This is a genomic window from Eubacterium sp. Marseille-QA0814, from assembly GCF_965119675.1.
GTDB lineage: Bacteria > Bacillota > Clostridia > Lachnospirales > Lachnospiraceae > Eubacterium_G.
In genome coordinates this window covers 1758187-1873529 of the sequence record NZ_CBCPMG010000001.1, presented here as the reverse complement: position 1 = coordinate 1873529, position 115343 = coordinate 1758187, and the positions used below count along the sequence as shown (strand labels likewise).

The 115343-nt window shown below is 34.0% G+C and carries 100 protein-coding genes, 2 tRNA genes and 1 other annotated feature (2 of these 103 only partly in view); of the genes, 86 read left to right on the top strand and 16 right to left on the bottom strand.

Going from position 1 to position 115343, the window contains the following annotated elements; all coding sequences use genetic code 11:
- The 6 genes from ACQY63_RS08650 to pfkB all read left to right on the top strand — a co-directional run.
- On the top strand, positions 1–302 hold the 3' end of the coding sequence (locus tag ACQY63_RS08650) for an ECF transporter S component (protein WP_302689733.1). 319 nt of this gene lie to the left of the window's left edge; only the last 302 of its 621 coding nucleotides appear in the window; its start codon lies off the left edge, out of view; it ends in the stop codon at positions 300–302.
- Between the two features lie 112 nt (positions 303–414).
- Positions 415–1149 (top strand): ABC transporter ATP-binding protein, encoded by a 735-nt coding sequence (locus ACQY63_RS08645; protein ID WP_428245060.1) that lies wholly within the window; start codon positions 415–417, stop codon positions 1147–1149.
- Positions 1119–2075, top strand: coding sequence for a SufB/SufD family protein (locus ACQY63_RS08640; protein ID WP_412623115.1), 957 nt, complete (start codon positions 1119–1121; stop codon positions 2073–2075). The genes ACQY63_RS08645 and ACQY63_RS08640 overlap by 31 nt, the downstream gene beginning before the upstream one ends.
- Before the next feature lie 234 nt (positions 2076–2309).
- Entirely contained in the window at positions 2310–3644 is a 1335-nt protein-coding gene (locus ACQY63_RS08635; protein ID WP_022165988.1) for a cation:proton antiporter, read from the top strand.
- A 118-nt stretch (positions 3645–3762) separates the two neighbouring features.
- Complete coding sequence (locus ACQY63_RS08630) at positions 3763–4287, top strand: spore maturation protein (protein WP_022165987.1); 525 nt, start codon at positions 3763–3765, stop codon at positions 4285–4287.
- A 57-nt stretch (positions 4288–4344) separates the two neighbouring features.
- A complete protein-coding gene (pfkB, locus tag ACQY63_RS08625) occupies positions 4345–5256 on the top strand; it encodes a 1-phosphofructokinase (RefSeq protein ID WP_022165986.1) in 912 nt (303 codons plus the stop codon).
- 217 nt (positions 5257–5473) lie between these two features.
- Here the strand turns inward: pfkB and ACQY63_RS08620 are convergent, their stop codons facing one another.
- The gene (locus ACQY63_RS08620) at positions 5474–7294 is read right to left on the bottom strand and encodes a DUF885 domain-containing protein (RefSeq protein ID WP_428245059.1); all 1821 of its coding nucleotides are present in this window, start codon (positions 7292–7294) and stop codon (positions 5474–5476) included.
- A 114-nt stretch (positions 7295–7408) separates the two neighbouring features.
- Between ACQY63_RS08620 and manA the strand changes: the two genes are divergently transcribed.
- From manA to ACQY63_RS08560, 12 genes are all read left to right on the top strand, one after another.
- Positions 7409–8335 carry a mannose-6-phosphate isomerase, class I gene (gene manA, locus ACQY63_RS08615; RefSeq protein ID WP_022165984.1) on the top strand — a complete coding sequence of 309 codons (927 nt, stop codon included), beginning with the start codon at positions 7409–7411 and terminating at the stop codon, positions 8333–8335.
- 24 nt (positions 8336–8359) lie between these two features.
- Positions 8360–10321 (top strand): BglG family transcription antiterminator, encoded by a 1962-nt coding sequence (locus ACQY63_RS08610; protein WP_428245058.1) that lies wholly within the window; start codon positions 8360–8362, stop codon positions 10319–10321.
- A 170-nt stretch (positions 10322–10491) separates the two neighbouring features.
- Positions 10492–10935: a PTS sugar transporter subunit IIA gene (locus ACQY63_RS08605; protein ID WP_022165982.1), complete on the top strand. Its 444-nt coding sequence runs from the start codon at positions 10492–10494 to the stop codon at positions 10933–10935.
- Positions 10936–10975: 40 nt separating this feature from the next.
- Positions 10976–12112, top strand: a complete 1137-nt coding sequence (locus ACQY63_RS08600; RefSeq protein WP_022165981.1) for a PTS fructose transporter subunit IIC — start codon at positions 10976–10978, stop codon at positions 12110–12112.
- A gap of 104 nt (positions 12113–12216) precedes the next feature.
- A complete protein-coding gene (locus ACQY63_RS08595) occupies positions 12217–12528 on the top strand; it encodes a PTS fructose-like transporter subunit IIB (RefSeq protein WP_022165980.1) in 312 nt (103 codons plus the stop codon).
- A gap of 259 nt (positions 12529–12787) precedes the next feature.
- Entirely contained in the window at positions 12788–13051 is a 264-nt protein-coding gene (locus ACQY63_RS08590) for an HPr family phosphocarrier protein (protein ID WP_022165979.1), read from the top strand.
- A gap of 11 nt (positions 13052–13062) precedes the next feature.
- On the top strand, positions 13063–14757 hold the full coding sequence (ptsP, locus tag ACQY63_RS08585) for a phosphoenolpyruvate--protein phosphotransferase (RefSeq protein ID WP_022165978.1): 1695 nt from the start codon (positions 13063–13065) through the stop codon (positions 14755–14757).
- A 270-nt stretch (positions 14758–15027) separates the two neighbouring features.
- A complete protein-coding gene (locus ACQY63_RS08580; RefSeq protein WP_022165977.1) occupies positions 15028–15861 on the top strand; it encodes a Cof-type HAD-IIB family hydrolase in 834 nt (277 codons plus the stop codon).
- A gap of 35 nt (positions 15862–15896) precedes the next feature.
- Positions 15897–16661, top strand: coding sequence for a DeoR/GlpR family DNA-binding transcription regulator (locus ACQY63_RS08575; RefSeq protein ID WP_022165976.1), 765 nt, complete (start codon positions 15897–15899; stop codon positions 16659–16661).
- Between the two features lie 337 nt (positions 16662–16998).
- Positions 16999–19353, top strand: coding sequence for a glycyl radical protein (locus ACQY63_RS08570; protein WP_022165975.1), 2355 nt, complete (start codon positions 16999–17001; stop codon positions 19351–19353).
- Positions 19354–19413: 60 nt separating this feature from the next.
- Complete coding sequence (locus ACQY63_RS08565; RefSeq protein WP_022165974.1) at positions 19414–20325, top strand: glycyl-radical enzyme activating protein; 912 nt, start codon at positions 19414–19416, stop codon at positions 20323–20325.
- Positions 20326–20464: 139 nt separating this feature from the next.
- On the top strand, positions 20465–21142 hold the full coding sequence (locus tag ACQY63_RS08560) for a transaldolase family protein (protein ID WP_022165973.1): 678 nt from the start codon (positions 20465–20467) through the stop codon (positions 21140–21142).
- 151 nt (positions 21143–21293) lie between these two features.
- Here the strand turns inward: ACQY63_RS08560 and ACQY63_RS08555 are convergent, their stop codons facing one another.
- Complete coding sequence (locus tag ACQY63_RS08555; RefSeq protein ID WP_022165972.1) at positions 21294–22268, bottom strand: Yip1 family protein; 975 nt, start codon at positions 22266–22268, stop codon at positions 21294–21296.
- 310 nt (positions 22269–22578) lie between these two features.
- On the opposite strand from ACQY63_RS08555, the gene ACQY63_RS08550 reads away from it, so the two are divergent.
- The 15 genes from ACQY63_RS08550 to ACQY63_RS08480 all read left to right on the top strand — a co-directional run bounded on the left by ACQY63_RS08550 (position 22579) and on the right by ACQY63_RS08480 (position 35770).
- Complete coding sequence (locus tag ACQY63_RS08550) at positions 22579–23301, top strand: LytR/AlgR family response regulator transcription factor (RefSeq protein ID WP_022165971.1); 723 nt, start codon at positions 22579–22581, stop codon at positions 23299–23301.
- Positions 23301–24557 carry a sensor histidine kinase gene (locus ACQY63_RS08545; protein WP_022165970.1) on the top strand — a complete coding sequence of 419 codons (1257 nt, stop codon included), beginning with the start codon at positions 23301–23303 and terminating at the stop codon, positions 24555–24557. Before ACQY63_RS08550 ends, ACQY63_RS08545 begins: the two co-directional genes overlap by 1 nt.
- 265 nt (positions 24558–24822) lie before the next feature.
- Positions 24823–24975, top strand: a complete 153-nt coding sequence (locus ACQY63_RS08540) for a cyclic lactone autoinducer peptide (RefSeq protein WP_022165969.1) — start codon at positions 24823–24825, stop codon at positions 24973–24975.
- Positions 24976–25020: 45 nt separating this feature from the next.
- Entirely contained in the window at positions 25021–25611 is a 591-nt protein-coding gene (locus tag ACQY63_RS08535; RefSeq protein WP_022165968.1) for an accessory gene regulator ArgB-like protein, read from the top strand.
- 363 nt (positions 25612–25974) lie between these two features.
- Entirely contained in the window at positions 25975–26427 is a 453-nt protein-coding gene (locus ACQY63_RS08530; RefSeq protein ID WP_022165967.1) for a hypothetical protein, read from the top strand.
- Positions 26428–26488: 61 nt separating this feature from the next.
- Positions 26489–26944: a hypothetical protein gene (locus tag ACQY63_RS08525; RefSeq protein WP_412623109.1), complete on the top strand. Its 456-nt coding sequence runs from the start codon at positions 26489–26491 to the stop codon at positions 26942–26944.
- A gap of 88 nt (positions 26945–27032) precedes the next feature.
- Positions 27033–27307: a binding site (T-box leader), on the top strand.
- Positions 27308–27428: 121 nt separating this feature from the next.
- The gene (gene metG, locus ACQY63_RS08520) at positions 27429–29375 is read left to right on the top strand and encodes a methionine--tRNA ligase (RefSeq protein ID WP_412623108.1); all 1947 of its coding nucleotides are present in this window, start codon (positions 27429–27431) and stop codon (positions 29373–29375) included.
- A gap of 74 nt (positions 29376–29449) precedes the next feature.
- A complete protein-coding gene (locus tag ACQY63_RS08515) occupies positions 29450–30226 on the top strand; it encodes a TatD family hydrolase (protein WP_022165963.1) in 777 nt (258 codons plus the stop codon).
- Between the two features lie 79 nt (positions 30227–30305).
- Entirely contained in the window at positions 30306–31175 is an 870-nt protein-coding gene (gene rsmA, locus ACQY63_RS08510; protein WP_022165962.1) for a 16S rRNA (adenine(1518)-N(6)/adenine(1519)-N(6))-dimethyltransferase RsmA, read from the top strand.
- Positions 31176–31647: 472 nt separating this feature from the next.
- Positions 31648–32346 carry an N-acetylmuramoyl-L-alanine amidase gene (locus tag ACQY63_RS08505; RefSeq protein ID WP_022165961.1) on the top strand — a complete coding sequence of 233 codons (699 nt, stop codon included), beginning with the start codon at positions 31648–31650 and terminating at the stop codon, positions 32344–32346.
- Between the two features lie 96 nt (positions 32347–32442).
- A complete protein-coding gene (locus tag ACQY63_RS08500) occupies positions 32443–33510 on the top strand; it encodes an L-threonylcarbamoyladenylate synthase (RefSeq protein WP_022165960.1) in 1068 nt (355 codons plus the stop codon).
- Between the two features lie 15 nt (positions 33511–33525).
- Entirely contained in the window at positions 33526–33978 is a 453-nt protein-coding gene (locus ACQY63_RS08495) for a low molecular weight phosphotyrosine protein phosphatase (RefSeq protein WP_022165959.1), read from the top strand.
- 19 nt (positions 33979–33997) lie between these two features.
- On the top strand, positions 33998–34627 hold the full coding sequence (upp, locus tag ACQY63_RS08490) for a uracil phosphoribosyltransferase (protein WP_022165958.1): 630 nt from the start codon (positions 33998–34000) through the stop codon (positions 34625–34627).
- Positions 34628–34732: 105 nt separating this feature from the next.
- Positions 34733–35221, top strand: a complete 489-nt coding sequence (locus tag ACQY63_RS08485; RefSeq protein WP_022165957.1) for a deoxycytidylate deaminase — start codon at positions 34733–34735, stop codon at positions 35219–35221.
- Positions 35222–35380: 159 nt separating this feature from the next.
- Positions 35381–35770, top strand: a complete 390-nt coding sequence (locus tag ACQY63_RS08480) for a hypothetical protein (protein ID WP_022165956.1) — start codon at positions 35381–35383, stop codon at positions 35768–35770.
- Between the two features lie 239 nt (positions 35771–36009).
- Here the strand turns inward: ACQY63_RS08480 and trhA are convergent, their stop codons facing one another.
- Entirely contained in the window at positions 36010–36684 is a 675-nt protein-coding gene (trhA, locus tag ACQY63_RS08475) for a PAQR family membrane homeostasis protein TrhA (RefSeq protein WP_022165955.1), read from the bottom strand.
- A gap of 341 nt (positions 36685–37025) precedes the next feature.
- Between trhA and ACQY63_RS08470 the strand changes: the two genes are divergently transcribed.
- The gene (locus ACQY63_RS08470; RefSeq protein ID WP_412623107.1) at positions 37026–38033 is read left to right on the top strand and encodes a hypothetical protein; all 1008 of its coding nucleotides are present in this window, start codon (positions 37026–37028) and stop codon (positions 38031–38033) included.
- Complete coding sequence (locus ACQY63_RS08465) at positions 38017–38904, top strand: CpaF family protein (RefSeq protein ID WP_302689719.1); 888 nt, start codon at positions 38017–38019, stop codon at positions 38902–38904. Before ACQY63_RS08470 ends, ACQY63_RS08465 begins: the two co-directional genes overlap by 17 nt.
- Positions 38905–39364: 460 nt before the next feature.
- On the opposite strand, the gene ACQY63_RS08460 is transcribed toward ACQY63_RS08465, so the two are convergent.
- From ACQY63_RS08460 to ACQY63_RS08435, 6 genes are all read right to left on the bottom strand, one after another.
- Positions 39365–40279 carry a DUF6551 family protein gene (locus ACQY63_RS08460; RefSeq protein ID WP_055155695.1) on the bottom strand — a complete coding sequence of 305 codons (915 nt, stop codon included), beginning with the start codon at positions 40277–40279 and terminating at the stop codon, positions 39365–39367.
- A 2-nt stretch (positions 40280–40281) separates the two neighbouring features.
- Positions 40282–41202 (bottom strand): hypothetical protein, encoded by a 921-nt coding sequence (locus ACQY63_RS08455; protein WP_055196442.1) that lies wholly within the window; start codon positions 41200–41202, stop codon positions 40282–40284.
- Entirely contained in the window at positions 41189–41605 is a 417-nt protein-coding gene (locus tag ACQY63_RS08450; protein WP_044999283.1) for a hypothetical protein, read from the bottom strand. Before ACQY63_RS08450 ends, ACQY63_RS08455 begins: the two co-directional genes overlap by 14 nt.
- Positions 41565–42353 carry a hypothetical protein gene (locus tag ACQY63_RS08445; protein ID WP_055177523.1) on the bottom strand — a complete coding sequence of 263 codons (789 nt, stop codon included), beginning with the start codon at positions 42351–42353 and terminating at the stop codon, positions 41565–41567. The genes ACQY63_RS08450 and ACQY63_RS08445 overlap by 41 nt, the downstream gene beginning before the upstream one ends.
- Complete coding sequence (locus tag ACQY63_RS08440; RefSeq protein ID WP_428245056.1) at positions 42350–44203, bottom strand: recombinase family protein; 1854 nt, start codon at positions 44201–44203, stop codon at positions 42350–42352. Before ACQY63_RS08440 ends, ACQY63_RS08445 begins: the two co-directional genes overlap by 4 nt.
- Positions 44204–44332: 129 nt before the next feature.
- A complete protein-coding gene (locus ACQY63_RS08435; RefSeq protein ID WP_117649583.1) occupies positions 44333–44722 on the bottom strand; it encodes a helix-turn-helix domain-containing protein in 390 nt (129 codons plus the stop codon).
- A 566-nt stretch (positions 44723–45288) separates the two neighbouring features.
- Here ACQY63_RS08435 and ACQY63_RS08430 point away from each other — a divergent pair.
- The 4 genes from ACQY63_RS08430 (at position 45289) to ACQY63_RS08415 (ending at position 50814) form a co-directional block, all read left to right on the top strand.
- The gene (locus ACQY63_RS08430; protein WP_013976760.1) at positions 45289–45609 is read left to right on the top strand and encodes a helix-turn-helix domain-containing protein; all 321 of its coding nucleotides are present in this window, start codon (positions 45289–45291) and stop codon (positions 45607–45609) included.
- 57 nt (positions 45610–45666) lie between these two features.
- Positions 45667–46155, top strand: coding sequence for a chemotaxis protein CheY (locus tag ACQY63_RS08425; RefSeq protein ID WP_428245055.1), 489 nt, complete (start codon positions 45667–45669; stop codon positions 46153–46155).
- 110 nt (positions 46156–46265) lie between these two features.
- Positions 46266–49070, top strand: a complete 2805-nt coding sequence (locus ACQY63_RS08420) for a DNA methyltransferase (protein ID WP_055150158.1) — start codon at positions 46266–46268, stop codon at positions 49068–49070.
- Between the two features lie 22 nt (positions 49071–49092).
- Entirely contained in the window at positions 49093–50814 is a 1722-nt protein-coding gene (locus ACQY63_RS08415; RefSeq protein ID WP_227094227.1) for a DUF262 domain-containing protein, read from the top strand.
- A gap of 1062 nt (positions 50815–51876) precedes the next feature.
- Here the strand turns inward: ACQY63_RS08415 and ACQY63_RS08410 are convergent.
- Positions 51877–52674, bottom strand: coding sequence for a helix-turn-helix domain-containing protein (locus tag ACQY63_RS08410; protein ID WP_428245054.1), 798 nt, complete (start codon positions 52672–52674; stop codon positions 51877–51879).
- 240 nt (positions 52675–52914) lie between these two features.
- On the opposite strand from ACQY63_RS08410, the gene ACQY63_RS08405 reads away from it, so the two are divergent.
- The 34 genes from ACQY63_RS08405 (at position 52915) to ACQY63_RS08240 (ending at position 87337) form a co-directional block, all read left to right on the top strand.
- A complete protein-coding gene (locus tag ACQY63_RS08405; protein ID WP_428245053.1) occupies positions 52915–54018 on the top strand; it encodes a tyrosine-type recombinase/integrase in 1104 nt (367 codons plus the stop codon).
- Positions 54019–54216: 198 nt separating this feature from the next.
- Complete coding sequence (locus tag ACQY63_RS08400; protein ID WP_428245052.1) at positions 54217–55767, top strand: tyrosine-type recombinase/integrase; 1551 nt, start codon at positions 54217–54219, stop codon at positions 55765–55767.
- Positions 55754–57262 carry a tyrosine-type recombinase/integrase gene (locus tag ACQY63_RS08395; protein ID WP_428245051.1) on the top strand — a complete coding sequence of 503 codons (1509 nt, stop codon included), beginning with the start codon at positions 55754–55756 and terminating at the stop codon, positions 57260–57262. The genes ACQY63_RS08400 and ACQY63_RS08395 overlap by 14 nt, the downstream gene beginning before the upstream one ends.
- Entirely contained in the window at positions 57246–57653 is a 408-nt protein-coding gene (locus tag ACQY63_RS08390) for a DUF6262 family protein (RefSeq protein WP_008374214.1), read from the top strand. Before ACQY63_RS08395 ends, ACQY63_RS08390 begins: the two co-directional genes overlap by 17 nt.
- A 20-nt stretch (positions 57654–57673) precedes the next feature.
- A complete protein-coding gene (locus ACQY63_RS08385; protein ID WP_055151993.1) occupies positions 57674–58054 on the top strand; it encodes a TnpV protein in 381 nt (126 codons plus the stop codon).
- A 108-nt stretch (positions 58055–58162) separates the two neighbouring features.
- Positions 58163–58459 carry a hypothetical protein gene (locus tag ACQY63_RS08380; protein WP_055151996.1) on the top strand — a complete coding sequence of 99 codons (297 nt, stop codon included), beginning with the start codon at positions 58163–58165 and terminating at the stop codon, positions 58457–58459.
- Between the two features lie 139 nt (positions 58460–58598).
- Positions 58599–58937, top strand: coding sequence for an ATPase, T2SS/T4P/T4SS family (locus ACQY63_RS08375; RefSeq protein WP_302689718.1), 339 nt, complete (start codon positions 58599–58601; stop codon positions 58935–58937).
- Between the two features lie 13 nt (positions 58938–58950).
- Complete coding sequence (locus ACQY63_RS08370; RefSeq protein WP_412623106.1) at positions 58951–59679, top strand: type II secretion system F family protein; 729 nt, start codon at positions 58951–58953, stop codon at positions 59677–59679.
- A gap of 5 nt (positions 59680–59684) precedes the next feature.
- The gene (locus ACQY63_RS08365; RefSeq protein ID WP_412623105.1) at positions 59685–61118 is read left to right on the top strand and encodes an immunoglobulin-like domain-containing protein; all 1434 of its coding nucleotides are present in this window, start codon (positions 59685–59687) and stop codon (positions 61116–61118) included.
- 212 nt (positions 61119–61330) lie between these two features.
- Positions 61331–61522 carry a Flp1 family type IVb pilin gene (locus ACQY63_RS08360; protein WP_022165683.1) on the top strand — a complete coding sequence of 64 codons (192 nt, stop codon included), beginning with the start codon at positions 61331–61333 and terminating at the stop codon, positions 61520–61522.
- Positions 61523–61525: 3 nt separating this feature from the next.
- The gene (locus ACQY63_RS08355) at positions 61526–63418 is read left to right on the top strand and encodes a DUF5702 domain-containing protein (protein ID WP_022165684.1); all 1893 of its coding nucleotides are present in this window, start codon (positions 61526–61528) and stop codon (positions 63416–63418) included.
- 201 nt (positions 63419–63619) lie between these two features.
- Positions 63620–64303, top strand: a complete 684-nt coding sequence (locus ACQY63_RS08350) for a hypothetical protein (protein ID WP_147337636.1) — start codon at positions 63620–63622, stop codon at positions 64301–64303.
- An 85-nt stretch (positions 64304–64388) separates the two neighbouring features.
- Positions 64389–64808 carry a prepilin peptidase gene (locus tag ACQY63_RS08345; RefSeq protein WP_412623104.1) on the top strand — a complete coding sequence of 140 codons (420 nt, stop codon included), beginning with the start codon at positions 64389–64391 and terminating at the stop codon, positions 64806–64808.
- A gap of 13 nt (positions 64809–64821) precedes the next feature.
- Complete coding sequence (locus tag ACQY63_RS08340; RefSeq protein WP_022165687.1) at positions 64822–65226, top strand: pilus assembly protein; 405 nt, start codon at positions 64822–64824, stop codon at positions 65224–65226.
- A gap of 4 nt (positions 65227–65230) precedes the next feature.
- Positions 65231–66535, top strand: coding sequence for a DUF6382 domain-containing protein (locus tag ACQY63_RS08335; protein WP_412623103.1), 1305 nt, complete (start codon positions 65231–65233; stop codon positions 66533–66535).
- Between the two features lie 145 nt (positions 66536–66680).
- Positions 66681–67406, top strand: a complete 726-nt coding sequence (locus ACQY63_RS08330) for an NAD-dependent protein deacylase (RefSeq protein ID WP_412623102.1) — start codon at positions 66681–66683, stop codon at positions 67404–67406.
- A 145-nt stretch (positions 67407–67551) separates the two neighbouring features.
- The gene (locus ACQY63_RS08325; protein WP_428245050.1) at positions 67552–69150 is read left to right on the top strand and encodes a LysM peptidoglycan-binding domain-containing protein; all 1599 of its coding nucleotides are present in this window, start codon (positions 67552–67554) and stop codon (positions 69148–69150) included.
- A gap of 68 nt (positions 69151–69218) precedes the next feature.
- Positions 69219–70421, top strand: a complete 1203-nt coding sequence (locus ACQY63_RS08320) for a DUF5711 family protein (protein WP_302689683.1) — start codon at positions 69219–69221, stop codon at positions 70419–70421.
- 172 nt (positions 70422–70593) lie between these two features.
- The gene (locus ACQY63_RS08315) at positions 70594–71301 is read left to right on the top strand and encodes a CvpA family protein (protein WP_022165691.1); all 708 of its coding nucleotides are present in this window, start codon (positions 70594–70596) and stop codon (positions 71299–71301) included.
- Between the two features lie 113 nt (positions 71302–71414).
- Positions 71415–71486: transfer RNA gene (locus ACQY63_RS08310), tRNA-Glu, on the top strand.
- A gap of 70 nt (positions 71487–71556) precedes the next feature.
- A tRNA-Cys gene (locus tag ACQY63_RS08305) sits at positions 71557–71627 on the top strand.
- A 177-nt stretch (positions 71628–71804) separates the two neighbouring features.
- Complete coding sequence (locus tag ACQY63_RS08300; protein WP_428245049.1) at positions 71805–73559, top strand: hypothetical protein; 1755 nt, start codon at positions 71805–71807, stop codon at positions 73557–73559.
- Positions 73495–75324 (top strand): Ig-like domain-containing protein, encoded by a 1830-nt coding sequence (locus ACQY63_RS08295; RefSeq protein WP_428245048.1) that lies wholly within the window; start codon positions 73495–73497, stop codon positions 75322–75324. The genes ACQY63_RS08300 and ACQY63_RS08295 overlap by 65 nt, the downstream gene beginning before the upstream one ends.
- Positions 75324–75503, top strand: coding sequence for a DUF951 domain-containing protein (locus ACQY63_RS08290; RefSeq protein ID WP_302689687.1), 180 nt, complete (start codon positions 75324–75326; stop codon positions 75501–75503). Before ACQY63_RS08295 ends, ACQY63_RS08290 begins: the two co-directional genes overlap by 1 nt.
- Before the next feature lie 256 nt (positions 75504–75759).
- A complete protein-coding gene (rpsF, locus tag ACQY63_RS08285; protein ID WP_022165694.1) occupies positions 75760–76050 on the top strand; it encodes a 30S ribosomal protein S6 in 291 nt (96 codons plus the stop codon).
- A gap of 22 nt (positions 76051–76072) precedes the next feature.
- Positions 76073–76522, top strand: coding sequence for a single-stranded DNA-binding protein (locus ACQY63_RS08280; protein ID WP_022165695.1), 450 nt, complete (start codon positions 76073–76075; stop codon positions 76520–76522).
- A 20-nt stretch (positions 76523–76542) separates the two neighbouring features.
- Positions 76543–76806: a 30S ribosomal protein S18 gene (gene rpsR / locus ACQY63_RS08275; protein WP_022165696.1), complete on the top strand. Its 264-nt coding sequence runs from the start codon at positions 76543–76545 to the stop codon at positions 76804–76806.
- A gap of 591 nt (positions 76807–77397) precedes the next feature.
- A complete protein-coding gene (locus ACQY63_RS08270) occupies positions 77398–79053 on the top strand; it encodes a histidine kinase N-terminal 7TM domain-containing protein (RefSeq protein ID WP_022165698.1) in 1656 nt (551 codons plus the stop codon).
- Positions 79053–80294: a sensor histidine kinase gene (locus ACQY63_RS08265; RefSeq protein ID WP_428245047.1), complete on the top strand. Its 1242-nt coding sequence runs from the start codon at positions 79053–79055 to the stop codon at positions 80292–80294. The genes ACQY63_RS08270 and ACQY63_RS08265 overlap by 1 nt, the downstream gene beginning before the upstream one ends.
- Positions 80291–80929: a response regulator gene (locus ACQY63_RS08260; protein WP_428245046.1), complete on the top strand. Its 639-nt coding sequence runs from the start codon at positions 80291–80293 to the stop codon at positions 80927–80929. The genes ACQY63_RS08265 and ACQY63_RS08260 overlap by 4 nt, the downstream gene beginning before the upstream one ends.
- 184 nt (positions 80930–81113) lie before the next feature.
- Positions 81114–82856 (top strand): fibronectin type III domain-containing protein, encoded by a 1743-nt coding sequence (locus ACQY63_RS08255; protein ID WP_428245045.1) that lies wholly within the window; start codon positions 81114–81116, stop codon positions 82854–82856.
- Positions 82857–83457: 601 nt separating this feature from the next.
- Complete coding sequence (locus tag ACQY63_RS08250) at positions 83458–83928, top strand: RNA polymerase sigma factor (RefSeq protein WP_022164879.1); 471 nt, start codon at positions 83458–83460, stop codon at positions 83926–83928.
- A gap of 2 nt (positions 83929–83930) precedes the next feature.
- Positions 83931–85313, top strand: a complete 1383-nt coding sequence (locus ACQY63_RS08245; protein ID WP_022164880.1) for a DUF4367 domain-containing protein — start codon at positions 83931–83933, stop codon at positions 85311–85313.
- Between the two features lie 413 nt (positions 85314–85726).
- Positions 85727–87337, top strand: coding sequence for a nlpC/P60 family protein (locus ACQY63_RS08240; protein WP_022164881.1), 1611 nt, complete (start codon positions 85727–85729; stop codon positions 87335–87337).
- Between the two features lie 155 nt (positions 87338–87492).
- Here ACQY63_RS08240 and ACQY63_RS08235 read toward each other — a convergent pair whose 3' ends face one another.
- Complete coding sequence (locus tag ACQY63_RS08235) at positions 87493–87924, bottom strand: ACT domain protein (RefSeq protein ID WP_022164882.1); 432 nt, start codon at positions 87922–87924, stop codon at positions 87493–87495.
- Positions 87925–87942: 18 nt separating this feature from the next.
- A complete protein-coding gene (locus tag ACQY63_RS08230; RefSeq protein WP_022164883.1) occupies positions 87943–89241 on the bottom strand; it encodes a phenylacetate--CoA ligase family protein in 1299 nt (432 codons plus the stop codon).
- Positions 89242–89804: 563 nt separating this feature from the next.
- On the opposite strand from ACQY63_RS08230, the gene ACQY63_RS08225 reads away from it, so the two are divergent.
- The 11 genes from ACQY63_RS08225 (at position 89805) to ACQY63_RS08175 (ending at position 107722) form a co-directional block, all read left to right on the top strand.
- Positions 89805–92570, top strand: coding sequence for a glycoside hydrolase family 3 protein (locus tag ACQY63_RS08225; protein WP_022164884.1), 2766 nt, complete (start codon positions 89805–89807; stop codon positions 92568–92570).
- Between the two features lie 235 nt (positions 92571–92805).
- A complete protein-coding gene (locus ACQY63_RS08220) occupies positions 92806–95091 on the top strand; it encodes a hydratase (RefSeq protein ID WP_022164885.1) in 2286 nt (761 codons plus the stop codon).
- A 47-nt stretch (positions 95092–95138) separates the two neighbouring features.
- Positions 95139–97163 (top strand): 1,4-alpha-glucan branching protein GlgB, encoded by a 2025-nt coding sequence (gene glgB, locus ACQY63_RS08215; RefSeq protein WP_022164886.1) that lies wholly within the window; start codon positions 95139–95141, stop codon positions 97161–97163.
- A 67-nt stretch (positions 97164–97230) separates the two neighbouring features.
- A complete protein-coding gene (locus tag ACQY63_RS08210; protein ID WP_022164887.1) occupies positions 97231–99354 on the top strand; it encodes a hypothetical protein in 2124 nt (707 codons plus the stop codon).
- A 545-nt stretch (positions 99355–99899) separates the two neighbouring features.
- A complete protein-coding gene (locus tag ACQY63_RS08205; protein WP_412622875.1) occupies positions 99900–100220 on the top strand; it encodes a hypothetical protein in 321 nt (106 codons plus the stop codon).
- Between the two features lie 3 nt (positions 100221–100223).
- Complete coding sequence (locus tag ACQY63_RS08200) at positions 100224–100862, top strand: prepilin peptidase (protein ID WP_412622874.1); 639 nt, start codon at positions 100224–100226, stop codon at positions 100860–100862.
- Positions 100863–100935: 73 nt separating this feature from the next.
- Positions 100936–101100: a Flp family type IVb pilin gene (locus ACQY63_RS08195; RefSeq protein WP_302689707.1), complete on the top strand. Its 165-nt coding sequence runs from the start codon at positions 100936–100938 to the stop codon at positions 101098–101100.
- Entirely contained in the window at positions 101085–101354 is a 270-nt protein-coding gene (locus ACQY63_RS08190) for a TadE family protein (RefSeq protein ID WP_302689708.1), read from the top strand. Before ACQY63_RS08195 ends, ACQY63_RS08190 begins: the two co-directional genes overlap by 16 nt.
- Before the next feature lie 270 nt (positions 101355–101624).
- The gene (locus ACQY63_RS08185; protein ID WP_412622873.1) at positions 101625–104465 is read left to right on the top strand and encodes a discoidin domain-containing protein; all 2841 of its coding nucleotides are present in this window, start codon (positions 101625–101627) and stop codon (positions 104463–104465) included.
- A gap of 294 nt (positions 104466–104759) precedes the next feature.
- Positions 104760–105824 (top strand): metallophosphoesterase family protein, encoded by a 1065-nt coding sequence (locus ACQY63_RS08180; RefSeq protein WP_302689710.1) that lies wholly within the window; start codon positions 104760–104762, stop codon positions 105822–105824.
- The gene (locus ACQY63_RS08175) at positions 105821–107722 is read left to right on the top strand and encodes an ATP-binding protein (RefSeq protein ID WP_428245044.1); all 1902 of its coding nucleotides are present in this window, start codon (positions 105821–105823) and stop codon (positions 107720–107722) included. The genes ACQY63_RS08180 and ACQY63_RS08175 overlap by 4 nt, the downstream gene beginning before the upstream one ends.
- Before the next feature lie 223 nt (positions 107723–107945).
- Here the strand turns inward: ACQY63_RS08175 and ACQY63_RS08170 are convergent, their stop codons facing one another.
- From ACQY63_RS08170 to murC, 4 genes are all read right to left on the bottom strand, one after another.
- Positions 107946–109115, bottom strand: coding sequence for a ribose-phosphate pyrophosphokinase (locus ACQY63_RS08170; protein ID WP_022164894.1), 1170 nt, complete (start codon positions 109113–109115; stop codon positions 107946–107948).
- 28 nt (positions 109116–109143) lie between these two features.
- The gene (locus ACQY63_RS08165; RefSeq protein ID WP_022164895.1) at positions 109144–110136 is read right to left on the bottom strand and encodes an ATP-binding protein; all 993 of its coding nucleotides are present in this window, start codon (positions 110134–110136) and stop codon (positions 109144–109146) included.
- 37 nt (positions 110137–110173) lie between these two features.
- Entirely contained in the window at positions 110174–111325 is a 1152-nt protein-coding gene (locus tag ACQY63_RS08160) for a DnaD domain protein (RefSeq protein ID WP_428245043.1), read from the bottom strand.
- Between the two features lie 397 nt (positions 111326–111722).
- Positions 111723–113105 (bottom strand): UDP-N-acetylmuramate--L-alanine ligase, encoded by a 1383-nt coding sequence (murC, locus tag ACQY63_RS08155; protein ID WP_428245042.1) that lies wholly within the window; start codon positions 113103–113105, stop codon positions 111723–111725.
- Positions 113106–113517: 412 nt separating this feature from the next.
- Here murC and ACQY63_RS08150 point away from each other — a divergent pair, with 412 nt between their 5' ends.
- Together ACQY63_RS08150 and glgD are read left to right on the top strand one after the other, a co-directional pair.
- Positions 113518–114792, top strand: a complete 1275-nt coding sequence (locus ACQY63_RS08150; protein WP_022164898.1) for a glucose-1-phosphate adenylyltransferase — start codon at positions 113518–113520, stop codon at positions 114790–114792.
- On the top strand, positions 114789–115343 hold the 5' portion of the coding sequence (glgD, locus tag ACQY63_RS08145) for a glucose-1-phosphate adenylyltransferase subunit GlgD (protein WP_412335301.1). Its footprint extends 564 nt past the window's final position; 555 of the gene's 1119 nt are visible here — the first part of the coding sequence; it begins with the start codon at positions 114789–114791; the stop codon falls past the right edge of the window. Before ACQY63_RS08150 ends, glgD begins: the two co-directional genes overlap by 4 nt.

The window sequence follows — 115343 nt, the reverse complement described above, 5'->3', positions numbered from 1 at the left end:
TAGGTGTACTTTCGGCAATTGTATTTAGTGGAAAAAGACAAAAGCATGCAGAAAAAAGAGTTCTAATTAGTATATATGGTTTTTTTGTAACATTTGTACTGTACGGACTAATTCTTGATACGGCCACAGTTGTTATGTACACAGACAAGCCAAGATTGTCTACGTTTCTGGCAACTTACGGTGCAGGTATATTTTTTAACTTTGTACATGGTTTATCCACTTTTGTTTTTCTAATGATTTTGTCTCAGGAAATGTTTAGAAAAATAAAAAGAATAAAAGTTAAATTCGATATGTTTAGTTAGGTAGTATATAAAAATATTTTAAATTGGCAATTTAAATAAAAGTTTAATTTAACATATATGATAAATATGTTATAATGAGCTGTAAAAAATAATAAGAAGAGAGGTATAAATTGTGCTTAAAGCAGAAAATTTATCACTTTATGTAGATGATGAAGGGGAAGAAAAGTGTCTCCTTAATGATATTTCATTTCAGGTTGATGATGGGGAAATGCTTGTTATTACAGGTCCAAACGGAGGTGGAAAGTCCACTTTAGCCAAAACATTAATGGGTATTAACCATTTGAATAGTGGAAAAATTATATTAGACGGTGAGGATATAACAAATTTTGACATTAATCATAGGGCAAATGCAGGAATTGGCTATGCATTTCAGCAACCACCAAGATTTAAAGGTATGACAGTTTTAAGACTTTTAAAACTTGCGTCAGGAGAAAATCTTTCAGATGAAGAATGTTGTAATCTATTGAAAGCCGTTGGTCTTTGTGCAAAGGATTATATTCACAGACAGATAGACGGAACACTTTCAGGTGGAGAGATGAAGAGAATTGAGATTGCATCTGTTCTGGCTAAGGAACACTCACTTTGCATTTTCGATGAACCGGAGGCAGGAATTGATTTGTGGAGTTTCTCAATGCTTATACACAAGTTTGAAGAAATCCATACAGAGAAAAAACAAAGTCTTATTGTAATTTCACATCAGGAAAAAATTATTAATATGGCAGATAAAATCATGATTATTGATAATGGAAAGATAAAAAAAATAGGCACTAAAGATGAGGTTCTACCATATCTTACCGGTGTGCAGGAATGTCATAAATGTGCAGAAGAATTGGAGGGAAGAGCGTAATGGTGAAGCTTAACAATGTAACTGAAGAAGTTTTAAATGTTATTAACGATAATGAATTTAGCCAAAGCGGTGCCTTCAATCTTAGAGAAAATGGCGTATCTATTTGTCATGGAGACAGTGAACACATTAAGATTAGAAAAAAAGAAGACAATCCGGGAATAAACATTTATATTGACGGAAAAACAAACGGTGAATCAGTATATATACCGGTGGTTGTTAGTGTTTCAGGTATGATTGATCTTGTTTATAATGATTTTTACATTGAAGATGGGGCAAACGTAAACATAATTGCCGGCTGTGGAATTCATAATAGTGGTTGCAATGAAAGCAGACATGATGGTATTCATACTTTCCACGTTGGAAAAAATGCAAATGTACGCTACGTGGAGAAACACTATGGCGAAGGTAATGGAACAGGCGCAAGAGTTTTAAATCCTGTTACAAATATCATTGTGGGAGATAATTCTGTTTTTACTTTGGATACAGCGCAGATTGAGGGTGTAGATTCAACTGTTAGAGAGACAAATGTTGAACTTGGAAAAGAAGCCAAGCTATATGTAACTGAGCGTCTTATGACAAGTGGTGAGCAGAAGGCAGAGTCAAATATTGAAGTTCAGCTTAACGGCGAAAACAGTTCGGCACAGATAGTTTCAAGATCCGTTGGAAAAGGAAATTCAGTACAGACATTCCATCCAAATGCCATTGGAAATAACAAATGTCAGGCCCATATACAGTGTGATTCAATTATTATGGACAAGGCTGAGGTTGGTTCAATACCGGAAATTAGAGCAAAAAACATAGATGCGGCAATTATTCATGAAGCTGCAATAGGAAGAATTAATGATGAACAGCTTCTTAAGTTAAGAACATTAGGTTTAACAGAGGAAGAGGCTGAAGCAGTTATTATACAAAACTTTTTAAATTAAAAAATATAGTGTCAAAAGGTCATAACCCAAATTGTGTAAAAACAGGTGGAGTTATGACCTTTTAATGTTGTAGTTTTGATTACAGAGATTGTTATGTGTTACGTACTTTTATAAACCCACAAAAAACTTAAATTTATTAGTTGAATTTACTAAAATAAGGTGTTATTATGATTCAGGTTGTAAAATAAATTTTACATAACTATATTCTAAATACATAGAAAAGAGGTCGTGAAAATGGAAGAATATGGATATCTATGGCAACTTGCTTTAATATTAGCAAGCACTAAACTTTTTGGTTTGGTAACAAAGAGATTCAAAATGCCACAAGTAGTAGGCGCGTTATTAGCAGGACTTATTTTAGGACCGGCAATTTTAGGTAACTTGTTAAATGGTGTTATGGTTGGGGGACACGATTTAGGTGCTTTAACATTATATCAGACATCATTTATTGATCATATGGCAGAAATAGGCGTAATTGTTCTTATGTTCTGTGCAGGTCTTGAAACTGATATTAACGAATTAAAAAAATGCGGTTTAGCGTCATTTGTAATAGCAGTTGTAGGCGTAATCGTACCATTAATTGGTGGTGGATTATTTACATATTGGTTCTTAGAAGCAGGCTGGATTGAACCTGCAAAGGCTTCATCATTATTTATGCAGGCTGTTTTCGTAGGTGTAATTCTTACTGCAACATCAGTTAGTATTACAGTTGAAACATTGCAGGAAATGGGCAAGTTAAAAACAGCTTCAGGTAATGCAATTTTAGGTGCAGCCATTATTGATGATATTTTAGGTATTATTGCACTTACAATTGTAATCAGTTTAGGTGGAGAAAGCGGAAAGGGTGCAGAAACAACACCACTTGGAATGGTATTATTAAAGATAGTATTATTCTTTGTATTTGTTGCTGTATTCGGATTTATTGTTTACAAATTATACAAGAAATGGTGTGAACATGACGGAAAAGGAATGCACAGACATGCTATTATGGCGTTTGTAATCTGTCTTCTTATGTCATTTGCAGCAGAATATTTCTTTGGTGTTGCAGATATTACAGGTGCCTTCTTTGCAGGTGTAATTATTTCAATGACACAGAAAGATCAGTTTATTGCATCAAAATTTGATGTTGTAGCATATATGCTTTTAAGCCCAATCTTCTTTGCAAGTATTGGCCTTAAGGTAGATGGTAAGGCAGTTGCAAGTATGGGAATTTTAATTGTTGTATATGCAATTGTATTAACAATTATTGCCATTATTACAAAGATTGTTGGTTGTGGACTTGGTGCAAAAGTATGTGGATATAAAAATTACCAGTGCCTAAGAATTGGTGTCGGTATGGTATCCAGAGGTGAAGTTGCATTAATCGTTGCAAACAAAGGTATCGAGGCAGGACTTATGAGTTCTGAACTTGTAGCACCTGTAATTATCGTTGTTATTGCAACAACAATCATTACACCTATTGTACTTAAACCTGTATTTTTGAAGACAGGTCAGGATGTTGTAAAAGAAAGTAAGTTAGTCGAAAACATTGAGAACAGAGATAAGTACAACAGACCAATAGAAGGCTAAAATATTTAATAAATACAAGTTATATACCTCTTTATCGGATGCCCGGTAAAGAGGTTTTCCTTTTTTGTTCTCGAATAAAATTTCTATGCATAGATTTATAAAAAAGACAGGGTTTCGTATGGAGATTTTAGTTAAACTATCTTCTTTTATAATTCCGGGAGTAATGCTTTTTATTACAATATACGGAATTAAAAGTAAGAGAAATATATATGATGATTTTGTTTCGGGAGCAGCAGATGGGTTAAAAACAGTGGTAAAAGTTTTGCCAACGTTAATTGGACTTATGGTTGCTGTAGGTGTTTTAAGTGAATCCGGCTTTATGGAATTTTTAGGAAAATGGTTGGGAAAAATAACTAATCCTTTAGGTTTTCCGGGAGAACTTATGCCGGTTACAATTGTAAAAATATTCTCTTCATCGGCAGCAACGGGTATGGTTCTTGATATTTTTAAAAGATATGGCCCTGATTCATATCTTGGTATAGTTACTTCATTAATGATGAGTTGTACGGAAACTATATTTTATACAATGTCTGTATATTACATAACTGCAAAAGTAACGAAAACAAGATGGACTTTGCCTGGTGCAATTTTGGCAACAATTGCTGGAACAATTGCCAGTGTAATACTTGCAAAATTAATGTAAATACTATATATTTTGATTAGATATTTGTCAGAAAAATAAAATATATAGGAGGCAAAAATGATTTATACAGTTACATTTAATCCATCTATTGACTACATTGTTTCAGTGGATGATTTAAAGTTAGGATTGGTAAACAGAACATCAGAAGAGCTTTTGTTCCCGGGTGGAAAGGGAATTAATGTATCAATGGTTTTAAGTAATCTTGGGTTTGAAAATACAGCTCTTGGATTTTTAGCAGGATTTACAGGTGAAGCTATTGAAAGCATGTTAAAGAGCAACAGAGTAAATGCTGATTTTATACAGGTTGCAGAAGGCATTACAAGAATTAACGTTAAGATTCGTGCTCAGCAGGAAAGCGAAATTAACGGTATGGGACCTGCAATTAAGAAAGAAAACATTGACGAATTATATAAGAAATTAGATCAGTTGCAGGATGGTGATATTTTAGTTTTAGCGGGAAGTATCCCAAGTGTTATGCCGGAAACAATGTACAGTGACATTATGGAATATTTACAGAACAAGGATGTTAAGATTGTTGTTGATGCAACTAAGGATTTATTACTTAACGTTCTTAAATATAAACCATTCTTTGTTAAGCCAAACAATCATGAATTAGGTGAAATTTATGGTGTTGAATTAAAGACAAGAGAAGATGTTGTTCCGTATGCAAAGAAGATGCAGGAAGAAGGCGCAAGAAACGTTCTTGTATCAATGGCTGGCGAAGGTGCTGTATTAGTTGCTGAAGATGGACAGGTTTACAAGAGTCCATGTCCAAAGGGCAAGGTTAAAAATTCTGTAGGTGCAGGAGACTCAATGGTAGCCGGATTTATTGCAGGTTATTTAGAAACAGGCGACTATAAGGAAGCACTTAGAAAAGGTTTATTAACAGGTAGTGCAAGTGCATTTAGTGATAATTTAGCAACTAAGGAAGAAGTTGAAGAATTAGGCAAGACTTTCCAGTTAGACTAAGTATTAAACAGAATTAGAGAGTCTGATTAATAAAATAATTAATAAATAAAATCACTCTGAAGTATAATATTTTAGTTTATGGGTGAAATTTAATTAAACTAAAGCTTGGTAAAATTTAATATATTAATTTATAAAATGAGCAGAAACTCTAATTAGAAGTTGGGTGTGTTGACATTCAACTATAATTTGGAATTTCTGCTTATTTGCTTATGTAATGTTAATAATAATATTCTAACCACTTCTCAACTACATCAAAGCTTGTAGGTCCAATAGTTAGAAAACTATTATGAAATCTTTTTGTATCGAATTCTACTCCAAATTTTTTCGTGAATTTATTCTTTAGATTAATAATTTCTAAATAGCCAACATAGTATTGCAAATAATTTGCAGGCTCTTCAATTACAGCCTCGTAAATTGAATTACAGGCATTGTCATCAAAAATACTATAAGTTGACAGAAACTTTTTTGTGCCCTTACGGTTCCAACCTTCATAGTTAATTCCAATATCACAAAGAGAATAGAGAGCCAATGAGTATGAAGTGTTACAACTTAAAGCTCTGGCAACAATAGAGTCTTTGTATTGATATTTATAGGAAAAAATTTCCGTATAAGTTGCCCAACCTTCGGAATAGCCACCAAAATTTAATATGTGCCTAATGGGAGAAGGATTAGTTGAGGCAAAAAAATTGTTTTGATACATATGTCCCGGTATTCCTTCGTGTGCTAAAGTGGCATAAAGATTTTGCCCTTTATTCTTTTTTGAATTATTAATATAAATATTGTTTTTGTTCTTACTGTCAATTGCCGGTGACAAATAAAAAGCAGGACTTAAGTGTTTTTCTAAGGTTTTATCAACATACTTAATATTAAAAGAGTAATTTTGTTTTATTTGAAAATCCCCGGAACTTTTTTTCGTAAGTTCTTTTAAAATATCTTTTGGAGATTTAGCCACTGACAAACGTTCAGCAGCGTCCAACTTCTTATCTAATGAAGGACTTATGCTGTACAAAGAATAGAGACTTTTCATATCCTTTGTTATCTGTTCCTGAATCATTGCTTTTATCTCTAATATGTTTCTGTTACTACCGGTATAGGTTTTAACCAGATACTCGTAATAATTTTTGCCGTTTGGCAAATTACATAGACCACCTTGGTTTTTACAATAGCCCTGCTTCATTAGAGAGGAGAGAGTACTAATAATGAGATTGTAACCTGAGATTACACTGTTTTGTAAATATTTTTTATTTTGTGCAATAAAAGCCTGTTTTTGTGACCCACTTAAAAAAGAACATTCATTGATTTTTTGTACAAAAGATTTGTGTAGAAGGTTATTTTCAGGGACTTTGTCACCAACAAAATCCTGACATTGGTTAATTATGTTTTTGCAACAAAATGAGCTGATAAACACATTTTCCTTTGCTTTCAGTTTTTGAAAATCACAAATGTCCTTAAAGTAGTCGTAAACCTGGGACAAAAGCTTTAAATATGTGGTAATGTCCTGCTTGTTTTTAAAAGTATATTCAGAAAAAAGTATGGGAAGTTGGGACTGAAGACCTGTTGTGGGACTTAATATTTCTGAGCATAAGCATAAATCAGCAAAATCAAGCTGATTATTAAAATAACCGGCTAAGGTATCGTATGTTATTTTCTGTTTAACAGATAATTGATTATAATTGAATTTTTTTAAAATATTAATTTGGTTTATGTAGAATTTCTGACTATCCATCATGGATTGATAACTGTATTCTCCGAGAGTTGGTTCTTTCACATTAATATTCCATTTTTCCGGGTGTTCCAAATAAAAATGCAAACTTAAGTAGTCATTAGACAGATTAATTTTAAAAAGCTGATTAGTATACAAGTCAAAATTATACTGATCCTGATTTTTGTAATGGGGTGTTGAATCCGCATAATCGTTACTTGGGGAATGATTATAAAAAGCTGCAAAAAAGTAAGTTATGAAGATAAAAGTAACTAAACCAATAATAAAAACAGCTAAAAATTTTTTTGATTTTAACATTGAGTTTATATTTTTCATTTGAGGCTCACCGAAAAACTAATTATTATAGAATATGGAAAGTCGCGTAAAATTATGATATTTTAGAATAGTATGATAAAATATCATTTAGTAAAGGGAAGAAAGAGGTGGATTATGTCAATTTTAATGTTACATCCAGTATTTAAGGATGCCATTTGGGGCGGTAAACTATTAAAAAACTTTGGATACGAAGAAGCCGGGGATAATGCAGGCGAGTGTTGGGGAATCAGTGCTCATCAAAACGGAGACTGCACAGTTGCAAATGGAGAATTTGCAGGCAAAAAGCTTTCATGGTGTTATGAAAATCATAGAGAATTGTTTGGAAACATAAAAGAAGATGTTTTTCCTTTATTAATTAAAATAATTGGAGCAGAGGATGATTTAAGTATACAGGTTCATCCTAACAACGAATATGCAGCAGAACATGAAAACGGTGCATTAGGAAAAACAGAATGTTGGTATATTTTAGATTGCAAAGAAGATGCTACTATTGTTATTGGTCACAATGCCAAGGACAAAGCAGAGTTAGAAGACATGATTAGAAACAAAAAATGGAACGACTTAATCCGAGTTATTCCAATTAAGAAGGGAGATTTCTTCCAGATTAATCCGGGATGTCTTCATGCTATAAAAGGTGGAACTTTATTAATAGAAACACAGCAAAGCAGTGATGTTACTTACAGAGTTTATGACTATGACAGACTTCAGAATGGTAAGCCAAGGGAACTTCACGTTCAGCAGAGTATTGACTGCATTACTGCACCACATGTTGACTATAACGAAGAAAAAGTTGTAGAAAAACATGATGGCATGACTAGCGAAAAATTAGTTACATGCCCATATTACACATTGGAAAAATGGGACGTTGATGGAGAATATGAATTCAAGATGGACAAGCCATTTTTAAACGTAAGTGTAATTGACGGTAAGGGAGAAGCTGACGGAATTAAAGTTAAGAAGGGGGATCACTTTATAGTTCCTGCAACAATGGACAGTTGCGGTTTTTCAGGAAAAATGACAGTAATGGTATCTTACTGCTAAAGAAAAAAGAAAGTTGGGGAATATATGTTATCAGAAAGAGGACTTCAGATAATTGAAAAGTTAATAGATAACAATCGTGTGTCGATTACATCAAAGACTCTTGCATTATATCTAGGGGTGTCAGAAAGAAGTGTAAAAACTTACATTAAGGAAGTGTCTGATTTTTGCGAAGAACACAAGATGATATTAGAAAGAAAGCCGGGCATAGGTTTTGTTGCTAATTTTACAGACGAGCAAATCAGTCAGATTAATGAATTAAAGAGAGACAAGAAAATCGTAATGTCTAAACGCCAGAGAATGGGATATATTATGTATATTCTTTTAAGTGGCTGGGACACATATACGTTATCATTATTTTCAGAGGAATTAAATGTCAGCAAAAAAATGATTGGTGACGACATTAATTCCATATCAAAAGAATTAAAAAAATACGGAATCAAAATTAACAGAGTGGCAGGACATGGTGTTTTTATAACAGGAGATGAATTTTCCATTAGAAAAGCCATGAAAACATGCTGCACATACGCAATCGGAAGCAAGGTAATAGAGGAAACTTACGATTACCGAATGAACATAGAAGAAGAGGAACTTTGGATAAATAACTTTGGAAAAGATAATTTTGAAAAATCAATAGAAGTTATTCATGCGGTAGAAGAAAAGTTTGACGTGGCATATACGGACTATAGTTTCAGAATGTTGGCAGAATATTTGTCTATTCAGTTGTTCAGAACAAGAATGGGAAATGTAATAACTGAGGACATTTATATTCCTGAAACATTTAATAGAAATGAGAGTCTTGTAAATATGGTTGTGGAACATTTTGAACAGCTAGGAAAAGTAAATCTAAACGAATATGAGAAGCAGTATATTGATATTTTATTTGCTTCAGCAGCAGTGCAAACTGCGGAAAATGCAAATAAAGTCCACATGATTTCAGAATTTGAAGAAAAAAATAAAGAAATCTGCGAGGAAATGCTGGAATATCTTTCAGAAATTTTGAATATAAATCTTTTAGACAATGAATTATTAAGGACAAGTTTGGAAGGTTTTATACCGGCATCAATTGTTAGAACAGCTTATGGAATTGAAGTTAAGAATCCGTTCTTATCAGATATAAGGGAAATGTATTCGGGAATTTTCGCCACATGTTTTACATTAGGAAAATTCTATGAGGAATACAGTAAATCCATACCTACAGATCATGAAATATCATTTATTGCCCTATATTTAGGTGGTGCTTTGCACAGAAATGTTAAAAATGTGAAAGCTGTTTTAATTGGAACAAGCGGTATTGCAGCAGCAAATATTGTCGCCAGAAAAATAGAAAGTAAAATATCTGATATTAAGATTGTAGCCATACTTTCATCAGGCAAAATAGATTGTATTGACGATTATGAATTTGATATTGTATTATCAATGCTTCCAAACTTCAAATACAATGACAAAGTTGTTTATATTTCACCAATTGTAAGTAAAACTGACGAGAAAAATATAAAGGATGCCTGCTTTGAGACTCTGTCACATCCGAAGCTTGAAAAAGATAATTTTACGGATATGATAGACAAAGATCATATTCTTTACGTTGAGGAGAAGGTCGATAGAGATTTTGTCTTAAAAGCAGCCTGTAAACAATTAGTAAACGAGGGATATGTTACTAAAGAGTTTTACAATGATGTTCTAAAAAGAGAAAACATTGAGCCTACTGCAATTGGTAACGGCGTAGCAATTCCTCATGGAATGCCGGGAAATGTTATTAAGCCAAAAGTATATGTTATTAGTTTAAAGCATCCACTTAATTGGGGTGGGAAAATGGTAAACGTTATGTTTTTACTTGCATTAAACTTCAATAACGTAACAACAACAAAGGCATTTTTCTCAGATTTTGCACGAATTGTCGGTTCGGAAGAGAAACTTGAGAAGTTCAAAAAATTAGACAATGTTCAAAAAATGGAGCAAAATCTTAAAGAAGAGTTGCATTGGAAGTAAAAAATATAAGACAATTAAAAATGTTTCAATCCCAGTGGATAAAAAGCTTATTGAAAATTGCACTAACTTTAGTGCAATTTTCTTTTTTTGCGACAATTGAAAAAAAATAAATATGTAGCTAGAATAAAATCACGCAGAGGTGATAACTTAAAGAGAAGGAGGACAAAATTTTGGCTAAAGAACTTATGAACGAAGCAATCGTAATGTTCGATGTTGAAGCTAATAGTGCTGAGGAGGTAATCAGACTTATAGCTGATGCAATGGACAAGGACGACAGACTTATTGACAAGGAAGGATATGTAGCGGACGTTTTGGCTAGAGAGGCAAGCTCAAGTACAGCAGTAGGTTTCTCAGTTGCTACACCTCATTCAAAGTCAGTACATGTTAAGGAACCATCACTTGCATTTGTTCGTCTTGCTAAACCAATGAAGTGGGATGATTCAGAAGAAGTTGATATGGTATTCCAGATAGGTGTTCCATCACCAGGACAGGGTGACAGACATCTTGAAATTTTAGCTGGTTTGTTTAGAAAAGTTATGCATGATGACTTTAGAGAACAGCTTGCTAATGCAAAAACAGCCGATGAGGTTATTAATCTTATAGGCGCAGTTTAAAACCTAAATAGGTAAAAGATTATGTGATAGGAGAAAAGTTATGAAAGAATTAGTTGATATTTTAAAACACACTAAAACACATCTTATGAATGGTGTATCTTACATGATTCCAGTTGTTGTTGGTGGTGGTATTTTAATGGCTATTGCCGTTTTATTAACAGGTCAAGGAGCAGCTCCAGTATGGGGTTCAGGAATTCCTTACTGGTTATGGACAATCGGATCTGATGCTCTTGGATTAATGTGTCCTGTATTCGCAGCATACATTGCTTATTCAATCGCTGACAGACCTGGTATTGCAGTAGGTATGGCAGGTGGATTTATGGCATTGAACATTCCTACAGGTTTTGCTGATGGCGCTGTTAAAACAGCTTCAGCAGGATTTATCGGAGCAGCTATTGCTGGTTTACTTGGTGGTATTATTGCTCATTACTTAAAGAAGATTCCACTTCCTAAGTCAATGCAGTCACTTAAGTCAATTATCATCATTCCAGTAATTGGTGTATTGGTAGTTGGTATTATAATGTTTGCATGCGGAACACCTATTGCAGCATTCATGACATGGTTAGAAGATGTTATGAGAAACATGGCTCACGGAGATCATGGAAACTTAGCACTTGCAGGTATTAGTGCTTTAGCAGCACTTATGATTGCAACAGACCTTGGTGGTCCTGTAAATAAAGTTGCTTACTCAATCTTAATGGTAGCATTTGTAGGTACAGGTATTTATACATTTGCAGCTCCAGTTGGTATTGCTATTTGTGTACCTCCAATTGGATGTGGTGTTGCATCATTACTTTTAAAGAAGAAGTTCTCAAAAGAAGAACAGGATGCAGGTATCGGTGCTATAGCAATGGGCTTCTGTGGTATCACAGAAGGTGCTATTTCATATACAGCAGCAGATCCTGCAAGAATGATTCCTATTAATATGATTTCATCAGCAATTGCCGGTGGTATCGCAGGATTCCTTGGAGTTGGTGCTAAGATGTCAGCTTGCTGGGGAGGTTTAATCGTAGCTCCTGTTATTCAGGGTGAAAGCTTCTTAGCTGGTTGGCCATTTTACATTATTTGTATCTTAATTGGTGTTGCAGTTTATGTACTTCTTTGTGCATTACTTAAGAAAGATTATGTAGCTCCAGAACCAGAAGATATGGGAGATATTGATATCTCATTTGAATAAGATAAAGTTTTTGAATTACAACTGAACACTAAATGAGAACCACTTTTTAGTGGTTCTCATAAATTAAAAAAATAAAATTATTGTATGAAAGAGAGTGATTAGATATGAAATTTTTAGCAGTTACAGCTTGCCCATCAGGGGTAGCACATACTTATATGGCAGCTGAAGCAATTCAGCAGGCATGTGAAAAAGCAGGAGTTGAATGCAAGGTTGAAACACAGGGTTCAATCGGAATTGAAAATCAGATTACAAAGGCAGATGTAGAATCAGCAGATGCTGTTATTCTTACAACAGATATGCCTATTAAGAACGTTGAAAGATTTGACAACCTTAAGAAAGTAAAAATTGGAATCAGCCCAGCAATTAAGCAGGCAGATGCTATTGTAGCTAAAATGATTTCAATGCTTAATGCATAAATAAAGTTTATAAAGGATTAGCCAAAATCCTGCTTTTATGAAGCGTTATTACTTGATCGATTATAGGCATTTATGATCATAGAAATGATATAAGGCAGGTAGTTATTGCCTGCCTTATAAAAAAATATAAAGCACATGAAAGACTTTAATAATGATATAGGAACGATTAATTAAAGTAGAAAATTATTGCATAAGCAATTAACATATATGAATTATTAAAGAAAAAAGAGAGAGATTTTTAAATTAGGAGGAAATTAAAATGGTAAGTAGAACATTAACAGTAAACAATCCGGAAGGATTACACATGAGACCAGCAGGAGTTGTAGCAAAGGAAATGGGAAAATTCGCATGTGATGTTACAATCGTATTTGGAGATAAGAGAATCAACGCAAAGAGCCTTATTAATATTATTTCAGCTTGCATTAAGAAAGGTGCAGAAGTAACTTTCGAATGTGATGGAGCTGACGAAGAAGAAGCAATGGCAAAAGTTGTTGAATTAGAAAGCCAGAATTTTGGTGAATAAGAGGTAAGATTATGTACAAGGGTATTGCAGGTTCTGAGGGAATCGGAATCGGAAAAGTTGTTATAATTGAAGAACATGAAATTAACATTGAAAATAAGAAAGTAACAGATACTGATAATGAAATTAAACGTCTTCAGGATGCCATTGAGAAGTTTGTAGAAATTACAAATCAGATGGCAGAAAAAATGGATGTTACAGTTGGCAAAAAAGATGCAGATATTCTTAGAGGACATATCCAGATGCTTCAGGATCCTATGATTGAGGAGCAGATTTCTACTCTTTTAGTAGCTGAAAAGATTACAGCAGAAATGGCTGTAGACCAGGTTTTAGAGCAGACAGCAGAAATGTTTGCACAGATTCCTGATGAATTACTTCAGCAAAGAGCAACAGATTTTAGAGATATTAAAACAAGAATGATTAAAATTCTTCTAGGTATTGAAGAAGTCGATATATCACAGGTACCAGCAAATACTGTTTTGGTTGCCAGAGATTTAACACCATCAATGACAGCAGGAATTAACCCTGATAATATTGCAGGAATTTTAACAGAAGTAGGTGGTAGAACGTCACATTCAGCAATTCTTGCAAGAGCAATGGAGATTCCAGCCGTACTTAGTATCGAAGGTATTTGCAGTATTGTTAAAAACGGTGACGTAGTTGCGATAGACGGTACAAGTGGAGAAGCAATTGTAAATCCTGATGAGGATACTGTAAAAGAATATGAACAGAAATTAGCTGATTACAAGAAAGAAAAAGCTTTACTTGCAGAGTATGCCGGAAAACCATCAGTAACAAAGGATGGTACAAAGGTTGAATTAGTTTGCAACATTGGAAAACCAGAAGATGCAAAGAAAGCTGTTGAATGTGATGGCGAAGGAATTGGTTTATTCAGAACTGAATTCTTATTTATGGATAGAGACAGTGTTCCAACAGAAGAGGAACAGTTTGAAGCTTACAAGTCAGTAGCTGAAACAATGAAGGGTAAACCGGTAATCATCAGAACATTAGATATTGGTGGTGACAAGGCTATTCCTTATTTAGGATTAGAAGAAGAGGAAAATCCATTTTTAGGATTTAGAGCTATTCGTTATTGTTTACAGAGAACTGATTTATATAAGACACAGCTTAGAGCTTTAGTAAGAGCAAGTGCATTTGGAAAGATTAAAATAATGGTTCCATTAGTAACTTGTGTGGACGAGCTTCGTAGCGTTAAGGCAATGGTTGCTGATATTATGAAAGAACTTGATGGTGAAGGAATTGCATATAACAAGAATCTTGAGATTGGTGTTATGATGGAAACTTCAGCAGCATGTATGATTGCTGATATCTTAGCAAAAGAAGCAGCATTCTTTAGTATTGGAACTAATGACTTAACAGGTTATACAATGGCAGTTGACAGAGGAAATGCTAAGGTTGCATATCTTTACTCAACATACCAGCCGGCTGTACTTCGTTCAATTAAGAGAATCATTGAATGTGGTAAGAAGGAAGGCATTATGGTAGGTATGTGTGGTGAAGCAGCAGCAGATTCTAAGTTAATTCCATTACTACTTGCATTTGGTCTTGATGAGTTTAGTGTAAGCGCAACAAGCGTATTAAAGACAAGAAAGACGATTTCAAATTGTACAGTAGAAGAATGCAAGGCATTAGCTGACAAGGTAATGCAGTGCAATACTGAAGAAGAGGTTTTAGATATTTTAAAATAAAGTTAGCATAGCATAAACTCCCCCGGCGCGTGTACCAGATAGTTAATTGAAGGTGCACGCGCTTTGGAGGATTTTTGTATTTATAAGGTAAATATGCTAATATGAGTAATGGTTCATAAATGCAGGAAGTTATTTTTTATACTATGAAATTACGTGCTAAATTAATGTGTGCTTTGTGTTAGGAGTAGCATAAACTACATGTTACATTAAATAACCAACCTTGCAGGATATGATAATATACAAAATATACACAATAGGCAGGAGGATAAGATGGACATTAAACTTATTGCAACAGATGTAGATGGAACTTTAGTAGGGGCAGACCATATGGTAATTCCAAAGGTAAACATAGAAGCAATGAATATGGCCAAGGAAAAAGGAATTATTAACGTTATCAGTACAGGTCGTTCACTAAGTTTGACAGCAGGTGAAATCGAAAAATTAGGTTGTATTGACTATGCTGTAATTTCAAATGGTGCGGCAGTTGTAGACTTAAAAGACAACAGTGTGATGACAAGCTGCTATTTAGATAAGAAAAAAGTAGAAGAAATTGTAAATATTTTTAATAAATATCCATTAGTATATGAAATTTATGCTGATAAAAAAGGGTTTATAAGCCAATATACATATGATAATTTCAGAAAATGTTCATTACCAAATGAATTCATGGATTATTATAAAACAAAAATGGAAATGTATGATGATCCAATGGATGTTGTTAGAAACACTAATGTTGAAAAGTTTAATGTGGATTACACACCCGAAGAATGTATTGAAGATTTATATAAGGATTTAGAAAAAGTAACAGATATAGTTATAACAGCCGGCTTTAAGGGAAATGTTGAAATTACAGCAGTTGGTGCAGACAAGGGAAAAGCACTTAAGTTCCTTTGTGACGAGATTGGTGTAGACATGAAGAATGTAATGGCATTCGGTGATTCAGGAAATGATGTAACAATGTTGACAGAAGCCGAAGAGTCCTACGCTATGGTATCAGGAAACGAACTTGCAAAAAAAGCGGCAAAGTATGTAACAAAACTTTCTAATGAAGATGGTGGTGTTGGAGAAACAATAAAAGAGTATTTGACAAATACTGAAAAATAAATGAAAATAGAACTATCAATACTAAGGAGGAAATTATGCTAGCTAGGGAAAGACAAAATAAAATTGTAGAGATGGTGAATGCTAATGGTTCTGTCTTAGTAAAAGAATTAAGTGAAATGTTCGAAGTCACTGAAGATAGTATTAGAAAAGATTTATCATTATTAGAAAAGAAAGAACTGCTTAAGAAAACATACGGTGGAGCAGTAAGAAACAGAGTCAATACTCATGAACTCTATGTTTCTCAACGTAAAGGAAAAAACGTTGAGGAAAAAAAGAAAATTGCAAAAAAAGCATTTGAGTTAATAGAAGAAGGAGATTTTATTTTCTTAGATATCTCAACTATTAATATAGAGTTGATTAAGTTAATTGTTGAAGCTAACCTTAATGTTACTGTTGCAACTAACATGATTGATGTAATGCTTGGTTTTACAGCATCTTTAGATACCAATTTGATTTTCGTAGGTGGTAAGTTGAACAGAGGACGTGATGGCTTTATTGGTTCATATACTAATAAACAAATTGGCGAATTCAGTTTTGACAAGGCATTCATGGGAGTTGTAGGTGTAGACATTAAGAGAAACAAAGTTTACACATATACAACAGACGATGCATTAACCAAAAAAGTCATTATGGAAAATAGTGAGAAATGCTATATGCTAATGGAAAGCACTAAGTTTGCAAGAGAAGGTAATTACAGATATTCTTCAATAGATGAATTTGAAGGAATTATTTTAGATGAAGAACCAAGTGAAGAAGTACAAAAGCATTTGTCAGACAAGAAAGTAACAGTTTTATATTAGGAAAACTACAACTACAAATTAAGATAAGACGTTGCATTAATGAATTTGATTTAGTGAAAAAATCAGATTAATTAATGTGACGTTTTTCTTTTAAAACAATGTAGATTTTTGTATAATATTGACTATAAGATAAGAGCGGAAAAATATAAAAATAAAAAAGTATATGATGGAAAAAAATACATATTTTCCATACAAAACATAATAAATGTATAAAAAATGGGACTTTTTTTAACTAGAAACAATAAAAAACAATAAAAAGTAATAAAAAACAATAAAAAATCGTTGACTTAGGTTAAACAGGGATGTACAATTAAATTATCAAATAGGAGGTGGAACTATGAGTGATTTAATCAAAACAGATAGAATTGAAACATTGAAGAATAGAATGTTATCTCTTCCTAGATATGCTTCAATAGAGCAGGCAAAAATTATTACAGACACATACAAAGAGCATGAGGGAGAACCAAGAATTATGCAGAGAGCATATTCACTTAAGAATGCTCTTGAGAAAATAAACATAAGCGTTGAACCAGAAGAATTAATTGTTGGAAATAGAACAGCAGGAGTTAGATATGGAGTAGTATTCCCAGAGAGCGGTAGCACATGGGTAGATAAGGAATTTGAAACTCTTCCAACAAGACCCCAGGACAAATTTAACGTAAATGAAGATGACATTAAATATTTTAGAGATGTTATTTATCCATATTGGCAGGGAAAATCATTAGAGGATGTTCTCAGATCAAGATATGGTGAAGAAATTGATGAAATTGCAAAGGTTGTTAAGATTAACCAGAAAGACCATGCACAGGGACATATTAACCCTGACTGTGAAGGTTGGTTAAAGAAAGGGCCGGCTGGATTAAAGGCTGAGGCTGAAGAACATTATGCAAAGGAAACAGACGAAGATAAGAAACTTTTCTATAAGAGTGTTGTAACTGTTATGGAAGGAACAATTAATTTTATACAGAGATATCGTGACCTTTTAAACGAGCAGGCTGATGAAAATCCTGAATGGGCTGATAACATGAGAAATGTTGCAAAGATTTGCGATAACATTTCAAAGAGACCGGCAGAAACATTTCATGAAGCAGCTCAGGCATTATGGTTCTTATTCGTTATTTTACAGATGGAATCAAATGCATCATCTTTCTCACCGGGAAGAGCCGATAATTTTATGTATCCATATTATAAGCATGATATTGATGCAGGAATCGCGGACAATCAGTCAATACTTGAAATTATCGAAAGCTTATGGCTTAAGTTCAATGAGATTGTTTATATGAGAAATAAAAACAGTGCCAAGTTCTTCGCAGGTTTCCCAATTGGATTTAATATTGCAGTTGGTGGTCAGGATGAAAACGGAGAAGCTTTTGAAAATGAATTATCATATTTATTCTTAAAGGCACAGGAGCACATTGGTCTTCCACAACCTAACCTTTCAGTAAGATTGTGTGAAAAGACAAGTGATAAATTATTGAAACAGGCAATTAAAGTTGTTTCTTTAGGAAGTGGTATGCCACAGTTCTTTAATGACAAGGCTATCGTTCCAGCAATGATTGAAAATTTAGGCGTTGAAGAAAAGGATGCCAGAAATTATGCAATTGTTGGTTGTGTAGAACTTACAACACAGGGAGATAACTTAGGCTGGTCTGACGCAGCAATGTTTAACTTAAACAAGGCATTAGAACTTACATTAAATAATGGTAAGTGCTTAATAACAGGAAAACAGTTGGCACCTGACAGAGGTAACTTAACAACATTTGATACATTTGAAGATTTAGAGAAAGCGTTCAAGGAAAACATCGATTACTTTATGGATAAGATGATTCTCGCATGTGAACAGGTTGAACAGGCTCATATGGATCTTCTTCCAACACCTTTCTTATCATCAGTAATCAAAAACTGTATGGATAAGGGAATGGATGTAACAAAAGGTGGAGCAAAATACAACTTATCAGGCATTCAGATGATTCAGATTGCAAACCTTGCAGATAGTTTGGCAGCAATTAAACAGTTAGTATATGATGAAGGAAAAGTTAGCAAGGAAAGATTGTTAAAAGCCCTTCAGACAAACTATAAAGACGATGAAATCCTTAGAACAATGCTTCTTAACAAAGTTCCAAAATACGGAAATGACGTAGAATGGGTTGATGAATTAGGAGCAAAATGGGCAGGATATTTCAGAGAAAGAATTGGAAATTTCAAAAACTATCGTGGTGGAAAATATCATACAGGAATGTATACAGTTTCTGCGCATGTACCTATGGGTGAAAATGTTGGTGCATCTCCTGATGGAAGATATTCAGGAACACCATTAGCAGATGGTGGTATGTCACCGGTATATGGTCGTGACGAACATGGCCCTACAGCAGTTCTTAAATCAGTATCAAGACTTGATAAGAACTGGACAACAAACGGTGGACTTCTTAATATGAAGTTTTTACCTGAATTCTTTAAGACAGAGAACGGAATTGATAAGTTTGCTAAGATGCTTAGAACATTTGTAGATTTAGAAATTCCACATATTCAGTTCAACGTAGTTAATAAAGAAGACTTGTTAGCAGCTAAGAAGAATCCTGAACAGTATAGAAACTTAACAGTTCGTGTTGCAGGTTATACAGCATATTTCGTAGAACTTGCAGGAGAATTACAGGATGAAATTATTGCAAGAACAAGTTATAACGATATCTAAAAAACTCCGGTGGTTGAACCACCGGAGATAACATAAAAGTGTTTGGAAGGGATGAGTCATATGAAAGGATATGTTTTTGATTTTAAAAGATTTTCAACACATGATGGTAATGGAATACGAACTACAATTTTTTTAAAAGGGTGTACTCTTAATTGTGTATGGTGTCAGAATCCGGAAGGCATTTCCATAAAGCAAAGACCACTATATTTTCCAAACAAGTGTATTCATTGTAAGACTTGTGTTCACCTGTCAGAAAATGGTGGTGTAACAGAAGAAGAGGGCAAGATTAAATTAGATGTTTCTAAGGAAGAAGATTGGGAACATATAATTGATAGTTGTCCGGCAGTTGCATTGACAATGGATTCAAGGAAAATGACAGTAGAGGAAGTTGTAGAAGAGGCCAGCAAAGATGCACCATTTTTTAAGTACGGTGGTGGAGTTACTCTTTCGGGCGGTGAACCTTTATACCAGCATGAGTTTGCAATTGAAGTTTTAAAAGAATTAAAGAAAAAGAACATTGCTACAACAATTGAAACTGCTTCTCACATACCAACAAGAATATATCAGGAAGCAATGAAGTATATTGATCATGTTTTTGCGGATTTGAAAATTATTGATTCAGCAGACCATAAGAAATATACCGGTGTGGACAATGAACTTATAAAACAGAATTTGGAATGGTTGTTATCCTCAAAGAAAGCGAAGGATGTAATTATAAGAACACCTTTGATTCCGGGAATGACTACCAGTGAAGAAAACATTGCAGGAATTGCAAGATTCATATCAGATATTTATCCTGATGTTAAGTACGAGATACTTAATTACAATCCATTAGCACAGGCAAAATATGATATGGTTGACAAGCAGTTCTGTTTTGAAGATAACCCACCGTTATATAGCGATGAACAAATGAGAGCATTTGGAAAAATTGCTACAGATAATGGAGTAAAAAATCTCATTTTAGAAATATAGTGTAAGTGCAGAAGACAAAGGTCACAATATCTAAAATAAATTACAGATAAAAATTGAAATTAAAGATTAATATGTACCTAATTAACTTAATGTTAATTTAAATAAACAATAAAGAAAGAGAAAATTTGGAGGTATCAAAATGAAATTTATTATTGATGATGCAAACATAGCTAAGGTTAAGGAAATTTGGGATTTATATCCATGTGATGGTGTAACAACTAACCCATCAATTCTTGCAAAAAGCGGAAGAAATCCTTACGAAGTTTTATCAGAACTTAGAGAAATCGTTGGAAAAGATGGCGAGCTTCACGTACAGGTAGTATCAAAAGATGCTGAAGGAATGATTAAAGAAGCTGGCGTTATTAGAGAAAAATTAGGAGAAAATACATTTGTAAAGATTCCTACAACTCCACAGGGCTTAAAGGCTATGAAGACTTTAGCACCACAGGGAGTAAATATTACAGCTACTGCTATTTACACACCAATGCAGGCATTCTTAGCTGCAAAGGCTGGAGCTAAATACACAGCACCTTACATTAATAGAATAGATAACTTTGGATACAATGGCGTACAGGTTGCTATGGATATCCAGGATATTTTTGAAAATAACAATCTTCCATGTGAAGTTCTTGCAGCAAGCTTTAAGAACTCACAGCAGGTACTTGAACTTACAAAATACGGAATTGGTGCAGCAACAATTGGTTGCGAAGTTATTGAAAACCTTATTAAGAATAAGGCAATTGATGCAGCAATCGATGTATTCAATTCAGATTTTGCTTCAATTACAGGCGAAGGGAAGACAATGGCTGATTGCTAATTCACAATCTCTTTCTAATAGGCGGGTTTCACCTACGGGTGGCCCGCTGTTTTTTTTATATAATAAGAAATTCCTTTAGAATTTCTTATTATATAAAAAACGTTCCACTAGGGAAGCACACTCGTGCGAAAGGAAAAATGTTGCTTTCCAATTAAAAATCCCAGTCACTATAACTATCATAGCTACTATATCCGCCTAAACTATTAGAAATAGATGAACCTACCATTGATGCAGCCATTGAAGCTACAATCGCAACGGCAACAATAGTTAAAACAAAAGAAATTAATAAAGCATATCCTTTTTTGTCAGAGCTAATATCAGCTAAATCAATATAGCTAATTATAAACATTAAGGATGCATATATCATTCCGACATATAAAACTAACATTCCCAAAAGCGGAATAATCATCATTAATATAACTGAAACCACAAGTACGATAGTATTAATAAAAGCATTAACACCTACTAATGAAACAGCATCGCTGAATTTCATCGAACCTTTAAAGAATGTACTTGTTGTTAAAACGAGTAAACCAGCCAATGCAAAATAGTAAGCTGCAAATATTAAAGCAAACATAAGTGAGACTGAAAAAGCAGAATTACTTATAAGCGAACCCAAAATAGGTATACGGTATAAAGCTGTTGCACTTGTACTAATAAGTATAAAAAACATAAGAAATGTTACGATTATATTTGTGCAAATCATTAAGATGCCGTAGGTAGAATCTTTCTTATCTGCGAATTCTTTTGCAATACCTGTTGGTGATTTAAAGAAACTTGTGAATTTTGAAAAGATGAATTTAAACTTTTCAAAAACAGCATTTGCTTTACCAGCTTCGAAAGTTGCTTTAGTATCTGAGGAGTTACTGTTTGCATTTTCATTAGTTGCTGACTGTGAATTGCTATTCTGATTTTTATCTTTATTGCTTGAAGAATTATTATTTTCAGAAGCAATGGAGCTCTCTGCATTTACAGAATTAATGTCAGATTCTGGGTTGCAAGTGTTTGGGTTTGTAGTTTCATTATTAGAGTTTTGTGCATTTGGATTAGTTGTTACATTATCCTGGCAGTTGCACACTTCGCCGTCTTCTAGCGGTTTACCGCAGTGGATACAAAATTTTGCCATTGTTATCCCCCTCCTAAATTATTATTAAAATATATTTAAACAGATTATTATATGAAAAGAATTATAAGAATCTGATTAAACGTTACATAAACTTAGATAATTGTACAAAAAAAAGGAGTAATATGTCAAATTATGCAAAAAGCTCATAGGATAAATACAAAAAAATAGTGTAGGTAGTCAATAAATATTTTAAAATATTAGAAAAATAAGGTCGAAAAGATTCATAAATAATGATAAAATAAAGATTATATGAAAAATTGTACAGACAAAAGGATAAATGTAAAAAAGTGTTCAGGAGAAAGGAATCTGTATGCATATAGTAGTGTGTGATGACGATAAAGGTTGTTGTACAAAAATAGAAAAATGGGTGAAGGAATACAAAACTATAGAAAGTGTCGATATAACAGTGGACGTTTTTTATAGTGCAGAGACTTTAATTGAAAAAATGAAAACAGGATATTTTTTCGACATGATATTTCTAGATATAGAATTACCGAAAAAAACAGGAATTGATTTAGGAAAAATTATTGTAGAAAAATATGATGAACGCTTAGTAAGTATAGTATTTATTTCAGGTAAAAATATTTATTGCGAAAAGCTGTTTGATTTGGAACCGCAGAATTTTCACTTGAAACCTATAGAAAAAGAAATGGTTTTCAATGATTTGAAAAAATATGTGGATAGAAATAGAAACAATAGAGCAATTTTAAAGTACAATGAAAACGGTGTGAAGAAGGGTATATACATTGGAGATATAATTTATATTGAGGCTCGTGAGAAAAATCTGGATGTATATACTAATGATGGAAAGATGACACAAATTCGAGGAAGCATCAAGAACATAGAAGATGAATTTGGCATGTATTACATAGTTAAGTGTCATAAATCCTATGCAGTAAATGCAAAGTATATAGAACGTTATGTTAATAAAAATCTTATATTGAGTAATGGAAAAACTATAGCTGTTGGCAGAAAATATGTACAAAAAATAAAAGAAATATGGTCTAAGTACGAGGAGGATTCGTTTAGATAATGGAAACTATAATTTTTTTAGCAACAGGAATTTTACAGGTATATGAAATAGATATATTATGTAAAGGTTTTTTCAAAGAACAGAGAACTAATAGGATACAATCTTATATGGCATATTTTATAACATATTGTCTCATATCTTTTCCATATTTACTATTTAATATTCCGGTATTAAATACAGTATGCTCTTTTTTAGGAATTATCGTAACGGCTATTACATATAAAGGAACAGTTAAGAAACAAATAGCATCTGTATTTCTATTTATGGCGACAATGTGTTTGTCTGAAGGGATAGTGGCATTTGGTGTAGGAGCCTTTACCCCGGAAGTATTCCAACGAAATGAGTATTATTCATTAACAGGAACAGTGTGCCTTCCAATCGTTCAGCTTGTTGTAGTATTGTTGTTGAGAAACTTTAGCAACATACGTGACGGAGAACATATTTCAGCAGTATATTGGATAATATCAATATTCCTACCAATATCATCAATAGTAATGTTTTATCTATTTTGTAGAAATATAACACACAATGATGTTGCAATTATAACTTGTGTAATTATTTTGATTGTTATAAATGTTTTCGTTTTCTACTTATATGATGAGGTGGCGAAAAATTACAAGTTAGAAAGTAAAAGTAGAGAGCTGGAGTTACAAACAAAATATCAGGAACAACAGTTGAAAACAATGAATGATTCTGTTGAAAAAATCAGAGCATTAAAACATGAATTCAAGAAACATTTTTCCATGCTGGAAACTTTAAGTGAAAGTAAAAATTATGAGGAACTTAACAAGTATTTGCAGGAAATTAATGCAGGCTTTAATCAGGCAAACAAATATATAGAGTCCGGAAATATAGTAATTGACAGCATACTAAATTACAAACTTCAGGAAATGTATGAAAAGGACATAAAAGTAGACACAGAAATTGTACTGCTGGAAAAACTGGACATATCATTTTATGATTTCAATATTATTCTGGGAAATCTCCTTGATAACAGCATTGAGGCAGCAGAACAAACAGAAGAAAAGTACATAAAAATTTATATAACCTATAGAAAACACAAATTAGACATTGAGATACATAATACTACAAATAATAAAGTGGATATGAACAATGTAAAGACAACCAAAAAAGATACAGTAAATCATGGGTATGGAATCAAAAACATAAAAGAAATTTTGAATAAGTACGAAAGTGTATATGATGCAGAGCAGGATGGAAATATGTTCAAAACAAAAATGTGCATTTTCATGTAAAAAGATAACCTTAAAAAGTTTTTATTTTGAAAAGCTGCTTAAATTTTATTATTAGGATATTTAAGTAGCTTTTTCTATATGATAGGAAGTCCTTTTATGCTACTTATAAATCTACAAATTCCGAGAAAAAACAAGAAAAATTTCTTAAATTGCAAGAAAAAAGTGTCGTTCATTCCCAAAAAACTACCGTTTATCGCAAAAGTGAACTTTTGGGGCAAAAATGTGCTATCGTATAAGGCATAAAAAGGAAAGGAGGAAAAACATTATGAAAAAGGAAAAATTTATAAAAGGCTTTGCAAATGTTTTAGCTGCTGTAGCTGTTACAGTAACATCTGGTGTTGCAACAACAGGTTGTTTTGCTTTTTTACATCAGCCGGAACTTCCAAAGGGAGCAGAAAAACTTAGAAAATTCAAATAGGAAAAATTTAATTGGTAAGATTTAAAAATTACCATGAAGTAACAAATGAAAAGAACTACAAAGGAAATAGATAAAATGACAAACATGCTAACTAATTTTATTATTCAGCATAGCGATGTTAAAAGGGAAGACGCAGACATAATCGCATTCGGCGTAAAATATGGATTAATTACATTGGCAGAAATATTGGGAATGGTTGTTATATCTTTTCTTATGAGAGAACTTATTCCGGGAGCGGTTATATTAATCGCTTTTATTTCTATTAGAGTTTATGCAGGTGGCTATCATGCGAAAACTTTACCAAGATGTGTCGTAATGTCCACCATTTTGTTTACATTGATAATTCTTGGTTATAAAATGTTATACTTGCCGATAATTGTTAAGGGACTAATTGCATTATTTTTGGGAGTATTAATATTGATATTTAGTCCGGTTGAAAATGATAATAGAAGATTATCTGAAAACGAGAAAAAAGTATTTAAAAACAGAGCGCTTCTTTTCTATAGCATAAGCTTGATAATTTTTATGTTAATCAAAAAATTATCCAACATATTAGTGTGGGCGTATTTGATGATTCTTGTAGTGTTAATTTGGGGCATTGTAAAAGAGAGAATGAAAATGACTAGCGAGCGCTAGGTTGAAAATGAAGAACAAAAGAAAGGAATCAACAGGCAGAGGATGGCGGCTTTGGCGCTTTGAATAAACACTGGCAGTTGGTTTTGTGAAAAGCTTCAAAAAATCTAGGAGGATAGGTTTTTTGAGGCTTTTTTGATAAAATAAGAAAAAAAAGAATAACAGAAAAATAGCAAATAGTTTTTGATAATAAGAAGGAATTAAAAAAATGGGGAGTTGATATAGGAGACAGCAAAGAAGGAAAAGATGACTTTTTGTGTTATTCTTTTGGGTATGAAATTAAAAGAATATATCATAGCAAATATAATGCAGATAGAGAGTGGGATAATATTTTTTAAATAACATTACACAGGAAAGGGGCATTTTATGTCTAAGAAAAGAATTCTTATAGGTATAATAATTTTATGCCTAATGACAGTGGCAATATTTTGTATAAATGACTACAGACATCAGGAATATTATCACGACATAGAAAAAATAGTATCAGAATCTATAAAGGGAAATATAGATAGTGATGCCATAGACAGTGAGGCTGGGAAGAAATTATATGATTATGTACAAGATATGTATAAGGAATATGATGGCTTAGACGTAAAAGAAGCTGAAGGTTTATGGGATGAAGCAGACTGGAATGAAAAAACAGTTTGGATTAATGAAACTTTTAGTGGAAAGTTAAAGAATTCCTCAAAATCAGAAAAGACTGAGAATGCAGAGAGCTTTAAGATATTTTTTATTATAAAAAACGGCAATGTGTATATCAAAAAAGCAGGTGTATCTGTTAGCGAGGAAGGTGAATATATTTCTGATTTGGATAAATAGGTTCGTTTAATACAACCATGAAGATATAATAAAATTTATACAGGAAAGATTGGTAAAAATTATGGAGATATGTCTTGCATTAATCGCATTGATTGTAATAATTCTTATTTGCTTTATTGTGAAAAAGGTTACAAAAAATAAAAAAAGACCAATATCAATTTTATTAATTATAATCGGCGTTATAGTTGTTAGTGCTGTAGGCATTGGTTTTGTAAAATTCTCAAATGATGAGCAGTATGTTGTGGTCAATGAAAATAATCAGGAAGTATCAATAAAGTTAAAGAATCATAAAGATTATTTTGGATACAAGTTTTATAGATTTAGCAGTTTTGATTCAGAAGAAAGCGTGCTTAAGGAACTTAAAGAAAATGGTTATAATGCATATTATGATGAAGATACAAAGAAAATTTTAATAGAGTATGAGAATGACACTTTTGAGATTAAAAAGGAGAAATCAGAAAAATTGTTGTTTGTAAATCGATACAGTTATATTTTTTGTAAAAATAATGGAAATTAGTGTAGGTATAAATCCAGCTAAAATTCCACGATTTTACTAAATACATAATTGACAAACTACCTATAAAATAATAGAATTAGTGGGTATGACAAACGCGTTGAAAGGAAGAGTAAACTCTAACAAAGCTAACAGAGAGTTCTGGTTGGTGAAAAGGAACAGTGGAGTGAAAGTTGAAGATGGCCCTGGAGCGGTGAAGGTGAGTATATTATATGAGCCGTCAACGGTTACACCCGTTATAGTGTTAATGAGGTCTGAAAGTTTAACATATTTCATTGAAGATATTTTGATGATTGATTATGAATAGATAATGAAATTTCAGATAAAGTAAAGTGGTACCACGAAGTCAACCCTCTCGTCTTTACAAGAAGACGGGAGGGATTTTTTTCATATAAAAGGAAATTCTATTAGATAAATTTCACAGTTAGACTGTAGAGAGTGTAGAAATAAAATGGGATTTCAGAAAAATAGTAGAAGGAGAAGTAAAATGAGCAAAACATATTATTTAACAACAGCAATTGCGTACACATCAGGCAAGCCACATATTGGCAATACTTACGAAGCAATTTTGGCAGACAGTATTGTACGTTTTAAAAGACAGCAGGGATATGACGTAAGATTTCAGACAGGAACAGATGAACATGGACAGAAAATCGAAATAAAGGCAGCAGAAGCAGGAGTAACACCAAAGGAATTTGTTGATAAAACAGCAGGTGTTATTAAAGAAATCTGGGATCAGATGAACACATCATATGACAAATTTATTAGAACAACAGACCCTGACCATGAAAAACAGGTTCAGAAAATCTTTAAAAAATTATATGATCAGGGTGATATTTATAAAGGATATTATGAAGGAATGTACTGCACACCTTGTGAGTCATTCTTTACAGAATCACAGTTAGTTGATGGAAAATGTCCTGACTGTGGAAGAGAAGTAACTCCTGCAAAGGAAGAAGCTTACTTCTTTAGAATGAGCAAATATGCAGACAGATTAATTGAACACATTAACACTCATCCTGAATTTATTCAGCCTGAATCAAGAAAGAATGAAATGATGAACAACTTCCTTCTTCCGGGACTTCAGGATTTGTGCGTTTCAAGAACATCATTTAAGTGGGGCATTCCTGTAGACTTTGATCCGGACCACGTAGTTTATGTATGGATTGACGCATTATCAAACTATATTACAGGATTAGGATTTGACCTTGATGGAAACAGTGATCCAATGTTTGAAAAATATTGGCCTGCAGACCTTCATTTAATTGGAAAAGATATTTTAAGATTCCATACAATTTATTGGCCAATTATGCTTATGGCACTTGACCTTCCACTTCCAAAGCAGGTATTTGGACATCCTTGGTTATTGCAGGGTGATGGTAAGATGAGTAAGTCAAAGGGTAATGTGATTTATGCTGATGATTTAGCAAGTATTTTTGGCGTAGATGCAGTTAGATACTTTGTACTTCATGAAATGCCATTTGAAAATGATGGAACTATTACATGGGATTTAATGGTTGAGAGAATGAACTCAGACCTTGCAAATACATTAGGAAACCTTATAAACAGAACAATTTCAATGTCAAATAAATATTTTGGCGGCGTTGTTGAAAACAAGGGTGTAGAAGGTGACGTTGATGCAGACTTTAAGAAAGTTGTATTAGAAGCACCTGTTAAAGCAGCAGAAAAAATGGATAAATTACGTGTTGCAGATGCAATTACAGAAATTTTTGCATTATTTAAGAGAAGTAACAAATATATTGATGAAACAATGCCTTGGGCTTTGGCAAAGGACGAGACACAGCAGGACAGACTTGCAACAGTTCTTTACAATTTAATTGAAGCAATTAATATTGGTGCAAGTTTACTTGAGCCATTTATGCCTGAAACATCAGCAAAGATTTTAGCACAGATTAACGGTGCACCAAGAGCTTTTGATGATATGACTGAATTTGGTAAATACCAGTCAGGAAACAAGGTTGTAGAAAAGCCTGAAATTCTTTTTGCCAGAATGGACCAGAAGGAAGTAATGGAAAAAGTTAAGGAAATCGAGGAAGCACAGAAGGCAGAAGTTCAGGGAGAAAAATATCCTGAAGTTGAAAAGAAGCCTGAAATTACAATTGATGACTTTGACAAAATCCAGATTCAGGTTGGTGAAGTTATTAAGTGCGAGCCTGTTAAGAAGGCAAAGAAACTTTTAGTTTCACAGATTAAGATTGGCGCAGAAACAAGACAGATTGTTTCCGGTATTGCAAAATACTATAAGCCTGAAGAAATGGTTGGAAAGAAAGTGGCTGTTATTACTAACTTAAAACCATGTAAACTTTGTGGTGTTGAATCACAGGGTATGATTCTTGCAGCAGGAGATGACGAAGGAAATCTTTCTGTTGTAACAGTTGATAAGGATATTGTAGCAGGAAGTGAAATCTGCTAAAGTTATATGTAGGTTCGGGGCTTTGTCCCTGAACCCATTAAAGCAATAGTGCTTTAGCATCAGGAGGAAATAAAATGATTTTTGATACACATGCTCACTATGATGACGAGGCTTTTGATGACGACAGAGAGCAACTTTTAGAGAGAATGAGAAACAGAGGAGTTGAGTATATTGTTAATGTTGGAGCTTCAATGGCATCATGTAAAAGCACAATAGGTTTAATTAGAAGATTTCCATATGTATACGGAGCGTTGGGAGTACATCCTGACGAAGTGGCTGAGCTAACTGACGATGATTATAATTGGTTAGCTAAGAGCGTGTATAAACCTAAGATTGTAGCTGTTGGTGAAATTGGATTGGATTATCATTGGAATGACAATAGGGAGCAGCAGATTGCAGCTTTTGAAAGACAGATGGACATTGCAAGAAAAGCAGAACTTCCAATTATTATTCACAGTAGAGATGCTGCAAAAGATACATACGATGTAATGAAGTCAAATAAGGCAGATGAAATTGGCGGAGTTATTCATTGTTTCTCATATACTAAAGAAATGGCAAAGCAGTTTTTAGATATGGGATTTTATCTTGGAATTGGCGGCGTTGTTACTTTTAATAATGCAAAAAAACTTCAGGAAGTTGTGGAGTATATGCCTATGGACAGAATGGTTATAGAAACAGATTGTCCATATCTTGCACCTGTTCCAAACAGAGGTAAGAGAAATGATTCATTTAATCTCCCTTATGTTGTAAGTAAAATTGCTGAAATTAAAGGTATAAGTTCCGATGAGGTAATTGACATAACAAGCGAAAATGCAAAGAAGTTATACGGAATTGTACAAAATCAAATATAAATTTGATTAGTGAATTAAAGCAAATTAAAGTTTTAAATTAATTTTATATTAATTATAGAAGTAATTAGTGAGGTATTATATGGCATATTTAGGTTCGCCTAGTGCAACTAAAGAAATTATTAATAAATACAGTTTTGCTTTTCAAAAAAAATTTGGACAAAACTTTTTAATTGATTCTAATATATTAGAGAGCATTGTAAGTGCGGCTGATATTACAAAGGATGATTTCGTCCTTGAAATTGGACCTGGAATTGGAACAATGACACAGTATTTATGTGAGGCAGCGCGTCAGGTAGTGGCTGTTGAAATTGATAAAATGCTTATTCCAATTTTAAAAGATACATTGTCTGAATATGATAATGTAGAAGTGATTAATCAGGATGTTTTAAAACTGGACATTAAAGCTCTTGCACAGGAAAAGAATAATGGAAAGCCAATTAAGGTTGTAGCTAATTTGCCATATTATATTACAACACCAATTATTATGGGCTTGTTTGAAAGCAAGGTCCCAATTGAAAGTATTACCATTATGGTACAAAAGGAAGTTGCCGACAGAATGCAGACAGGTCCCGGTTCAAAAGATTATGGTGCTTTATCTCTTGCGGTTCAGTATTACGCAGATGCTAAGGTGCAGTTAAATGTATCAGCGTCATGTTTTATGCCAAGACCTAATGTGGATTCTGCAGTAATCAAATTAACTGCTCATGAAAAGCCGGTGGTTGATGTTGACGAAACATTAATGTTTAAAGTAATTAGAGCAAGCTTCAATCAGAGAAGAAAAACGTTAGTCAATGGCTTGAAAAATTCTTCCGAATTGGACTACACAAAGGAAGAAATAGTTCAGGCAATTAAAGCTATTGGCAAAGAAGAAAACATCCGCGGAGAAAAGTTGACTTTAGAAGAATTTGCTGCATTAAGTAATAGCTTGAAGGTGGTAAGGGAGAAATAAAAATAAATGAAAACCTATTGGATAGAAAGAATATCTGATAGGTTTTCTTTTATTTGGAAGTTTGCTGATTTGATATAGTAGATGGTATAATAAATAAGGATTGATGAGTGAGCAGGTTTTAAGTATACCGTAACGATATAATTATTTTAAAGGAGGGCGAGTTATGATTTACTAAAATTAAAGAAAAGTGCATTTGTTGTTGGAACGATGACGGAACTGTTAGAGGATGGTTTTAAACGAATTGATGTGCCGGAAAACGATTTAAAATTATTAAATTCGTTAATAAATTAATCGATAATATAAAAAATATTTTAACGGAGTTGTATTGTGATATCAGTATAGCTTCTTTTTTTATACAATAAGTGTAACACGCATTTTTGATGTTTCAAAAACATATAATTTACAAAAATAGGAACTGCTCTATTGGTAAAACATGATATCAGTAAAAAGTTATAAAAAAATGGAAATTTTCATGGCGATTATTCTGCTTGTTTCCGTAACTGCAATTGCCTGTAACATGGAAAAAGTAGTGAAAGAGCCGACAAAAGAAAATGGCGAAGTAGTAACCACAAAAAATTTTAATGGAAAAACTGTTGTAATTGATCCAGGGCATGGTGGAGATGATCCGGGAAAAATTGGTGTAAATAAAGAGAAAGAAAAAGATGTGAATTTGGCTATTAGTAAGAAGCTTTTTCAGGTACTAAATGAACAGGGGTATAAGGTTGTACTAACCAGAAGCGAAGATGTTGTTTTGGGGGATGGAGTTAAGTTTTCTAAAATAAGGGATTTAAATAAACGCTGTGAAATAGTAAACAACGCCTATGAAGAAAATAATAAATGTATTATGGTTAGTATTCACCAAAACAGCTTTACGCAGACGTCAGTTCATGGAGCACAAAGTTTTTATTTTCAAAGGTCAGAGCAAAGCAAGCTGCTAGGTGAAACTTTGCAGAAAATCCTAAATGAAAAGGTAAATGATAAAGAAAAAAAGGCAAAGCCAAATGACAGTTACTATATTTTAATAAATTCAAAATGTCCGGGAATAATTGTAGAGTGTGGTTTTTTAAGCAATAGCGATGAGGCAACAAAATTGACAAATGAAACATATCAAAAAGAGCTGGCAGAAATCTTGAGTGAAGGCATTTCTACATACTTTAATATGCAGCGATAAATGGCGATTCCTGGTGAAAAGATAAAGGGGTCTAACGTTGTATTTTAGATGTAATTATGATAAAATAAAACGGATATAGGTCAGGTGAGGCGAGAAATGAACACGAAGATAATTAACATTGATAAAGACAATATAGATGGGGAAGCATTAAAGGAAGCAGGGCAGATTATTCGAGATGGAGGCCTTGTTGCATTTCCAACAGAAACGGTTTATGGATTGGGTGCAAATGCACTTGACGCCCAGGCAGCTATGAAGGTTTATGCTGCGAAAGGACGCCCATCAGACAACCCATTAATTGCACATATTTGTGACATAGAAATGCTGAAACCATTGGTAAAGAAAATACCACCGGTGGCAGAGAAATTAATGGATGCTTTTTGGCCGGGACCACTTACTTTAATTTTTGAGAAAAGCGATATTGTTCCAAAAGGAACAACAGGTGGCTTGGATACTGTGGCTATCAGATTTCCAAATCATCCTATTGCAAGCAGATTAATTAAAGAAGCCGGAACAAGCATTGCGGCACCAAGTGCCAACTTATCAGGTAAGCCAAGTCCAACACTTGGTGAGCATGTAATCGATGATTTGGACGGTCGCATAGACATGATTATTGATGGTGGCATGGTAGGAATGGGATTGGAGTCTACAATTATAGATGTAACAGTAGATCCACCTCTTGTTTTACGACCAGGATTTATAACATACGAAATGGCAAAGAAGGTTGTTAGCAACCTTGAGATAGATCAGGCCATTTTGAAGAAACCGGTAGAAGGTTTGAAACCAAAAGCTCCGGGTATGAAATACAGACATTATGCACCAGCAGCAGATTTTCGTATTTTTAAAGGTGATGCGAATAAAGTTGCTCAGCACATAATTGATTCAGCTAATGCAAAAGCTGAAGAAGGAAAGAAGACAGGAATAATAACAGCTAACCAGCATTTAGGATTGTACCAGGGAAAAATAAATGAGAACATTAAGGTAGTATCTCTGGGCGATTTGGACAAGCCGGAAACAATAGCAAACATGTTGTTTAAAGCGCTTCGCGATTTTGACAAAGAGGGAACTGAATTCATTTTTGGGGAAGCTTTTTCAGAGGACAACATTGGATGGGCTATTATGAACAGGCTTACAAAGGCAGCTGGTTATAACATAATGGATGTGTAGCAGTTCGGAGGAAAAATGTTAGAATATTCAAAAGTAATATTTGTAACTGATACAGACACTTCGTTAGGACCATTGGCGGCAGCTCTACTTAAGCATTATTTACCACAGGAGAGAGCTACTATTGAGTCTAAGGGACTAGCAGTGTTATTTCCGGAACCTATGAACCCAAAGACCGTTGCCATTGCAGCGTCAAAGGGGATTGAAATTGACAGAAGTTCAGTTCAATTAACAGGTGAAGATTTTGGAAAAGATGTATTGGTACTTGTATTAGACGAAACAAAGAAGCAGGGCATTTATGATGACTTTGCTGAAGCAGTGAATGTCTATACACTTAAAGAGTATATTAATGAGCAAGGAAGTATAACTAACCCGGATGGTGGGGAACTTGCTGATTATGCGAAACTTTATGATACGGTTGATGAAGTGATTATAAAGTTGGCGAATAAGTTAAAACATAATAAGATATAATATGTACGGAGGAAGAAACATGGCAAAGATAATGATAATGGATCATCCATTGATTCAGCACAAGATTGGAATTATCAGACAGGCAACTACAGGAACAAAGGATTTCAGACAGTTAATAAGCGAAATTGCAATGCTTATTACTTATGAAGCAACAAGAGATTTGGAGCTTGAAGATGTAGAAGTTGAAACACCTATTTGTAAAACAACAATTAAGCAGTTAGGTGGAAAGAAACTTGCAATCGTTCCAATTCTTAGAGCTGGTTTAGGTATGGTTGATGGTATGCTTGCGCTTATTCCATCAGCAAAGGTTGGACATATTGGTCTTTACAGAGATCCAGTAACAGCAGAACCTCACGAGTATTATTGCAAGCTTCCTGAAGATTGCGATAAGAGAGAAGTTTTTGTGGTAGATCCAATGCTTGCAACAGGTGGTTCAGCTATTGCAGCAATCCAGATGTTAAAGGATAAGGGCGTTAAGAACATTAGACTTATGTGTATTATTGCAGCACCTGAAGGAATTGAAGCTTTTGAAAAGGCTCATCCGGACGTAGATGTTTACATTGGTGCAAAAGACGAAAAATTAAACGAACACAAATATATTGTTCCAGGTCTTGGCGATGCAGGAGACAGAATTTTCGGAACAAAATAGTAACTAGAAATGAAGAAAGACTTTTCTTAAGGAGAAGGATTTCTTCATTTTTAATATAAGAAGGATTTTAAATATGAGGGCAAAACATGATTGGAGGACGAGACAATGAGTAACAAAAGAAAAGACTATATTTCATGGAACGAATATTTTATGGGCGTGGCATCGTTAGCTGCGTTGCGCTCAAAGGATCCAAATACTCAGGTGGGAGCCTGTATTGTAAGTGAAGATAACAAGATTTTGTCAATGGGATATAACGGACTTCCAATTGGCTGTAGTGACGATGAATTTCCTTGGAATAGGGAAAGCGACGATCCTTATGACAACAAATATTTTTATACAACTCATAGCGAACTAAATGCAATATTAAATTACCGCGGTGGTAGTTTAGAAGGGGCAAAAATATATGTAACTTTATTCCCTTGCAATGAATGTGCCAAGGCGATTATTCAATGTGGCATAAAGGAAGTTATTTACGGAGACGACAAATATGGCGACACTTCATCTGTGAAAGCTTCTAAAAGAATGATGGAAGCAGCGGGAGTTAAATACACACCATATGAAAAGTCAGGAAAGGAAATAAAAATAAAGTTGTAGAAGTTTTATATTTTATGCGGTAAACCTGTAACTAGGGTGCGGTATAAATTATAATTTAGTTGATTTACAATTGTAAAAATAAAAGTAAAAGGTATATATTTGTAGTAACAAATAATTGAAATCTGAATAGTATAAAATGATAAACTATTAGGATTGATTATGGACTATAAATATATACCTTTTTACGTTCAGGGAAATGCAATAAATGGATTTTATTATGGACAATGGAATCAAATGTCAGACAGAGATATTGATTATGTTAAGGAAATGTACCCGGTAGCTTTTATGACAATTCAGGATTGGGTTGAAAGAGAGTGTGACAAACAGGAGTTTGCAGGAAGTCTAATGTTTGATGAATATCCCGATAAATTAGGTGTTTTGCAAATGGTAAACAACATATTCAGGCAGGTTAAGGAAGAGGAAGAACAGTGTGGCGACGGAGAAAACTGTATTAAATATCCGGATGATCAGTGGCTTAAAGATATAATTATGGTTTTGCTGTTAAATGAAATGTACAGAAGAAGGCAAAACAGAAGAAGATATTATTGAAAAATCGTAAAATAGAAGAATATATTATTAGAAAGATATTGTTGGAAAAGAGCAAAATGGAAAGAAATTACCCTATTTTATTTTCGAAAATGTGTAGTTATTTTCATTTTTGTGCAAATAAAAATTTTATTACACAAAAAATCTGGAAGAAATAACACTCTTCCAGATTTTATCTTTTTAGATCGTTAAACTTTTATAGAAAAGTTTGAAGACTTATAAGTTTATCGAAAATTATAAGATTATAGAGCATAAAGAATAATTGCAAAGAAATGCAAAATGCTGCCTGCAACAATGAATACATGGAAAATAGAATGCATCCATTTTTTAGTTTTGCCAAGTCCGTAAAGGATAGAGCCTACAGTGTAGGCAACACCTCCGGCAACAAGTAAAATTACTCCCCCCAGCGACATGACTTCGTAAGTCTGCTTTATGAAAAATATAATTGTCCAGCCCATTGCAAGGTAGCAAATCATGGAGAAAACACTATATTTCTTTAAATCAATGGCTGTAAGTGCACAAGCAATAATTGCGCAGCCCCAAACAATTCCAAATAAAACCCACGCAAGTGCAGGATATTTAGGTCGCATAGCAACTAATAAAATCGGTGTATAGCTGCCGGCAATTAGAAAATAAATGGTGCAATGGTCTAAAACCTGCATTACTTTTTTGGCCATACCCGGTCGTAAACCATGATAAACACTGGACATTGTATATAAAGTAATGAGGGTTACTCCATAAATACAACTGGAAACAACTCCGATGACACTACCTGCTTTGGCAGCTGTAATAACACAAAGTACAAGTGCTGCAATACCGAGAGCTCCGCCTACAATGTGAGAAACCATATTGAAAATCTCTTCGCCCTTTGAGTAGGTAGGCAATGTTCTGTCTGATAATTTAGTTCTTTTACTCATATATTTTCCTCCATATAATTGTTCTGCTTTGAAAAAATAAAACGTCATTATTAGTATAATGACACGAAAAAAATATGTATTGTAACCATAACATCTAGTTATGAATACTACATAGAAGTATACCACTATATATTTATGTGTCAAGTGCACAAAAAATGAAAAAAACACACATTCTTTAAAATATATATAAAATCACAAAAAGGGTATAGACAAAGTGGGAGAAAGGTGTTTATAATGTGAAAACAGCATTACCTGAGACAAAAAATGCAGGCTAGTGTTGAAGAAAATTATGAAGTACCAGATGGTAAAAATTAGAATTAAGAAGAAAGGGGAGAAGAAAGATGACGGCAACTTTGGCAATTTATGATTTAGATGAAGTATATGCAAATAGTTTAATGAAATACATTAATCAAAAACAAAACATGCCATTTAAGGCAACGGCTTTTACAAATAAAGAGGCACTGGAAGAATATTTACAGGACAACCATATTGATATTCTATTGGTGGATTACAATTTATATGATGAATATTTGGAACTTGAAGATGTAAGTAAAATAATATTTTTAGTGGAAGATGATTGTCAGCAGTTCAAGGATTATTCTTATATTTATAAATTCCAATCATCTGAAAATATCATTAGAAAAATTTTGGATTATTTTGCAGAGCTGAATATAAGCAAAACAGGTTCAATAGCGAAAAGAAATGGAACAAAGATTGTTGGAGTTTATTCCCCTATAAAGAAGCCTGAACAAACTATTTTTGCTTTTACTGTGGGGCAGGTGTTGGCTGAAAGCGGAAGTACCCTATACATAAACATGGATGAGTTTACGGCATTCGATAAAATCTACCATCAAAATTATCAGGGTGATTTGTCTGATTTAATGTATTATTTTAAACAAAATAAAGATACAGTTGCCATTAAGCTGAAAGCTATCGTAAATACAGTTAATACATTAGATTATGTGCCACCACTTAAATATTCAAGGGACTTGAGAACTATGGAAACAACAAAGTGGATAGAATTGCTGGAAACCATAATGGCTACAGGTATGTATGAAAATATTGTAATTGATATTGGAAATGTAGTGGAAGATATAACTTCGTTAATTGAATTTTGCGACAAAATCTATGTTCCTATAGAAAACAGTTATATGTACAAGATGAAAGTTGGGGAGTTTGAAGAGTTTTTGTTACGTAGCGAAGCTTCAGAGTTAATAGATAAAATTGAGCAGGTTACGCCACCTATAGATTTAGTTGACATAGAGGATGACAATTTCTTAGAAAGACAGTTGTGGAGTAATTTGGGAGATTACTCAAGACAGGTAGTAGGAGGTGGGGGCAATAGGTGAAAAAATTAGTAAAGAAACCATAAGAGAGAAAGTTATCTCAACTATTGATATGACCAGGGAACCTCAGGAGCAGGAACTTCACGAAATAATTGACCGTATTATGGAAGAGGAATTAAAAGAAAAATATTTGACTATTAAAGAAAGAATAAAAATTCATAAAGAAGTTTTTAATTCCATAAAGGGGCTGGGGATACTTGAAGATTTGCTGGAGATGGATGAAGTGACGGAAATTATGATAAACGGTAGGAATCATATTTTTATTGAAAAAGCGGGTAGAATCATACCTTATGATGATTCCATAGAGTCAGAGGAAAGACTTCAGGACATAATTCAACAGATTGTTGCAAAAACAAATAGAAGAGTAAATGAGTCTAATCCAATTGTTGACACAAGATTGGAGGACGGCTCCAGAGTGAACGTGGTTTTGCCACCAGTTGCTTTAGATGGCGCTGTTATAACTATTAGAAAATTTGCTAAAGAAAAAATTACCATTAATCAGTTAATTAAATGGGGGACTCTTACTAGAGAAGTAAGCGACTTGTTGGAAAAATTGGTTGTTGCAGGATACAACATTTTTGTAAGTGGTGGGACAGGCTCAGGGAAGACAACATTTTTAAATGTGCTGTCTAATTTTATCCCTAATGACCAAAGAGTTGTAACCATAGAAGATTCTGCAGAATTGCAGTTAAAGAGTGTGGATAATATTGTTCGTCTGGAGGCAAGACAGGCTAACAGTCAGGGAGAAAATGAAATCACTATAAGAGATTTAATAAAAACGTCTCTTCGAATGCGACCTGACAGAATTATTGTTGGGGAGGTTAGAGGCGCAGAAGCTCTTGACATGGTCCAAAGTTTTATATGTACTATATAATAATTATATATATAACGTATATAAGGATGGAAAATATAGATTAGAGGGAGAGACATAGGAACGATATGAACATTAAGTATAGGTTATTGTGTAAAAGGTTAATAGAGGAACGGAAGAGAGTAGGTGTCATTCAATATTATAATGTACTGTTCATAATGGAGTTAGTGTCAGATAAAGACATATGGTCTTTAGAACAGTGGGTGAATGGTATAAATAACATATATATGAAAGATATACATAATTGGTGTAGAACACATTTTGTTAAATATCACACTGTATTTGTTTACAGGAAAGAGTATCCGGTAAAAGCAAATATTTGGAATGGGTATTCATATATAAGGTGGCGGATGGAGCGGATGATGAATTTGGGATAAGATAACATAGTGATTGCATGAAAGAGAGCCTTAAAGCATGGTGTTCTTTTGAAAGTATGGATAGAATAAAGGCTGAAGGCTCTGCGCTATTCGTTTGGCAGAGCCTGAGTATTCTCTTGATCCGTAGAAAATAAATCTAACTGACCTTCTGGAGTGGAACTTTGACCGGATTCATCTTCAGTTGATGGTTCTCTTTTTTTGGGTGTTTTATGAGTGTATAATTTCTCAAAAGGAAGTGAATACTTGGATTTTTTATTGTATTCTAGTAAAAGAGCTTCTGCGAATCCTAATGAACCGGCACGACGTTCTCTGGCAGTACGACTGATTTCCCTGACAGAGACACGCCCAACTTTTTCTTTAAAGGTGTCATCTTTCATTGTTTCTCCATAAGCATTATCCAAACGGGCAATAGCATTAAGCATATTGGAACTAAAGGACATAGGCGCACCTTCCCATGTGGCAACACAAAGGCGTAAAACACGATCAAGAGTGTGAAAACCATATTTTTCATAGATATTAATTAAAGTGGATACAGCACATATACCTCCGGGGCGAGAGGAAGAAGTAATAGTGAGATCATATGATTCAACAAGGTCACGAATAATAAGTTCTCTATCATTACCAGCTTCAATATTAGCCATGAATATTTCATAAGGTAATAACGATTTGACATATTTCATCTGATTTGCAAAAATATCTGCTTCTTGGGTGTAAACAAGATCATCATAAACCATACACCAGACAGGAGTTTCTCTTGATCCAGAGACGAGAGCAACAATCTCTATAGTGTGTTGTCCGTTGAACACATAATTTATCCCATCACGTCTACTTACTTTTACAGGGTTTATCTGATAAAGGTCAAAATTAGCTGCAGCACGCTGAACGTGTTTGATGGAAAGATTACGTTGATAATCTTGATTTGAACATAAATTTTTAATAGGTATTTGCTCAAAATGCACTTGGGGAACAAACTTTTGTAAATCTTCGGTATTTCCATCCATAATTATATTTCCTCCAATTTTTTTAAAATATTATTTGTTGTTGATATTAGGCACATAAGCTGATATTTAAGCTTATATTTTGCTGTATCAGATGCAATTTTAAAATCTGAAACTTTTAATACTCTTTCGATAGAACTGTTCCACGAGGGAATCGTCAATGTAAGACTTGCAATTTCCGCATCTGGATCAAATTGTGGCAGGTTGCGTATTGAAGGAATAGAAACGGAAGATTCTTTCCTTAACATCGGTTTGGCGTAATTATTCCATAGTAATTCCCTTTTCATATCATGATAACTGAGATGTTCTATCTTTTCGGCAAGAAGGTAGTTATTTAGGCTTAAAAGCTGCTCTTTTGATAATCCTGAAAGCTCAATAATATTAGCTTGGGAAATCCAGAGCTGACCAGAACGAACTCGTTTGACAAAATCGGGAACTTTTTCATCAATTATATCTAGTGCACTACTGTAAGCAGAATATTTGTAAACGGTAGCCATTGCTACATTACATTCTTCGGATATTTTTTTCGCTGCGATGCTTGCACCGGAAATATGAGATTTATTCGTAGATGAAAGTTGTCTTGAAACTAAAATTTTTTCAGCATCATATTTTTTCCCAATCAGGTATTTTTTATTGATATTGGTTAAATCCTCTCGTTTAAGTTGGTCAGTACATATCCATGAAATTACATCTTCTTTACTGGAAAAATGGAGTCTTTTTATTCGGAAAGGAATACTGTGTTTACGAAATAATTCATACGCTTCTATACCATTAATGACAATACCATTCCATGTGCAGATTGGGGTGTGATAGGAATGACATAATATCTGTTGTTCAAGTTGTTTATAATCTTTTTCACTGAGATATTGATACAAATTTGTGAATTCTAGTTTTGTTTTTAATGTATATATACTATAATTGCGCATACTCATCTCCCATTATTTCTGATTTGAATTCTGTTTGTGGCAGTTTTGTGATGATGTTATCCATGGAAAATAGAGCTATTTTCTTATCTGGGTAAATATTGCCTTCTAAACGAAAAATGTTAAATTTCTCCCAAGAAAGGTTAAGCTGGGAAAGTGAATATAGTAATTCTCGGCTGTACAATTCATAACTGTTACCATTGATGACAAAATAATCCTTAACTTTATGTGCCAATTTATCCTCTGCACAACTAGCCTTTATACCTATCATTTTTTGATCAGGATTAACAAGAAGTTGAATATATTCTGGGTTACCAATTTGACGGAGTGTATTGCGGTGGATTCGTATACGATTCTTTTTAAAGTCAATACATATTAGTGGATGGGAAGAGTGTTTGTTGTTCATAGGATTTTTCCTCACTTTCTGTTGTTGATGGTTCTTTTGCTTTTTCTATGGATTTATCAGTTGCCTTCTTCTTTTCTTGTATGTCAAATACTGCGTAGCCTTCAAATATATTGACTTGCATTGATTTTTGATGTTCTTCCACTGGAATACCGAACTGATTCTTCCATTCTTCAGGATAAGAAGGTGTCCTAGCAGTGGTTACAGTTCCATTGTCTTTTAGTGTACGAGGAAATATTTCAGGTGAAGTTAAATCGAAAATGAACAGTATTTCATTGCCAGAACGAATTAGTTTGCCGAGAATCTTGTACCGATAATTAGGATTCCAGTCCATGAGAGATATCACTTTAGCAAAGAAAATTCGACAGGTGATTTGTTTTGGCGAACGCTTTTTTCCAGAGGAACACCAACGAAAAGAGTCTTTTTCTTCTTCTCGACAGGGACGGACAGCCAGTTTTTTTTCAATGGGATTGACTAATATTTGCACGTATTCGACATCGGGTAGTTTTTTTATGCAGGCGGTATTTACAGATACCTTGTAGTTATTAAACGTAAACGAAGGTTCGTAAATATGAGCGAAGAATTCGCCACGTACAACTTGATAACCGTCATAGCTGAAAGAATCATCGTCAATGACTTCCATTTGATTTGAGGGGCTGGGTGCGACTGTTATTGGCATAGGTGTGTTGATTTTCATCATATCAGAAGGTTCTGTAGTCATATTCCATTGATTTATAGGTTGCTCGCTCATTGGGTGTCTCCTTTAATTTCTGTAATAATATTCTTTATATTTTGTATAATGGTTTCTTTGGGAGTGGTTTGTAGCTCGGGTTCTTTATAAGGTTTACTTTCTGAAGCAGTCTGCCAGTTTTTGTCCGCTGTAAATTCTGTTAATTCTGGTGCTTGAGACTGAGTATAGTAATTATTACCGAAGCTATTCATCCAGTCGGCAGGATAAGCTAACACACTCTTAGAATCAGATATTGTATCAGGCGTGTTATTGTTGGGGGCGGATACGTCGTTGGTATTTGTCGGTATTCGTATTTCTGTATCGTCCATGTTGAAAATAAGGACATTTTCATTGTCTTTTTGGTGGGCAACTCCTAATATTCTATATTTGCATTTTTTGTCCCATTTAAATATCTCGTATAATGTTGGCAAAAATGCAGCGCCGGAAATTGGTTTTGGAATAAGTTGACCATCTTTGAGACGTGACCACTGCACTTTATTTTTTGTTTCAGAGGAACATGGTCGGATAGCAAGTAGTTTTGAGCTTGGGTGTATTAGCAGTTCGACAAATTTTATGTTTGGAAATTTCCGTATAGCATCTTTGTTAAAAGAGATCTGTTTATATGAAAAAGAAACAGAAATCCGACCAACAGAGGAGAAAAATTGTCCTCTGGCAACTTCATAGTCTCTTAAATCGAAGGAACCGGCGGAAGCAGTAATTGTATCAGGTATATTCATATTTGCCGGTTTAAGGACGCTTTGAGATGCTTCAAAGTAGTCTCTGGCTTTAAATCCAGACCATCTTGGATTAATGCTTATAAATCCACTTAGAGAGCCTTCTTGTATCACATGTAATTCTGGTAAAATCTCTTTATTTCCATATTTCGCATTTGTAATTAATTTTTGAACAGCTATGAAATCATCTCGGGAGATAATAGCTTCGTGATGTCCGACTTTTCTGTATTGATTACGGTCTTGATTGTTTTTCCTTGATTTATGGTCAAGATAATTCGGAGTCCATGTTTTTCTCGCCAGAACATCCCCACAATGGCGTTCATTTTGAAGGATTTGTAGTATGGTACTGGATGACCAGACATCATTATTCTTTTTTGTTTTACAACCGAGTTCTGTCAAAGAATCAGCAATTTGTTGAGTACTGCTTCCATTCAGATACATATAAAAAATAAGCTGCACAATTTTAGCTTCATGTGGATTGATTACAAGATCTCCATTTTCGTCTTGGTCATATCCGAGCAGAGGAGGTGTAAGGAATATTCCCCGACGAAAACGCATTTCAATGGAAGAATTCATAATTTCACTTTTGGTATGACTTTCTTCCTGCGCAAGTGTTGACATGAATGACAGAATCATTTCGCTTTTGGGATCAAGAGTATTTAAATGCTCTGTTTCAAAAAATACACCGACGGGTGGACGGAGTGAAGAAAGCTCTCGTACATATCGGATACAGTCAACAACGTTTCTTGCAAATCGGGATACACTTTTTGTTATGATTAAATCAATTTTTCCGGCTTCACAATCTTCAATCATTTTTTTGAATGCATCTCTATGTTGAAGCGAAGTGCCGGAAATGCCTTCGTCGGCATATATTTCTACAAGCATCCAATTCGGATTTTTATTTACTACATCCTGATAATGATTTTTCTGTAATTCATATGAGGATGTTTGGCGTGGATCATCCGTAGATACCCTTGCATATACAGCTACTCGTAGTTTTTTTTCTGTTTTAAAAATATCCTCTGGTGGAAGTGCCGGAATTACTTCCAGTTCTTCTGGATCAATACCTTTGTATCTTTGCCGGATTCTGGCTTTCTGTTCATCAATATTACTGCTTCGTTCTTCACTTTCTTTCATCAATAGCGACATCCTTTATAGTTGATATAACTATCATAGAATTTTTGGATTGAAAAAGACATAAACCATCTGTTAAGTGATTAACGGATGGTTTATGTAGAAATAGATATTTGATTGTTATTGAATGATTTAATAATCATTCGGGTTATCAGCATCGTAATTGTGTTTTGAGGATAGATGCCAATCATTGATTCGTAAAATATTCTTTATGGCTGAAAGAACCTCGAATATGTAACGTTTTTCAGTGCTGGTACAATCTGCCATTAATAAATCAATATCAGTTTGATATTCCGTAGGATTGTATAACAAGTTTCCATAGAGTAATTCATCAATAGTAATTTCAAGGGCATTGCTAATTTTGATTAAAGATTCTAAACTGGGTTTACGCTTGGCATTTTCTATATAGCTTATATAAACAGTAGAAAGATTAGCGATTTCAGCCAGCTCCTCGGCAGATAATCCTCGTTGTTTGCGGGTTTCTCTTATACGTTTGCCTATAAGTGCATAATTTATTTCCATGTCCTCACCTCCTTTCCATCACAACTTGACTTTTTTGTGTTGTAGATAGAAAAAATGGTGAGCTACACAACAGCAATTGGTTGTATAGAGAGAAGTATATCATATGTATATAGCAAAAAGAAGATTGTCGATTGATGGGAGAAAAAGGCGATGAGTTGTAATTGAACAACAGCGAAAAAAAGGTTATCATTTATGTATTAAAAATTATGTCTGGGAGGAAAATACATGGCAGATAAAGAGGAAATCAAAACACTGGAGGAATTAGAGGAAAAAGGAAGAATACTGCGGGGAGTACAAAGAAAAATTCCGGCAGATGTGCCAAGAAAATAAAATGATAAAGGGTTCGACAGTGCTGAAACTATATGATAAAATTGAAGAAATACAAAGAGAATATGAGCATTTAGATAATAAGCTGACATTAATGGAATACAACTTTATATAGTTCTATTTTTTTTGTTTTAATACTACTGTTTCCCTTAGTAAATACTTGTAAGATACATCTCTAATATTTTTGCGGATTTCTAGTTACAATTAAGGTAACTACTATCGGAAAGAGGTGTATTTACTTGCGTACAGAGGATTATATTGCGGACAATATTATAGCTTTATGTAAAAAACGTGATATGAGTAAATATCGGCTGTCACAATTGACTGGTATATCTCAATCTTCGATTGGAAAAATTATTGCTAAAGAAAGTTTACCCACTATGCCTACTGTAGAAAAGATATGTGATGCACTGGGAGTAACAATGGCACAATTCTTTGCCGGAATGGATGTTCCAGTAAGCTTATCAGAATCACAACAAGAGGTTCTGAATATTTGGAATAATCTTGATGAAAAAGAACAGAATGTAGTGATACAAATGCTCCGGGGACTTCAAAAATAAAGGAAACAGTTGTAACGAAAATGTTGACTGTTTCTTTTTTTATGGAGTTGGGAGATTATGGTGATTGAAAAGAAATATTATGATATTGCACAGCGTGAATTGGAAGAAATGCAAAGAGAAATTAATGCAGAAAAAGCGCAAATGTCAGAAGAAGAGATACTAGAGGATAAAAAATGGCATGATGAACAATTGGAAACAATTATTAAAAAGGCAGAAGCTCATATGCGTCGTTTTAAGAAAGTTCCAGATCCTCAAAAAGTAGTGAAGTTCACTTTTTTACAAAAAGATGCATTGGAAATTGCACGAAATATGCAGATGAATATAAAAACTGAGCGTAAAGAAGATGATTTATGGGGGACGATAGAAATGTCATTTAATAATATGTGGTTTTTAGATTCAGCTCCTAGTGAATGGAAAGATATTTGGAATAACTTGATGAAAGAAGCGCAGAGAGTGTATATAGAAGCAAAAGATAACATGATCATGTATCAATATTATTATGATTTGGCGGTAGAAGTTCCTTGTGTGCAGACACAATACAAATAATGATATATGAATGCTGTTCTGTAATAATTTTATGATATACTGTGGATATGATATGTAAAAATAGTCGGAGAAAGATTTGTGAATGCACGATTATTTAGGAGGAAAAAAGCATGACAGATGCAGAACAAAGAGAGGCTGCCCGTCAATTTGTAAACCGATGGATGGGAAAAGGGAAAGAAGATGAAGATGGACGTTCTTATTGGATTGATTTATTGACGAATGTTTTGGGAATGGATAATGTGACAGAACGTTTGAACTTTGAAAAGAAAGTTGTAATTGATGGAAATACAAAACGTATTGATGTATATATTCCTGAAACACGAGTAATTATTGAACAGAAGAGTCTTGGAAAAGCATTGGATCAGAAAATCAGGAATTCAGGAGATGTTGATCTTACTCCATTTGAACAGGCAGACAGATATAATGGAAAGCTGACTTTTGATGAAAGAGCTCGGTGGATTGTTACGTCAAATTTTGCGGAAATTTGGATTTATGATATGAACCAGAAACAGCCAGAACCGACAAAGATTGCTTTAGATGAATTACAAAGCAAATATCCATTGTTGGATTTCTTGGTGAAAAAAGAAGTAAAGACAATATCGCATGAAATGGAAGTATCAATAAAAGCAGGAGATATTGTTGGGCTTATTTATGATGCGTTTTTAAAACAATATCGTATACCGGATATTAAAGAAAAAGATGAAACGTCCGAACAGAAAGAAAAAAGAGAGCATAAATTAAAAAGCCTGAATGCTTTATGTGTACGGATTGTCTTTTGCTTATATGCAGAAGATGCTGGAATTTTGGGTAAGAGAAATATGTTTCATGATTATTTGGAAACATATGAAGTAAGGGATTGTCGAAGAGCATTAATAGAATTATTTAAAGTATTAGATACGCCGATATCAGATCGGGACGAGTATTTGGAGGAAGATCTTGCTCAGTTTCCATATGTAAATGGCGGGTTATTTGCTGATGAAACTATTGAGATACCACCTTTTACAGAGGAAATTAAAGAATTACTTCTTACAAAAGCGTCAGAAGATTTTGATTGGAGTGATATTTCTCCAACTATATTTGGAGCCGTATTTGAATCTACATTAAATCCTGAGACCAGACGTTCTGGAGGAATGCATTATACATCTATCGAAAATATTCATAAAGTCATTGATCCACTTTTTTTGGAGGATTTACAGGAAGAGTTTAATGCAATAAAACAAATTCAGGTAAAGCGGACTAAAGATAAAAAGTTGGATGAATTTCAGAATAAATTAGCAACTCTTACGTTCTTAGATCCGGCATGTGGTTCTGGAAATTTCCTCACAGAAACTTATTTATCACTTCGACGTTTGGAGAATGAAGTGATACGTGAAAGAGTTGGCGGACAAATGACTTTAGTAGAAGCTCATAACCCAATTAAAGTCTCAATACAGCAATTTTACGGAATAGAAATTAATGATTTTGCAGTAACCGTTGCAAAGACAGCACTATGGATTGCAGAATCTCAGATGTTAGAAGAAACAAAAAGTATTGTTTATGGATTTAATGATGATTTTCTTCCTTTGAAGACATATGTAAATATTACAGAAGGAAATGCTTTAAGATTGGATTGGAATGAGGTCATTCCAGCAACAGGTCTATCTTATATTATGGGGAATCCACCTTTTGTTGGTGCTAGGTGGATGAATAAAGAACAGAAAAAGGATATGGAACTGGTATTTCATGGAATAAAGGATTTTGGAAACTTGGATTTTGTAACAGCTTGGTATAAAAAGGCAAGTGATTACATTCAGAACAGAGATATATTTACTGCATTTGTTTCAACCAATACTATTACACAAGGTGAACAGCCTGCAATATTTTGGAAGCCATTATTTGAAATGGGGATACATATCAATTTTGCTTATAGAACGTTCCGTTGGGATAGTGAGGCGAATTTAAAAGCACATGTTCATTGTGTAATTGTAGGATTTAGCCATGCTAAAAGTAATAAAAGAAAAGTTATTTATGATACGAATGGGGATATGAAAATTGCTGAAAATATTAATGCGTACTTAATTGATTCAGACGATATTTTTGTTGGTAGTAGAAAACACCCTATTTGTAGTGTACCGGAAATAGGAATTGGAAATAAACCAATAGATGGGGGATACTATTTATTTGATAAAGAAGAAATGGAGGAGTTTATAAAACAGGAGCCGAAATCTCAAAAGTATTTTCACCCATGGTATGGAGCAAGAGAATTTATTAATCGTACTCCAAGATATTGTTTATATTTGGGAAACTGTTCACCAAAAGAATTAAGAGAATTGCCAGAATGTATGAAAAGAGTGGAGGCTGTTAGAGAGTATAGACTTCAAAGCACAAGTGCAGGTACACGAAAAATTGCAGATACACCAACAAGGTTTCATGTATCCAATTTCCCTAAAGGGAGCTATATAGTAATACCACAGGTATCTTCTGAACGAAGAAGGTATATACCAATGGGATACATGGATGAAAGTGTGCTATGTAGTGATAAAGTAAGAATAATGCCAATGGGAACATTGTATCATTTTGGTGTACTTGAATCTAATGTACATATGGCATGGATGAGAGCTATATGTGGAAGATTAAAGAGTGATTATAGTTACACAGTAAATCATGTGTATAATAATTTTCCTTGGCCAGAATTACAGGAAAAACAAAAAGAAAGAATAGAACAATCGGCACAAGGAATATTAGATGCAAGAGCATTATATCCAGATAGCAGTCTTGCAGATTTGTATGATCCTTTAACGATGCCAGTGGAATTAAGAAAAGCACATATTGCAAATGATAAGGCAGTTATGGCAGCTTATGGCTTTGGCATAAAAATGACAGAAGAAGAGTGTGTTGCAGAATTGATGAAGCTATATCAAAAAATGCAAGGATAAGTAAGAGGAGTAGCGAAGAAAGATGGATGCACATAAAGCGTTAATTACCAATATTTTTAATAATTCGACATTGGTGGAAGTCCCTTTTTTTCAGAGATCGTATGTGTGGAGAGAAGATCTCTGGGGGCGACTTCTTGAAGATATGGAGTTTGTAGTAAAGACAAAAAAACCACATTTTTTAGGCTCTATTATTTTAAAAGAAGGTCGCAAACCTAGGCAAGGAGAAAATTTTGCAGATTGTAGAACGATAGTTGATGGTCAGCAGAGATTAACAACTTTTTTGATTTTTATGAAGGTGCTTTGCTTAAAATTAGGACAGACTGCACTGTTTGACTGCCAATTTAGAATCATGGGTCAAATGATTGCGCTTAGGCATGGAAGGAATGATATACAGGCTTTTGAAAAAGTAATGACATTAAGCAAAGCGGAAATAATCGACAATCCAGAGCCGGCGTCCAGAATAATTGGAGCATTTAATTATTTTGTGGAACATATTGACGAAAGTAAGTTGGACATTATGACAATATTTGTAAATACGCAATTTGTTCGTATTGATTTGGATGCGGATGAAGACGAACAGCAGATTTTTGATACAATTAATTCTTTGGGCGTGAATCTTACTACATCTGAGTTATTAAAAAATTATTTTTTCAATCGAGAGACTGTTGGTGAATATGAAAGAAAATGGGCAGATGTATTTGAAAAAGATGATGAGACTAAAGTATATTGGGATAGGGAAATTGAGACAGGACGAATAAAGAGAGCAATTATTGACATATTCTTTGATTCCTATTTTCAATTATTTATTCAGGATAAGCAGTACAATATTTCTAATGAAGACAAACTTATGTATTCCAGGGTAGACAGGCTTGCTCAGTCTTATCAGCATTTCATCAATAAGTATTGTGGTGGCAATAAAAACATTGTGCTAGATCAGATGAAAGAATATGCGGAGTGTTTTAGAAATAATTTGAAGCCAAATCAATGTGGAATGAGTATACCGAAGGAAGAAGGTATTGAACGTATAAATGTTGTGATTTTTGGATTAAAAAATACGACGATGATACCATATATTTTATATATTGCAAAAAACGTGCAGGACAAAAACGAGCTAATTAAAATGTATGGAATTTTAGAAAGTTATATAATGAGAAGAGTTGTGGTACATGCATCTACTAAAAGTTACAATAATTTATTCACTTCATTGATTTTGAATAAAGTGCTGGATTCGCAGACTTTAACTTTGCGTTTAAAAGGAATTGGCGATGCAACTACATATTGTCCAGATGATAATGAAATGAAAATTGGCTTTGAAACATCAAAACTGGTTAATCTGCAATCAAAAGGAATTATTTATTTGTTAGAAAGTAAAATTCGTTCAGACAATAGTTCTACAGCATTGCTTGGATTTAATAATTACAGTTTGGAACATTTAATGCCAAAGAAATGGAGAAATAATTGGGGAGCTTGCGCGACAGAAGATGATGCAAAAAAGAGAGATTCTCTATTACTGACATTGGGGAATTTGGCGATTATTCCGCAAGCTTTAAATGCATCTATACGTGATGCTGCATGGAATGTAAAAAAGGCGGGTAAGGGACAAAATAAACCAGGTTTACTTTTGTGTGCGAGCGGACTTTATACATTACATGACGTACTTCAAAAAAATGATTGGAACGAACATGAAATAGAAAATCGTGCAGAATGGCTCTTAGCTAATGCACAGAATATTTGGAAAATATAGAATATTCCAAATCCATAAAAGCTGAATGAAAACCAATATGGGAATTTTACAGGTGGTACAAAATTTGTAAAATTTTCATATTGGTTTTTTGGTAATCTGTAAAAATTATAAATTTGGGTATCAAGTAAGGTTTCGGATTTTTGATTTTTATGTATTTTTCAATTTTGGATATGGCTCCGAAATTGGCAATTTTGCGGAAGTGTATCCACACTTCCTGTCCTTGCTATTTTTTAATCACATGGTGATTTCACAGGGATATAGGGCAGTTTTAGCCTATTTTTTCTCCCTGTGCTGTGACCGAAGAAATTCGAGGAACCAATTATATATTTATGCTGAATGTGAGGAACTGGGGAGCACAATCCTCAGCAAGATTCCAACATCCGGAAAATATCATATTGCTAAAATAGCGATATGGTATTACCGGGGTGGATCTTGCTCTAATGTGTACAGTAACCTCGGCATAAATAGAAAGAATGGGTTTGGGGAATCCCCAGCAAGATAAAAACCTGATGAAAGAACATTTGTCGGAAAGACAATATTGTTAAACACAGGTGGATCTTGCTCTGGGGTAAGAAAGAAGTATCTTTATATTATCAAAATGCTATTTGGAGTTTATGTTGTTGGAAAGTTGTAAGCAGGAAAATAACTTCCGGTTGTCGGTGCAAATATAATGAATAGAAGTGTCCAGTACATTTTTTGTGATGGGTATTTTGGTGGAATCCACTTTTATTTATTTTTGAATAAAAGAATTTTTAATCTGCAGCCGATAGAAGCAGATGGCTATAAAAAGCTTTTGGTAACTATGAGTGAAAAAACAGAAAGCTGCGAAAATTTATTATGAGCTAATAGGAAAATTTGATATTTTGTGATATTGAGGGTATGGGGAATCGTAATCTCCATCAAGTTTGTCAGAGAATCATAATCCAGAAAAGGGATTTTGAGTTACTCTAGGCGATACTTGCTTTAGAAAATGATTTGCCATAATGAGTTAGAATATGGGAGGAGGAAGCGTTAAAAAAAGAGAGAGCCATAAGCAACTCTCTCTGTGATAAAATCAAAAAGTTATAGTATCAGTGATTCGGTAAGATTACAAAAATCCTTAACAGGAATATTTTCTTTAAGTGGTAAAGCTGTCTCTAAAAAGGTTTCGTCTGCAAATCTTTCGAGTTCAGAATCAAAATATATAATTGAAGCATTTGTATTTAATTGGTATGGTGGAATTGTAACAAAATAATCATAATCTTCGTAAGAAGGAGTGGCGCAAGAAACTTTGATTTTTCCGCCCAATTTCAATTTTGCAAATTCTCCATAAATGGCAGTTAAGGCTTTTTTCCTTTCTTCATCAGAAGTAATTCTATCTACATATCTAATATACCAATAATCTATATTTCCCTCTTTTAATTCAATTAAATAATCGTATGATCTGGGCGTTCCAGATTTTATTGTCCATTCAACTTTTTGCAGACTTGTCATCATGGAAAGTCCACGCATTAAGGTAGAAAAAAACTTTTCATGCACCTGAACAGTAGAGAGATCCAAAGAAAATCCATTGTCTGCAATTATCTTTTTTCGTTCCCGTATTTTTTTAGAAGAATATCCCGTTGCATCATATAATTCTTGGATAAGTTCTGGATCATCAATGGCTTTTGCAATTTTATCAATAGTGCTTTTATATGGTCTTCCAGATCGGGCACCGTTGAGCATTCGTGAAATGGTTGCATTATTTAAGCCTGTTTGTTCAGATAATTCTTTTTGTGTTTTTTTCTGTAAAATGATTTGAAGTATATTGATGAATCTTTCCTGATCGTAAACGCTGTCAGGATTTATTAGTGTGCCTGAATTTGATATAAATTCGTTCATTCAAATCTCCTCTTGACTTCTTTGACTTTGTATAAATTGACTTCTTGTATTTTATCTTATCAATTATATCCCTAAAAATCAATTTAAAACATAAAGAAATCAAAAAATGCTTTATTGATATCTCATTAAAAGTCAAAGAAGTCAAAAACGTAATTGACATTTTGACATCTTTGTGTATAATGTAAATCAAGAAGTCAAAGAAGTCAAATAAATCAAAAAGAAAGGAAGGAGGGCTGTGGATTGAAATATAGGGTTGTTTCAGTTTTGAAAGATAATAGACCACGTTTTTTGATTATTTCTGATATTGAAGAAATTGAAATCCTTCCATCAAAGTATTTGAAGCATCTGGATCAGATTAATGCTTCTCCGAATACTGTAAAATCCGCAGCCTTCGCACTTTCATATTATTACAATTATCTGCAGGAGCAAACGATAGGATTGGATGAGATTACATTGCTATCCTATTCAGAGCAGAATAAACACTTTATTGATTTCTTGTATTGGGTTAAGAGTGGAAAGCATACTGAGCATAATACACAGACGAGCAATAAGACCTGCAATATGTATCTTGGTGCAGTCTTCAGATACTACCAGTTTTTGGCACTGGAAGATGTTTTGCCAATGCTTAAAGTCTTACGAGTAAAAAAAGTATCGTATTTTGACAGTATGGGAGTAAATCATCAAAATGCAGTGAATTCGTTTAAAGGTTTCTTCAAAGAAGAAGAACCTAATCTGGAAGAAATAACATCCGAAGAAATACAGGAGCTGATAAATGCCTGTTCGAATGATAGAGATCGATTGCTGATAGCAATGATGGCAGAAACCGGTCTTAGATTAGGGGAAATTCTGGGAATCCATTATACCGAAGATATTGATTTTGAAAGAAGAACGGTTCGGGTAAGGTATCGTGAATACAATACCAACTTGGCAAGAGCAAAAAATGCAGAATATAGAATGGCTTTGTTAAGTAATACAACTTTTGAGTTCTTGGTTAAGTACATTTCTGATAACCGAAAAAGTCTGATGAACTCGGAGTATTTATTTACAAAATTGACTGGAAAAAACAAAGGAGAGCCATTAGATGCGGATTCTGTGTATAGCATGTTGAAAAGGCTATACAAAAAAACGGATATCAATTCTCATCCGCATCAGCTCCGACACTATTTTGCGGAGGAAAGAAGAAAAGAAGGATGGGATTTGAATGACATTCGTTTTGCCCTGGGGCATAAGAAAGTTGAAACTACCATTAAATACTTGGGTGAAAATAATGAACGATTGATAGAAGCGACAGATCAATACTACTCAAATAATGAAGATTTATACCAAATTGCAGATTTTCTGTAAAAGGAAGGAGGGATTACCTTGGCAGTATTAAAAATTGTTCCGAAGTTATATCAGGAAAAAATATCCGAGAAATTAAAGGAAGAAATATCTTTAGTTACGAATGGAGAAGCAAAATACTATAACCGGTTATACAAATTTTTCCAGTATACAGATATACAGTGTACTGCAGATATTAACTATGAAACGAGAAAAATGTATATGGATTCTCTTGAAAAAGAGGATATTTCAGAAAAATATAAAGCGGAATTACTGAGCTTATTTGATCGTTTAAAAATAGAAAATATGCCGGATGTCTATTCACAAGGAAAGCCCTTCTCTGTAGAACAGGAGTTTTTTAAGCAAGACAAATTGTTTTTGCTGTATGTCCCCAATAAGAAGAAAGCACAATCTTTTCGTCAGGTGGTCGATAAGAATGATTTGTTATGGGACTTAACGGGGATACATTCATCACAGTTGGTGCGACAGACAAAAATATTGCTGTGTGAAATTCTGAATATGGATAAGGTACAAAGACATCGAAGATATTTTTTAGAACCATTAAAAGCACTTATACGGTTTTGCGATAAGTACGGAATAGATGATATTGAAGAAATGGAACAGGCAGACGAAAACAGATTTTATCTGTATTTAAACAAGGAGTCGGAAATTATAAAAAAACAGGCTTCTAAGATTGTTGAGTTTGCGAGAAGAACGTTATTTCTAACAGATTCAGAGACAAATTGGCGAGCGTGTATCTGGTATATGGATAGGTTTCAGTTTGATAAATCGAGAATCAATGCCAGTTCACCTGTTAAAAGCCTTTCATTTATTAATATTTACGAAAAAGAAAATCGTTGGTATTTACAATTATACACAAAATATTTGGTCGGGATATCGGATCTGTCTTTATCAAATATCCGAAATACAATAAGTTTTATTTCACAATTTTTAAAATATCTGGATGGACAGAGTAAGAAAGTAACTGAACTGGAGATACAAGATATAGAGGGTTATGTGTCTGTTTTGGATAAGTCCGATATTAAGTATTCTACTTTTAACCGATATATCACACATATGCATACATTTCTACAGTTTTTGAAAATGAAAAATATTGAAGTGTTGAAGTTTTATCCGGAACGATTTTTAAAAAAAGGTTTTTCAGAACACAATGAAAGAAGTGTTCCAGAAAAAACAATTGCTCATCTGATTAAGGAGCTGCCGGCATTCCCAGAGCATTTACAGTTGATGTATTTGATTTTGTTTTGCACAGGAATTAGGAAAAGCGAGGTTTGTACAATAAAATCGGGAGCCTTTTATTCACAAGGCAATGAGAATTGGATGCGCATATATCAAAGCAAAATGCGGAGAGAAAAAGTCATTCCTGTTCCCAGTTTATTGGTTGGACTGGTGAATGATTATGAAAAAAAGTACGGAATAAAAAATGGGGAGTATTTATTCAAAAATAAAAAGGGTGGTGCATTTAATGGACAGACATTTTCAAATCAGATGATTCGGGAGTGTAAGGTTCGTGGGATTGCCTGCGGAGATTATATCTTTAGAGCACACGATTACAGACATAACCTTGCAACTTCAATGTACGGAAATGGGGTTTCTATACAAGGGGTACGAGATTATCTAGGACATTCAAGTGAGAATATGACAAAACAGTACATTGATTTCATGCCGGAACGTATTGTATCGGCTGAAGATAAATATTTCTCTAAAAATCAGTCATTTAAATTGAAAGGAGCAGAAGATGATGAAAGGTAATATTAATTTGATTTCGTATGAGTGTTATCAACAAGCTACAGAAAAACAGTTGGCAGGACTGAAATGGAAGGAAAACAGGGTGTACTACATATCAGAGATTCATAATGAAAAAATGCAGGATGAGATTTATGGGTATATCGATGATAGATGTAGACGTTTGTCATTATCAACAGTAGTAAATGATATTTACAGATTTGATCTGTTGAAAGAATTTCTGAATGAGAAGTGTACAAGTTGTAGCAGCATCACTGATAAAAAATGGGAAGAACTGGAGAGAAGTTATAAAGCATTTTTATATAAAAAAGGATTGGCGCTGTATGTTAGAAGAAATAGACCGGATAGGCGGAATGTTGAGCAACAAAGTAGCGCTCAGATTTCTTTTCTGAAAATGTATTATGAGTATGTTGTGAAGTGTAAAACAGCAGATATTCCAGAAAATGAAAAAGATGTATGGGATATGAGAAAGTTGGATATTGTGCCAAGGAGTAATCCGATTCGTGGAAGATATAGATTAGATTTTCGTGAGATCAGGCAGAAAGAATTTAAAGAGATAATAAAGAAAATATTGTATAGCCACTGCCAGACAAAAGCAATGGGTAGTATAAAAGGTGAATTGCGTGGATTCCGTCGGTTTGCTAGTTTCATGTATGATCGATTCCCAGAAGTAAAGCACTTTACAGAAATTAGCAGGGATATGATAGAAGATTATCTGGTTTATATAAAAACGGATACCGGTCTTACATCAGTCAGTTACACGACAGAGCTGTCGGTTTTGGATAATCTGTTGGATGAAATAGGGCGTGAACTGGAAATAGGAAATATATGCAACCTTTTTCTGTCCAGTGATTGCAGAGCATATGACAACGCTTTACCAGAAGCGTATTCAGATGCAGAAATCAGAAGATTTAATTGTGCATTAACAAAATTAAAGCCCCAGTTAGGCAGATGTTTAATAATACATCAGATGCTCGGTACAAGAATAGAGGATACGTTGACTTTGCGAAGGGATTGCTTATCTGAGAAATCTGGACATTATTTTATAACTATTATCCAGCAGAAAACAAGGAAATACAAAAGACCAGTTAGCGATCAGCTGGCAGAATTGATTAGAAAAGCAATAGAAGTTTCAGAAAAGGAGCATCCAGATTCAGAATATATTTTTCTGCAAGATAATGGAAAATTGTATACAGATTCAATGCTGAAATATCATGTAAATATCATGATTTATGAAAATGATATCAGGGATGATAATGGAAATTATTTTGAGTTTCGTACACATCGTTTTAGACATACTTTTGGAGTAAAACTTACAGAAATGAAATTAGATGATGATAGCATTGCAAGGCTGTTGGGGCATAAGGATACACGAACCATACCACATTATCGGCGGTTAAGAAACGAAGCATTAGCGGAGGATACAAAGGCTGTACGAGATGAAATGAATGAATTATTAGCACAATACAGGAGGGAAAAGGAAAATGCAGAAACACGATAAAATGGTAGCACTGGCAAAAGAAAAAAGTGCGGAAATGACGGAAACAGCAATAACAGCTATTGAAACAATGTATAGAAAAAATATAAAAATTTCAGTTGCTGAACTTACAAAACTAACAGGACTTTCCAGAGGTTTTTTCTATAATAATCCGAATGTGAAACAGGTCATGATGGAATTGAAGGAAAAACAACAGGGAATGATATTGCGAAATCCTAAAAGTGATGCTATTGCAAAAGCACAGGAAGCACGGATTAAGAGTTTAGAACAGAAATTATCCGATAGTGTTCCGAAAAACGAATATGAAAGTCTTCAGAAAAAATATGAAGAATTACAGGTGAAATATAGTCAAATGAAAAAGGGAACACTGTTGAAGATGTACGACCAATTATAGGAAGAAAAGGAGAATATTTTATGCAGAACGAAATTTATGATGAGAAAAATGGACTTACTTATATGTTATGTGGTGATTATTATTTGCCAGAATTGGCACTTACAGATATCGAACCAACTTATGGGAAATATGGGATGCTTCGTAAAAGCTATTTACAGGAACACAGAAAGGCAAAATATCAAATATTGTTGTTACAAGGAAAACTTGTCGAGCATTTGAATCAGATTGATGCAGAAGCAAGGGATAGAGAAGAACAATTAGTAAAACAGATGATGGAGAAAGAAGGAATTACAGAGGAATTAAAAAGGCAAGACAACATGGAATGGACAAGGAGGATGAATACCCTTTGTCATGATGCAGAAGAGATGATTTTGACGGAAATGATATACACGAAAGGATAATGAACTGTATTGGATAGCAAGAATTTTGCAGCCCGGATAGCAAAAAAGTGGAAGTCCGGATGGCAAGATTCTTGCTGTCCGGAAAGATAAAAAAGGGAGGGATTAAAAATGTTGGTTAAGTACATAATAAAAGTGTTTTTATATTTAATTCTTGCAGTAATGACATTGATTCACTGGTTATTAAAAATTCCGATGATATTGGGAAATATTTTGCTTTACTTTTTATCAATTATATTTATTCTGACAGGTGTTTTGAGTTATGGATTTGCATTGGAATCTGCAAGAGAATGTGGTCGAATGATAATAATTGGGATGGCATTTGGTGCAATACCAGACTTTGTCCCATTTTTGGGAAAAAGTTTAGAGACATTGGTTGCAAAACTGTTGAGTATGACAAATGAATGAGAAAGTCGATATGAAAGAGGGCTGTGAAAGGCGCTCTTTTCTTTTTGCAACTGTGGAATGGCAAGATAATAACGTTATATACAGTGTATATTAAGTAAAGATATTGTATTTCTGCATGATGGGAACATAGGGAGTCCATATAAAGGCATTAAATACGGGTCACGACGGCTCGATGAGCACAGGACATGGGAATTCTCCAAAAGACATGCTCGCCAGATTAGAAACTATGGTTTTAATGGGGGCAGATATACCACTAAATGCCATAAGGTCACAGTTAGCAGCAGGTATTGATATTATGGTTCATTTGGCACGAATGCCAGATAAGACAAGGAAAGTTATAGAGATTAATGAGATTCAGGAATTTAAGGACAATCAGATTATTTTAAATAAGCTATATTGTATGGAAAATGGCAAATTGAAAAAAGTAGGAACATTGAAAAACATATTTAAGTTACAAAGCTATGGGCTAAGTGTATAAAGAAGGGACAAAAATGAAATTATCTAAAAATGAAATCATAATAAATATTGCAGCAATACAGTTAATAGTTTTTGTTATTGGAAAATTATTTTATGGAAATTATGCATTTGGAATACTCTTAATCCCATTTACAGTAGCAATTTACAAGCAAAGAAAGAAAAGCCTTATAAACAAGAAAATTGCTTACGGAGAGCTGCAGTTTAAAGACATGCTAATAGCAATTTCTGATGGATTAAAAACAGGCTACTCAGTAGAGAATGCCATTAAATCAAGCTATAAAGATTTAAAGAACATATACGGAAAAGAATGTTTTGTGTGCAAAGAGTTGGAGATAGCAATATCACAGCTAAAACTAAATATATCAACAGAAAAAGTGTTAAAAGACATGGCAGAGAGAATGGAACTAAAAAATGCTATTTTGTTTTCGCAAATTTTTAGTGTGGCGAAAAGAACCGGCGGCAATATGCCTGAAATAATCAAAAATGTAACAGATGATATTGTAATGAAGGAAAATGTCAGAGAGGAAATTAATACATCCATAACAGAAAAAAGATTAGAGCAAAAGGTAATGACACTGATTCCCGGATTTATAATTATATACATTTCTGTAAGTTCTCCTGAATTTTTAAAGATAATGTATGAAAGTATAGTAGGCAAAATAGTTATGACAGTATGTTTAATTCTATATTTATTAGCATATATATGGGGCGAAAGAATTGTGGACAGCATTATGGAGGAATAGGTGAAATGACAAAATTTATTATTGTGGTGTTTCTTGTTTTGAGTGCGTTTATTGTATTTACAATTCCTTATAAACACAGATATAAGAGGAAGTTAAGTAAGAAAAAACATAAATTATGGAGCTTATATGGAGTTGGCATGTTCATTGTGGATAGGCTACCCAAAAAGATTTTTCAAAATACAGGGGTTAATAATGACTTAAAGAAAATTACTGTTAAGGAGCATATAATAAAAGAGCAATATTTTTATTATATAGAAAAAGTTTGTATTGTAGTTGGAGTTATCTGGCTAACGCTTGGAGTTTCAATTGCAGTTTTATATTCTGAATCTAAAACAGACAGGCAAATTAGTAAAGTAGAGCGAAGTGTAAAAAGTTCAAATAATTATAATGTGAGAATTATAGATGATGTTGGAGAAGAGACGGTTAAGTTAAATGTTGCAAAAAAGCAGTATACAGAGAGTGAAAAACAGAAGGTGTTGGAAAAAAACAAGAAAGTCCTTTTAAAAGAAGTTTTAGGTAAGAATAAAAGTCAGAACAAAGTAAACAGTAAACTGAATTTGGTTTCTGAAATAGGAAAAGAAAAAGTTAATGTATACTGGAAAATCAGTGATAAAAACATAATAAATTACAACGGAGAGATTTCTTCTAATGTGAAAAAACAGGGAGAAGTTGTAACACTTACGGCGACTATGACATTTAAAAAGAAAACCATAGATTATAGTTTTGGAGTGAATGTATACCCAAGGAGTGACAAAAGTTCAAAAGGAAATTATGTGCAGGAATATGTGGATGAAAATGACAAGTATAGTAATCAGGTCAAACTGCCGCAACAAATAAATGGGAAAAAAGTGACTTACAGAGAAACAAAGGACACAGTAGGAAAATATATACCAATAATAGGAATTATAGTAGGAATTACATTGTTCTTTCTGAAGGATAAAGATTTAAAAAAAGAAGTAGAAAAACGAAACAGGCAGTTACTAAATGACTATCCGGAAATAGTAAGTAAGATTTTGCTTTATTACGGAGCAGGACTATCAATTAAGTCGGCAATAGAGAGAATGGTCGCAGAGTATAATGTGGAAAAGAAAAAGAATAGTAAAGCATTCAGGTATGCATTTGAGGAACTTTCGATGTGCTCAGTGAAGATGAAGAGTGGTGTTCCTAAAACTGTGGCAATAAGTGAATATGGTAACAGATGCAACATTCATTGTTATATAAAACTGGCAGGTTTAATAGAACAGAATCTTAAGCGAGGAACAAAAGAATTAACGCTGGTGCTAAAGAGTGAATTAAAGGATGCAATGAATGAAAGAAAAAACAATCTGCTAAAAAATGGTGGACAGGTTTCAACAAAATTATTAGGCCCAATGGTGTTAATGCTGATTATAACCATTGCAATAATAATGGTACCCGCATTATTGTCCATTAACATTTAGCAGAAAGATTTTATGAAAAAAAGTAATTCAAACAGCAAGGCAATTTATATAACAAATTAACTTGGATAACAAACTGATTTAGGAAACAAATATGAGGCAGAAAATATGAAGCAGAAAATAAAATGAACAAAATTTATTTTTAGGAATGTATCGATGAAATACCCACGACTAAAAGGAGGGGCAATAAATATTATAGTAGGAGGAAATAGCGAATGAAGAGTGTGGTTATGAATTTTATAAATAAAATAAAGAAAAATGTTAATGACGAAAGTGGAATGGGAGTAATTGAAATTGTATTGATTATTTTAGTTTTAGTAGGCTTAGCATTGGTATTTAAAGGACAGATTAGTGGTGTTGCCGATGGCGTATATGAATCAATTAGTGAACAGATTGAAAACTTTTAGAATATGAGGATTAATAAAACAAAAAAAGCAAGCATTACAATATATCTTAGCTTAATATTTGTTACAGTGTTATTGCTTATTAGCATAATAATAGAATCGGCAAGAATGAATATGGTGCAAAGTGAGTGTAAGACTTTTACATATTTAGCAACGGATTCTGTTTTGGCAGGCTATGCAAGACAGGTATATGAAGACTATGGTGTACTAATGTTTTGGGAAAACGAATCAGTAAATGAGAACTTAAAAAAATATATTCAGGCGAACATTGAATTGGGTGATGTGGAACATAAGGGCTCGAATCTTTTAATGACAAGACTTAAGAATGTAAAAGCAAAAGAAAAGAAATATGTGTGGAGTAACGGTGGAGAAGAATTTGTCAGGGAAGTTTCTAATTACATGAAGTATGCAGTGGCTACAGAAGCAATAGATAAAGTTATAAACATATCTGCAAACAAAAGTGATGACCATAGAAATAGTAATATTAGTGGCAATAACAGCAATAGTAACAGCAATAAAATAAACGGCACTGGCAATAATAACGGCAAGAATGATAGCGCTGATAGTAATAGTAATGGCGGTGTTGGGAGTGGTGAGTATAATCTCGGGGATGTAGATGAGATTATAGATGATTCAAAAAGCAAAGAAATCCAGGAAAATGTTGAAAAAATCTGTGATGAAATAAAGAATCTGAAAGATGCAGATATTCAAAAGAAACTAAAAACAAAGAAAAAGAGAGAAATGTTTTTAGAGAAGATAATGTCCATAGAAGAAGATATTAAACTATATCAAAAGGACAAGAAGGAATGTTTAAGTGAATTAAACAAAGATGGTCAAAATAAAGACAATCAGAATAGTATGAAGGATTTTATGGATGATAATTTAAATATATTGAAGTCTATAGAAAAGCAATTAACAGAGGGAATTAACAGATTACCTGAGAATTCAAAGGAGCAGTGGGAGACGCTTGCCAAGGATATAGAAAGCAAAATTAGTTCATTGCAAATAAACGAAATAAGTGAAGAGGATAAGAAAAACAAAGGTATTTATGAGAATGCAAAAGGCTTGATAGAAAAGGGGATTTTATCTTTAGTTATAGATGAAACAGATAAAATTTCGTCAACTACTGTAGAGTTAAAAGACTTGCCCTCGACTATTGGCAATAAAGGTGAGAATAGTTTAGACAACGTTAAAACAAAAGCTGCACTTGTACTTTATGGTGCGATGAAGTTTGGAAATTTCACAAATCTTATAAAGAACAGGGAAATAAGTTATGAGCTTGAATATATAGTTGCTGGAAAAGATAGGGATAGAAGTAATTTGGCATCTACTGTGGAACAGATTGTTGCTGTGAGGAACGTTGTTACTTTAGCGTATTTAGTAACTGACAAAGAAAAAATGGCTTTAATTGAAACAACAGCAGCTTCGGCTGCAACAGCAATAGGTCTGCCTTTTTTGGAACCGGTTATTAAAGGTATACTGTTAGAAGGCTGGGCTTTAGCAGAGGCAATTAATGACGTAAAAACTTTATTAAAGGGTAAGAAAATAGACTTAATGAAAAATGCTAACAATTGGAAAACCAGTTTGAAAAATCTATTAGCAAGTGGCAGTAGTGAATCTGAAAACAAAGCAGCAATAGATTATAAACAATTCTGCATGATATTAATAATGAAAAACAGCATAGAGACAACAGCATACAGAATCATGGATTTGATTCAGTTAAATGTTAGAAAGAACTATAATCAACAATTTGACATGAAGAAATGTGTAACATCATTGGATGTTGAGGCTCAATATGAGTCGGAACCATTGTTTGTTGCAATGCCATGGGCAATTAATGGATTAAATGGAAATATAGGCTCATATAATTTTAGCATAGAAAGTCAGTTAGAATATTAGTACAGATGAAAGAATGTGAGGAGGTGAATAAATATGCCCTTTTTCCCACCTGTTGTACATAGTGAAAAACATAAAAAAACAAAATTAGGATGTGATTCTCTCCAAGTACAGAAGCCAAAAAAATATAAAGAAAAAATAAAAAAAATAAATGTGTCCCAGGGAAAAAGGGTATATTTATTTACCTCCAAAGGAAGCATTACTTTGGAAGCTGCTATTGTTATAACAATTTTTATGTTGGCAATTCTTTCGGTGATAAGTTACATAACAGTTCTTAACAAACAGTTACATAACCAAAAACAAATAAATAATATGGGAATTGCGTTATCAAAACTAAATTACTATAAACAATGTACAGAAAAAAGTAAGAAGTATAGTGAGGATTTAGGACTGTTAGAAAGTGGAGTGCAAAGCCTTAAACAAAGTGGCGAGATAGAGAAAAAAACTTCAGAAGAAGGAGTAATAGATATTGTTTTTCCGTATATCGTTAGAATTCCGTACATTAATAAGCCTATAGTTTTAACTCAACGGTGCTATTTAAAGGATTGGACAGGTTATGATTTAACAAAGGAACAGGAACTTGTTTATATTACAAAAAACGGAAAAGTCTATCATGTTACTAAAGAATGTACACATTTGTCTCTGAAAATAAGCAAGATTGGCGTTATAGAATTAAAAATTAAAAGAAACTGTTACGGGCAGGCGTACAGTAGATGTTCTATATGTGTAAATAAAAAAGGCACATTAGGATCAGAGGTGTTTATTACTGAAGATGGAAATAAATACCATAATAGTTTAATGTGTAGCGGACTTTTGAGAAATATTATCACAGTAGAAAAGAGTAAGGTTAAAAATATGCCACCTTGTAGTAGATGTTCAGGAAAATAATACAAGGTTATATATGGTAATTTGTAGCAAAATATTATGGGCTTTTTATGAAGACAGTATTAGATATATGTATTAGGAGAATAAAATGTATGAAATATGGAGTGTAGTGTTTTTACTTGCATGTGCAATTGCAGATTATAAAACAAAAGAAATTTATGTATGGTTCTGCTTGCTAAATTATTTTTTAGCCATAGTAATGAAAGTGGTAACCAATAATTTGAAATTAGAAAATATTATAATCGGCATTATTGTGTGTACATTATTATATATTATTGCGTTAGTAACAAAGGAAGCAGTAGGTGTAGGAGATATTTTGATAATTTTAACCTTAACGGCAATGGTTGAATTGAAGGTTGTCTTAAACGTAATGATGATTGCATTTATTATTAGTGCGATTTTTTCGATAATAGGTGTTTCTATTGGTAAGATGAGTTTTAAAACAAATATCCCGTTTGTACCATTTATATTTTGTGGGAATATTCTGTTTTATTTATGCAAGGCATAGAAAAGGAAGGTGTATGATAAAAACATTGTACAGGAAAATGGTCAGGAAAACTTTAAAAGGACAAATTACAATTGAGGCATCAATAATTGTACCAATAACAATATTAATTGTAGCATCGTTAGTTTATGTTTCTCTTTATTGTCACGACTTGGTGACTGTGAGAAGCACAGCGCTAACTTATATTGACGGTGAACAAAATGGTAATGGAGGGTGCTTTGTAATATCCCCTTTAATAGTTAAAGACGAAGATAAGATTAGCACAAAAGTAAGTGCTGATTTTGGAAGTAAAAGTAATGCTAATTTTTTAAATAAAATAATTAGTCGGAAATCAAAAGATGAAATTAAAATTCAAAAAGTGATGAATAGAGAGCTTTTATACGCAATAAGAGCTATGGAAGATGGATTTGGAAGGAAGTGATAGTATGGAAATATCTTATATAAAAGACGGAAACAGAAACACGATGATTATAAAAGACATAAAAATAGAGAAGAATGATTATAAACTTCAGATGGTATTAAACAATCATATTGAGGGATTAGTTCAAATAAGTGTGGAGTCGATAAATAATGAAACCATGTTATATTATGATATTTCGTCTAAAACACAAATGTCTAATATGTTTACCAGAAAACAAATGTCAGGTAAGGAACTTTACATATTTATAAAAGATATAAAAATGCTATCCGAGAGAATGAGTGAATATTTACTTACATTAGACAATATAATATTTGACACAGATTTAATATTTTTCAACAGACAAAAAGGAAAATATGAGTTTTGTTATGTTTCTGAGAATAAAGAAGATTATCAGGTAAATCTGAGAACTCTTTTTGATAAACTATTGGAATATATAGATCATAATGATAAAGAAGCTGTGCTTATTGCTTATGGAATTCAGCAAATGACAACAAATGCAGATTTCACATTGCAGGAGTTACTTAGATGTGCATTTGAAAATATACAGGAATATAAGAAAGAAAAAAGCAATAGCGAAAAAATAAGAACAGAAGATATAGTAAAACTTGATATAGAAAATGAAAACGAGAATTCAAAGGAAAAATATAGCATAAGAAAGAAAAACAAAAAGGAAAACAAAAAAGAAAATAGAAAACAAAATGAGAAAGAATCTGAAAAAGAAAATGAAAAGAGAAATATATTAAAATCCATAGCAGGAATATTTAAAAGAAAAGACAAATATAAAACGGAAGAAGATTTAGATTTCTTTGATTATCTTGAAGAGGAGGAAGCTTCTTTTGTTGCAGAAGAAGCTGGAACTTATAAAGCTGAGGGTTATGGGGAGGAAACTTATAAGAAAGAAATACACAAAAGTGCAGGAGATTACTTTGATAATTCCGTGAAAAGTTTTTGCACAAAGAACAGTCAACAGTTTCAGGAAGACAGGACTATGGTGTTGATTAATCCACTACTATCTAAAGACATAAAACTTGTAGCAGTGGGGACAGAAATACCAATAAATATTAAGCCGTCAAACTATCCTTATATAATTGGAAAAAGCAGTTCAAGTAGTGATTTCTGTATTGATAGTGCAGTAATTAGCAGAGTGCATGCACGAATTACAGAAGAGTTAGGAGACTACTTTATTGAAGATTTGAATTCGACTAACGGTACATTTTTAAATGGAGAAAAATTAGAACCTCATAAGCTGTTACCGATAGAAATTGGGGACAAAATTACCCTTGCAAACATAGACTTTGTTGTAGAGTAAGAATTGTAAAGATGTTATAATAATACCAGTGTAGTTAAATATAATTGTATTTATACTTATATTTATATTTGGTATTAAATAAAATCCTTAATGTAAACCAGTTGTTTGAGAGTGAGTAACAGAACAAGAAAAAGAGGTGCTTATAATGGAAGAAAACATAAAGAAATTAAAAGAGATTATTGATGGAAGCGATAATATTGTATTTTTTGGTGGAGCAGGTGTTTCTACAGAAAGCGGAGTACCTGATTTTAGAAGCGTGGATGGATTATATAATCAGGAATATGCATATCCACCGGAAACTATTTTAAGCCACAGTTTCTATAGAAGAAATCCGGAGGAGTTCTATAGATTCTACAGAAATAAGATGCTTTTTCCTAATGCAAAACCTAATATGGCTCATAAAACTTTAGCCAAATTAGAGGAAATGGGAAAATTAAAAGCAGTGATTACTCAGAATATAGATGGTTTGCATCAGGCGGCAGGTAGCAAAAACGTATACGAATTACATGGCTCAGTACACAGAAATCATTGTCAGGATTGTGGAAAATTCTACGGTTTTGATCAGGTTTATGAAATGGAAGGCATACCAAGATGTCAGTGTGGTGGAATTATCAAACCAGATGTTGTGTTATATGAGGAAGGATTAGATCAGAAAACCATACAACTTTCAGTGGAGGCAATTGCCAAGGCTGATGTTCTAATTATTGGTGGAACATCACTGGCAGTATATCCGGCAGCAGGTCTTGTGGATTACTATAGAGGAAATAAGCTTGTTCTTATTAATAAGAGTAAAACACAAAAAGACCAAAGAGCAGACCTTGTAATAAATCAACCGATAGGTGAAGTTTTAGGTCAGGTTGTGGAGTTATAAAGATTAAATTGTAATTAACAAGGCACTGGTGTATTCCCAGTGTCTTTTTTGTCGCAAACTTTTACAAGGGTTCAAACTGTTTTTGACAAAATAGAACAGAGCCTATGTGCTATTATCATTGGGTATTATAGAAAAGGAGGGGCCCATGATAGAGATGGTATATAGTAGCAAAGAGTCTGAGGAACAGGGAAATGTAACTATTCCTAAAAACATACGCCAAATAGGTGAAAATAATTCCAATCAAAAAATTTACGTTGAGGATAATGTTATAACAAATTTAAAGAAAAGAACAGGAAAACAGGAAGATGTAAATTATGGAGTTTTACTTGGGGAAATAAAAAGAAAAAATGGAAATACATATGTTTTTGTTAAGGGAATGGTAGAAGTAAGGGAAGTGATAGAAAATAGTTTGATTTTCAATGATGACATCTGGGCAGCAATATATAAAGACATAAAAAAATATTTCTCTAAAATGAATATTGTTGGATGGTTTGTTTCAGTACCATATAGAGTTCGGGATGATTTGAAAGGCATACGCAAACTGCATTTAGATAACTTCGCAGGCAATGATAAAGTTTGTTTTCTTACAGACAGAACTGAAAATGATGAAAATTTCTATATGTGCAAGCAAGGGAACTTAGAAAAGCAATCCGGATACTATATCTATTATGAGAGAAATGAAAAAATGAAGAAATATATTAAAAGTTTAAATAATGAGAAAAATGAAAGTAATGAGAATAATGTAGCAAAAGAAAATAGTAAGGGGGTAACTTCAAAACAAAAAGCAACCAATGACAATTTGGTGAATAATGATTTGAAAAAAAACTTGGCCGGGAATTCATCGCATAATTCAAGTCAGAATGCAAATCAGAATTCAATCCAAAATTCAACCCGCAAAAACGAAAATCTAATAGACCAAAATAAAAGCAAGCTTGGCACAAAGGGTGGAAAGTTAGCAGCAACTTTTAAAAATCAAAGAAATAATATGCAGGCGGGCGGCACAAATCAACATAAGACAATCAAGGGTAGTGAACATGTAGAAATAAAAGAAAGAGATATTAACAGACCAAAAAGCTTTAGAGAAATACTGAAAGAAGAAAGTGGCAACAGAAAGCAGGGGAGAGTTGCTTATGGAATAAGTGGTCTATTAATTATAGCATTATTGCTATCAACGGTTGTAATGCTAAATAATTATGGAGAACTAAAAAACATAAAACAAACATTATCCGGCTACAGCATGAATGAGGAAGCAAGAGCGGTTAATCAACAATTAAATAGTAACAGTGAGGAAACAAAGGAAATTTTAAAAGATAGTGAAGACAAATCAAAAAGTGCTACCGATAGCAATTTAGATAAAAACAACAATCAGGAAAATATTAATCAGAAGAGTAAAAACCAGGGTGATTCTTATCAAACCGGAACCCAAAAAAACGAAATACAAAACAACAGTTCGCAAAATAGTTCATCAAAAAATAACAGTGAGCAGAACTTTAATGAATTGGAAAACGAAAATGCAAATAGCAGTGTAAAGAAGGAAGCGAATGCAGCTAATGATTCTTCTAAAAAAACGAAAAAAGTAAACAATGTTGCAGGTATGTCTTATACGGTAAAGAAGGGACAAACCCTATACGATATTAGTATGAAAGTTTATGGAACGAGCAAAATGGTAGATGAAATAAAAGAATATAATGATATTGATGATGACTATACAATTATTGAAGGTCAGAAAATTTTATTACCATAAAAAACATAGTGCCATAATCCAAAACTTATTGTATAATCGTTTATAGATTTTAGATAGGAAGTGAGATTGTGGCACAGAGTAATAAAAATTCTGATAAAGTAAGACAGTTTAAAAAGTCTTATTTAGATTTTAATTTTATAGATGTAATAAAGAAACATACAAATAGATTTACAATAAAAATTGCAATTTGCGTTTTGGTGGCAATCGTAGCAGTTATTGGTATATTCTTGTATAAACGATATAGTAGTTACGATGACTATAAGGTAATTAATTCCATTAAGATTGATGGAAGTACAGAAAGTAAATATTTATCTTATAAGGATTTCGTAATCAAATATAGTGGAGATGGAATTTCTTATATTGATGATGATGGTACTGTTTGGAATGAAGCTTTTCAGATGAAGTCTCCAATGGTAGATATATGTGGAGATTATATAGCTGTTGCTGACAAAAACAGCAATGATGTTTACATATATAATCAGGATGGCAATCAGGGAAAGGTAACAACTAATTTCCCAATTGTGAAAGTGGAAGTTGCAGAGCAGGGCGTTATAGCTGTTTTGTCAGAAGATAAAGATGCCAATTATATAGAAGTTTATGACAGAGACGGAAATAAGTTGGTTATTCACAAAACCCTTTTAGATGAAAACGGATATCCTCTTGATTTTTCAATATCAAAAGATGGGGACAAAATGGCAGTATCATATATAACTGTCAATAACGGTTCTATGAGTAACAGAGTTGTGTTTTACAATTTTTCTAATGCAGGTAAAAATTCCACTGACAAAATAGTGGGAGAGTTTGACCAGTACAAAGAGGTTATTGTACCTACGGTAAAATTTGTAACAAACGATGATGTTGTAGCAGCAGGTGAGAACATTCTGTCTTTGTATGGATTTAAAAATAAACCTTCATTAAGGGAAGATGTTAAAATAAATGAAGAGATTCAGAAAATATTTTATAGTGACCAGTATGTGGGCGTGATTCTAAAAAATACTAATAGTAAGTTCCCATACAGAATACAGGTTTATGACTTGAATGGAAACAAAAAAATGGAAAAAGAAATCAAATTAGAATATGATAATGTTTCTTTTTCAGGGGATAATGTTTTAATGTACGATGACATGAACTGTCAGATTATATCTTTTGATGGAGTTCAGAAGTTTAAGGTGACATTTAATGGAGCAGTAAATGCAATTATTCCAATTGATGGTTCAAGAACTTTTCTTATTATGACAAAGTCAAAAATACAGAAAGTTAAATTAAAATAAAAAATTAATTGTGTGAAAACAGAAAAATCTTATAAAGTTGTTTAAGATAGATTATACAAATTATAAGAACGAATCGAAAAAGATAAGGGAAAAGACAAAGAACAAAATAATTTAAAAAATCAGATTAACGGAATAACAAAAAGAAAAGGAAATTTCTTTAAGGAGAATACTAATGGGAAATACATTATTAATAATAGTAGGTATATTTATGGTTGCAATGACGGCAATCGGCTTAAAAAGAGGAATGCTTAAGATGGCATTTTCACTTATATCAGTAGTAGTAGTTTTATTATTGGTTAATATTTTGACACCTCCAACTAAGCAGTTGTTGAAAGCAACACCAATTTATACAGGCATACAAAACACAATAGAGGAATATGTTAGTAATAACATAGAATCATCAGCACAAAGTGTAACACAAACAGGTGTTGGTGCTCAAAAGAAAATTATTGAAAAATTGCCTTTACCAAAGGAAATAAAAGCAACGCTTAATGAAAATAACACTGAGGAAAGTTATGCAAGTTTGAAAGTAACTACTTTTTCAGAATATATAGCTGAGTCTTTAACTGATATGGTTATGAATGCAGTTACCTTTATTATTTTATTTGTTATATTAACAATTCTTGTGAAGATTGTAGTTCATGCCTTAGATATTATCGCTAAGTTGCCTGTTCTTAGAACGTTCAACACTATTGGTGGGGCATTAATAGGTTTAGGCGAATCATTAGTAATTATATGGATTGCCTGCATTGTTGTAACAGCATTCAGCGCAACAAGTTGGGGACAGCAGATTTGTACAGGAATATCAGAGAATGGATTGCTAAGTCTGATTTATGATAACAACATTATTCAGCATTATATAAGCGGAATCTTCAGCTAAGAATAAAGATTATAACAATGAAAATAATATAAAAATAAATATAAAAAACTCTTGACAAATAAAAATACATTTGATAGACTACTAAAGCTGTTAAGAAACAAACAGCTTTATATGGCTCCTTGGTCAAGCGGTTAAGACATCGCCCTTTCACGGCGGTAACACGGGTTCGATTCCCGTAGGAGTCACTTCCGTTAAGAATTTTATTTCTTGACGATAACAAGAACCCTTGATATAATAAAGGGGTTCTAAATATAAGGCGCAATAGCCAAGTGGTAAGGCACGGGTCTGCAACACCCTGATCACCAGTTCAAATCTGGTTTGCGCCTCTTAAGAATCGTTCATGTGAGCGGTTCTTTTTTTGTATAATCAGAAATTCTTTTAGAATTCCTGATTATACAAAAAACGTTCCACTATGGATTTTAGTGTACTGCTGTGGTATCATTAAAATAGTGGGCTAAAATTAGAAACAGAATTTGCCGATTATTATGGGAAGGAAACGTTATATGTTTGTAGGAAGATATGGAAGAAATACAACGGGAGGTTTTGTTTCAAAGACTAAACCACCAATTAAGAAAATAATAATTTCATTTATTATAGTAGCAGTTATTGAGTTTTTAGCATTTTATGCATTTCTCCCACCATTGAATATTCATTCTATGGAGTTTTGGGAGTTTCAGGGATTCTTTATAGTAGCATTCTTTTTGCTTACATTTAAAATTCCTAATTTTGAAGAGGCAAAAATTCAGTACAATATTGTATCAAAGATATTTGGTATAATTATTCTGTTGGCGGTAATAATTGTAATTATTGGAAATGTAATTTCTGCAAAGATATTTAACGCAGGCAGATATTCATCTTTAATAGATATAGAGAACACAAAATTTGAAGACACTATAAAAGAAACAGATACAATAACAGACGTAGCTTTAATGGACACAGATAGTGCAAAGGTAGTTGGACAAAGAGCTATCGGAGCATTATCAGATGTAGTAAGTCAGTATGAGATTGGAAGTGATTACAGCCAAATTGCATTAAAAGGTGAACCGATGAAAGTGGCATCTTTGGAATATGCGGGTTTTTTCAAATGGTTTAATAATAGAAAAAACGGAATTCCCGGTTATGTGTTGGTTGATGCTGTCAAGTTTGAAGCTAATTATGTAAAATTAGACAAGCCAATTAAATACACAGAATCAGGCTGGTTTAATGACAATTTGGAAAGACATTTAAGATTTAAATATCCAACAGCAATATTTGAAGGCTATTATTTTGAGTTAGATGAAGATGGCAAACCATATTATATCTGCCCGACAATGACTGCAAGAGTAGGCATGTTTGGCGGTATGGATGTTAATGGAGTTGTTATATGTGATCCATGTACAGGTGAAACTAAGAAATATGACTTAAAGGATGTGCCTAATTGGGTTGACAGAGTATATGATGGAGATTTAATTGAACAGAAGTATAACTGGCATGGAATGTTAGCAGACGGATTCATTAACAGCGTAATCGGTCAAAAGGACTGCAAGAAGGCAACAGAAGATTACGGCTACAAAGTAATTGATAATGATGTTTGGATTTACACAGGAGTAACTTCTGTTATAGATGATTCTTCAAATATTGGCTTTGTGATGGTTAATGCCAGAACGGGCAAGGCAAAATATTTTAACGTGGCAGGAGCAGAAGAGTTTTCAGCCATGGAAGCCGCAGAAGGTCAGGTACAGAATCTTGGCTACGATGCAGCATTTCCATCTTTAATAAATATTGATGGAAGACCAACTTATTTTATGGTGTTGAAGGACAAAGGAAATCTTGTAAAACAATATGCATTGGTTGATGTAAAAAAATACAGTATTGTTGCAACAGGAACAAGTCAAAAAGACACATTAAATACTTACAGAAAACTTATAAAAGAAAATGGTGTAAAAACAAGTTCAGATAAGAACAAAAATATTGAACAACAGTACAAGCATGAGCAGGTTACTGTTAAGGATATTAAATATATAAATATGTCAGGAGAAACCTATGTGTACATTACAAGTAATGTCGGTAATGTATATAAGATGAAGTTTTCTGATGATGAAACAATTGTTTTTGTTCAACCGGGAAGTAAAGTCGAGATATTTTATGACGAAAGCAATGAAACAGGAATACGCAGTATAGAAGAGTGGAAAGTGCAAGGTGAAAACGAAACAAATGAAACAACTAACGAACAAACAGGTAAACAAACAGAAGAAACAACAAAAAACAATAATCAGTAAATGTGTAAGTGCAGTTTTAGTGCTGGCAATGGTTATAACTTTATGTAATGTTCCATACAAAGCAAAGGCGGCAACAACATATTCAATGTCAACGTCAGAGATAACATTACTAAAAGGAAAGAAGCATAAATTAAAAATTGTCAATGCACCAAAAAATGCAAAGATTAAATGGAAAACTTCTAACAAGTTTGCAGTTACCGTATCAAAAAAGGGTAAATTGAAAGCCGTTAATTACGGAACAGCAACAATTAAAGCTACTTATAAAAAGAAAAATTATTATTGTCAGGTTACAGTTCCTGACAGTTCAAAACGAGTTACATTAAATACTTATAATGTAAGTTTGGTAGAGGGAAGCACATATCAGTTACAGCCAACATCAGCCAAAACAGTTAAGTATTTTTCAAACAATGATCACATTGCAACAGTTAATGCAAATGGATTAATAAAGGCGCATAATCCGGGAACAGTAGCCATTGCAGCAGAAAATTCTGAAGGATATGCAACATGCACAGTTACAGTTACTCCAAATACAGAAAATCAGACAGCTTTGGATAATTCAGTTAGCAAAAAAACTACAGCAATTAGACGTTTAACAACTAAGAACAATATAAAATACGAAAGAATTACATGGGCTAAGAATAAGATAATACGATTTAAGATTGCAAATTTAGATTCAGATAACGTAAAAAAATGCGTTTGGTCTACTCAGGATGATGAAATATTGTCAAAGCCAAACAATGTCAGCAACGTAATAGTGGCTGGTGCCAAAACAGGAACAACAGGAAAAACAACTATTACGGCTACAGTAACAGATAAGACAGGAAAAACAACAACATATAACAATACCGTTTATGTAACAGAACCCGGAATTAACACAAAGAATCTTGTGCTAATGGGACCTAACATGGGAGCGAACAGACAGCAGTACATATCTTTTTCCGGAATGTCGAAATACAGTAAGATAACATGGGATATGTCACATGCACCGCATGTATCTATTGTAAAATATCACAATAAAGCTAGCATAGTGGGAAACAAGGCAGGTTCAGGTGTGATTAAGGCAACTGTTGATGGAAAAAAATATAATGTAAATTACACAGTTTACAATCCTAAATTTAAGTCAATTAAAGCTGTTTTAGCAAAGAAGAAAACAACAACGATTAAAATTGATGGTATTACAGGCCTTACACCTACATATAAAAGTAGAAATACTGCAGTTGCAACAGTTGATGCTAACGGAAAAATCAAAGGAAAAGGTTCAGGGGTAACATTTGTAGATGTGAAACTTGGTAGCTATACAAAGACATATCGTGTGGAAGTTGCAGCCACAGGTATGAAAACAATAATTTCTAAAGCACAGAAAATCGTTAATACTTGGAAATACAATCAGGGAAAACGTATGCAGTATGGGTATTATGATTGTTCATCATTAGTATGGAAGGGATATCAGGTATACAAAAATTACAACAAGAAGTTGGGTAGCACTTCCTGGGCATATACAGCAGGAGAGTTATTTGACTACTTAAAAGGTAAAAATCAGATAGTATACTACGGTTATATAGGATACAACTATATGAAACCAGGTGACCTTATTTTCTATGGCGATTACAATAGTGCGGTAATGTATAGCACACCTGGAAGAACATTAGATATTTACCATGTGTCAATGTATGCCGGAAATGGTAAAGTTGTAGAAAAAGGTGGTAAAACAATAAATTATAACAACACAAAACACATTGTTGGAATAGGAAGGGTAGTTAAATAGTGGAGTACGATATTGGAAATATAGTAACGCTAAAAAAAGGCCATCCCTGTGGAACAAACCAATGGAAAATCATACGAACAGGGGCGGATTTTAAATTGAAGTGCTGTGGATGTGATAGAATAGTAATGATTCCGCGGAAAACATTTGAAAAAAGTGTAAAAAAGATAATTTCGGAATAATACCTTAAGTGAATTTCGAAGTTCTGTTTTATGCAACCAATCCAGAAGTTAGTTTTGCATTCAACCAATTAATTATAATTAAATAAGTTTTAATTATAATCAATTGAAAATTAAATACACAAAATTAAACAAAATGTAGAAAAGTCCTTGATTTAGGGACTTTTTTATGTTATTATGTGTATTCGTGAAAAAAATAATTTTTCCTTGCTTTTTTACTTATAGGTAGAAAGGCCAGAGACCAAAAGGAGGTAAACGCATGAACAAATATGAGATGACAGTTGTTATTAGTGCAAAACTTGAAGAAGAAGGAAGAACTGCAGAACTTGACAAGGTAAAAGCTTTTGTTGAAAAGTTTGGTGGTACTATTGCTAACATTGATGACGCTGGAAAGAAGAAATTCGCTTATGAAATCCAGAAGATGTCAGAAGGTTACTATTACTTCATCACATTTGATACTGATAATGTAAACGCTCCAAGCGAAATAGAAAGCCAGCTTCGTATTATGGAAAATGTCCTTAGATTCATGACTGTTGCAGTAGAAGCATAGTTAAGATAGAGAGGTATTTAATATGAACAAGGTTATACTAATGGGTCGTTTGACTCGTGATCCTGAAGTTAGATATTCAACATCAGGTGACAATCAGTTAGCTATTGCTAGATATACATTAGCAGTAGACAGAAGATTCAAAAGAGATGGAGAGCAGACAGCAGATTTTATCAGATGTGTAGCATTTGGTAGAAGCGGTGAGTTTGCAGAAAAGTACTTCCATCAGGGAACTAAAATCGTAGCAGAAGGTCGTATTCAGACTGGAAGTTATCAGGACAAAGATGGTAAGACAGTTTACACTACAGAAGTAATTGTAGAAAATCAGGAGTTTGCAGAAAGCAAAGCAGCGTCTGATAATAACGCAGGATTTGCTCAGGCACCTGCAGCGTCAGCACCAACAGCTCCAGCAGGAGATGGTTTTATGAACATTCCTGATAATGTAGACGATTCAGGATTACCATTCAACTTTTAATTAAATTAGGAGGTCAAGTTATGCCATATAATAAGAGTGAAAGACCAGATTCTCCAATGAGAAGAAGAGGCGGTCGTAGAAGAAGAAAAGTTTGTGCATTCTGTGCAAGCGAAAATAAGGCAATCGATTATAAAGATGTAGCAACATTAAAGAGATACGTATCTGAAAGAGGAAAAATTCTTCCTAGAAGAATGACAGGTACATGTGCTAGACATCAGAGAGCTCTTACAACAGCAATCAAGAGAGCTAGAAATATCGCATTAATGCCATATACAGTAGAATAAAATAATGATTTTTAAAGGCTTTCCCGAATGTGGGAGAGCCTTATTTTTATGGTTTGACACCAATTTGACACCAATTGAAAAAGAAAAGGATGTATCGCCCAACATTTAAATCAATTTGATCAGACTGAAAATTGTGATTATGTTGCTAAACTGATGAAGTTTTTAAACAGTTCTTCATCTTTTAATGTATATAATTTTAAACAGTTATTGTCGGACATACAGTTAGAATCAGTCAGTACACAATCAAGTAAAAAACAAAATATAAATGTACAAAAGCAAAGTTCTAATATTTCTTCTAAAACACAAAAAGCTGAGCCGATAGTTAATAGAACTGATGTGAATAGTGTACAACAGCCGAAAGTAAATTCGATACAAAAAGAACCTGTTGTAAGACAGAACATACCTGATAACAGAATATCTGTACCACTAGTACAACCTCCGGTGTCATCAATGAAAGTAAAGCAAGTAGCAATAAAGAGTACTTTTTTTTTCAACGATGGTATGAAATGCGTTATTATGTGGTCGAAACTGTGCAAATATAGTAAGATAGAAGTGATAGAAAATATAGAATAATACAGTAAAGGAATACATTTGAATACGTTAATGAAAAAGAAAAACGAATCCAGTGAACAGTTGAATATCCAGCTCTTTTTGCTATGTATGCTCGCGGCATTGCTCTGTCGCAGATTAGGAAAAATAAGTTCGCTCCGCATTATATGTGGTATGCTGCGGACAATGATCTACGTTGGAGTATATATCGGATGGGGCATCAGCATTTATAAAAGAGTTATTCAGAAATCGGTGCGGAATGTATTGATTTTTATAGCAGAATTGATCATATTCTGGTTTGTTGTGCGCACGACAAAATATTTTTTCACAATGGATAACCAGATCGCGCGTTACTTGTGGTATAGCTATTACATACCGATGTTGTTCATTCCTGTAGCAGTATTGCAGGCAGCATTCTTTCTCGGAAAGTCGGAAGAATATCGGTTGCCTAAATGGTTAAAAGGAGTATATATTCCAACAGCTGCCTTAGTTCTGCTTGTGCTGTCCAATGATTTGCACCAGCTCGTATTTTCTTTTCCGGTAGGGTCTGCGTGGTCAGATAGTCATTATACATACGGATGGGGCTATTATGTGGTGTTGGTTTGGGAAGTAGTCTGCGCTCTAACTGCTTTTGTTCTAATGATTTACAAGTGCAGGCATTCACAGAAAAAGAAATACCTTCCCCTTTTGGGAATCGGCGCTGCAGTTCTCTATGCAGTGCTTTTCATAAGCGGTGTGGCGTGGGTACAGGAAATTGGTGGAGACATTACCGCTGTCTTATGTCTGTTTTTCGTTGGCATACTGGAAAGCTGTGTGCGCTGCGGATTGATCCAGACAAATACTGGGTACGATCAACTGTTTGAAGTCTGTACATTGGGTGCTCAGATCACGGATCAGAATTACAACGTTTGTTATGCGTCTGCGAATGCAATGCCATTATCGAAAAAGACGATGAAGGATGCGGTGGAGAAGGATGTGGTGATCGATAAAAAGACGCGGATCCAGAATCGAACAATTCGTGGCGGTCATGTTCTCTGGCAGGAAGATATGGAAGACATTATTAAGCTTCTTGAGAGAATGGAAGAAAATAGAAAGACGATCGAAGAAAGTAACTGTATCGAGCAGGAAAATTATCAGACGAAGGCAGCCATCAATATGCTGCGTGAGAAAAACCGCTTATTCGACAAACTGCAGACACAGACTGCCAAACAGATCAATCTTTTAAATGAATTGCTCAACCGTTACGAAGAGGAAGAAGAGCTGGAGAAAAGCCGTAGCCTTTTAGTGAAAATCAGCCTCATTGGAACATATATAAAAAGACGCGGAAATCTAGAGTTTATCGAAGAAAAATCAAAAGTATCAGACGTTGTCGAGCTGGAAGCCTGTATAGAGGAATCCTTTTCCAGTTTACGATTGTTAGATATTGACTGCGCATGCTCATTCCCGGAAGGGGAGAAAATCTATGTAAGAGATGCTGTTGTTATGTATCAATTTTTTGAAAATGTAGTGGAAAAATGTGTAGACAGCTGCGCTTCGGTGTGGATAAAGCTCCGCAGTCAGAGTGAGGATATTCTATTCTGTATGGAGATCGAAAGCGAAGCCAATCTTGCCTGTTTTTCAGAAATGGCACAGTCCTGCACATGCGAAGATGGCATATGGCGATTTGTATTTACAGTGGAAAAGGCAGGTGAATCGTAATGCATACATTTTTGATGCTGGCAATATTATTAAGTCTCGTGGCGAGTTTGATCTTGCTTCTTGTTTTCCACGATATGAAGATCGACAATCGAAAGTGGCATATGAATATCGCAATCTTCGTATTTTTGTTTCTTCTTGTAAATGCATTGGCCTATTCTTACGAGGCAGAGCGAGGAAAACCAGCTTATTTTCAAATGCCGGATGTCTCACTGTGGATTTGGTGGTGCATCGTCGGTGTGATCGATGGATTGCTTATCTGGGAAGGATTTTGGCTGCATCGTACAAGAAAAGAAAAAATCCGACAGAATTCTATTAAAGAGGCGATGAATGTATTGCCCATTGGAATCTGTTATTTTACAGAAGATGGATATGTGAAACTTTGCAATGAACAGATGTATCGCCTATTTCAAACAATCGCTCACAGAGATTTGCAAAAGCAAGAGGAATTAAAAGAGGCACTGTGCCTGTGTGAGCGTTATGGTGTGAGCCGGATTAACAACAAAGAAATCTACCTTTTTCCTGACGGGAAGGCATGGAGCTATCGGGAAAATGAAGTGACAGACCGGAAAGGAAAGGCTTATACAGAAGCTATTTTCCTGGATATTACAAAAAAATATGAAGAAAAAATAAATCTGACAAAGCAGACCGAACAGTTAAAAGAAATAGCAAAAGAACTCCGCTATCTGTCGGATAATGTGTTAATCTTGACGCGTGAACGTGAAGTACTTGCGGCAAAGACAAAGCTTCACGATCAGATGGGAGCCGGACTGACTGCGATCCGACAGAGTCTGACACAGGAGAATGCAGATGATAAAGAGGAGGTGCGCTTATTTCGCCACGCCGTAAATGCAATCTGGAACGACAACCAATATCCGCTGGAAGAAGGCGATTTTGAAAGATTTCTGCAGGATGCAAAGACACTTGGCGTAGAAGTGGTGTGTGTGGGAGATTTGCCGGAGTCAGAGGAACTGGCTAGTATCTGCATCCTTGCAATGCGCGAGTGTCTGACAAATGGCGTCTGCCATGCCGGTGCGACAGAGCTCTCCATCCAGATGCAAAATGAAAATCATCAATACAGCATTTGCATCACAAATAATGGAGCAGCGCCGGATAAAGAGATCGTTCCAAAAGGCGGATTGTATAATATTTCCCGACATGTATTTGACTATGGTGGAGAAATGCGAATACAGTCATTTCCGTACTTTGCGTTGACGATTACATTTCAAGAGGAGAGAGCATGAAACAGGTATTAATTGTAGAGGATCAGAGGATGCCCCGTGAAAATATGGAGAGAGTAATCTCAGAGAGCAATAATTATGAGTTTGCGGCAAGCGTAAATGGGGCGGATGTCGCCCTTGCTATATGTAGAAGACAGCGGATCGACCTTGTGTTGATGGACGTATGCACAGCTGGAAATAAAGATGGGATCGAAGCGGCAGCAGAAATAAAGGCAGAGTTTCCAAATATAAAAATCATTATCGTAACTTCCATGGTGGAAGTCGGATATTTGCAGCGGGCAAGAGAGGCGAAAGTAGACAGCTTCTGGTATAAGGATATTAGCCCTGAGCGATTGATTGATGTGATTAATCGGACGATGGACGGGGAAAGTGTATTTCCAGATAAAACACCCAGCGTACAGCTTGGTCTCGCGGATAGTTCAGAATTTACCAATAAAGAGATAGAAGTGCTTCGCTTTGTGTGCGATGGGCTTGAGTACAGCGAGATCGCAGAGCGGATGAACATTTCCGTAAGAACGGTGAAATTCCATGTCTCTAATATTTTGTCAAAAACCGGTTATGCCAATAAGACGCGGCTGGCGATCGCAGTGACAAATAAAAACTTTATCATTCCCAGTAGCTGGGAAAAAATTCAATAATATTCGCACTTTGTTCAGAAAATATTTGTTTACATACTGAAATTTTCAGTAAAATAACGAAAACCTGTCCTTGAGTACAGGGTAAAAAACGAATGCATTTGTTATACTTTAACTAGAAAAATTGTGTCGTTTTTAAAAGATACTCTGGAACTTATTAAAAGAAGATAAGAAGGAGGGACAAGTTATGAGGAAATTAAAGTCGAAACGAATAGGTAACTATTTACTGAAGGGATTGCTGATATGCGCCCTGGTTGTAGGTGGCTGGTTCACAGCTGATATTGGAGCGAAAGCGGAATCTGTTACGCACTCAGTGGAATTTAAATCTGAAGAATCACAAATAGTACAATTTGAGAAAACAGATGGGCCTGAACAGCATATTGAAGTAACAAATAATACACAGCGGCCGATGAAAGTAACATTTTCGCACAATATTCCTATACGGAATTACCATACGAAATTATGGATAGGCGGTCATGAAGTTGCCAGCCGTATGGCTACAGCAGTAAAGGATGCAAATGTACTTTATTTATATCCGTGTCAGTGGGTAGAAAAGGCCTGTGAAGTGGTATTTACAAAAGATGCAGCAGCTTATACGGATATTACTATCAGCGAAGAATTCATTGATCAAAAAATCGGATTCAAAGAAGACGAGATTGGTCTTACAAAAGATACAGCATATGAGATTCCGTTATCTGGACATCCGTACAGTCTTTATGAAGGTCTGACAGGAACGGGAACAGATGAACGTTGGTACAAGTTTAATGTTGCAGACAAAGCAGTGATTGATCCAAGCTTCCACCTTGTTAACACAGAAAGAGCAACTTATTTCGGACAGAATCGTACGTTCATTCGTGTCTATGACTCTAATAATAATCAAATCTATAGCGAAGGATCCTCACAATACAATGGCAAAGAGGCGTGGGAGCCTGGAGCAAAGGTACTAACGCGTGGAATATATTATGTATGTATATCTACTAGCAAAGGTGCTTATTACCCGGCAATTTTTGATTTTAATCTGAATGGACATAACTATATTTCGGCTGAGAAGATTAAATGTTCTCATCAAGAAGTAAAGAAATCACAGTTAGGAAACATAAAAGTCGTTGCAGAGACGGTACCTGCAAATTCCGATGATAAAATCGTAGAAGTATACGATCATATTTCTGGAAAGACATGGAACTATAACAGCAACAAGGTTGCTCATGGCGAAGTTCCAATCTATAATATTAAAGCTGGTAGACAGAGTTGGCTTACCTTCAAAACAAAGAATGGAAAGACTTATACAACAAATCTTTATGTACCAGCAGAGAAATTAAAAAAACCTACAGTAGTGACTTATTATAATTATGCAAAAGTAACCGTAGGATCCACGAAGATGATGGGTACAAATGCTAGAATTCAGATTTATAAAGGTGGTAAGTGGACAACTGTAAAAACGGTGAAAGATTATAATTGTTATAAAGCAATTACAGTAAAGAATCTGAAACCGTTGACAACTTATAAGTTCCGTACGCAGGCTTATGCGAATGGAACAACCGGTACACCGTCTGACGTAGTGACATTGAAGACTGGTTCGGCAGTGAAACCGGCTGTGAAGTCTATTAAGATTGTACAGAAGAAAAAGATAAAAGTAAGAGGTTGGACATCTCCAGGACACTGGAGTGGAAATTACTGGTACCCACCGGTTTACCATAAACCGTACACATGGACAAAATACAAAGTAAAAGTAACATTGAAGAAGAAAGTTCCGAAGATCGGCGGTATGAGGATTGGTGATACATGGACAAAAGGCAATAAGAAAAGCTACACTGTATGGCTGCCAAAGGGAGCACAGACTGGTAAGAAGCTGAATATTTATATGAATACAGGATTAAGTAAGAGCAATGGTCAGGGACCGCAGATTAAAAAAGTGATCAGAGCGAAGTAAAACTTCCTAAATAAAACACATCCCTGGACGGAACAAATGTAAAAACAAGTGTAAAAATAAAGTAAATACATAGTGAGAAAACGAAAAACCCGACGGTCTTGTGATCGTCGGGTTTAGCTTTCTTCAGGCGCATCTGTCGAAAAATTGTGGTTTAGAATTTTGTCGATGGAGCGGTTTGTTTCATGATATTCATTTATCAGATAAGAAAGTCGCTCTTCACCGGAAGCTTCCAGATGATTGGTGCTATGTCAAGATTTAGCACAAAATAAAATGAGAAGTTCTGTCAGCTAAGCAGCCGGCAGAGATTTAGCCCTCTCGTACAATTTTTCAAATTCGTCAGGAGACATATACTCACAATGATATAATAGGTATGTATCCTCCTGAGATTGGAGGAAAAAATGCCTGAGAAAAGAAAAAAAGGACAACACTTAACCGGGGAAAACAGACAGGAGGATACGAAAAGGATAGCCAAATCCAAAGGCATCCAGAAGTTACTCTTGCATTCAACTCCTTGAAATTTTTTCGAGACCTTTTTCCACCCCACACCGTCTAATTAATGTATACAAAAAAAGATGATCATCAGGAAGGACGTACAAACAGTATGAAAAAAGAAAAGTTAGGTGAGACAATAATTGAGTCTCAGGAAAAACTGTATCATATAGCAAAGTCAATGCTTTTTGACGATGAAGATTGTGCCGATGCAATTTCTGAGACAATTGTTAAAGCTTTTAGTAAAATCCACACACTCAAGTCAGAGGAATATGTAGATACATGGTTGGTAAGAATCCTAATAAATGAGTGCTACAACGTTATCAGACAGAAGAAAAAAGTAGTGTCATTAGAGGATTATATGATGAAAAGTCAGACGACAGAGCATAAGGATTATACGGATTTGTACAATGCAATCGGACATCTAAGTGAAAATGAACGTATTTGCGTATCGTTATATTATTTAGATGGTTACAAAGTTAAGGATATTGCCGAGATATTGAAAACAACAGAAAGCGCTGTAAAAAATAGATTGACAAGAGCCAGAGCAAAAATGAAAAATGAATTAAAGGAGGCAGAATAAATATGAAGTTGGAAGATTTACAAAGCCAGTTTCCTAAAATGCCCGAAAGTATGAAAGTGATGGTGGAAAAAGAAGTGAATAAACAGATAAAAACAAAGAGAAAATATGCTCCAAAGAGAGTGGCAGCAGTTGCTTTAGTGGCAACAATGGCTGTGGGAACAACGGTATTTGGTGGTTCAAAAATTGCAAACATGTACTCACATAAAGTAAATAAATATGCAGTTAAAGTACAGACAGATGACACAAAAAAGGCTACTAAAACTGAAAATCTTAAAATTAAAAATGTAAGTCTAAAAATGAACTATCTTCCTGAAGGTGTTGTGAGAAACAGCGAGGATGGAAAATTTAATTTAAAGGGTGATGTAAACCAAAAGGCGATAACTCCTACAATTTACAAGATGACAGAAGGGAATGACAAATTCAAAATTTTAGATACAAACGTATTAAAGAAAGAAGACCTGAAAATAGGCGATAACGATGGCGTTTATGTACAAACAACAAAAATGAATGATGAAAGTTATTCCATGGATAAGATAATGTACATTAACTTTGAAAAACAGCATTATGTAGTCCAGTTAAATCTAGGTGAAGATATTTCAAAAGATGAAGCCGTTAAAATAGCCGAAGGTGTACAACTTGTTGAATCAAAAGTAGCTGACAGAGCGGTTGTAGATTACAGTGACAGTGTGGCGCAGGGAAAACTTGAGGCAGCAGACACTACAGCTAAAGTTACAAGTGTGGATAAGGCTAAAGTTAATTTAACTAAGGTTGGCGGTAGCTTTAAGGAAAGTGGGGCTGATGATGAAAATAAACTCCTAACTGGCAAGGTTACAGATGTAAAAATTCTTGATAACCTTAACATTTTAGGAGCTGATAAGAAAAACTATAGCGAGGTAATTGATTCAAAAGGAAATCTTTTACAGGACACAATTAAATACTACAAGAGTGGGGATGGTGAAAATAGTATAGATAAGGTTGTTAAGTCACGCAAGGTTAATCAGAAATTTATTTATGCAACTGTTCAGTACACAAACAATACAAACAAGACCATTAGAGATTTTTGCTATGGTGCTAATGTAATGTATTTAGAGGATAGCGGTGACAACATTGAACTTTATGAAGAAACTCCGGGTAAGAACGACAAGTGGGATTTCATTGAGAAAACATCAGCGTATAGTTTTGATGAGATGATTTACTGGGATGTGAAGAATAATGGTATCCACAATTCAATTGCTGCAATCAAACCGGGTGAAACTAAAACAGTTCATATGGGATTTATTGTGGACGAGGATATGCTTAAATACACTGTATTGAATTTTACAGATGAAAAAACCGACTTAAGTGACAATGTTATCTCAAACGGACTTGTTGACATTAGACAGTAGAACGGAAAATGAAAAGGGATAATGAAAACTTACAAAAACAAGCTGAAAAAATACTTTAATAAATCTGGAAAGACAGATACCGGATTTATTAAAAATAGGGGAGATACTAGATTTATCAAAACCGAAAGGAAAAACTAGAGGGAGAATAAAGACAAAAATAATAAGAATAAAGAATAATAATAAGCAGGGCAGCATAGAATGTAGAGTGACATTTTAGACTGCTTTCGTAGAAAGGGGAAGCTTAGGCTTCCTCTTTTTATGTTATACACATGTCAGATTATGTATAAAAATAGAGAAACAAAATAAAAAAATAAACAGAAAAACAGAAAAGATTCAACAAACTTTGTTAAAAAAATATCTATTATAGATTTTTGAAAAAAAGAGTTCTATAATAGTAAATCGAGGTGTTATAAATGAGAAAGAAAGTATGTATATTGGCTATTTCAGCGATGACTATATGTTCCGTACCGGTTTCGGCAAATACTCATACTATATCCACAACTCAGAAGGTATTGGAACATTCATCTGAGAATCAAATAGTCGATGATGGCGTTTTTGAAGTAGACAAGGTATCAGAGAAGAAGATTATAAAGTTCTACAAGAAAAATTCCAAAAAGAAAAAATTAACAAAAATTGATAAATATAAATTAAAAGTAGAAGATTTAGGAATTGTTAAGAATTCAAGGGATGACGATTTTACAAAGATTAAGTCAGAGGATAATAAAAAGTCAAAAACAGCAGGCTATATCAAAAACAATTCGGCTGTTAAAGTAATTGAGTATTCTAACAATTTTTACAAAATAAAATCAGGAAAAGTAACAGGCTATATTGGTGAAAAAGATTTATTGGTAGACAAAGAAGTAGAGCCTTTTTTGCTGAAAAATAAAAACGTTACAGCAAGTTTCCATAAAGGAAATACAAACTTAAGAAACAGTGAGAAAAGCAAAAGCACTGTAATTGGTGTTTGCTATAAGAATAGTGAGTACCCAATTGTTAAGTTTTCCAAGGATTATAAGAAAGCAGAAATTAAAAGAAGCGAAACTGTAACAGGTTGGGTTTCGGTGAAAGAAATTAATATTGGAATCGAATCTCATAAGGCAATGACCACGAAAGCATACAAAGAGTATGTTGCAGCAGAGAAGAAAAAAGAGCAGGAAGCTTTAGATCAGGCTTTGAAGCAGGCAATTAATGCAAGTATTGGTACAACGGGCAATAGCTTGGTTGACGCATCAATTTCTTTGATTTCACATAATGAATCGGGAGATTTTAGAGCCGCAAGAAACAAGTTGTCAAGATTTGCAGGCGAAAAGACAATTACCGTTGGCGCATGGCAGTGGTATGGCGAGAGAGCTCACAATCTTTTGAAAGAAATATATGCTGCTGATAAGGATAAAGCATTTAATCTTGCAAAAAGCGTTTATTATGGCAAAAAGCGAGAAGAAAATGCAAAGAAATTTATTGCAGATATCACTTCATCAGACAACTGGGAAAGTACAAAGCGTAAATTTACTGACAAGGAAATTACGGTTGTAAAAGCACTTCTTGGAAGTGGAAATGGCGTTGCGGTTCAGAAATCGCAGGTGAAAAAAGACGTTAATAACATTGTAAGTATTGCAAAGAATACATATAAATTAAAAAATCCGGCGCTTGTTGTATATTTCGCAGATATGTTTTGGCAGAGCCCTAATACGGCAAGAGAAGTGGCAAAACAGACAATAGATTATTTCAAAGGTACAGACAAGTTGAATGCAGACAAAAATGGATTAGCAAAAATGCATGAGTTTGCAACAAAAAGTTCAACTTTTGGAAAATTTTCAACAAGACGCAATTATACATATTCTGCATGTAAAAAACTTAATTCAGGTACTGTGGATACAATAGCGATTGAGAAAAAGAAGCAGAAACTAGCCGAGGAGAAGGAAAAGAAAGCAGAAGAAAAGAAGAAACGTCAGGAAGAAAAAGCCAAAAAGAAATTAGAGCAAAATAAAAAACAGAAAAAGCTCGAAAAAGAGCAGAACAAATAAGAAAATAACTAATATTAGGGAATCTCCCAAAAACGTAAAGCAATAAAAAAGAGATGCTGCTAAGGTTAAAAACTTAGCGGTGTCTCTTTTTTTGAACTAATAATAAACAAGGGGCGACCGATTAGGTCGCCCCTCCATATTACCTTGAAGAACCATTACATCTTCATAAGATCTTCCTGTGAAACTAATTTCACACCATTCTTTTTCATAATGGCTGCAACTTTGTCATTGTTTTTAACACGACAAACCATAAGTGCATCGTCAGTTCCTCTTGCAAGGAATGTGTAAACATATTCAACACTTACACCAGCTTCTGCAAGAATGTTCATTGTTTTTGCCATGGCACCTGGTTCATCGGGAATTTTCATACCAACAACCTGTGTAAGATTGCAAATCCAATCGTTATCTTTTAACAATGTAAGTGTATCTAATGGCTTATCCACAATTATTCTAATAATACCAAAATCGCTTGAATCAGCAATTTCAAAAGCACGCATGTCAACGTGATTATCTGCTAAAAAGTTTGTAAACTTGGCAAGGTTGCCTGGTTTATTTTCTATAAAAACTGAAATCTGATTTATATACATAACTGACCTCCTAAAATATTAAATTTTTCTCTTGTCAATAACACGAACAGCTTTTCCTTCTGAACGGGCAATTGATTTTGGCTCTACTAGTTTTACCTTTGCATAAATTCCAAGCATGCTCTTAAGGGCGGCAACAATATCTTTTTCTTTTGTTTCAATGTCGCTAATTGTGTCAGAGAACATTTCAGGAGTCATTTCAACTAAAACTTCCATTGTATCGCTATTGTTTACGCGGTCAACAATAAGCTGATAGTTTGCAGGCATGCCCTGTTTAATAAGAACTTCCTCAATTTGTGAAGGATAAACATTAACGCCTTTAATAATAAGCATGTCATCTGAACGACCCATAAGTCTGTGAATTCTTGCATGTGTACGTCCGCATTTACATTTTTCTCTTGTAATGTATGTAATATCTTTTGTACGATATCTGATAAGTGGAAAGGCTTCCTTAGCAAAACTTGTAAATACTAATTCGCCGATTTCTCCATCAGGAAGTGGTTCAAGTGTATCAGGATCAACTATTTCAGGAATAAAATAGTCTTCGCAAACATGCATGCCTTCCTGAGCTTCACATTCAAAAGCAACACCTGGCCCTCCAATTTCTGTTAGACCGTAAATATCGTACGCTTTGATGCCAAGCTTTTCTTCCAAACTGTGTCTCATTTTTTCAGACCATGCTTCTGCACCGAAAATACCGGCTTTTAATTTGATTTGATCTTTGATTCCCCGCTCTTCAATTGATTCTGCCAAATATGAAGCATAACTTGGTGTACAGCAAAGAATAGTTGAACCTAAGTCTGTCATAAACTGAAGCTGTCTGTCTGTGTTCCCTGATGACATAGGAAGAGTCAGGGCTCCAACTTTATGAGAACCACCGTTTAATCCAGCACCACCTGTAAAAAGTCCATAACCGTATGAAACGTGAACTACATCTTCGTCTGAACCACCTGCGGCAACAATTGCTCTTGCACAACCGTTTTCCCATTTGTCAATATCTCCATGTGTGTAGAAGTCAACTACTCGTTTTCCGGTTGTACCTGAAGTTGACTGAATTCGCACACAATCCTTAAGAGGAAGTGCCATTAAGTCATATGGGTAAGCATCTCTTAAATCATCCTTAGTTAAAAAAGGTAATTTTGAAATGTCATCAATTGACTTGATGTCATCAGGAGTAACTCCTACAGCTTCCATTTTTTTCCTGTAAAAAGGTACGTTTTCATATACTCTTTTTACTACATCTAAAAGTCCGTCGTTTTGCCATTGATTAATCTGCTCTCTTGAGGCAGTTTCAATATCTTCTTGAAAATATTTTCCCATTGTTTAAGTTCCTTTCCTACGTTCATTTTGTAGTAAAATTTTTTGAAAAATTAACTACACATAGTAATTTAATTGTAACTTATTTAGCGCGTTAAAGCAATAAATTACAAAGGGTAAACATAACCAAAAAAAGTTTGAAAATTTATAATAATTATCCAATAAATTTTATATTAAATATGGGAAAAAGATTTTATAGTGTTAAAATATAGTGCGTGATAAAAATACAGTGTTGGGATTAGCGCATTCGGCACCAATAATGTCTCTGGCGACATTATTTCTTTAAAAAAAGTAATAAAAAGTATTTTATATTTAAAAATAAAAACGTTACAATTACAGACCGACATTATGTATAATGCCTTTTCACGCTAATAAAAAACAGAAATAAAAATGTTTTCGGAAAAGCGGCAAATCCACGCTAATAAAAACATTTTTCTGCCCATAAAATCTAGTAATTCCCATTTCCCTATGATATAGTGATTTATAGATATTTAGCGTGAGATTTTTAATGAAGAAATCATTGAATTTAATTATGTTAAGGGATAATAAAGTTGGAGGAAAATTGAATGAGCGAGAATTTAAGGGGCGTTCCTGTTAAGGGATTCGCAGAAAAAAGCCGAGAAGCGGCAGTTGAAGGCATTGTTTTACTAAAGAATCAGGACAAGGTACTCCCATTTTCAACAGAGGATAAGATTTCAGTTTTTGGTAGACCACAGCTAGAATATTATAGAAGTGGAACCGGTTCAGGTGGAGCTGTTCAGGTAGAATATGCTACAAATATTATAGATGGTTTCAAAAACAGCAATCTTAATATTAATGAAGAACTTGCAAATGATTATGTAGAATGGCTTAAGGACCATCCATTTGACAATGGTGGCGGCGGCTGGGCTTGCGAGCCTTGGTTCCAGAAAGACATGGACATTACTGTAGAGTACGCAAAGAAACAGGCTCAGGTATCAAACAAGGCTGTTTACATTATTGGACGTACAGCAGGAGAAGACAAAGATAACTATAACGGAGCGGGAAGTTATTTATTAACAGAAGAAGAAATTTCTAATATTAAAAACATAACAGAAGCATTTGAAGATGTAGTAGTTGTGTTAAATGTTTCTAATATAATTGATATGAAGTGGGTTAATAATCCACAGTTTAACGGCAAGGTTAAGGCAGTAGCATACGTTTGGTCAGGTGGTATGGAAGGTGGAAACGCAGTTGTTGACGTCCTTTCAGGAAAAGAGACACCAAGTGGTAAGTTACCTGACACAATTGCTGAGAACCTTGAAGATTACCCATCACATGAGAATTTCGGAAATCCACTTACAAATCTTTATAAAGAAGATATTTATGTTGGTTACAGATATTTCGAAACTTTTGCACCTGAAAAGGTTGTCTATGAATTTGGCTTCGGACAGTCATACACAACATTTGATATTGAAACTTTATCTGCAAAGGTAGAAGACGAAAAAGTTAAACTTCAGGCGAAAGTTACAAACACAGGTGATACATATTCAGGAAAAGAAGTTGTTCAGGTTTACTACAGCGCACCACAGGGCAAGTTAGGAAAGCCTGCAAAAGAACTTTGTGCTTATGTTAAAACAAATAAGCTTGCACCATCAGAAAGCCAGACAGTTGAAATTGAATTTGCTGTAAAAGACATGGCTTCCTATGATGACAGTGGAGTTACAGGAAATAAGTCCAGCTACGTTTTAGAAGCAGGTGACTATGTAATATATGTAGGTAACAGTGTAAGAAACGTAAAAGAAGTTCTTACATACAATGTTGAAGAATTAGTAGTTACAGAGCAGTTATCAGAAGTTTGTTGCCCAAATGACGAAAACTTAACTATTTTAAAACCGGGCAAACAGAAGGCTGACGGAACTTTTGAAAAAGAATACATCCCTTCACAGAAGCCAACAGTAGACATGACAAAGAGAATTGAAGATAATTTACCAGAAACAATGGAAATTACAGGTGATAAGGGAATTACTCTTCAGGATGTATATGAAGGAAAGAACACAATTGAAGATTTTGTAGCACAGCTTTCAGTTGAAGAATTAGCACAGATTGTAAGAGGCGAAGGTATGAGTAACCCTAGAGTAACTCAGGGTACAGCTTCAGCTTTTGGTGGAATTTCAGATGCATTATTTAATTATGGAATTCCTGCAGCATGTTGTGCAGATGGACCAAGTGGTCTTAGATATGACGGAAAAGCTACACAGCTTCCAATTGGAACAGCTCTTTCAGCTTCATGGAACGCCCCATTAGTAAGAGAACTTTACACAATGGAAGGTGAAGAATTAAGAGCAAATCAGATAGATACTTTACTTGGACCTGGTGTAAACATTCACAGACATCCACTTAACGGACGTAACTTTGAATATTATTCAGAAGATCCATACCTTTCAGCAACAATGTCAGTTGCTTCAACAGGAGGTATTAAGGATGGTGGTACATGGGGAACAATTAAGCATTTTGCCTTAAACGGACAGGAATCACATAGATTTAAGATTGACGCTGTTTGTTCAGAACGTGCAATTAGAGAAATTTACTTAAAGTCATTTGAAATGGCTGTAAAAGAAGGCACTGTAATGACTCTTATGACAAGTTACAATCCTATTAACGGACATTGGGCTGCATCAAACTATGACCTTTGCACAACAGTTCTTCGTGGAGAATGGGGATACAAAGGTATTGTAATGACTGACTGGTGGGCAAAGATGAATGACGTTGCCTTCGGTGGAGAAGAATCAAATCAGGACACAAGAGATATGGTTCGCTCACAGAATGATGTGTACATGGTTGTAAACAACAATGGCGCAGAGGTAAACTCAAACAACGATAATACAGAAAGTTCAGTTGAAGCAGGAACTTTAACAGTTGGAGAACTTCAAAGAGCAGCAATTAACATTTGTAACTTTATTCTTAGTGCACAGGTAATTGAAAGAGAATTAATTGACACAGACGTTGCTAATCATTATCCTTCAGTTCCTGTAAGTGAAGCAAAATATGAACAGTTTAACTTAGCAGAAGACAACAAGGTTATGTTCAACGGTGGCAAGGAAGCAACAATGATTGTAGAAGAAGATGCAGAATACACAATCATTGTAAATATTGCATTTGAGAAATCAAACTTAGCTCAGTCTACTGTAAATGTAAATGCAAACGGCGAGAACATGGTAGTTATTCAGACAAACGGTACAGACGGTAACTGGATTACTCAAAAACTTTGCAAGGTTAAGTTAGACAAGGGTGCATACAATATCAAACTTGAAGATGTTTTAGCTGGAATTAAGGTTAAATACATGCAGTTTAAGAAACTTAAAAGAAAATAAATTTAGATAAGCCATATATCAAAAAGGAGAGGTCCCTTCAAAACAGTTTGTAGTTTTGGAGTGACCTCTTTACGTTTAAAAATGAATCGTTTTTATACGGTTTATCTTTTGTGTATGAAAAATAAAAAAGTAACGTCACTTAAAGGTGCTATAACCATCAATCTTACTTGAAAATAAGCCCTAAATTTTGTATACTTAAAAGAACTGAAAGGTTAGTAAAACGTAGGAGGCAGAAATGATCAAATTATCAAATGGCGGAGCGTATCTCATTAACGGAACAGAAGTTATTGAGGACGGAAACGAAGAACTTTTAAAAAGTAAATTAGGAAGTAAGTATCTTTCAAAAGAAGAAGCAGGCAAGAACACAATTGCTTATGGAATTTTGAAGGATCATAACACATCTGGAAGCATGGACAAGCTTCAGATTAAGTTTGATAAATTAACATCTCACGATATTACTTTCGTTGGAATTATTCAGACAGCAAGGGCGTCAGGACTTGAAAAATTCCCAATTCCTTATGTACTTACAAACTGTCATAACAGTTTATGTGCAGTAGGTGGAACAATTAATGAAGATGACCATATGTTTGGACTTACATGCGCAAAGAAATATGGTGGAGTTTATGTACCACCTCATCAGGCAGTTATTCATCAGTTTGCGAGAGAAATGTTAGCTGGTGGTGGAAAGATGATTCTTGGTTCTGATTCACATACACGTTATGGTGCCCTTGGTACTATGGCAATGGGTGAAGGTGGACCTGAATTAGTAAAACAGCTTCTTTCACAGACATACGACATTAACAGACCTGAAGTAATTGGAATTTACATGACAGGGGAACCTGCAAAGGGAGTTGGACCACAGGACGTTGCACTTGCAATTATCGGCGAAGTATTTGACAAGGGCTATGTTAAGAACAAGGTTATGGAATTTGTTGGACCTGGTGTGTCAAGTCTTAGTGCAGACTTCAGAATCGGTGTTGATGTAATGACTACAGAAACAACATGTTTATCATCAATTTGGAGAACAGATGAAAAGATTAAGGAATTCTATGACATTCATGGAAGAGTAGATGAATACAAGGAATTAAATCCTGGAGAAGTTACATACTACGATGGAATGGTTTATGTAGATTTATCAAAGATTAAACCTATGATAGCAATGCCTTTCCACCCAAGTAACACATATACAATTGAAGAAGTAAATGCAAATCTTGAAGATATTTTAAGAGATGTTGAAAAGAAGGCTTTAGTTTCATTAGATGGTCAGGTTGACTACAAGCTTACTAACAAAATCAGAAACGGAAAGTTATATGTTGATCAAGGTATCATCGCAGGTTGTGCAGGTGGTGGATTTGAAAATATTTGTGCAGCAGCAGATATTCTTGATGGAAAGAGCATTGGTGCTGATGAATTTACACTTAGTGTATATCCTGCTTCAATGCCTGTATACATGGAACTTATAAAGAACGGTGCAGCAGCATCAATTATGGAATCAGGAGCAGTTATGAAAACAGCATTCTGTGGACCATGTTTCGGTGCAGGTGACACACCAAGTAATAATGCATTTAGTATCAGACATTCAACAAGAAACTTCCCTAACAGAGAAGGCAGTAAATTACAGAATGGTCAGATTTCATCAGTTGCACTTATGGATGCAAGATCTATTGCAGCTACAGCAGCCAACAAGGGTTATTTAACAGCAGCTACAGATGTTGATGTAGAATTTAAGAATCGTACATACCACTTTGATAGTAGCATTTATGCAAACAGAGTATTTGACTCACATGGCGTTGCAGACCCTGATACTGAAATTCAGTTTGGACCAAACATTAAGGATTGGCCTGAAATGGTTGCACTTACAGACAATCTTTTACTTAAAGTTGTATCAGAAATTCATGACCCTGTAACAACAACTGACGAACTTATTCCTTCAGGAGAAACATCTTCATACAGATCAAATCCTTTAGGACTTGCAGAGTTTGCACTTTCAAGAAAAGACCCTGAATATGTAGGCAAGGCCAAGGAAGTTCAGAAGGTTGAAAAAGCTAGAGAAGAAGGCAAGTGCATGTGCGATTATTCAGATGAATATAAAGCAATCATGGAAACAATCAAGGGACAGTTCCCTGATGTAAATAAAGACAATGTTGGAGTTGGTAGCACAATCTATGCTGTAAAACCAGGTGACGGTTCAGCAAGAGAACAGGCTGCATCATGTCAGAAAGTTTTAGGCGGCTGGGCTAACATTGCACAGGAATATGCTACAAAGAGATATCGTTCAAACCTTATTAACTGGGGTATGCTTCCATTTATTTATGAACAGGAAGAACTTCCATTTAAGAAAGATGACTATATTTTTGTACCTAACATTGCAGAAGCTGTTAAGGACAAGAAGTCAGATATACCTGCATATGTAGTTGGTGAGGGCGAATTAAAACCATTTACATTAAAGTTAGGTGAAATGACAGACGATGAAAGAGATATTATCTTAAAGGGATGTTTAATCAACTATAACAGAGTATAAAAATCAAACTAATAAAGGGCGTATTGGTGCGCGGGAAGGAAGGCCATATGCAAAATAAAAGAGCTATAACAAAAGACGACTGTTATTTATTTGGAGAAGGTACACACTACGAAATATATGAAAAATTAGGAGCACATGTTACGGAAATTGATGGTGTTAAAGGAACATATTTTGCAGTGTGGGCACCACATGCTACAAATGTTTCAGTCATTGGAGAATTTAATAACTGGATTGGATACGACCATAATATGAAGATGGAGAATGATTCAGGTATTTGGGAACTATTCATTCCGGGAGTAGACGAAGGAGCATTGTATAAGTACGTTATTTCTACTCAAACCGGAGACACTTTATATAAAGCAGATCCTTACGGAAACTGGGCAGAAATGAGACCTGGCAACGCTTCTCGTGTAGCCAATATCGACTCATATACATGGAATGACCAAAAATGGATTAAGGAAAAAGCGTCTGAAAATCATTATGAAAAGCCAATGTCTATATACGAAGTACATCCTGGCTCATGGAGAAAGAACTATAAAGGACCTGACGATGAAGATGGCTTCTATGACTATAGAAGAATGGCTGATGAACTTGTAAAATATGTTGTGGACATGGGATACACACATGTAGAATTAATGGGAATTTTGGAACATCCATTTGATGGTTCATGGGGATATCAGGTAGTAGGTTATTATGCACCTACTTCAAGATATGGAACCCCACAGGATTTTATGTATCTTGTGGATTCATTCCATGAAGCAGGAATTGCGGTAATACTTGATTGGGTTCCTGCACATTTCCCAAGGGATGAACATGGTTTAGCATTTTTTGATGGAACACCATTGTATGAATATGCTGACAGCAGAATGGGTGAACATCCTGATTGGGGCACAAAGGTATTTGATTATTCAAAGACAGAAGTAAGCAATTTCCTTATTGCAAATGCTTTATTCTGGGTTGAAAAATATCATATTGACGGACTTAGAGTTGATGCCGTAGCATCAATGCTTTACCGCGATTATGGTAGAGAAGACGGTCAGTGGATTCCAAACATTTATGGTGGAAAAGAAAATCTTGAAGCTGTAGAATTTTTCAAACATTTAAGCAGTGTTATGAACTACAGAAATCCAAGAGCTTATATTATTGCTGAAGAATCAACAGCATGGCCAAAGGTAACAATGGATCCTAAAGAGGGAGGACTTGGTTTCTCTTACAAATGGAACATGGGCTGGATGCATGATTTCTTAGAATATACTAAGTTAGATCCATTGTTTAAAAAGAACAACCATAACAAGATGACTTTTGGCATGACATATGCATTTAGCGAAAACTTCATTTTAGTTTTATCACATGATGAGGTTGTTCATTTGAAATGCTCTATGATTAATAAGATGCCAGGTTATCCTGCTGATAAATTTAAGAATTTAAAAACTGCATATACATTTATGTTAGGTCATCCCGGACGTAAGTTACTGTTTATGGGACAAGAATTTGCACAGTTACAGGAATGGTCAGAAAGCAGAAGTCTTGATTGGTATTTATTAGACGAACCAGAACACAAGGATATGCAGGATTATGTAAAGAAATTATTGCATTTATACAAAGAATATCCTGCTCTCTATACAGAGACAAAAGGTTATGGTGCTTTCGAATGGATTAATGCAAATGATGCAGACAGGAGTATTTTTAGTTTCATAAGAAAAACAACAGAACCTGACAATAAGAATTCAATTGGTTTTGTTTGCAACTTCACTCCGATAGAAAGACCTGACTACTGCGTTGGAGTACCAAAGGCAGGAACTTATACACGACTTCTTACTACAGAAACAGGAGAAAAACAGGAGGTTACATATAAGGCAATTGAAAGCGAATGTGACGGTATGCCGTTTAGACTTGAAATGCCACTTAGACCTTACGAATCAGTTATTTTTAAATTTCCTGAAGTAGTAAATAAGAAAGTGAAAAAGGAAGAACCAAGTGTTGAATCTAAGCCGGCACAGAAGAAACATACAAAGAAAATGTCTAGAAGAGACAGAAAAAAACAGAAAGCAAAAACAACAAAAGGAAAATAAATTAACTAAAGGGCAGCTTGAACTGCCCTTTCAGTGCCTAAAAAGATAGGTTGAAATAGGAGATATAATGAAAAAGAAGACAACAGTAGTGGTATCTGTTTTGGCAGTAATACTTATAGCAGTTGCAGGTGCAATTGTTTTCAAAAGCCATCAGGATAACACAGCACAAAATAACAATCAAAAAGAAGAAACAAAAATGAAAAAACTTCCTACAATTACATTGAAGTATGGTGATGAAGTTATAGGAAAACTTGACGGTTACACAATGGCAATGGACGAGAGCTTAATGAGAGATGTAATCGTTCCAATTTCAACAAGTCATAAGGTTCCTATGGTTATCAAAACGCAGGGAAACAAAATTAAAACTGTTAAGTATGAAGTAAAAGAATGCAACAACAATAGTCTTGTTGATAATGGTACAATTGAAGATTGGAAAGAAAATGGAGGAACTATTGATTTAACATATCAGGCAAGTGCCATTATGGAACAGGGAAAAGAATATTTCCTTAAATTTATAATCGAGACTGCAAGTGACCATGAAGTATATTACTACACAAGAGCCACAATTATGAATGGGGATAAGATTGTTCCTAATCAGATTAAGTTTGCTAAGAAGTTTAGTGAAAATACATTTAACGAGGAAAAATCAAGTGATGTTGCAGCGTATTTGGAACCAAATTCAAAGTATGCAAGTGACAGTTTAGGTCAGGCTACAATCAGATCAACTTTGGGAATGGTAATTTGGAAAACCTTTAGACCTAAGAAAATAAGTGACGTGGTTGTGTCTGCCAAAGATATTTATATTAAAGACACAGGTGAATCAGGCACATATACTTTAAACTATCAAATTGAGGCTACAAATGCTCAGAAAGTAAAGGAAAAGTATAATGTAGCAGAAACAGTGACTGTTTGGACTTTTAAAGGAAAGAATTATATTCTCGCATACAACAGGGAAGTAAATCAAATCTGGGATTGCAACGAAAATAATGTGGGAAATTCGTTTATCGATTTGGGAATACAGAAACAGACAACTACAGTATATAAGGAAAGTAGCAATCAGCAGTACATTGCCTATGAAATAAATGGCGATGTTTATGTAATGGATATTATAGGAAAAAATATTAAGTCACCATATAAACTTAAGGCAAAGTCTTCAGAGACATTGTATAAGACTAAGGCGAAGGTTGTAAATGTTGATGACAAGGGAAACCTTACGTTTATTATTTATGGTTACAGCACAAGTGGCTATCACAGGGGCAAAAATGGTATTTCGGTAATGGATTATAACTGGGAGAAAAATACCACAACAGAAATTGCCTTTATACCTAGCGATGAACCTAGCCAGATTCTTACAAATGAAATGAAAGATTTATGCTATAAAGGTGACGGAACAGTTTATCTGATGATAAATAATGCAATTTATTATGTAAATCTTAAAACAAAAGAATGGGGAACTTTAGTAGAGAACCTTAATGATGGAAGTTGTGTCTCAACTGATGATGGAAAAGTCATTGCTTACAATACAAATGGAACATTAGATGATAGTGATTCAATAACTGTTGTAGATTTATCAACAGGTACTAAAAAAGAAATAACAGAACCAGGCTACAAAATAACAGTATGTGGTTTTACAGGCGAGAATCTTGTTTATGGTATGGCAAAAGTAAAATCAACAAGAAAGTATGCACGTTTTCCAATTACAACTTTAAAGATTGTTGATAACAAGTTGCAGGAAGTTAAGACATATAAGAAATCAGGGGTAATTTTGTCAAATATTGAGGTGACAGATTCTGTAATCAGTTTTAACAAGTGGAAAAATAATAAGAAAATTGGTGATGACCAGATTCTTAATAATACGGAAATTAAGCAGCCGGTAGCAAAATCAAGCTTTTACATGGATGACATAAAGATGCAGGAGTTGGCGATTGCGTTTACCAACAATTTAGATTCTAATACAGCATTAAAAATAAACAAGCCGTCGAAGGTTACTTTCGACAGTAATGTAGAGGTGTTAAATGCTGATATATACAAAGACACAGAGAACAAATTTTTTGTTTACTCATATGGTAGACTTTACGGAATTTATGATAACAAAAAATCAGCCATAAGCGCTGCAAAAGAAAACTTTGGCGTGATTGTTGATGGCAAAGGAACAAAGATTTGGACCTTTGAGGATAATTATAACAATTAAAAATATGTAAAGTGGTTGCACGAGAATAGTACAATATCTCTTAAGTAGATAAATGAAGAAATCTGCTTAAGAGATATTTTTTCTTAAAAATAGTTTAAATGTTTATGCCAAGTAAAATTACTTCTTAATTTTAACTTTGTATGTTGATGGCCATTTTGAGTACAGAGTTTTGCCATTATAAAATTGTGAATTCTATACTTTGAAGAAGCAGGTACTTTGGCAATTTTTACTGCAAGTTTCTTTGCAGAGAATTTTTTTGTAGCCTATTTCTTTAACAGAACTTGGAATTGCTAAGGGAATATACATAGTCCCCTGATGTAATGTCGGCAGCTTTTGCGGTAAATGACAACCTGTTTATGCCGGAAAATAAAAGCCTGTGAGGAATATAAGTTGCACTTTTAAAATAAAACAACATTTAATATTTAAAAACAAAAAATAAAAACAAACAACATTTTATACTAAAAACATACCTTGCTGGGAAAAAGAAATCCGTATAAAATAGGATTATTAGGGATTTTGCATCTTAATGTACGGGTAGATAAAGTATGAATAAGCTATGGGACTTAATAATGCAAAGAAAACAGAATATGATTATTGGAATATGTGATGACGAAAATGTCATGAGGGAAGCGGAAGAGAAAATTTGTCGCAGTATAATACAGAACTATGGCGACGATATCGTTCAAATCGAAACTTTCTCTGATGGAAAAGAAGTTTTAGAGGGCGAGCATGATATTCTGATATTAGATATAGAAATGGAAGATGTAGATGGAATTGCTGTAAAAAATTATTTTCAAAATAGAAAACAAGAATCAGGTATGCTATACCTTAGATATAACAAAGATACGGAAAGACAAAGGAGGTAAGAAATGCTGGAAATCAAATTAATTGCTGGTGCATTGATTGGAACAGCTCTTAAGATTGCTTGTGATTTTATTGAGCAGAAACTTTTATTAAAAAGGAACATCGCGTACAGCCAGAGTAGAAACGAGAGAATTATTTTACATATAATAATGGCATTGGTAGGAGCCGTTATTATGTGGAAGCAGAATTCTTTGTATACCATAATATACAGTTTCATATTATTAATGATTTGCGAAGTAATCGCTGTGACAGACCTGCATCACAGAATTATACCCAATGATTTAATACTTGCAATTTTAGCTATTAAGGCAGCTTTTAGTATACCTTATGTTTTAGGAATAGAAGGTTTTCCTGAATTTTCATTAGTTTCTTCATTGCTAGGATTAGTTGCCGGATTTGCAATTTTTTCATTCCCGGCATTGTTGGCTAAGAATGTAGGAGCCGGAGATATTAAGCTGGCAGCAGCAGTTGGATTTTGTTTAGGAATTACTAATTTATTATATGTCATAGTGCTTATGGGAATTTGCGTACTGGCATATACAGTGGTTCAATCCAACATGGCATTTAAGATGGTTATACATGAGATGATTCCAATGGGGCCATTCATTGCAGTGGCGATGGTAACCGTAATGAACTTTTGTTAATAGGTTCGATACAACAGAACAAACTGTTGAGAGAATATAGAATTAAAAATATTATCCATAGGAGGAATAAATTATGTTAAAGAAATTTTTTAAAGATGAGAGTGGACAGGGAATGGTTGAGTATGCATTAATTATTGCTTTAATTGCAGTAGTTGTTATTGTGGCTGTTACAGCATTAGGTGGTGGAATCAAGGATACACTGTCAGGAAAGGAGGCATTCCATTGTTTAGTAAATTAAAGAAAAGTGAAAAAGGTCAGTCAATTGTAGAGTTTGCCCTTGTTTTGCCATTGTTACTAACTTTACTTTGTGGAGTAATTGATTTTGGATGGATATATTCTAATCAATACAGAGTAGAGAACGCATCTTATGCAGGAGCTGGAAATGTAAATACGAATATCACATTACTTTTAACACCAAAACAATGTCTTGTAATGTCAGGAATAAGTAATTTTAACATTAGGTTAAGAGAGAAGACAGATACTACTAAGTAAAGATTTACATAATATTAGAATAAAAAGAAGGTATAACATGAAGCATTACAAAATACTTGCAATGGCATCTATGGAAATGAAAAAAAGCAGAAGAGCTTCTGGACAATGATAGCTTTCAGCATTAGATAAACGATTGAAAGAATTGCTAAATGAAAAAATAATACCTAAAAGTGAAAAATAGGAGATTTAAAAAGAAATATAAAAAGTTTATTATATATAAATGTGGGGAGACCACAGATGAAAAAACTATTTTTAAAGGAGGAAATTTTAATGAATAGTAGAAAACCTGTAGTCAAAAGAGTTATAGCAGTGCTTTTGACTATAACTTTAGTAATGTGTTTATTGCCAGCGAATAATATAGTGCAGGCAAAATCACAAAAAGTGAAATTAAGCAAAAAGAACATTACTGTTATGATAGGAAATAAAAAAACAGTAAAATTAAAGAAAGCAAAGAAAAAAGTTAAATGGAAAATTGTTGCCGGAAAGAAAAATATTTCTATTAAGAAAAAAGGCAAGCTAAAAAATAAATTAATTGTTAAAGGCAAAAAAGTTGGAAAAGCCAAAATAAAGGCAATTTGCGGAAAGAAAAAATACACATTAAAAGTTGTTGTTAAAAAGAAGAAAATACAGAAACCAACAACAAAACCAGGTGAGTCTGTATCAACTAATAATTCAGAAGTACCTACAACAACATCTAAAGAACCGGAGGTTACAACAACAGCTAAAGAACCGGAAGCTACAACAACAGAGAAGGCACCGGAGGTTACAACAACAGCTAAAGAACCGGAAGCTACAACAACAGAGAAGACACCGGAGGTTACAACAACAGTTAAAGAACCGGAAACAACAACACCAAAAGCAACAGAAATACCAACAACAAAGGAATTTTATCAGGAACCTGAAACAGAGCAAAATCCTAAAAATGTGAAAGTGGATACATATTTTAATAAGGTAGATACAGCAAGCTCAACAAAGGTTTCCACAAGTGCATCTGAAGGAATTGAGAATTTATTCGATGGAAACAAGAATACAAAAATGTGCACGATGGATGGATTTCCACTTAGAATATCATGGCAAATGGATAGAGCAACAGTGTTAAAGAAATACACATTAACAACAGCAAATGATGCAGCCACATATTCATACAGAAATCCAAAACAGTGGCACTTATATGGTTCAAACAATGGAACATCATGGACACAAATAGACACAGTAACAGATAGTGGAATCGAGGCGAAAAATTCACAGGATTACACATACGAAACAGATATTCAGGAAAGCTACCAATATTATCTTTTACAAATTGAAAGCAATGGAACAAACTACTATGGTTTTCAATTAGCAGAAATGTCATTGTACGGTGATGTATCTGATGCAAACTATGAAATTGGTGAGGACCTTTCATCGTATTTTGAGTCAGTTTATGCTGCCGGAACAACAGTTAATGGTTATAGTGGAGAAGGAGTAGAAAATTTATTTGACGGAAGTACAAGTACAAAATTCTTTGACAATAAGAAGGAATTTAGTATTTCGTGGAAAATGAAGCAACCAACTACCGTTTATGGCTATAGCCTGACAACAGCAAATGACAATGAACAATATAAAGGAAGAAATCCAAAATCATGGATTTTATATGGCTCAAAGGACGGTAACAATTGGGAAACAATTGATGTTGTAAATGATAGTGGCATGGAAGATAAAAACTTTAAAACATATAATTACACGGTTGATAAAGTTGGAACATACCAGTATTACAAATTAGATGTACAAGCTATTTATGGAAGTGGATGTCAGATTTCAGGAATTTCCATGAAAGGTGCAACTGTTAGTCCAAGCAAATATGATATTTTATTTACAGGAGATTGGAAAGATGTTACTGTAGATGGATATTTAGAGGAACTTACAAAATTATTCTACAATAGTTACCCACGTTTATATCAAAGATGGGGTAACGGCACAGAACCAACAACAATTACATTTAAGGCTGATAACAATTATGATGGAGTAGCGTATTGCCAGGGAACTACAGTTTGTGTATCTACAGCATATGCAAACAGTCACCCAACAGATATTGGATTTTTCTCACATGAAATCACTCACTCTGTTCAGCAGTACAGTGGAAAATTAAATTACGGTGATGATGTTGCCTGGTGGACTGAAAACATGGCAAACTATGGTGGGTTCAGATACTTCCACTGGTCAAATCCTAAATATGTTCAGGTATATGAGGCAACAGATACTTCATTACAGGATTGGGGTTACCAACAGTACGGAAATAATAAATGGTTCTTTGCCTATATGGATTCAAAATATCCAACAAGAAAAAATGCAGACGGAACATTGAAGTTAGGATTAATTGATAGCATTAATAAATTAATCAAGGATAACAATACAGGAAGTACTTATACAGATGATCCTTATAATGTAACAACACCATTTAATAAAGTGGTAAAAGATATTACAGGATATGACTGCATTGAGTCCTTAAGAAAGAAATATGTTGAAGAATTAAAAGCGGGGACATGGACATTTAAAGGATTTGGTGATTACGAAGACAACTGGTTAACAGAGAATATAGAGGGGATTGCAAACCCTGAATATCCAATGGTTGGAGAAAAAATCCACGGAAACAAGACAGCCGCTAAGTTGAGTAATGTTATTAACGATGACACAAACTTATGTCTTGGAGCAAAAGTTTTTGATTGTTCAGGATTTACCAATGATTCAGAAAATGCATCAATGCTTATAGACGGCAAGCTTGACACAAAGTGGTGTGCTACAAGTTCAGACGTTACTAAGGGTGAGTATAAATTAAATGGTGTTAAACATTGGATTCAAATTGACTTAGGTAGTGAAAAGGAATTTAATACATATACTCTTTATAATACACAAAGTAAAGAAAGCTTTGGTAATGCAACTGAATGGGAAATTCTTACATCAAATGATGGACAAAACTGGACTTCTGTAGATTATCAGAATAATAACAATAATGCTTCAGGTTCATATAATATTGGAACACAGAAAGCAAGATATGTTATGATTAAAGTCTTTACGCCTGATGATGGTGTAGGAACACTTAGATTATACGATTTTCAGTTATATAACAAGTAAGAAAAATAGATTACTAAATATGGAAATTTATTAATAGTTAAAAAGGAAATAGAAGGAAACCTTTAAGGCAAATTAATTGTCTTAAGGGTTTTCTTTGTTGGACAAAGAAATATCTTACAAATTAGCCGTTTGCATAATTTAACATAAAGTAGAAAGTTAGTAAAAAAGTTGGTAAAATATTAAGAAAGTATTGGAATATTATTAGAAAGCAGTTGAATATTTGACCACCAATATCTTTAATGATATACTGAAAATTGGGTTAGACTATAAATTAACAGCAGTTTGGGAGGCTATATGAAATTTATTCATACAGGTGATATACATTTAGGCGCACATCCTGAAAATAAGAAAGAATGGGCGACAAAAAGAGGAGACGAAATTTGGGAATCCTTTGAAAGATTAATAAAGAAAATAAAGATGCAGCCAGTGGATTTGCTTATTATTGCAGGCGATATGTTTCATAGACAACCACTGCTAAGAGAAGTGAGAGAGGTAGATTACCTTCTGTCAACAATTCCTAATACAAAGATTGTAATATGTGCAGGAAATCACGATGCCATAAAGAAGGGCTCTTTTTATGATGGTTTTAAATGGAGTGAAAATGTAATCTTTATAGATGATAAAAACATTACCAAGGTTGATATTCCGGAACTTAATACATGTGTTTATGGTTTAAGCTACCATGAAACAGAAATCCAGGAAAATTTATATGACCACATTATTGTAGAAGATATTGATAAAATTAATATTTTAGTAGCACATGGTGGCGATGAAAAACACATACCTATTAATAAAAAGAAACTTGCAATGTCAGGTTTTGATTATGTAGCATTAGGTCATATACATAAGCCGGAAATGGACGAGAAAAACCGTATGGCTTATTGTGGTTCCCTTGAACCAATTGACATGAATGACATGGGTGAGAGAGGATATATATACGGAGAAGTGACAAAGAATAGTCTTGAGTTAGAGTTTGTTCCTTTTGCAAAACGTATATATAAGGAAATTGATTTTCAGGTAACTACAACAGCTACTAATATGGAAATTAGACACAGACTTACGGATATGATTGAAGAAAATGGAAAAGATAATATGTTTAAGATTTTCTTTTCAGGTTACAGAGACCCCGATTTTGAAATAAATGAAAAAGAAATTGAGAGCGTTGGAAATATAGTTCAGATTGTAGATGAAACCGTACCGGATTTTGATTTTCAGGAATTATATGAAGATAATCATGATAATATATTGGGAATGTTTATTAAAAGATATTTGGACAAAGGCAATTTAAGCGAATTAGATCGAAAAACTTTATATTATGGTGCAAAGGCTTTAATAGATGCAATGGAGGACAGACAATGATTATTAAGGATTTACAATTAACTAATTTCGGAAAATTTAATCATAAGTCCATGTCTTTGGAGCCGGGATTAAATATTATATATGGTGAAAACGAGGCCGGTAAGACTACGTTTCATACATTTATTAGAGGCATGCTTTTTGGAATAGAGAAGCAAAGGGGAAAAGCTAGCAGTAAGGATACGTACAGTAAGTATGAGCCTTGGGACAACCCATCTAATTACCAAGGGATGATGAGAATCGAAAGCAATGGTGTTGATTATCGAATCGAAAGAAATTTCAACAGACAGAATAAATCATTTAAGGTGATAAATGAGGATTTAGGTCGTGAACTTACACAAGATGAAATTGACAAACTATTTACAGGGTTAGATGAAAGTTGTTACTACAATACAATAAGTATTAGCCAGTTGGGAAGCGTAACGGACAAGGAATTAGAAAATATTTTAAAAAACTATGCGGCAAACTTAGGCTCCACTAAGTCTATGGAAATAGATATTAAAGAAGCCTTTACGGATTTGGATGCACAGAAGAAAAAGATTGCAACTGATAACCGAATCGGTGAGGAATATGATGTAGAACGTTGCATATACACTGTTAAGGAACAACTGGAGGTCTCTGAAAGAGAGCAGCATGCAATTATTGCATCAATTGAGCAGAAAAAAGATTCAGTTTTAAGGTTATCTTCAAGAAAGGAAGAACTTTCAGCATTAGACAAGCAAAGACTTGAAGAACTCGCAAGACAAAATGCCAGAAAAGATAAGCTGTATCAGGATGTTATGACATACACATCTGAGGTTGATAAGACAAATGAAATACTTGAAAAAATAAAAGCACATAAAGCTGAACTTACAAGTCAACTTATGGAAAAAGGCATAGACGGCCATGAAACAATGGAAATGCTGTCTGAAAAAGTACATACACGTAGTAGTATGCCGGTCACATTTATTATTTTAGCATTGGCTTTTGTAGGTACAGGTGTAGGGCTGATACTTGGAAATTTGAATTTCTTAACAGTTACAGAATTTTGGATTAGACCAATTGGCTGCTTTGTAGGAGCTTTTATTTGTACAATCTTGGCAATCATAAGATATTGTTTTAATAAAAAGAAGAAAAAGCGTAAGTTAGAGGCAATCAAGGAACTGAAATTAGCTTTGGATAAACTGGAAGCTGCAAAACATGAAGAACTTTACACACAGCGTCAGTTAGAAAGCAAGAAAGAACTTTTGAAAAATACAAAGCTTATGATTAAGCAGGAAGAAGATCGTTCCATAGATTCAGCAGATTACAGCAATGAAATTAAAGACATTGAAGAGCAGGAACGTGAACTTAATGAGGTTATATCAAAGGCACGTTGGGCACTAGAGCAGAAAAAAGAACAGGATATTCAATGCGAAAGACAGTTGGACGAACTAACAGAGAAACTTGATAATATTAAAAAAGCCAAAATTGAAATTCAGGCAATAGAAGATGCAAAGGAAAACATTGAGGATATTGCTAATGAAATACGAAATAGTTTTGGCAAGCGTTTAAACGAGAGAGCTTCCTACTATATGTCACAGATAACAAATGGTAAATATGATAATTTGTCAATTGATGAAAGATTGAATATTTTAGTTAATAGCAAAAAAGCATTGCTACCGGCTTCTAAGTTAAGTAAGGGAACAGTAGAACAAATATATATGGCATTGCGTTTGGCAGCAGCAGATATAATATTTGAAAAAGACTACAAACCAATTTTACTTGATGATGCTTTTGTAATGTATGACAACAAGAGAATGGGAAACACATTAAAGTTTATGGGCGAGAATATGGAACAGGTAATTTTGTTCTCATGTCATACAAGAGAAAAAGTTATGGCAGATAAATTAGGAATTAAGCATAATTTCATAAAACTGTAGATATATAAGTAAAGACGCAGGCAAAAGCACGAGCAAAGGCGTAAGTAAAAATACAATTAAAAAAATAAAATTAACTATAATAAAATAATAAAAAGGCTACGGGTTTTATAGATTTGATACTATAAACCCATAGCCTTTTTACTTTATCTCAAATTAGTTTCAACAATAATGATTACATAAATGTTTGAATAACATAAATACATAACACAATTGTTAGAAATTATTATCTGTTTTTATATGCTTCAACGCATTTTTCAATCTTCTTGTATGGATTTAGTAAATCACTAATAGAAGAATCGTGGTTTAATCTGTCGATGAAGTATGCTGTGTATTTAGCAACGTCTACGTTAATGTACCATTCTCTTGAAAGAAGTTCAGGTGTCTGGTAAATGCAGTTTGTTGTCATAATACGATAAATTGTTCCATCAGCGTAAGCTTCGTCAAATCTTTCAAGACCATTTGTAAATAAACCAAATGTTGAAGCAACGAAAACTCTCTTAGCTTTACGTTTCTTAAGCTGTCTTGCAACGTCAAGCATACTATCACCTGAAGAAATCATATCGTCAATAATTAACACGTCTTTACCTTCAACAGATTCACCTAAGTATTCATGAGCAACGATTGGGTTTCTTCCGTCTACAACCTGTGTAAAGTCACGACGTTTGTAGAACATACCCATATTGATTCCAAGAGCGTTTGCAAAATAAACTACTCTGCTCATTGCGCCTTCATCAGGGCTGATTACCATAAGGTGATCATCATCAATAATAAGGTCATCAACATTTCTTAAAAGGTTCTTAATGTACTGATATGTTGGCATAATTGATTCAAATCCGCTAATAGGAATTGCGTTGTTTACTCTAGGATCGTGAGCATCAAATGTTAAGATGTTGTCAACACCCATGCTTACTAATTCCTGAAGCATTACTGCACAGTCCATAGATTCTCTAGAAGAACGTCTATGCTGTCTGCTTTCATATAAGAAAGGCATAATAACTGTAATCTTCTTTGCTTTACCGGCAGCGGCAGCAATAACACGCTTAATGTCAGCATAGTGGTCATCAGGTGACATATGGTTCTTGTGACCACAAACAGTGTATTCTACGCTGTAGTTTGTCACATCATCGATAATGTAAAGGTCTGTACCTCTAACAGTATCTCTTAATGTACATTTGGCTTCACCTGTACCAAAACGTGGTGTGTCTACATCAAGAAGATATGAGTCTTTTACATATCCTTTGAAAGTGATAGGTGATTCCTTTGCTTCGATTCTCTCGCTTCTCCAGTCAGAAATATATGCGTCTACAGTTTCACCTAAAGCTTTGCTTCCTGATAAAGCTACAATCGCAAGTGGTCCAACAGGGATTGATTCAATGAATTTTTCGATAGCCATTAATTTTTCCTCCATGTGTAAAAAAGTGTTAATTAATAAATTTTTTTATTCTTATATCATCACCAAAAATCTTAAATGTATTATAGTTACCAAGAATTCTCGAAAATGTTCTGTCAGTATAAACTTCATTAAGATCTGACAATGAGAAATTGGTTGATATAATTGTTGATTTATGGTGTATAAGTCTGTAGTTTAAACAATCAAACAAAGCTGAATTGGTAAAAGAATTAGCCATTTCGCTTCCAAGATCATCAATTATAAGCACATCGCACTGTAACAGCTCATGCTTTGTAATTTGTCCAAATGCAGATGATTCCTTTTGATTAAAAGTAATTTTTGACAACAAATCAAAGAAAGATACAGCTGTTAAATATAGCACTGTATGTGACTTGTTAATCAGTTCATTTGCAATGCAGTTAATGAGAAAAGTTTTTCCCGAACCTGCTCTACCATAAAATAAAATACTATTATTGTCAATATTATCAAAATTATCTACAAATTCTTTACAGAAAGTTACAACGTCCTTAATGTTATCAAGAGCAGTAACACCTGTTACTTCATCTACAAAATTATTTGAATATAAATCAAAATTAAATGTGCTGAAATTTTCCTTTTGTAGTATATCATTTAATTCTTCGGTTGTGTAAAGAGATTTTATAACTTCCTTCTGAAGACATTCACAAGGTTGTCCGTTCACAAAACCAGTATCTTTACAAATAGGACAATCATAAATGGGCTCAAGATAATCACTCTGATAACCGTTTGCCATAAGGAGAGCCTTCTTCTGATTGCTTACATTGGCGATATCTTCTTTTAAATGGTCTTTTAAAGATGTATCCCCATTAAGTGCACTACGTGCAGCATTAACTGCCAGAGAGCTGATTTTTAAGTCACATTCCTTAATCTGAGGAATCTTTTCATAAATCTCTTTGAGACGCTTGTCCTGTTTAATACTATTGTCCAATCGTCTATTATTATACTTATTATAAATAATGTCAAACTGTTCTCTTGTTAATCCCATAAAAAACTCCATTCATAGGGTATATGTTGATTGCTGTCTATTTTTCTTTTGAAGAAATGTTAGCAACCATTTCTTTTCGGTTCATAATAAGCTGCTTTTCGAAGTCCTGATGATTATAATTTCTACTTTCAATAGCTCTAACATTTTTTGGACGACTGATTTTCTTAGCAACTTTTGCCTTAGCGCTGTAAATCTTCTGTGATTCTTCTTTGTGTTCCTTGTCCAACTTTTCAATGTCAGCCATTGATGTTACATTTTTTTCTGACCATTTTAGTAAAATTGAATCAGCATAAGAAAACTTTCCACTGTTTGTACTTGCGTGAGCAGCAGATCTGTTGCAGGCTTCAATAATGAATTCATCAGAAAAATCTAACTCATCAGTCCACTTTGTTATGTAAGACATTTCACGTTTAATAGGTCTTGCTGGAACATCTAAACCAAAAGCTTTGTAAATGCTTTTTGAAATATCTTTCTGTAATTTTAAGTAATCCTTAAGTTCCTTTAATGTTCTAATGTCTTTTTCAAAGTAAAAAACAATCTGTTTTTCTATGTATGAAAGGGACTTCTGTCCTGATGAAATGCAAGATTCCATAACGTATTCGATAAAGTCGGCACTAAGCTGTAAACCATCAAGTATGTATAAAATGCTGTCGATTTCTGTAGGGCTTAGTAACTTGCCTAAATATGTTTCAGCAAGGAACTTAATCTGCTGGAAATCTTCATTGTCTGAAAAAACTTCAACTTCTCTTGGTGAATATTTCTTCTTGTTAGGAACGATAATTCCTGATGCTGTAGGAACTGCAATAGGAGCTGATTCTCCGGCAGCAGATGCTAAAACTTCAGTGTTTGTATCAAGTTTATTGTTTAAATCCCTAACAATGTATCTGTTTGTTGAAAGTGCTTCAAGCTTGATCCCGTTAATGGAACCATCCTCGTCAAGTGATAGTGAGAGCAAATTCTCTCTTGACCAGAATTTCAAAGCACGAACAACGTCGCTTTCAAGTATATTAAAAGTATCAGCAATAGTTGGAATTGAAAGATCTTCGCATCCAGTGTTTACAAGACGTAAAAGTAATAAATAAATCTTTACAAATTCACCATTTGCAGTTGGCATGTATTCATCTACAAAAACATTCGAAATAGAAGTAAAATCTGTAAAATTACCTCTGTCAAAAATTAACTTGCTCATATCTTTATGTCCCTCTTTTTCCAAAAAAAATATAAAAAATTTGTACAGGAAAATTCCTGCCTGTCCCAAAATATTTCAACAGAAAATTCGTCAAAAATATTACTGTTTTTTCTCAAAAACACATACAGGGGATTTCCTGCGTGCAGGAATGAGTATAGCATAAAGTTTAAAAAATGCAATGTTGCAAAAGGCTTGAATGCCCCATTTTTAAAGGGCTTTTGGCAATGTTAATAATGTTAATAATGTTAATACATCAGCCGGAAAAAATGCTGAAAAATGTCGAACACCTTATTTTATGGGGAAAACAAACCAATGTTAATTACTCGAAAATTATGAACAAAAAAACCACAAAATTTTGAAGAAAGTTATCAACAAAATTTTGTGGGATGTTAATAAGTTATTTTCCTAAAAGATGTTCCCCTATTTTAACTACATCTCCGGCACCCATTGTTATTAACAAATCGCCAGGTGAACAACTTTCTAGTAAAAAATTTTCTATTTCACTGAAACTTGGGTAGTAATGTACCTCAGTTCCGTATTTTTCGATTTCTTTTTTTACATCTAAAGAACTAACACCTAAAGTGTCTTTTTCTCTTGCAGCATAAATATCTGCTAAAACTACAGCGTCAGCTTCCTTTAATGCTTTTCCAAACTCAGGAAGTAATGACTTAGTTCTTGAATATGTATGTGGCTGGAAAACTACCCACATTTTCTTATGAGGATAGTGTTTAGCTGTTTTGATAGTTGCTGTAATTTCATCTGGGTGATGTGCGTAATCATCAATAATAGTAACATCGCCCACTTTACCCTTGTACTGGAATCTTCTGTCAGTTCCACCGTATTGTGTAAGACCGGCCTTAATGTTCTCGTCACTAATTCCCATTGCGTGAGCAGCGGCAATAGCAGCAATAGAGTTATAAATATTGTGTTCTCCTGTAACGTTTAAAGCTACATGGAATGACTTTTCGCCGTTAACAACCAAGTCGTATGAACCTTTAGCAAACTGATCAAATTCAATATTTGCAGCACTGTAATCGCTCTTTGCAGGATCTGAACCTACAGTTATAACCTTACATTTTAGCCCGTCAGTAAAATATTCTAAGTTGTCAATATCACTATTTATAACAAGAAAACCGTCGTCAGGTACAAGTTCAGCAAATTTTCTGAAACTGTGTCTAATGTCATCTAAATCCTTAAAGAAATCAAGATGGTCTGCGGCAACGTTTAAAATAATTGCCATATTTGGCTTAAATGATAAGAAACTATTAGTGTATTCACAAGCTTCTGTAATTAATTTATCTGAATGGCCAACACGTGTGTTTCCGTGAATTGCAGGCATAATACCACCTACTAATATAGTTGGATCAGTGTTTCCTTCTAACATAATTTGTGACAACATTGAAGTTGTAGTAGTTTTTCCATGGGTTCCTGAAACTCCAATTGCCATAGGGTAGTTAAGCATAATTTGACCTAAAAACTCAGCTCTTGTAAGAAGTGGAATACCAAGTTCCTTTGCCTTAACAAGCTCAGGGTTGTCCTGCTTAATAGCAGCAGTATAAATTAAAACGTCTATATTAGATGAAATATTACCAGCTACCTGATTATAAAAAATCTTTGCTCCTAAAGATTCTAAATGATCAGTGATTTTTGATTCGTGTGAATCTGATCCTGTAACTGTAAAACCTCGTGAAATCATAATTTCTGCAAGAGCACTCATGCTAATGCCACCAATTCCTGTAAAATGTAAATTGGCAGGAGTATTAAAATCTAAATTGTACATAATCCTTCTCCTAAATTAAATATATAAATTTTTGCACAGGCAAAACCTAATAAAATTAACATATAAGTATGTATAAAAATAAATTGCATATTAATATGAAGAAAAAAATTTTTAAAAGGCTCCCTTTACATCTTAAAATACTTAATTATTATACACTTCTTATGACAAATTTTAAAGGTTCAATATGGTAAAAAAATATAGCAGAAAATTGCTAAAAATTTAACAAAATCAAAATGCGACAAAAAAATAGTCGAATGATGTACAAAATGCACAAAGAAAAAAGGAAAAAACATAAAAAAAACGAAAAAACTAATAAAAAAAAACATCAAAAGATACTTATTGCCCTTTTAATATGTCACATTTAATGTTATACTTCTAGTACACAATTTTTTTAAGCAGCGAGGTGAAGGACATGGTAAAAAAAGAAATGATAGCTATGTTGTTAGCCGGCGGCCAAGGTAGTCGTTTAGGAGTGCTAACAGCTAAAGTAGCAAAACCTGCAGTTGCCTTTGGAGGAAAATACAAAATCATAGATTTTCCATTAAGCAATTGCATTAATTCAGGTGTGGATACAGTTGGTGTACTTACTCAGTACCAGCCACTTAGACTAAATGCTCATATTGGAATTGGTATTCCATGGGATTTAGACAGAAATATAGGCGGTGTAACAGTACTTCCACCATATGAAAAAAGTGAAAATACAGAATGGTATACAGGAACAGCAAACGCAATTTACCAGAATTTAGATTATATGGAATCATATAATCCGGACTATGTGTTAATTTTATCAGGGGATCATATTTATAAGATGGATTATGAAGTGATGCTTGATTACCACAAGGCAAACAATGCGGATGTAACCATAGCAGCTATGCCGGTTCCAATTGAAGAGGCAAGTAGATTTGGTGTGGTAGTAACAGATGATAATCATAAGATAACAGAATTCCAGGAGAAGCCGGAACATCCAAAGAGTAACCTGGCATCCATGGGAATTTACATATTTAGTTGGCCTGTATTAAAAGAGGCTTTGTTAAAGTTAAAAGATCAGCCAAATTGTGATTTCGGCATGCACATTATTCCATACATTCATGGAAGCGGAAGCCCAATCTATGCTTATGAATATAATGGATACTGGAAGGACGTAGGAACATTGAAATCATATTGGGAATCTAATATGGAATTAATCGATATCGTTCCTGAGTTTAATTTATATGAGGAATTTTGGAAGATTTACACAAAGAATGATGCACTTCCGCCACAGTATATTTCAGCAGATGCAGAGGTTGAGAAAAGTATTGTAGGTGAAGGTTGCGACATTAGAGGTACTGTACAGAATTCAGTAATAAGTGCTAATGTTGAGGTGGGCGAAAACGCAGAAATTCACGATTCAATTATTATGCAGGGAAGCGTAATAAAGCCGGGAACTAAGATTTATGGCAGTATTATAGCTGAAAATGTTGAAGTTGGAGAGAATTGTACAATTGGTGTTGGTGAATATGCTGACAGTAAGTTAAGCAAGAAGATATATAATTGTGATTTGACAGTAATTGGAGAAGGATCAGTTATTCCTGATGGCGTAACAATCGGCAAGAATGTTGCAATTTCAGGAAAAACAGAACCATCGGATTATCCTGACGGAAAGCTCCCATCAGGTGACTATATAGTTAAGGCAGGTGAGAATAAATGAGAGCAGTTGGAATAATTTTAGCAGGAGGTAGTAATACCAAATTAAAGGAACTTTCAAGAAAGAGAGCTATTGGCGCCATGCCTATAGCAGGAAGTTATAGAGCAATTGATTTTGCATTAAGTAATATGACAAATTCCCACATTCAGAAGGTAGCTGTTTTAACACAGTACAATGCCTGGTCGTTAAATGAACATTTAAGTTCATCAAAATGGTGGGACTTTGGTAGAAAACAGGGTGGTTTATATGTATTTACACCATCAATTACATCAGACAATGGTTTTTGGTATAGAGGAACAGCCGATGCAATCGCACAAAACATTGGCTTTCTTAAGAAGAGCCATGAACCATATGTAATTGTGGCATCAGCAGATGGCATTTACAAATTAGATTACAATGATGTTTTAAAGAGACATATTGAAACAGGTGCAGACATTACAATAGTTTGCAAAGATATGGGTAGTAACGTAGATGTTTCATCATATGGCGTGGTTACTACATATAATAATGGAAGAATTATCGATTTTGTTGAGAAACCGCTTAATAGCACAAGT

What these genes read in the sequence shown, in the direction of transcription:
- ACQY63_RS08595 (WP_022165980.1), top strand. Translation starts at nt 12,217, where the DNA reads ATGAAATTTTTAGCAGTTACAGCTTGCCCATCAGGGGTAGCACATACT.
- ACQY63_RS08395 (WP_428245051.1), top strand. Translation starts at nt 55,754, where the DNA reads ATGATGAAAGGTAATATTAATTTGATTTCGTATGAGTGTTATCAACAA.
- ACQY63_RS08250 (WP_022164879.1), top strand. Translation starts at nt 83,458, where the DNA reads ATGAAAAAAGAAAAGTTAGGTGAGACAATAATTGAGTCTCAGGAAAAA.
- ACQY63_RS08195 (WP_302689707.1), top strand. Translation starts at nt 100,936, where the DNA reads ATGTTAAAGAAATTTTTTAAAGATGAGAGTGGACAGGGAATGGTTGAG.
- ACQY63_RS08185 (WP_412622873.1), top strand. Translation starts at nt 101,625, where the DNA reads ATGAATAGTAGAAAACCTGTAGTCAAAAGAGTTATAGCAGTGCTTTTG.
- ACQY63_RS08620 (WP_428245059.1), bottom strand. Translation starts at nt 7,294, where the DNA reads ATGAAAAATATAAACTCAATGTTAAAATCAAAAAAATTTTTAGCTGTT.
- ACQY63_RS08555 (WP_022165972.1), bottom strand. Translation starts at nt 22,268, where the DNA reads ATGGCAAAATTTTGTATCCACTGCGGTAAACCGCTAGAAGACGGCGAA.
- ACQY63_RS08480 (WP_022165956.1), top strand. Translation starts at nt 35,381, where the DNA reads ATGGACTATAAATATATACCTTTTTACGTTCAGGGAAATGCAATAAAT.
- ACQY63_RS08330 (WP_412623102.1), top strand. Translation starts at nt 66,681, where the DNA reads ATGGAAGAAAACATAAAGAAATTAAAAGAGATTATTGATGGAAGCGAT.
- pfkB (WP_022165986.1), top strand. Translation starts at nt 4,345, where the DNA reads ATGATTTATACAGTTACATTTAATCCATCTATTGACTACATTGTTTCA.
- ACQY63_RS08610 (WP_428245058.1), top strand. Translation starts at nt 8,360, where the DNA reads ATGTTATCAGAAAGAGGACTTCAGATAATTGAAAAGTTAATAGATAAC.
- ACQY63_RS08205 (WP_412622875.1), top strand. Translation starts at nt 99,900, where the DNA reads ATGAATAAGCTATGGGACTTAATAATGCAAAGAAAACAGAATATGATT.
- ACQY63_RS08640 (WP_412623115.1), top strand. Translation starts at nt 1,119, where the DNA reads ATGTGCAGAAGAATTGGAGGGAAGAGCGTAATGGTGAAGCTTAACAAT.
- ACQY63_RS08175 (WP_428245044.1), top strand. Translation starts at nt 105,821, where the DNA reads ATGATTATTAAGGATTTACAATTAACTAATTTCGGAAAATTTAATCAT.
- rpsF (WP_022165694.1), top strand. Translation starts at nt 75,760, where the DNA reads ATGAACAAATATGAGATGACAGTTGTTATTAGTGCAAAACTTGAAGAA.
- rsmA (WP_022165962.1), top strand. Translation starts at nt 30,306, where the DNA reads ATGGCATATTTAGGTTCGCCTAGTGCAACTAAAGAAATTATTAATAAA.
- ACQY63_RS08335 (WP_412623103.1), top strand. Translation starts at nt 65,231, where the DNA reads ATGGAAATATCTTATATAAAAGACGGAAACAGAAACACGATGATTATA.
- ACQY63_RS08635 (WP_022165988.1), top strand. Translation starts at nt 2,310, where the DNA reads ATGGAAGAATATGGATATCTATGGCAACTTGCTTTAATATTAGCAAGC.
- ACQY63_RS08425 (WP_428245055.1), top strand. Translation starts at nt 45,667, where the DNA reads ATGGTGATTGAAAAGAAATATTATGATATTGCACAGCGTGAATTGGAA.
- ACQY63_RS08530 (WP_022165967.1), top strand. Translation starts at nt 25,975, where the DNA reads ATGTCTAAGAAAAGAATTCTTATAGGTATAATAATTTTATGCCTAATG.
- ACQY63_RS08325 (WP_428245050.1), top strand. Translation starts at nt 67,552, where the DNA reads ATGATAGAGATGGTATATAGTAGCAAAGAGTCTGAGGAACAGGGAAAT.
- ACQY63_RS08575 (WP_022165976.1), top strand. Translation starts at nt 15,897, where the DNA reads ATGCTAGCTAGGGAAAGACAAAATAAAATTGTAGAGATGGTGAATGCT.
- manA (WP_022165984.1), top strand. Translation starts at nt 7,409, where the DNA reads ATGTCAATTTTAATGTTACATCCAGTATTTAAGGATGCCATTTGGGGC.
- ACQY63_RS08360 (WP_022165683.1), top strand. Translation starts at nt 61,331, where the DNA reads ATGAAGAGTGTGGTTATGAATTTTATAAATAAAATAAAGAAAAATGTT.
- ACQY63_RS08240 (WP_022164881.1), top strand. Translation starts at nt 85,727, where the DNA reads ATGAGAAAGAAAGTATGTATATTGGCTATTTCAGCGATGACTATATGT.
- ACQY63_RS08545 (WP_022165970.1), top strand. Translation starts at nt 23,301, where the DNA reads ATGGAAACTATAATTTTTTTAGCAACAGGAATTTTACAGGTATATGAA.
- ACQY63_RS08525 (WP_412623109.1), top strand. Translation starts at nt 26,489, where the DNA reads ATGGAGATATGTCTTGCATTAATCGCATTGATTGTAATAATTCTTATT.
- ACQY63_RS08380 (WP_055151996.1), top strand. Translation starts at nt 58,163, where the DNA reads ATGTTGGTTAAGTACATAATAAAAGTGTTTTTATATTTAATTCTTGCA.
- ACQY63_RS08590 (WP_022165979.1), top strand. Translation starts at nt 12,788, where the DNA reads ATGGTAAGTAGAACATTAACAGTAAACAATCCGGAAGGATTACACATG.
- ACQY63_RS08225 (WP_022164884.1), top strand. Translation starts at nt 89,805, where the DNA reads ATGAGCGAGAATTTAAGGGGCGTTCCTGTTAAGGGATTCGCAGAAAAA.
- ACQY63_RS08455 (WP_055196442.1), bottom strand. Translation starts at nt 41,202, where the DNA reads ATGCGCAATTATAGTATATATACATTAAAAACAAAACTAGAATTCACA.
- ACQY63_RS08570 (WP_022165975.1), top strand. Translation starts at nt 16,999, where the DNA reads ATGAGTGATTTAATCAAAACAGATAGAATTGAAACATTGAAGAATAGA.
- ACQY63_RS08220 (WP_022164885.1), top strand. Translation starts at nt 92,806, where the DNA reads ATGATCAAATTATCAAATGGCGGAGCGTATCTCATTAACGGAACAGAA.
- ACQY63_RS08345 (WP_412623104.1), top strand. Translation starts at nt 64,389, where the DNA reads ATGTATGAAATATGGAGTGTAGTGTTTTTACTTGCATGTGCAATTGCA.
- ACQY63_RS08505 (WP_022165961.1), top strand. Translation starts at nt 31,648, where the DNA reads ATGGCGATTATTCTGCTTGTTTCCGTAACTGCAATTGCCTGTAACATG.
- ACQY63_RS08340 (WP_022165687.1), top strand. Translation starts at nt 64,822, where the DNA reads ATGATAAAAACATTGTACAGGAAAATGGTCAGGAAAACTTTAAAAGGA.
- rpsR (WP_022165696.1), top strand. Translation starts at nt 76,543, where the DNA reads ATGCCATATAATAAGAGTGAAAGACCAGATTCTCCAATGAGAAGAAGA.
- ACQY63_RS08355 (WP_022165684.1), top strand. Translation starts at nt 61,526, where the DNA reads ATGAGGATTAATAAAACAAAAAAAGCAAGCATTACAATATATCTTAGC.
- ACQY63_RS08560 (WP_022165973.1), top strand. Translation starts at nt 20,465, where the DNA reads ATGAAATTTATTATTGATGATGCAAACATAGCTAAGGTTAAGGAAATT.
- ACQY63_RS08600 (WP_022165981.1), top strand. Translation starts at nt 10,976, where the DNA reads ATGAAAGAATTAGTTGATATTTTAAAACACACTAAAACACATCTTATG.
- ACQY63_RS08495 (WP_022165959.1), top strand. Translation starts at nt 33,526, where the DNA reads ATGTTAGAATATTCAAAAGTAATATTTGTAACTGATACAGACACTTCG.
- ACQY63_RS08300 (WP_428245049.1), top strand. Translation starts at nt 71,805, where the DNA reads ATGTTTGTAGGAAGATATGGAAGAAATACAACGGGAGGTTTTGTTTCA.
- ACQY63_RS08630 (WP_022165987.1), top strand. Translation starts at nt 3,763, where the DNA reads ATGGAGATTTTAGTTAAACTATCTTCTTTTATAATTCCGGGAGTAATG.
- ACQY63_RS08295 (WP_428245048.1), top strand. Translation starts at nt 73,495, where the DNA reads ATGAAACAACTAACGAACAAACAGGTAAACAAACAGAAGAAACAACAA.
- ACQY63_RS08265 (WP_428245047.1), top strand. Translation starts at nt 79,053, where the DNA reads ATGCATACATTTTTGATGCTGGCAATATTATTAAGTCTCGTGGCGAGT.
- ACQY63_RS08400 (WP_428245052.1), top strand. Translation starts at nt 54,217, where the DNA reads ATGGATTCTCTTGAAAAAGAGGATATTTCAGAAAAATATAAAGCGGAA.
- ACQY63_RS08370 (WP_412623106.1), top strand. Translation starts at nt 58,951, where the DNA reads ATGAAATTATCTAAAAATGAAATCATAATAAATATTGCAGCAATACAG.
- ACQY63_RS08420 (WP_055150158.1), top strand. Translation starts at nt 46,266, where the DNA reads ATGACAGATGCAGAACAAAGAGAGGCTGCCCGTCAATTTGTAAACCGA.
- ACQY63_RS08170 (WP_022164894.1), bottom strand. Translation starts at nt 109,115, where the DNA reads ATGGCTATCGAAAAATTCATTGAATCAATCCCTGTTGGACCACTTGCG.
- ACQY63_RS08445 (WP_055177523.1), bottom strand. Translation starts at nt 42,353, where the DNA reads ATGAGCGAGCAACCTATAAATCAATGGAATATGACTACAGAACCTTCT.
- ACQY63_RS08390 (WP_008374214.1), top strand. Translation starts at nt 57,246, where the DNA reads ATGCAGAAACACGATAAAATGGTAGCACTGGCAAAAGAAAAAAGTGCG.
- ACQY63_RS08365 (WP_412623105.1), top strand. Translation starts at nt 59,685, where the DNA reads ATGACAAAATTTATTATTGTGGTGTTTCTTGTTTTGAGTGCGTTTATT.
- ACQY63_RS08315 (WP_022165691.1), top strand. Translation starts at nt 70,594, where the DNA reads ATGGGAAATACATTATTAATAATAGTAGGTATATTTATGGTTGCAATG.
- ACQY63_RS08435 (WP_117649583.1), bottom strand. Translation starts at nt 44,722, where the DNA reads ATGGAAATAAATTATGCACTTATAGGCAAACGTATAAGAGAAACCCGC.
- ACQY63_RS08280 (WP_022165695.1), top strand. Translation starts at nt 76,073, where the DNA reads ATGAACAAGGTTATACTAATGGGTCGTTTGACTCGTGATCCTGAAGTT.
- trhA (WP_022165955.1), bottom strand. Translation starts at nt 36,684, where the DNA reads ATGAGTAAAAGAACTAAATTATCAGACAGAACATTGCCTACCTACTCA.
- ptsP (WP_022165978.1), top strand. Translation starts at nt 13,063, where the DNA reads ATGTACAAGGGTATTGCAGGTTCTGAGGGAATCGGAATCGGAAAAGTT.
- ACQY63_RS08410 (WP_428245054.1), bottom strand. Translation starts at nt 52,674, where the DNA reads ATGAACGAATTTATATCAAATTCAGGCACACTAATAAATCCTGACAGC.
- ACQY63_RS08415 (WP_227094227.1), top strand. Translation starts at nt 49,093, where the DNA reads ATGGATGCACATAAAGCGTTAATTACCAATATTTTTAATAATTCGACA.
- murC (WP_428245042.1), bottom strand. Translation starts at nt 113,105, where the DNA reads ATGTACAATTTAGATTTTAATACTCCTGCCAATTTACATTTTACAGGA.
- ACQY63_RS08460 (WP_055155695.1), bottom strand. Translation starts at nt 40,279, where the DNA reads ATGGATGGAAATACCGAAGATTTACAAAAGTTTGTTCCCCAAGTGCAT.
- ACQY63_RS08210 (WP_022164887.1), top strand. Translation starts at nt 97,231, where the DNA reads ATGAAAAAGAAGACAACAGTAGTGGTATCTGTTTTGGCAGTAATACTT.
- ACQY63_RS08385 (WP_055151993.1), top strand. Translation starts at nt 57,674, where the DNA reads ATGCAGAACGAAATTTATGATGAGAAAAATGGACTTACTTATATGTTA.
- ACQY63_RS08180 (WP_302689710.1), top strand. Translation starts at nt 104,760, where the DNA reads ATGAAATTTATTCATACAGGTGATATACATTTAGGCGCACATCCTGAA.
- ACQY63_RS08540 (WP_022165969.1), top strand. Translation starts at nt 24,823, where the DNA reads ATGAAAAAGGAAAAATTTATAAAAGGCTTTGCAAATGTTTTAGCTGCT.
- ACQY63_RS08255 (WP_428245045.1), top strand. Translation starts at nt 81,114, where the DNA reads ATGAGGAAATTAAAGTCGAAACGAATAGGTAACTATTTACTGAAGGGA.
- ACQY63_RS08470 (WP_412623107.1), top strand. Translation starts at nt 37,026, where the DNA reads ATGACGGCAACTTTGGCAATTTATGATTTAGATGAAGTATATGCAAAT.
- ACQY63_RS08200 (WP_412622874.1), top strand. Translation starts at nt 100,224, where the DNA reads ATGCTGGAAATCAAATTAATTGCTGGTGCATTGATTGGAACAGCTCTT.
- ACQY63_RS08515 (WP_022165963.1), top strand. Translation starts at nt 29,450, where the DNA reads ATGATTTTTGATACACATGCTCACTATGATGACGAGGCTTTTGATGAC.
- ACQY63_RS08235 (WP_022164882.1), bottom strand. Translation starts at nt 87,924, where the DNA reads ATGTATATAAATCAGATTTCAGTTTTTATAGAAAATAAACCAGGCAAC.
- ACQY63_RS08440 (WP_428245056.1), bottom strand. Translation starts at nt 44,203, where the DNA reads ATGAAAGAAAGTGAAGAACGAAGCAGTAATATTGATGAACAGAAAGCC.
- ACQY63_RS08245 (WP_022164880.1), top strand. Translation starts at nt 83,931, where the DNA reads ATGAAGTTGGAAGATTTACAAAGCCAGTTTCCTAAAATGCCCGAAAGT.
- ACQY63_RS08500 (WP_022165960.1), top strand. Translation starts at nt 32,443, where the DNA reads ATGAACACGAAGATAATTAACATTGATAAAGACAATATAGATGGGGAA.
- ACQY63_RS08535 (WP_022165968.1), top strand. Translation starts at nt 25,021, where the DNA reads ATGAAAAGAACTACAAAGGAAATAGATAAAATGACAAACATGCTAACT.
- ACQY63_RS08565 (WP_022165974.1), top strand. Translation starts at nt 19,414, where the DNA reads ATGAAAGGATATGTTTTTGATTTTAAAAGATTTTCAACACATGATGGT.
- ACQY63_RS08150 (WP_022164898.1), top strand. Translation starts at nt 113,518, where the DNA reads ATGGTAAAAAAAGAAATGATAGCTATGTTGTTAGCCGGCGGCCAAGGT.
- ACQY63_RS08485 (WP_022165957.1), top strand. Translation starts at nt 34,733, where the DNA reads ATGAGTAACAAAAGAAAAGACTATATTTCATGGAACGAATATTTTATG.
- glgB (WP_022164886.1), top strand. Translation starts at nt 95,139, where the DNA reads ATGCAAAATAAAAGAGCTATAACAAAAGACGACTGTTATTTATTTGGA.
- ACQY63_RS08160 (WP_428245043.1), bottom strand. Translation starts at nt 111,325, where the DNA reads ATGAGCAAGTTAATTTTTGACAGAGGTAATTTTACAGATTTTACTTCT.
- ACQY63_RS08580 (WP_022165977.1), top strand. Translation starts at nt 15,028, where the DNA reads ATGGACATTAAACTTATTGCAACAGATGTAGATGGAACTTTAGTAGGG.
- ACQY63_RS08230 (WP_022164883.1), bottom strand. Translation starts at nt 89,241, where the DNA reads ATGGGAAAATATTTTCAAGAAGATATTGAAACTGCCTCAAGAGAGCAG.
- ACQY63_RS08550 (WP_022165971.1), top strand. Translation starts at nt 22,579, where the DNA reads ATGCATATAGTAGTGTGTGATGACGATAAAGGTTGTTGTACAAAAATA.
- upp (WP_022165958.1), top strand. Translation starts at nt 33,998, where the DNA reads ATGGCAAAGATAATGATAATGGATCATCCATTGATTCAGCACAAGATT.
- ACQY63_RS08165 (WP_022164895.1), bottom strand. Translation starts at nt 110,136, where the DNA reads ATGGGATTAACAAGAGAACAGTTTGACATTATTTATAATAAGTATAAT.
- ACQY63_RS08260 (WP_428245046.1), top strand. Translation starts at nt 80,291, where the DNA reads ATGAAACAGGTATTAATTGTAGAGGATCAGAGGATGCCCCGTGAAAAT.
- ACQY63_RS08450 (WP_044999283.1), bottom strand. Translation starts at nt 41,605, where the DNA reads ATGAACAACAAACACTCTTCCCATCCACTAATATGTATTGACTTTAAA.
- metG (WP_412623108.1), top strand. Translation starts at nt 27,429, where the DNA reads ATGAGCAAAACATATTATTTAACAACAGCAATTGCGTACACATCAGGC.